The organism is Nocardioides sp. Soil777, assembly GCF_001428425.1.
Classification (GTDB): domain Bacteria; phylum Actinomycetota; class Actinomycetes; order Propionibacteriales; family Nocardioidaceae; genus Nocardioides; species Nocardioides terrigena.
In genome coordinates, this window is the sequence record NZ_LMSN01000001.1 from 1 (window position 1) to 112,390 (window position 112,390).

111 protein-coding genes and 1 tRNA gene (1 of these 112 cut by a window edge) are annotated in these 112,390 nt (G+C 71.5%); 23 read left to right on the top strand and 89 right to left on the bottom strand.

Annotated features, from left to right (window positions below; translation table 11 throughout):
- Positions 1-197 precede the first annotated feature (197 nt).
- From istB to ASG88_RS00155, 31 genes are all read right to left on the bottom strand, one after another.
- Positions 198-1,034, bottom strand: a complete 837-nt coding sequence (gene istB / locus ASG88_RS00005) for an IS21-like element helper ATPase IstB (RefSeq protein WP_056885374.1) — start codon at positions 1,032-1,034, stop codon at positions 198-200.
- Complete coding sequence (istA, locus tag ASG88_RS00010; protein ID WP_056885375.1) at positions 1,034-2,263, bottom strand: IS21 family transposase; 1,230 nt, start codon at positions 2,261-2,263, stop codon at positions 1,034-1,036. Before istA ends, istB begins: the two co-directional genes overlap by 1 nt.
- A gap of 418 nt (positions 2,264-2,681) precedes the next feature.
- Positions 2,682-3,368 (bottom strand): universal stress protein, encoded by a 687-nt coding sequence (locus ASG88_RS00015; protein ID WP_200956298.1) that lies wholly within the window; start codon positions 3,366-3,368, stop codon positions 2,682-2,684.
- A gap of 444 nt (positions 3,369-3,812) precedes the next feature.
- Positions 3,813-4,139, bottom strand: a complete 327-nt coding sequence (mnhG, locus tag ASG88_RS00020; protein WP_056885376.1) for a monovalent cation/H(+) antiporter subunit G — start codon at positions 4,137-4,139, stop codon at positions 3,813-3,815.
- Positions 4,136-4,408: a monovalent cation/H+ antiporter complex subunit F gene (locus ASG88_RS00025; RefSeq protein WP_200956299.1), complete on the bottom strand. Its 273-nt coding sequence runs from the start codon at positions 4,406-4,408 to the stop codon at positions 4,136-4,138. Before ASG88_RS00025 ends, mnhG begins: the two co-directional genes overlap by 4 nt.
- A gap of 5 nt (positions 4,409-4,413) precedes the next feature.
- Complete coding sequence (locus ASG88_RS00030) at positions 4,414-4,797, bottom strand: Na+/H+ antiporter subunit E (protein ID WP_056885377.1); 384 nt, start codon at positions 4,795-4,797, stop codon at positions 4,414-4,416.
- A complete protein-coding gene (locus ASG88_RS00035) occupies positions 4,794-6,374 on the bottom strand; it encodes a monovalent cation/H+ antiporter subunit D family protein (protein ID WP_056885378.1) in 1,581 nt (526 codons plus the stop codon). Before ASG88_RS00035 ends, ASG88_RS00030 begins: the two co-directional genes overlap by 4 nt.
- A complete protein-coding gene (locus ASG88_RS00040; protein ID WP_056885379.1) occupies positions 6,371-6,727 on the bottom strand; it encodes a sodium:proton antiporter in 357 nt (118 codons plus the stop codon). Before ASG88_RS00040 ends, ASG88_RS00035 begins: the two co-directional genes overlap by 4 nt.
- The gene (gene mbhE, locus ASG88_RS00045) at positions 6,724-9,462 is read right to left on the bottom strand and encodes a hydrogen gas-evolving membrane-bound hydrogenase subunit E (protein WP_056885380.1); all 2,739 of its coding nucleotides are present in this window, start codon (positions 9,460-9,462) and stop codon (positions 6,724-6,726) included. The genes ASG88_RS00040 and mbhE overlap by 4 nt, the downstream gene beginning before the upstream one ends.
- 43 nt (positions 9,463-9,505) lie before the next feature.
- A complete protein-coding gene (locus tag ASG88_RS00050) occupies positions 9,506-10,597 on the bottom strand; it encodes a calcium/sodium antiporter (protein WP_056885381.1) in 1,092 nt (363 codons plus the stop codon).
- A gap of 663 nt (positions 10,598-11,260) precedes the next feature.
- Positions 11,261-12,568, bottom strand: coding sequence for an ATP-binding protein (locus ASG88_RS00055; RefSeq protein WP_235534651.1), 1,308 nt, complete (start codon positions 12,566-12,568; stop codon positions 11,261-11,263).
- 237 nt (positions 12,569-12,805) lie between these two features.
- Entirely contained in the window at positions 12,806-14,314 is a 1,509-nt protein-coding gene (locus ASG88_RS00060; RefSeq protein WP_056885383.1) for an SCO6880 family protein, read from the bottom strand.
- On the bottom strand, positions 14,311-15,969 hold the full coding sequence (locus tag ASG88_RS00065; protein ID WP_056885384.1) for a hypothetical protein: 1,659 nt from the start codon (positions 15,967-15,969) through the stop codon (positions 14,311-14,313). The genes ASG88_RS00060 and ASG88_RS00065 overlap by 4 nt, the downstream gene beginning before the upstream one ends.
- The gene (locus tag ASG88_RS00070; protein ID WP_235534652.1) at positions 15,957-16,811 is read right to left on the bottom strand and encodes a hypothetical protein; all 855 of its coding nucleotides are present in this window, start codon (positions 16,809-16,811) and stop codon (positions 15,957-15,959) included. The genes ASG88_RS00065 and ASG88_RS00070 overlap by 13 nt, the downstream gene beginning before the upstream one ends.
- Positions 16,811-17,110, bottom strand: a complete 300-nt coding sequence (locus tag ASG88_RS00075) for a hypothetical protein (protein WP_234411090.1) — start codon at positions 17,108-17,110, stop codon at positions 16,811-16,813. Before ASG88_RS00075 ends, ASG88_RS00070 begins: the two co-directional genes overlap by 1 nt.
- Positions 17,107-17,787 (bottom strand): hypothetical protein, encoded by a 681-nt coding sequence (locus tag ASG88_RS00080; protein ID WP_157559485.1) that lies wholly within the window; start codon positions 17,785-17,787, stop codon positions 17,107-17,109. Before ASG88_RS00080 ends, ASG88_RS00075 begins: the two co-directional genes overlap by 4 nt.
- Positions 17,788-18,016: 229 nt before the next feature.
- Positions 18,017-18,838, bottom strand: a complete 822-nt coding sequence (locus ASG88_RS00085; RefSeq protein ID WP_056885386.1) for a hypothetical protein — start codon at positions 18,836-18,838, stop codon at positions 18,017-18,019.
- 557 nt (positions 18,839-19,395) lie between these two features.
- Positions 19,396-19,971, bottom strand: a complete 576-nt coding sequence (locus ASG88_RS00090) for a hypothetical protein (protein WP_157559486.1) — start codon at positions 19,969-19,971, stop codon at positions 19,396-19,398.
- Positions 19,953-21,056: a hypothetical protein gene (locus ASG88_RS00095; protein WP_157559487.1), complete on the bottom strand. Its 1,104-nt coding sequence runs from the start codon at positions 21,054-21,056 to the stop codon at positions 19,953-19,955. Before ASG88_RS00095 ends, ASG88_RS00090 begins: the two co-directional genes overlap by 19 nt.
- Before the next feature lie 320 nt (positions 21,057-21,376).
- Positions 21,377-24,673 (bottom strand): LysM peptidoglycan-binding domain-containing protein, encoded by a 3,297-nt coding sequence (locus tag ASG88_RS00100; RefSeq protein ID WP_056885389.1) that lies wholly within the window; start codon positions 24,671-24,673, stop codon positions 21,377-21,379.
- A 97-nt stretch (positions 24,674-24,770) separates the two neighbouring features.
- Positions 24,771-25,181 (bottom strand): pilus assembly protein TadG-related protein, encoded by a 411-nt coding sequence (locus tag ASG88_RS00105; RefSeq protein WP_082599743.1) that lies wholly within the window; start codon positions 25,179-25,181, stop codon positions 24,771-24,773.
- Positions 25,178-25,645: a TadE/TadG family type IV pilus assembly protein gene (locus tag ASG88_RS00110; RefSeq protein ID WP_235534653.1), complete on the bottom strand. Its 468-nt coding sequence runs from the start codon at positions 25,643-25,645 to the stop codon at positions 25,178-25,180. The genes ASG88_RS00105 and ASG88_RS00110 overlap by 4 nt, the downstream gene beginning before the upstream one ends.
- Positions 25,642-25,980, bottom strand: a complete 339-nt coding sequence (locus ASG88_RS00115) for a TadE/TadG family type IV pilus assembly protein (protein WP_235534654.1) — start codon at positions 25,978-25,980, stop codon at positions 25,642-25,644. Before ASG88_RS00115 ends, ASG88_RS00110 begins: the two co-directional genes overlap by 4 nt.
- 149 nt (positions 25,981-26,129) lie before the next feature.
- The gene (locus tag ASG88_RS00120; protein WP_056885393.1) at positions 26,130-26,336 is read right to left on the bottom strand and encodes a hypothetical protein; all 207 of its coding nucleotides are present in this window, start codon (positions 26,334-26,336) and stop codon (positions 26,130-26,132) included.
- 33 nt (positions 26,337-26,369) lie between these two features.
- Complete coding sequence (locus ASG88_RS00125; RefSeq protein WP_056885394.1) at positions 26,370-27,296, bottom strand: type II secretion system F family protein; 927 nt, start codon at positions 27,294-27,296, stop codon at positions 26,370-26,372.
- The gene (locus tag ASG88_RS22825) at positions 27,293-28,177 is read right to left on the bottom strand and encodes a type II secretion system F family protein (RefSeq protein ID WP_157559488.1); all 885 of its coding nucleotides are present in this window, start codon (positions 28,175-28,177) and stop codon (positions 27,293-27,295) included. The genes ASG88_RS00125 and ASG88_RS22825 overlap by 4 nt, the downstream gene beginning before the upstream one ends.
- Positions 28,174-29,520 carry a CpaF family protein gene (locus tag ASG88_RS00135; RefSeq protein ID WP_056885396.1) on the bottom strand — a complete coding sequence of 449 codons (1,347 nt, stop codon included), beginning with the start codon at positions 29,518-29,520 and terminating at the stop codon, positions 28,174-28,176. The genes ASG88_RS22825 and ASG88_RS00135 overlap by 4 nt, the downstream gene beginning before the upstream one ends.
- Positions 29,517-30,335, bottom strand: coding sequence for a hypothetical protein (locus ASG88_RS00140; protein WP_056885397.1), 819 nt, complete (start codon positions 30,333-30,335; stop codon positions 29,517-29,519). Before ASG88_RS00140 ends, ASG88_RS00135 begins: the two co-directional genes overlap by 4 nt.
- A gap of 4 nt (positions 30,336-30,339) precedes the next feature.
- Entirely contained in the window at positions 30,340-30,903 is a 564-nt protein-coding gene (locus tag ASG88_RS00145) for an SAF domain-containing protein (RefSeq protein WP_056885398.1), read from the bottom strand.
- Between the two features lie 122 nt (positions 30,904-31,025).
- Positions 31,026-31,505 carry a hypothetical protein gene (locus ASG88_RS23675; RefSeq protein WP_056885399.1) on the bottom strand — a complete coding sequence of 160 codons (480 nt, stop codon included), beginning with the start codon at positions 31,503-31,505 and terminating at the stop codon, positions 31,026-31,028.
- 419 nt (positions 31,506-31,924) lie between these two features.
- Positions 31,925-32,521 (bottom strand): hypothetical protein, encoded by a 597-nt coding sequence (locus ASG88_RS00155; protein ID WP_157559489.1) that lies wholly within the window; start codon positions 32,519-32,521, stop codon positions 31,925-31,927.
- A 1,224-nt stretch (positions 32,522-33,745) separates the two neighbouring features.
- On the opposite strand from ASG88_RS00155, the gene ASG88_RS00165 reads away from it, so the two are divergent.
- On the top strand, positions 33,746-33,955 hold the full coding sequence (locus tag ASG88_RS00165; RefSeq protein WP_056885402.1) for a hypothetical protein: 210 nt from the start codon (positions 33,746-33,748) through the stop codon (positions 33,953-33,955).
- Between the two features lie 59 nt (positions 33,956-34,014).
- Here the strand turns inward: ASG88_RS00165 and ASG88_RS00170 are convergent, their stop codons facing one another.
- Both ASG88_RS00170 and ASG88_RS00175 read right to left on the bottom strand, forming a co-directional pair.
- Positions 34,015-35,067 (bottom strand): DUF4192 domain-containing protein, encoded by a 1,053-nt coding sequence (locus tag ASG88_RS00170; RefSeq protein ID WP_056885403.1) that lies wholly within the window; start codon positions 35,065-35,067, stop codon positions 34,015-34,017.
- A gap of 298 nt (positions 35,068-35,365) precedes the next feature.
- Entirely contained in the window at positions 35,366-36,040 is a 675-nt protein-coding gene (locus ASG88_RS00175; RefSeq protein ID WP_056885404.1) for a thermonuclease family protein, read from the bottom strand.
- A 268-nt stretch (positions 36,041-36,308) separates the two neighbouring features.
- Here ASG88_RS00175 and ASG88_RS00180 point away from each other — a divergent pair, with 268 nt between their 5' ends.
- Together ASG88_RS00180 and ASG88_RS00185 are read left to right on the top strand one after the other, a co-directional pair.
- Complete coding sequence (locus ASG88_RS00180; protein WP_056885405.1) at positions 36,309-37,700, top strand: hypothetical protein; 1,392 nt, start codon at positions 36,309-36,311, stop codon at positions 37,698-37,700.
- 105 nt (positions 37,701-37,805) lie between these two features.
- On the top strand, positions 37,806-38,003 hold the full coding sequence (locus tag ASG88_RS00185) for a helix-turn-helix domain-containing protein (RefSeq protein WP_056885406.1): 198 nt from the start codon (positions 37,806-37,808) through the stop codon (positions 38,001-38,003).
- 93 nt (positions 38,004-38,096) lie between these two features.
- Here the strand turns inward: ASG88_RS00185 and ASG88_RS00190 are convergent.
- Together ASG88_RS00190 and ASG88_RS00195 are read right to left on the bottom strand one after the other, a co-directional pair.
- Positions 38,097-38,168 (bottom strand) — tRNA-Val (locus ASG88_RS00190).
- A 21-nt stretch (positions 38,169-38,189) separates the two neighbouring features.
- A complete protein-coding gene (locus tag ASG88_RS00195) occupies positions 38,190-38,684 on the bottom strand; it encodes a PGPGW domain-containing protein (RefSeq protein WP_056885407.1) in 495 nt (164 codons plus the stop codon).
- A 208-nt stretch (positions 38,685-38,892) separates the two neighbouring features.
- On the opposite strand from ASG88_RS00195, the gene ASG88_RS00200 reads away from it, so the two are divergent.
- On the top strand, positions 38,893-39,312 hold the full coding sequence (locus ASG88_RS00200; protein WP_056885408.1) for an SsgA family sporulation/cell division regulator: 420 nt from the start codon (positions 38,893-38,895) through the stop codon (positions 39,310-39,312).
- A 20-nt stretch (positions 39,313-39,332) separates the two neighbouring features.
- Here ASG88_RS00200 and ASG88_RS00205 read toward each other — a convergent pair whose 3' ends face one another.
- Both ASG88_RS00205 and ASG88_RS00210 read right to left on the bottom strand, forming a co-directional pair.
- Positions 39,333-41,147 carry an ABC transporter ATP-binding protein gene (locus ASG88_RS00205; RefSeq protein ID WP_235534655.1) on the bottom strand — a complete coding sequence of 605 codons (1,815 nt, stop codon included), beginning with the start codon at positions 41,145-41,147 and terminating at the stop codon, positions 39,333-39,335.
- Positions 41,144-42,961, bottom strand: a complete 1,818-nt coding sequence (locus ASG88_RS00210) for an ABC transporter ATP-binding protein (RefSeq protein WP_056885409.1) — start codon at positions 42,959-42,961, stop codon at positions 41,144-41,146. The genes ASG88_RS00205 and ASG88_RS00210 overlap by 4 nt, the downstream gene beginning before the upstream one ends.
- Positions 42,962-43,115: 154 nt before the next feature.
- Here ASG88_RS00210 and ASG88_RS00215 point away from each other — a divergent pair, with 154 nt between their 5' ends.
- The gene (locus tag ASG88_RS00215) at positions 43,116-43,742 is read left to right on the top strand and encodes a TIGR03085 family metal-binding protein (protein WP_056885410.1); all 627 of its coding nucleotides are present in this window, start codon (positions 43,116-43,118) and stop codon (positions 43,740-43,742) included.
- Here the strand turns inward: ASG88_RS00215 and ASG88_RS00220 are convergent.
- The 7 genes from ASG88_RS00220 to ASG88_RS00250 form a co-directional block, all read right to left on the bottom strand.
- On the bottom strand, positions 43,739-44,458 hold the full coding sequence (locus tag ASG88_RS00220; RefSeq protein WP_056885979.1) for an amino acid ABC transporter ATP-binding protein: 720 nt from the start codon (positions 44,456-44,458) through the stop codon (positions 43,739-43,741). The two genes, ASG88_RS00215 and ASG88_RS00220, sit on opposite strands and share 4 nt — an antisense overlap.
- Positions 44,459-44,532: 74 nt before the next feature.
- A complete protein-coding gene (locus ASG88_RS00225; RefSeq protein ID WP_056885411.1) occupies positions 44,533-45,408 on the bottom strand; it encodes an amino acid ABC transporter permease in 876 nt (291 codons plus the stop codon).
- Positions 45,408-46,292 (bottom strand): ABC transporter substrate-binding protein, encoded by an 885-nt coding sequence (locus tag ASG88_RS00230; protein ID WP_056885412.1) that lies wholly within the window; start codon positions 46,290-46,292, stop codon positions 45,408-45,410. The genes ASG88_RS00225 and ASG88_RS00230 overlap by 1 nt, the downstream gene beginning before the upstream one ends.
- Positions 46,293-46,374: 82 nt before the next feature.
- Positions 46,375-47,136 (bottom strand): imidazole glycerol phosphate synthase subunit HisF, encoded by a 762-nt coding sequence (hisF, locus tag ASG88_RS00235; protein WP_056885413.1) that lies wholly within the window; start codon positions 47,134-47,136, stop codon positions 46,375-46,377.
- A complete protein-coding gene (gene priA, locus ASG88_RS00240; protein WP_056885414.1) occupies positions 47,133-47,885 on the bottom strand; it encodes a bifunctional 1-(5-phosphoribosyl)-5-((5-phosphoribosylamino)methylideneamino)imidazole-4-carboxamide isomerase/phosphoribosylanthranilate isomerase PriA in 753 nt (250 codons plus the stop codon). Before priA ends, hisF begins: the two co-directional genes overlap by 4 nt.
- A gap of 70 nt (positions 47,886-47,955) precedes the next feature.
- A complete protein-coding gene (locus ASG88_RS00245) occupies positions 47,956-48,711 on the bottom strand; it encodes a hypothetical protein (RefSeq protein WP_056885415.1) in 756 nt (251 codons plus the stop codon).
- A gap of 108 nt (positions 48,712-48,819) precedes the next feature.
- The gene (locus ASG88_RS00250) at positions 48,820-49,386 is read right to left on the bottom strand and encodes a TetR/AcrR family transcriptional regulator (protein WP_056885416.1); all 567 of its coding nucleotides are present in this window, start codon (positions 49,384-49,386) and stop codon (positions 48,820-48,822) included.
- Positions 49,387-49,440: 54 nt separating this feature from the next.
- Here ASG88_RS00250 and ASG88_RS00255 point away from each other — a divergent pair, with 54 nt between their 5' ends.
- The 4 genes from ASG88_RS00255 to ASG88_RS23685 are packed head-to-tail and all read left to right on the top strand — an operon-like array spanning position 49,441 to position 51,985.
- Positions 49,441-49,929, top strand: a complete 489-nt coding sequence (locus ASG88_RS00255) for an FBP domain-containing protein (RefSeq protein WP_056885417.1) — start codon at positions 49,441-49,443, stop codon at positions 49,927-49,929.
- Positions 49,930-49,981: 52 nt separating this feature from the next.
- The gene (locus tag ASG88_RS00260; protein WP_235534656.1) at positions 49,982-51,322 is read left to right on the top strand and encodes a TrkH family potassium uptake protein; all 1,341 of its coding nucleotides are present in this window, start codon (positions 49,982-49,984) and stop codon (positions 51,320-51,322) included.
- The gene (locus ASG88_RS00265) at positions 51,315-51,917 is read left to right on the top strand and encodes a potassium channel family protein (protein WP_235534657.1); all 603 of its coding nucleotides are present in this window, start codon (positions 51,315-51,317) and stop codon (positions 51,915-51,917) included. Before ASG88_RS00260 ends, ASG88_RS00265 begins: the two co-directional genes overlap by 8 nt.
- Positions 51,857-51,985 carry a hypothetical protein gene (locus tag ASG88_RS23685; protein WP_235534707.1) on the top strand — a complete coding sequence of 43 codons (129 nt, stop codon included), beginning with the start codon at positions 51,857-51,859 and terminating at the stop codon, positions 51,983-51,985. The genes ASG88_RS00265 and ASG88_RS23685 overlap by 61 nt, the downstream gene beginning before the upstream one ends.
- Before the next feature lie 31 nt (positions 51,986-52,016).
- Here the strand turns inward: ASG88_RS23685 and ASG88_RS00270 are convergent, their stop codons facing one another.
- Positions 52,017-52,652 (bottom strand): hemerythrin domain-containing protein, encoded by a 636-nt coding sequence (locus ASG88_RS00270; RefSeq protein WP_056885419.1) that lies wholly within the window; start codon positions 52,650-52,652, stop codon positions 52,017-52,019.
- A 577-nt stretch (positions 52,653-53,229) separates the two neighbouring features.
- Here ASG88_RS00270 and ASG88_RS00275 point away from each other — a divergent pair.
- On the top strand, positions 53,230-53,676 hold the full coding sequence (locus ASG88_RS00275) for a hypothetical protein (RefSeq protein WP_056885420.1): 447 nt from the start codon (positions 53,230-53,232) through the stop codon (positions 53,674-53,676).
- A 78-nt stretch (positions 53,677-53,754) separates the two neighbouring features.
- On the opposite strand, the gene hisH is transcribed toward ASG88_RS00275, so the two are convergent.
- Genes hisH through hisD form a run of 4 tightly spaced genes read right to left on the bottom strand, consistent with a single transcriptional unit; the run spans position 53,755 to position 57,435 of the window.
- On the bottom strand, positions 53,755-54,393 hold the full coding sequence (gene hisH, locus ASG88_RS00280) for an imidazole glycerol phosphate synthase subunit HisH (RefSeq protein WP_056885421.1): 639 nt from the start codon (positions 54,391-54,393) through the stop codon (positions 53,755-53,757).
- Positions 54,390-55,013 (bottom strand): imidazoleglycerol-phosphate dehydratase HisB, encoded by a 624-nt coding sequence (gene hisB / locus ASG88_RS00285; RefSeq protein ID WP_056885422.1) that lies wholly within the window; start codon positions 55,011-55,013, stop codon positions 54,390-54,392. Before hisB ends, hisH begins: the two co-directional genes overlap by 4 nt.
- On the bottom strand, positions 55,010-56,137 hold the full coding sequence (locus ASG88_RS00290) for a histidinol-phosphate transaminase (RefSeq protein WP_056885423.1): 1,128 nt from the start codon (positions 56,135-56,137) through the stop codon (positions 55,010-55,012). Before ASG88_RS00290 ends, hisB begins: the two co-directional genes overlap by 4 nt.
- Positions 56,134-57,435 carry a histidinol dehydrogenase gene (gene hisD, locus ASG88_RS00295; protein ID WP_056885424.1) on the bottom strand — a complete coding sequence of 434 codons (1,302 nt, stop codon included), beginning with the start codon at positions 57,433-57,435 and terminating at the stop codon, positions 56,134-56,136. The genes ASG88_RS00290 and hisD overlap by 4 nt, the downstream gene beginning before the upstream one ends.
- A 73-nt stretch (positions 57,436-57,508) precedes the next feature.
- Between hisD and ASG88_RS00300 the strand changes: the two genes are divergently transcribed.
- Positions 57,509-58,174, top strand: a complete 666-nt coding sequence (locus ASG88_RS00300; protein ID WP_056885425.1) for an LON peptidase substrate-binding domain-containing protein — start codon at positions 57,509-57,511, stop codon at positions 58,172-58,174.
- 7 nt (positions 58,175-58,181) lie between these two features.
- Positions 58,182-58,673: a Cys-tRNA(Pro) deacylase gene (gene ybaK, locus ASG88_RS00305; protein ID WP_056885426.1), complete on the top strand. Its 492-nt coding sequence runs from the start codon at positions 58,182-58,184 to the stop codon at positions 58,671-58,673.
- Between the two features lie 6 nt (positions 58,674-58,679).
- Here ybaK and ASG88_RS00310 read toward each other — a convergent pair whose 3' ends face one another.
- The 9 genes from ASG88_RS00310 to ASG88_RS23410 form a co-directional block, all read right to left on the bottom strand.
- Entirely contained in the window at positions 58,680-60,320 is a 1,641-nt protein-coding gene (locus ASG88_RS00310) for a DUF3352 domain-containing protein (RefSeq protein WP_056885427.1), read from the bottom strand.
- A gap of 39 nt (positions 60,321-60,359) precedes the next feature.
- Positions 60,360-60,977, bottom strand: a complete 618-nt coding sequence (locus ASG88_RS00315) for a hypothetical protein (protein ID WP_056885428.1) — start codon at positions 60,975-60,977, stop codon at positions 60,360-60,362.
- A complete protein-coding gene (gene dnaE, locus ASG88_RS00320; protein ID WP_056885429.1) occupies positions 60,974-64,537 on the bottom strand; it encodes a DNA polymerase III subunit alpha in 3,564 nt (1,187 codons plus the stop codon). Before dnaE ends, ASG88_RS00315 begins: the two co-directional genes overlap by 4 nt.
- Positions 64,538-64,720: 183 nt before the next feature.
- Entirely contained in the window at positions 64,721-65,689 is a 969-nt protein-coding gene (locus tag ASG88_RS00325; protein WP_056885430.1) for a DUF2332 domain-containing protein, read from the bottom strand.
- Between the two features lie 164 nt (positions 65,690-65,853).
- Complete coding sequence (locus ASG88_RS00330) at positions 65,854-66,297, bottom strand: hypothetical protein (RefSeq protein WP_056885431.1); 444 nt, start codon at positions 66,295-66,297, stop codon at positions 65,854-65,856.
- A 10-nt stretch (positions 66,298-66,307) separates the two neighbouring features.
- Positions 66,308-67,045 (bottom strand): GNAT family N-acetyltransferase, encoded by a 738-nt coding sequence (locus ASG88_RS00335; protein WP_056885432.1) that lies wholly within the window; start codon positions 67,043-67,045, stop codon positions 66,308-66,310.
- A complete protein-coding gene (locus tag ASG88_RS00340) occupies positions 67,035-67,973 on the bottom strand; it encodes an RluA family pseudouridine synthase (protein WP_056885433.1) in 939 nt (312 codons plus the stop codon). The genes ASG88_RS00335 and ASG88_RS00340 overlap by 11 nt, the downstream gene beginning before the upstream one ends.
- Positions 67,970-68,527, bottom strand: coding sequence for a signal peptidase II (lspA, locus tag ASG88_RS00345; protein ID WP_056885434.1), 558 nt, complete (start codon positions 68,525-68,527; stop codon positions 67,970-67,972). The genes ASG88_RS00340 and lspA overlap by 4 nt, the downstream gene beginning before the upstream one ends.
- Positions 68,500-68,937, bottom strand: coding sequence for a TraR/DksA family transcriptional regulator (locus ASG88_RS23410; protein WP_235534658.1), 438 nt, complete (start codon positions 68,935-68,937; stop codon positions 68,500-68,502). Before ASG88_RS23410 ends, lspA begins: the two co-directional genes overlap by 28 nt.
- On the opposite strand from ASG88_RS23410, the gene ASG88_RS23415 reads away from it, so the two are divergent.
- Positions 68,921-69,766: a hypothetical protein gene (locus ASG88_RS23415; protein ID WP_200956300.1), complete on the top strand. Its 846-nt coding sequence runs from the start codon at positions 68,921-68,923 to the stop codon at positions 69,764-69,766. The two genes, ASG88_RS23410 and ASG88_RS23415, sit on opposite strands and share 17 nt — an antisense overlap.
- Before the next feature lie 68 nt (positions 69,767-69,834).
- On the opposite strand, the gene ASG88_RS00360 is transcribed toward ASG88_RS23415, so the two are convergent.
- The 19 genes from ASG88_RS00360 to mraZ all read right to left on the bottom strand — a co-directional run bounded on the left by ASG88_RS00360 (position 69,835) and on the right by mraZ (position 88,962).
- Complete coding sequence (locus tag ASG88_RS00360; protein ID WP_056885980.1) at positions 69,835-70,611, bottom strand: DivIVA domain-containing protein; 777 nt, start codon at positions 70,609-70,611, stop codon at positions 69,835-69,837.
- A 100-nt stretch (positions 70,612-70,711) separates the two neighbouring features.
- Positions 70,712-71,002: a YggT family protein gene (locus tag ASG88_RS00365; RefSeq protein WP_056885436.1), complete on the bottom strand. Its 291-nt coding sequence runs from the start codon at positions 71,000-71,002 to the stop codon at positions 70,712-70,714.
- An 8-nt stretch (positions 71,003-71,010) separates the two neighbouring features.
- Complete coding sequence (locus ASG88_RS00370; RefSeq protein ID WP_056885437.1) at positions 71,011-71,496, bottom strand: cell division protein SepF; 486 nt, start codon at positions 71,494-71,496, stop codon at positions 71,011-71,013.
- Between the two features lie 61 nt (positions 71,497-71,557).
- Entirely contained in the window at positions 71,558-72,250 is a 693-nt protein-coding gene (locus ASG88_RS00375; RefSeq protein ID WP_200956301.1) for a YggS family pyridoxal phosphate-dependent enzyme, read from the bottom strand.
- The gene (locus ASG88_RS00380; protein ID WP_056885439.1) at positions 72,247-72,936 is read right to left on the bottom strand and encodes a polyphenol oxidase family protein; all 690 of its coding nucleotides are present in this window, start codon (positions 72,934-72,936) and stop codon (positions 72,247-72,249) included. The genes ASG88_RS00375 and ASG88_RS00380 overlap by 4 nt, the downstream gene beginning before the upstream one ends.
- A gap of 3 nt (positions 72,937-72,939) precedes the next feature.
- On the bottom strand, positions 72,940-74,181 hold the full coding sequence (gene ftsZ / locus ASG88_RS00385; protein WP_056885440.1) for a cell division protein FtsZ: 1,242 nt from the start codon (positions 74,179-74,181) through the stop codon (positions 72,940-72,942).
- A gap of 284 nt (positions 74,182-74,465) precedes the next feature.
- The gene (locus tag ASG88_RS00390; protein ID WP_056885441.1) at positions 74,466-75,230 is read right to left on the bottom strand and encodes a cell division protein FtsQ/DivIB; all 765 of its coding nucleotides are present in this window, start codon (positions 75,228-75,230) and stop codon (positions 74,466-74,468) included.
- Positions 75,223-76,650 carry a UDP-N-acetylmuramate--L-alanine ligase gene (murC, locus tag ASG88_RS00395; protein WP_056885442.1) on the bottom strand — a complete coding sequence of 476 codons (1,428 nt, stop codon included), beginning with the start codon at positions 76,648-76,650 and terminating at the stop codon, positions 75,223-75,225. Before murC ends, ASG88_RS00390 begins: the two co-directional genes overlap by 8 nt.
- Positions 76,647-77,717 carry an undecaprenyldiphospho-muramoylpentapeptide beta-N-acetylglucosaminyltransferase gene (murG, locus tag ASG88_RS22835; RefSeq protein ID WP_056885443.1) on the bottom strand — a complete coding sequence of 357 codons (1,071 nt, stop codon included), beginning with the start codon at positions 77,715-77,717 and terminating at the stop codon, positions 76,647-76,649. The genes murC and murG overlap by 4 nt, the downstream gene beginning before the upstream one ends.
- Positions 77,718-77,744: 27 nt before the next feature.
- Positions 77,745-79,070, bottom strand: a complete 1,326-nt coding sequence (gene ftsW / locus ASG88_RS22840; protein WP_235534659.1) for a putative lipid II flippase FtsW — start codon at positions 79,068-79,070, stop codon at positions 77,745-77,747.
- 23 nt (positions 79,071-79,093) lie between these two features.
- Entirely contained in the window at positions 79,094-80,566 is a 1,473-nt protein-coding gene (gene murD / locus ASG88_RS00410) for a UDP-N-acetylmuramoyl-L-alanine--D-glutamate ligase (RefSeq protein WP_056885444.1), read from the bottom strand.
- A gap of 67 nt (positions 80,567-80,633) precedes the next feature.
- Positions 80,634-81,746 (bottom strand): phospho-N-acetylmuramoyl-pentapeptide-transferase, encoded by a 1,113-nt coding sequence (gene mraY / locus ASG88_RS00415; RefSeq protein ID WP_056885445.1) that lies wholly within the window; start codon positions 81,744-81,746, stop codon positions 80,634-80,636.
- Positions 81,743-83,125, bottom strand: a complete 1,383-nt coding sequence (locus ASG88_RS00420; protein WP_056885446.1) for a UDP-N-acetylmuramoyl-tripeptide--D-alanyl-D-alanine ligase — start codon at positions 83,123-83,125, stop codon at positions 81,743-81,745. The genes mraY and ASG88_RS00420 overlap by 4 nt, the downstream gene beginning before the upstream one ends.
- Complete coding sequence (locus ASG88_RS00425; RefSeq protein ID WP_157559532.1) at positions 83,122-84,603, bottom strand: UDP-N-acetylmuramoyl-L-alanyl-D-glutamate--2,6-diaminopimelate ligase; 1,482 nt, start codon at positions 84,601-84,603, stop codon at positions 83,122-83,124. The genes ASG88_RS00420 and ASG88_RS00425 overlap by 4 nt, the downstream gene beginning before the upstream one ends.
- 58 nt (positions 84,604-84,661) lie before the next feature.
- Positions 84,662-86,446 (bottom strand): peptidoglycan D,D-transpeptidase FtsI family protein, encoded by a 1,785-nt coding sequence (locus ASG88_RS00430; RefSeq protein WP_235534661.1) that lies wholly within the window; start codon positions 86,444-86,446, stop codon positions 84,662-84,664.
- 113 nt (positions 86,447-86,559) lie between these two features.
- Entirely contained in the window at positions 86,560-87,159 is a 600-nt protein-coding gene (locus tag ASG88_RS00435) for a hypothetical protein (protein WP_056885447.1), read from the bottom strand.
- Positions 87,159-88,133 carry a 16S rRNA (cytosine(1402)-N(4))-methyltransferase RsmH gene (gene rsmH / locus ASG88_RS00440; RefSeq protein WP_056885448.1) on the bottom strand — a complete coding sequence of 325 codons (975 nt, stop codon included), beginning with the start codon at positions 88,131-88,133 and terminating at the stop codon, positions 87,159-87,161. Before rsmH ends, ASG88_RS00435 begins: the two co-directional genes overlap by 1 nt.
- Before the next feature lie 4 nt (positions 88,134-88,137).
- Entirely contained in the window at positions 88,138-88,296 is a 159-nt protein-coding gene (locus tag ASG88_RS22845) for a hypothetical protein (protein ID WP_157559491.1), read from the bottom strand.
- 237 nt (positions 88,297-88,533) lie between these two features.
- Positions 88,534-88,962: a division/cell wall cluster transcriptional repressor MraZ gene (gene mraZ / locus ASG88_RS00445; protein ID WP_056885449.1), complete on the bottom strand. Its 429-nt coding sequence runs from the start codon at positions 88,960-88,962 to the stop codon at positions 88,534-88,536.
- A 495-nt stretch (positions 88,963-89,457) separates the two neighbouring features.
- On the opposite strand from mraZ, the gene ASG88_RS00450 reads away from it, so the two are divergent.
- Genes ASG88_RS00450 through ASG88_RS00460 form a run of 3 tightly spaced genes read left to right on the top strand, consistent with a single transcriptional unit; the run spans position 89,458 to position 94,011 of the window.
- The gene (locus ASG88_RS00450) at positions 89,458-90,396 is read left to right on the top strand and encodes an AAA family ATPase (RefSeq protein WP_234411192.1); all 939 of its coding nucleotides are present in this window, start codon (positions 89,458-89,460) and stop codon (positions 90,394-90,396) included.
- Positions 90,389-91,645: a DUF58 domain-containing protein gene (locus tag ASG88_RS00455; protein ID WP_056885450.1), complete on the top strand. Its 1,257-nt coding sequence runs from the start codon at positions 90,389-90,391 to the stop codon at positions 91,643-91,645. Before ASG88_RS00450 ends, ASG88_RS00455 begins: the two co-directional genes overlap by 8 nt.
- The gene (locus ASG88_RS00460) at positions 91,642-94,011 is read left to right on the top strand and encodes a transglutaminaseTgpA domain-containing protein (protein ID WP_056885451.1); all 2,370 of its coding nucleotides are present in this window, start codon (positions 91,642-91,644) and stop codon (positions 94,009-94,011) included. The genes ASG88_RS00455 and ASG88_RS00460 overlap by 4 nt, the downstream gene beginning before the upstream one ends.
- Positions 94,012-94,322: 311 nt before the next feature.
- Here the strand turns inward: ASG88_RS00460 and ASG88_RS00465 are convergent, their stop codons facing one another.
- The 7 genes from ASG88_RS00465 to ASG88_RS00495 form a co-directional block, all read right to left on the bottom strand.
- On the bottom strand, positions 94,323-94,766 hold the full coding sequence (locus ASG88_RS00465) for a DUF3040 domain-containing protein (protein WP_056885985.1): 444 nt from the start codon (positions 94,764-94,766) through the stop codon (positions 94,323-94,325).
- Between the two features lie 107 nt (positions 94,767-94,873).
- Positions 94,874-96,076, bottom strand: coding sequence for a DNA polymerase IV (dinB, locus tag ASG88_RS00470; protein WP_056885452.1), 1,203 nt, complete (start codon positions 96,074-96,076; stop codon positions 94,874-94,876).
- Positions 96,077-96,127: 51 nt separating this feature from the next.
- Positions 96,128-96,865, bottom strand: coding sequence for a methyltransferase domain-containing protein (locus ASG88_RS00475; protein WP_056885453.1), 738 nt, complete (start codon positions 96,863-96,865; stop codon positions 96,128-96,130).
- Positions 96,866-96,914: 49 nt separating this feature from the next.
- On the bottom strand, positions 96,915-100,739 hold the full coding sequence (locus ASG88_RS00480; RefSeq protein ID WP_056885454.1) for a DNA polymerase III subunit alpha: 3,825 nt from the start codon (positions 100,737-100,739) through the stop codon (positions 96,915-96,917).
- Positions 100,729-101,187: an SAV_6107 family HEPN domain-containing protein gene (locus ASG88_RS00485; RefSeq protein WP_056885986.1), complete on the bottom strand. Its 459-nt coding sequence runs from the start codon at positions 101,185-101,187 to the stop codon at positions 100,729-100,731. The genes ASG88_RS00480 and ASG88_RS00485 overlap by 11 nt, the downstream gene beginning before the upstream one ends.
- 10 nt (positions 101,188-101,197) lie before the next feature.
- A complete protein-coding gene (locus tag ASG88_RS00490) occupies positions 101,198-101,545 on the bottom strand; it encodes a DUF6504 family protein (protein WP_056885455.1) in 348 nt (115 codons plus the stop codon).
- 165 nt (positions 101,546-101,710) lie between these two features.
- Positions 101,711-102,166: a hypothetical protein gene (locus tag ASG88_RS00495; RefSeq protein WP_157559492.1), complete on the bottom strand. Its 456-nt coding sequence runs from the start codon at positions 102,164-102,166 to the stop codon at positions 101,711-101,713.
- Between the two features lie 59 nt (positions 102,167-102,225).
- Between ASG88_RS00495 and ASG88_RS00500 the strand changes: the two genes are divergently transcribed.
- From ASG88_RS00500 to ASG88_RS00510, 3 genes are read left to right on the top strand one after another with little or no spacing between them, the layout of a single operon-like run.
- A complete protein-coding gene (locus tag ASG88_RS00500; RefSeq protein ID WP_056885457.1) occupies positions 102,226-102,699 on the top strand; it encodes a YbaK/EbsC family protein in 474 nt (157 codons plus the stop codon).
- A complete protein-coding gene (locus ASG88_RS00505; RefSeq protein WP_056885458.1) occupies positions 102,699-103,286 on the top strand; it encodes a DUF4126 domain-containing protein in 588 nt (195 codons plus the stop codon). The genes ASG88_RS00500 and ASG88_RS00505 overlap by 1 nt, the downstream gene beginning before the upstream one ends.
- A 39-nt stretch (positions 103,287-103,325) precedes the next feature.
- The gene (locus ASG88_RS00510) at positions 103,326-104,669 is read left to right on the top strand and encodes a phytoene desaturase family protein (RefSeq protein ID WP_056885459.1); all 1,344 of its coding nucleotides are present in this window, start codon (positions 103,326-103,328) and stop codon (positions 104,667-104,669) included.
- A 1-nt stretch (position 104,670) separates the two neighbouring features.
- Here the strand turns inward: ASG88_RS00510 and ASG88_RS00515 are convergent, their stop codons facing one another.
- Both ASG88_RS00515 and metF read right to left on the bottom strand, forming a co-directional pair.
- On the bottom strand, positions 104,671-105,279 hold the full coding sequence (locus ASG88_RS00515; protein ID WP_056885460.1) for an SIMPL domain-containing protein: 609 nt from the start codon (positions 105,277-105,279) through the stop codon (positions 104,671-104,673).
- Positions 105,280-105,318: 39 nt separating this feature from the next.
- Positions 105,319-106,209, bottom strand: a complete 891-nt coding sequence (gene metF, locus ASG88_RS00520) for a methylenetetrahydrofolate reductase [NAD(P)H] (protein WP_056885461.1) — start codon at positions 106,207-106,209, stop codon at positions 105,319-105,321.
- Between the two features lie 62 nt (positions 106,210-106,271).
- On the opposite strand from metF, the gene ASG88_RS00525 reads away from it, so the two are divergent.
- Positions 106,272-107,351 carry a polyprenyl synthetase family protein gene (locus ASG88_RS00525; RefSeq protein ID WP_235534662.1) on the top strand — a complete coding sequence of 360 codons (1,080 nt, stop codon included), beginning with the start codon at positions 106,272-106,274 and terminating at the stop codon, positions 107,349-107,351.
- A 28-nt stretch (positions 107,352-107,379) separates the two neighbouring features.
- Here the strand turns inward: ASG88_RS00525 and ASG88_RS00530 are convergent, their stop codons facing one another.
- The 3 genes from ASG88_RS00530 to ASG88_RS00540 are packed head-to-tail and all read right to left on the bottom strand — an operon-like array spanning position 107,380 to position 108,598.
- Complete coding sequence (locus tag ASG88_RS00530) at positions 107,380-107,811, bottom strand: barstar family protein (RefSeq protein ID WP_056885462.1); 432 nt, start codon at positions 107,809-107,811, stop codon at positions 107,380-107,382.
- Complete coding sequence (locus tag ASG88_RS00535; RefSeq protein ID WP_056885463.1) at positions 107,808-108,206, bottom strand: ribonuclease domain-containing protein; 399 nt, start codon at positions 108,204-108,206, stop codon at positions 107,808-107,810. The genes ASG88_RS00530 and ASG88_RS00535 overlap by 4 nt, the downstream gene beginning before the upstream one ends.
- Positions 108,207-108,226: 20 nt before the next feature.
- Positions 108,227-108,598 (bottom strand): Rv2175c family DNA-binding protein, encoded by a 372-nt coding sequence (locus tag ASG88_RS00540; RefSeq protein ID WP_056885464.1) that lies wholly within the window; start codon positions 108,596-108,598, stop codon positions 108,227-108,229.
- A 190-nt stretch (positions 108,599-108,788) separates the two neighbouring features.
- Between ASG88_RS00540 and ASG88_RS00545 the strand changes: the two genes are divergently transcribed.
- From ASG88_RS00545 to ASG88_RS00555, 3 genes are all read left to right on the top strand, one after another.
- Positions 108,789-109,613, top strand: coding sequence for a transglycosylase SLT domain-containing protein (locus tag ASG88_RS00545; RefSeq protein ID WP_056885465.1), 825 nt, complete (start codon positions 108,789-108,791; stop codon positions 109,611-109,613).
- Positions 109,614-109,731: 118 nt separating this feature from the next.
- Positions 109,732-111,864 (top strand): Stk1 family PASTA domain-containing Ser/Thr kinase, encoded by a 2,133-nt coding sequence (pknB, locus tag ASG88_RS00550; RefSeq protein ID WP_056885466.1) that lies wholly within the window; start codon positions 109,732-109,734, stop codon positions 111,862-111,864.
- Between the two features lie 17 nt (positions 111,865-111,881).
- Positions 111,882-112,390: the 5' portion of a deoxyribonuclease IV gene (locus ASG88_RS00555; RefSeq protein WP_200956303.1), read on the top strand. The gene runs 379 nt beyond the window's last position; 509 of the gene's 888 nt are visible here — the first part of the coding sequence; its start codon is at positions 111,882-111,884; the stop codon falls past the right edge of the window.

Consider the following 112,390-nt stretch of genomic DNA (forward strand, 5'->3'; position numbering starts at 1 on the left):
GGCGGATCCGTGGTCGGCCTCGAAGAGCGCGGTCTCGAGGTCGGTGCGGACGCCGCTGGCGTCGAGGAGCTGTCGGCCTTAAACCATTGCCGGGTCATACASCCGACATTCTCTGCCGTGTTGATCGGCGGTGGGTGTCGACGGCGCTCCAAAGCTGGTCGTTCCCGGCGCTTGAAAAGTGAGCGGTGTTGCCGAGTCTAGGACTCGGTCTGGTCGGTGGTGGTGCGGATGCTGGGCAGGCTGTCGATGCCTCTGCCACGAAGTCGGTAGCTGGCGCCTTTGAGGGTCAGCACGTCGGCGTGGTGGACGATGCGGTCGATCATCGCGGCGGCGACGGCCTGGTCGCCGAACACGCCGCCCCAGCCGCTGAAGGGCAGGTTGGACGTGAGGATCAGCGAGGCGTGTTCGTAGCGTGATGAGACGAGTTGGAAGAACAGGTTCGCGGCGTCCTGCTCGAAGGGCAGGTAGCCGACCTCGTCGACGATGATGAGGCCGTAGCGCCGCAACCTGGCGAGCTCGTGGGGCAGCCGGCCGGCCCGGTGGGCGTCGGTGAGTCTGGTGACCCACTCGGTCGCGGTCGCGAACAGCACTCGGTGTCCGTGTCGGGCGGCGGCGACTCCCAGCGCGGTGGCCAGATGGGTCTTCCCGGTCCCGGGCGGGCCGAGCAGAACGACGTTGCGGCCCTCGGTCAGGAACCCTCCCGAGGCAAGCGCGCCGATCTGCTGACGGACGGCCGGTTGGGCGTCGAAGTCGAAGTCCTCCAGCGTCTTCACGCCACCGAACCCGGCTGCGCGGATCCGCAGCTGTGCACCTGAGGCATTGCGGGCACTGACTTCACGTTCCAAGACAGCGGCGAGGTAGTCCTCGTGGGTCCACCCGGCGTCGCGGGCCTGGTCGGCCAGTCGGGTAGCGGCTTCGGTGATCCGCGGTGCCTTCAACGCCGCGGCGAGGTAGGTGATCTGCTTGACGGCCTCGGGGCTCGCTGCGGCCCGGCCTGAACTGGCGGAACTGGTGGGGTTCTTGGTGGCGGCCATCAGCTGATCTCCTCGCGACCATCTGTGATGCCGCTGATCCCGAAGGCCCGGTCGTAGTCGGACAGGTCGCGCGCCAGGTCGTCACCAGCGGCTGCGTGGACGCGAGGCTGTTGGAACTGTCTGCGCAGCCAGCCGGCTACTTCGACGTGTGCCGGGTCGGTGACCGTCATCCCCCTGGCCCAGACGCGGGCGTGCTCGGCCACGATCCGGCCATCAGCGCGGACCCGAACACGGTCAAGGTCAGCGGCCACGTCGACCATCCGACCGATCAGGTTGGGGTCCACGGAGTAGTCGTTGGTGTCGAGGCGGACGTAGTAGTCACGGCCCAGCCGGATCTTGTTGCGCCACCCCAGGTGCAGCGGGACCGGTGGCAGCGGCAACATCGCCGCCCGATCGGCATCAATCAGATCCACCGGTGCGGCCTTGATCGTGCGGACCACCCTGGCGTTCGCCTTGCCCAGCCAGTCGGTGAACTGGGTGTTGAAGTCGCCCGGTGAGGTGAACGTCCGCCCGGGCATGAAGGAGGTCTCGAACCAGCCGTTGCGGCGTTCGACCACGCCCTTGGACTCCGGGTCCCTCGGCGGCAGCAGCACCAGCTTGGTGGCCAGAGTGCCCATGAACGCGGTCACCCCCTCGGCGCGACGTTGGCCACGACCGATGCCAGGTTCGTTGTCCCAGATCAGCCGACGCGGGACCCGGCCGAGCTGCTGGATCAGCTCCCACGAGCCCAGCAGCAAGTCCTCGGTCTTCCTCGTCGGGATCATCCTCCCCGTCACGAACCGCGAATGCGCCGCGGTGATCACCAACACCGGCAACAGCTTCGTGGAGCCGTCCTCGAGCGGGATCCTGCGCGGCGGGAACCAAAGGTCGCACTGCGCCGCGTCACCAGCAGTCCAGACGATCCGATCCGCCGGATCGATCCGGACGTGGTCGGGACGCAGTCGCCGCACGTTGTCGCTGAACCAGCGGATCGAGCCAGTCCACCCCACCCGTTCGGCCAGCACCGTGGCCGGCATGTCCGGGGTCCGCTCCAGCAGCGCCCGCACGTGCGGCTCGAACTCCGTGAACGACGTCGGACCCGGCGCCCGCACATAGCGCGGCGGCGCATCCGAGTTCACCGCCTTGATGACCGTGGTCCGCGAGATCCCCAGCCGCTCAGCGATGCGCGACTTCGGCACCCCGTCCGCAGCCAGCCTCCTGATCAGCGCCCAGTCCTCCAAAGTGATCACACTCCAATCGTTGAGTGCTCACTTTTCACCACCGAAACTGTTCAGTTTTCGAGCGCCGCCGACANCCCCGTCCGCAGCCAGCCTCCTGATCAGCGCCCAGTCCTCCAAAGTGATCACACTCCAATCGTTGAGTGCTCACTTTTCACCACCGAAACTGTTCAGTTTTCGAGCGCCGCCGACACTTGCCACCGCATCATCGGCGAAAGGCCTTCAATGACCACAGGGGCCGCGAGAGCACTGAGCGGCGCCAGAAGCCTGCCAGCGTATCGGGCGGCTTGTCGTGGGTCGGAGAAATCTCATCATGCCAGCGGGACGTCGCTGGACGGTCAGATCAAGTCGAGAGACGCGCGCCGGCCTCGGGACGCAAGCCCACGCGCCAATCCAGGCGGTCACCGGTCGCACCCCCATCCCAAGCGGCCTACCCCAAGCGACCTCGACGAGCACCCCCCGACCGCTGCCGTTGCCAGCGGGCGCGGCCTGCCTGTGAGCGAGATTCGACCACCAGGACCGGCAGACGGGAGTGGCGAACCAACCACGACGAGACGCTGCCGAGCAGGCGTGTGGACAGTCCACGACCCCGGCGTCCCACCACGATCAGATCCATGCCCCGGTCCTCGGCAAACCACAGCAGGGCTTCACCAGGCGGACCGGCCAACACTGCGAAACCTACCTGGCCACCGACGCCGCGGACCCGTGCGGCTGACGAGCTCAACCGATGCGTTGCGGCATCGATGTCTGCGTAGCTGGCATCCTCGGTCGCGTCGTGGCACACCACCTCCGCCAGCACGAGCAGTCCGAGATGAGACCCGAGGAGATCGTTCGCCCGGTCGAGAGCCGCTTGCGCCTCCACCGAGCCATCCAGACCGATTAGCACCCGGGGCCCGTCCGCGGCCTCAGCCTCCTGTCCGGGTGACGCCGGGCCCGGCACGACCAGACGGGGACGCCGTTCGACCCGCTCGAACGCGATCGGGACGAAGATCGGACCGAACGCCACCGCGATGACCGCCCACCTGGGGTCGTGTCCGCGACGAGCCATCCACAGCCCGACGGCGAGCCCGAAGAGCACCCAGCCCACGGCGACCATCAGAACTTCGTCTGTGCTCATGTCAGGTCCATCCCCGCCCAACACCAAGGACACGAGCAGACCACCGACGAGACCGGATCGCTCGCCAGCCGAGGACACGAAGGTCAACCATGCAGATCACCACCGTCGCAGTAGGCGCGGGCGCCGGCCGGGAACCGGATCAACGGGTCGAGCCGCCACCGGAGTGAAGCCCGAGCCGGGCACGTTCAACGCATCAGGACCGTCTCATCCAGCGATGGACCCCCCAAGCCCACATGCGACAACGTTATCACGAACTCTAGTTCGTTCAAAATCGTGCTCCTCGTCCTGGCCGCCGAAAGGACTCGGCTGTCGTACCCAACCTGACCCAGGTCAGCGATTGACGGCCAAGTCATCACGGCACTCCGCGAGCGTGGCTACGTCAGTTCCCGCGCTGGCCCACTCGCTCGTCGACAACCAACTCGCCCCTCATGGGCTGCACGACCTTCAGGGTGGAGATTCGAGCTCGTCCTGGGTGCCTGGTGTCCGAGGGGCTCTCGAGAGCCACGCCGCCTCGGCGATGGCGATGCCGGCAATAGGCACGGTGAGCAGCTGTAGCACGATCGCGAGGCTGAGAGTGATCACCGAGGCCGGACTAGGGTCGAGGATCAGGACACCGAGCAACACACTGACCACGCCAAGTCCGGCGGCCTTCGCGGCCGCGTTGATCCGGGCGTACACGTCGGGCAGCCACAGCAGTCCTACCGCGGCGCTCGCGAACAGCGCGACGCCCACGAGCACCAGCACTCCAGCGGCCAGCTCCTGGGCACTCACGGCGAACGCCGATCGACCAGCCGCGCAAGGGCGACGGTGGTGAGAAATCCGGCCAGGGTTGCCACCATGACGAGGCTGTAGAGGGTCGGCTCGTCGAGTCGCGCCGCCAGGAGTGCCACGGCGGCGATGAGAACCGCGAAGCCAACGTCGGCCGCCAGTGCCCGGTCGGCGTCAGTGGGGCCGCGCACCATCCGCACGATGGCCGCGACGAGCGTGCCCGCGAGCACCAACAGCGCGAGGTCCAGCACCGAGCCCAGAGTCGGCTCCACGCCACTCACCTTCTTTCCTTTTCGTCCGGGGCCGTGCCGCCCCGCTCCCGCCGGCGGACGGCGTCAAGCAGCTCCGCCTCGAGCCGCGCCAGGTCTGCGCGAAATGCCGTCGTGTCGGAGGCGTGCATGCCGTGCACGATCAGCCGCGTGCGGTCAGGACTGAGGGAGACTGCCATAGTGCCGGGAGTCAGGGTGATCAAGCCCATGTAGGCGGCCACCTCTGCGTCGGTCCGGCACCGCAGCCGCACCTCGACCAGGGCCGGCGCGAGCCGCGGCCGGCCCGTCAGGATGGTCGCTGCGACCTGCACGTTGGCCTTCAGGTAGTGCCACCCGTAGACCACCACGAACAGGGCCAGGCGGACAGGACGAGGAGCACGGGCCCCGGTCATGGCGACGTCACCGCCTCGACATACGTTCCGACGTCGACCAGACCATCGGCCGCCCGCTCGCAGACAACGAGCAGCGGCTCCGCAGCGAGGCCGAGCGACACCGCCACCCCGGCCAGGACGACCGCGGGGGCCAGCAGCAGCGGCCGCGACGCGATCGCACCGGCCGCGGGCAGGATCGGACCAGAGCGCGACGGGACCACCGTGATCGTTGCTTCGGTCGACGGGCCAGCACCCGGTCTCGTCACGGGCTGGGACTCGGGCTGGGGCTGGGGCTCGGGCTGGGTGAAGATGGCGTTCCACAACTTCAGCATCGAGACCAAGGTGAGCAGGCTGACGACCGCCACCGCTGCCACTGCGGCGTACTGGTGCTCGGCGACGGCTGCCTGCACGAGTTTCAGCTTGGCGACGAAGCCGGAGAGCGGCGGGACACCGACCAGTGCCAGTGCGGAGATCCCGAATGCCCCCGCGAGCACGGGTTCCGTGCGGCCGAGTCCGCCCAAGAGGCGCAGCTCGTCGGTGCCGTGGCGGACCTCGATGGCGCCGGCGCACATCAGTAGCGCTGCCTTGACCAGGACGTACTGGACGAGGAAGAAGATGCCGGCTGCCAGCCCGGCGGTGGTGAACAACCCCAGGCCGAGCAGCATGTAGCCGATCTGGCTGACCATGTGAAAGGTCAACACAGATCGAACGGAGCGCTCCCCCAGTGCAGCGAGGACGCCGACCACCATGGTGAGCAGCCCGAGGACGAGGAAGATCCACAGCCAGCGTCGGTCGCCGTCGAACACGACGGCATAGATCCGGAACAGCGCATAGACACCAACCTTGGTGAGAAGACCGGAGAAGAGGACGACCACGGCGGGGCCGGCCACGGCGTAGCTGCTCGGGAGCCAGCTGTGCAGGGGCACGATCGCGGCCTTGATCCCCAGGGCCAACAGCACCACTGCGGTCGCGAGCGCAGCCGCCGGGTTGCGGGCAGCACCTGCCAGCTCGCCGAGGTCGACGGTGCCTGTGACGCCGTAGAGCAGGCCGACGCCAGCCAGGAACAGGGTGGAGGCGAGCAGGTTGACGCTGACGTAGCGTTGTCCGGCCGCCAGCCGACGCCGCCCTCCGGATCGGATCAGGAGCACGTAGCTCGGAACCAGCATCACCTCGACGAACACGAACAACGAGAACAGGTCGCCGGTGAGCATCGCGCCGTACACACCGGTGGAGAGCACCAGGGCCAACGCGACGAAGTGGCCGTCGTCCTCGCCTGTCGCAGCCGCGAAAACGAGGCTCAGCAGCACCAGCAGCGACGTGACCGCCATCATGAGGGCGCCGAGGACATCGGCGACGAGCACGATCGCGATGCCGGACGGCCAGCCCCCGAGCCGCAGGGTCGCTATGTCCCCGTCGAGGGCGGAGGTCAGCAACACCATGGACGCCACCAGCACAACGACCGTGACGCCCCACCCGACCGCTCGAGCGATCCTTGGCGGGGCACCCGCCGAGCCCGCGCCGCGTCGGGACAGGAGCAGGACCATTCCGACGCCTGCCAAGGGAGCGAAGACCGGCAGCGCCAGCAGCATCGGGCTCATCGGCCCGCCCTCGGTTCGTCCGTCTCGTCCATGTCATCTGCTGCGCTCACGTCCGGGTCTTCGACGGACTCCGCGCGCAGGATCGCCAGCAGATAGACGCTGACCCCGAACGTGATCACCACGGCGGTCAGGACGAAGGCCTGGGGCAGCGGGTCCGCCAAGGCGGCGGGGTCCCCGGCACCCTCGCCGACGAAGGGCGCCCGGCGGCGATCGAGACCACCCGACGCCAGCAACAGCACGTTGACGCCATGGCCCAGGAGCACGAATCCGAGGATCACGCGCAGGAGCCCGGGTTGTGCGAGGAACCACACCCCGCCGGCCACCAGCAGGCCGACGATGATCGCCGCGGTCACGGGTGCACCCTTGACGACTCGGGCCGGTGGGTGCGCGCCGCGAAGCGGTCGAGGGCGGCCGTCAGCATACCGAGGACCATGAGCATGACACCGATGTCGAACAGCAGTGCCGAGCCGACACCGACCGCGTCCAGTCCGGGCAGCTTGAACGGCGCCAGCACAGCCTCGCCCTTGGCGCTCGCCAGCAGTCCGGTGCCGAGGGAGACCAGGATCCCACTCCCGACTAGCAGCTCAGGTCGCGACCACCTCGGTAGCCGTCCGTGTGCGATCTGGTGGGTCGCGGCCGCGGCGCCTGCGACGAGGGCGGCGATGAATCCTCCGCCGGGGGCGTCGTGGCCGACGTAGAGCAGGTAGGCAGCCACCAGCGCCGCGCCCGGCACGACGAGCCGTGCGCTCACTTGGAGGAACACCGATGCGGCGGCGCTGAGATGGTCGGCGTCGGCGGGGGGCTCCGGGGTGTGATCATCTGCGGCGGTGGAGCCGAGCAGAGCGAGCAGCCCGAGCGCGACCGCGCCGAGAACGACTGCCTCGCCAAGGGTGTCCATCGCCCGGAAGTCCACCAGGATGGTGTTGACCACGTTGGTGCCTCCGGTCGCCGCCTCGGCGTTGTCGAGAAAGAACGACGAGGCGGTTGACGGACCTCGCCGCCCGGTCAGGGCGTACGTCGCCGATGCGGCGGCGAGCCCGCAGGCGAGCGCGAGCAGCACCGACCACGGCACTCGCGGCCCGTCCCCGGTGGGCAACCGCGCCGGCAGCCGACGCAGCACCCAGACCACGACGACGGCGGTCAACACCTCGACCAGCACGAGGGTCAGCGCGACGTCCGGCGCGCCGGCGGTCACGAACAGGGCCGCCATCAGCAAGCCGACGAACCCGAGCGCAGCAACGGCCGCGAGGGTGTCACGGGCGACCACGGCGGCCGCGACGCCGAGAGCGAACAAGCCGACCACCACCCAGTCACCCACCGTGTCGGCGGGTCGCACCGGCGGGAGGTTGCGCAGCGTCACGAATCCGACTGCCGCGAGAAAAACGACGCCACCAAGGGGCCGGACAAGGTGGCTCATCGTCCCGCCCGCGCGGTCCGGCTGCCCGACCCGGTATCCGAACGCAATCAGTCCGGCGTGGGCCCGGTCGAACGCTGCCCCGGCGTCGGGAACCACGACCCGGTCGAGCAGTCGGTCCACCTGGTGTCGACGCAGGAAGAGCATCAGCCCAGAGCTGATTGCGATGCTCGACATGACGATCTCAGGACTGAGTCCGTGCCAGAACTGGAACGCCCCCAATGGCTCGCCAGGCACGACATCGGCGCCGGCTCGTGCCACGAGCGGGTTCAACAAGTCGATGCCGGCGCCCAGGACAAACCCGGCCAACGCCGCGATCGCCGCAGGGGCCAGGAACGCCGGCGACGGCTCGTAGAGGCCGGGTTGGTGAGTGCTGCCGCCGAAAGCGCCGTAGACGATGCGCAGCCCGTAGGCCGTGGTCAGCGCCGATGCGGCGACTGCGATCGAGCCGGCGACCAGCCCCGCCGCTGGGGCGAAGTCGGCCTGGAAGATTCCTTGGAAGAGGTATTCCTTGCTCACGAAGCCGAGCATCGGCACGATGCCGGCCATCGAGAGTCCGGCCAGCGCTGTCATCGTCGCGGTCACCGGCATCACCCGCCACAGCCCGGACAGCTCCCGGATGTCGCGACTACCTGCCTCCTTGTCGATGATTCCGACGAGCATGAACAACGTGGCCTTGAACAGCGCGTGGGCGATGGTGTGGAGCATGGCGGCGGCAAGAGCGATCGGGGTGCCGACGCCGATGGCGGCAACCAGCAGCCCGAGCTGGCTGACGGTCGAGTGGGCGAGGATGGCCTTCAGATCGTGCTGGCGCAGGGCCATGAAGGCGCCCCACAACGCCGAGGTCAATCCGATCGAGACCAGGAGCGCCGACCATGCGGGCACGCCCGAGAAGATGGGCGATACCAGCATCAGCAGGTACACACCGGCCTTGACCATCGTCGCCGCATGCAGGAAGGCGCTGACCGGGGTCATCGCCACCATCGCACCGGGTAGCCAGAAGTGCAGCGGCACCTGGGCCGACTTGGTAAACGCGGCGAACGCGATCAGGGCGCCGATCGGCAATGCCAGCGGTGACGCGAGGATCACCTCGCGGTCGGCCAGGATGTCGCTGATTGCCGTGCTCCCGGTGACCACGGTGAGGAGCACCACGGCTACCAGCAGGGCCAGACCGCCGGCTGCGGTGATCAGCAGAGCCCGCCGGGCCGGCCGGGTGGCCCGGCCCCCGGCCAGCCCGAGCAGCAGGAAGGAACAGTAGGTGGTGGCCTCCCAGAACACGAAGAGGAGCACCACATCGGCGGCAAGCACCAGCCCCAGCATGGCGGCCGCGAACAGCGTGAGCAGTCCGTAGATGGCCCCATGGGGATCGTGCGAGCTCAAGTAGCGAGGGCAGTAGGCCATGATCAAGGCGCCTACGCCGAGCACCATCAACGCGAACAGCGACGAGAGTCCGTTGAGCCGCAGGGCGAACGAGACCCCCAACGACGGCAACCAGTCCACGGAGGTCTCGACCGTGCCCCCGTCAAGGATGCGCGGCACGTGGAACGCGATCAGGATCGCGACCCCCGCGAAACCCGCGGCGAACACGTAGCCGAGCTCCCGGCCCCCACCCAAGCGAGCCAGGAGCGGAGCCAGGACGGCCAAGACCGTCAGCGCGCCAAGGGCGAGCAGCACGTCGGCCTCCTGATGTTGTGGCGGTCGTCAGACATGAGGTCCCTCAGGACGGCGACAGCGGCTCGCGGGCCGCGCGACGCCGACCGATCTCGTAGGCTCCGAGGACGACCAAGGTGATCGCGACCAGCGGCAAGGTGAACCAGATCATCACGGCCGTGAAGCCACCGAGCGCGTCGTGCTCGGTGGCTGCCAGCACCACGTAAGCGGTGAACGCGGCGTACAACCCGACGAACAGCGCGCCCTCCCAACGGGCGATGGCCATCCCGGTGAAAGCCACGGGCAGCAGCGCGACCGCTGCGGCGATCATGAGCGGGATGTCGAGGGCCACGGCCGCGTCTGCGACCGGTACCCCGTCATCGGCCACCAAGGCGGCGACGCCCAGCACAGCAGCGATGTTGAAGATGTTGCTGCCGACGATGTTGCCGACCGCCAGGTCGCGCTCACCGCGTCGAACAGCAATGAGGGACGTCGCCAGCTCAGGGAGCGAGGTACCTACCGCAACCACCGTGAGCCCGACCACCAGGCCACTCACCCCAAACCCCTCAGCGATGCCGACCGCACCCTCGACCAGCAGCTGCGCTCCGACGACCAACAGCGCCACCCCGCCGAGCACCGCCAGGAGGAGCAGCCACACCGGTCGTTCCTTCTCGCCGCCGCCTGTTGCCTTGCGGACGTGCGGCGCACTGCGTCGCCCCACAACGACCGACACCGCGGTGTAGACGACGATCACCGTGACCAGAAAGAATCCGTCAGCAAGGCTCAGGCGGCCGTCCAGCGACAGCAGCAACAAGCACATTGACACCCCGACCATCACCGGCACGTCCAGACGAATCAACTGTGCGCGCACCGTCAACGGTAGGAGCAGCGCGGAGGCACCCAGGATCAGTAGGACGTTCACGATGTTGCTGCCCACAACGTTGCCGACCGCCAAGTCGGGTTGCCCTTCCAAGACCGCGCCGACAGTGACGGCCATCTCTGGCGACGACGTGGAGAAGGCCACCACCGTCAACCCGATGACCAGCGAGGAGAGGCCGACACGAGCCGCGAGATCCGATGCCCCCCTCACCAGAAGCTCACCGCCACCGACCAAGATGACCAGCCCGATCGCCACAAGAGCGACGTCGACTGCGCTCACAGGCTGAGAGCAAGACTCAGAGCGCGCCCGGCCGCTGATAGGCAATGGCGGTCCGCGATCAGCGGCGCGGCAAGCTCTGTCCGGGTGCCAATGAGTACTGCCATCCTCGCAGGCAACTGGCGCTGCCTGACGGGCCGGATCGAAAAGGACATCGACACTGCTCCTGACGGTCTCGGAAGGTCCTCCCGACGTCGATCGGTCGAGGCGGAACACTGGGGCGGAGATGCAGGCCGGAATGATGATGGCCCAGCGTTGAACTCACTGCTTGTACGTAGCAGGTCACGCGAACTCTACCGCGCGCGTCAAAGGGACGTGAGCCAAGTTGCAATCCACGCCACCGCGTCGCCCGGGTGAATCGACCACTCGTAGCCCAGCCATCCTCGTCGCGTGGAATGTCGACCAGCGCGGCGCTGCCGGGCGTCGCAGACCCACGGATGGAATGACGGCAACGGGAACCCGCAACGGTTAAGCCGCAGTCCAGGCACACCCGCCGCTCCTCATGCGTCCCGGATGCCCCGCCCGGAGAGGTTCCCGGTGACGGCTGCCCATTCGGGACGCGGCACGCATCCCCCACGCACTCTCCGAACCTGAGTGCGCTCCTCGGGTCGAGGCCGTTGCGTCTGCTCAGGTTCATCGCAGAACCGTCAAAATTCGCGCGAACTTCTAAAGAGCGGCCGCGATGGCCTCATTGGTGTAGGTGAGCTGCTGCTCGAGAGGGGTGAGGAGGGTCTGAACCTTGTAGCGCTGATCCCCCACCATCCACAGGGCGCGGCCCTTCTCCTGCATGGCCCATCCGGTGACGATCTGTTGCTGCATCGGGGTGAGTCCGAGGAGTCCGCCGAGCTCGTCGGCCACCTTGGCGTCTTGGCCCATCAGGATCCGGATGTCGGCCAGGTTCAGCAGGTCCTTGGCGATCTGCACGGCCTGGCTGCCCTCGTCGCCGGCCGAGAGGGGATCCGAGGGCTTGTGGTAGGTGACGAGCTGGATGTCGCCGTCGGTGCGGGAGAGCCGCAGGTTGGCGTCGAGGGTCTTGACCGCCTCGATCCCGAGCCGGGTCTGCATCCAGGCCTCGTCGCGCAGCACGATGCGCCGATCCCCGGGTGCGGCCAGCTCGCGCGCCCCCTGGCCCCACGAGCTCAGGCACATCAGGGCGATGGCCAGGGCGGCCTCGTTGCCCTGCTCGCGCAGCGCACGCAGGGACAACGACTGGATCGGTGCCCGCCAGTTCGGCCGGTAGGTCGACTCGGTGTCGAACATGGCCTTCAGCGACCCCTCGCACAGGGCACCGAGGGCGTCGCGCAGCGGACGGGTGGAGTCGTAGAAGTGGCGACGTGAGTCGTAGCGGCATCCGCGGACGAGGTCGTCGGTGGGTTCGTCCAGGGCCGCCCAGACCAACGGGACGGTGACGTCGCGCAGGCGGGTCTGCGCGCGGGTCCAGCCGGTGAGGTCCTGGAGGACCTGGTGGATCACGCGTTCCTCGGTCGGGGTGAAGGGGACGCCTTGGGAGCCGACGAGACCCCGGACCAGGGTGAGCCACCGGGAGGTGATCACCTGGATGCGCCGGTGGAGCTCGGCACGGTCCTGGGCCTCCCAGTCGACGGCGAGGGGTCCGACGTCGAGGGGATTGATGCGCCCGGGGAGTCCCGGCCCGATCCGGTAGGGGGTCACGCCGAGGGCCAGGCAGATGTCCTCGTACTCGTCCTTGACGTCGCCGAGGACCAGGGACCGGTAGCCGAAGCGGATCATCCGCAGCAGGAACGCCTTCACCAGGGCCGACTTGCCGCGACCGGGTTTGCCGAAGATGAAGACATTCGGGTTGGTGACCGGGACTGCGTCGTCGAGGACCCACCCCATGGGATCGCAGTAGAAGCCGCCACCCGACAGCACGTTGTAGCCCATCGGGGCACCGGTGGGTGGGAGCCCGTCGCCGGCGATGAGCGGCCACAGGACCGGTGTCTGCTCCGAGGTCATCAGGTACCGCGGCAGCGGGGGCAACGTCGGGGCCCAGCCATGTCCGGTGCGGTGCCGTCCGCGGGGAGAGACCCGATAGGGGAAGAGTCGGTCCGCCGGCGGGTGTGGGGCTGGCGGCGGTGTGCGCGGCATCGGGGTGCCGAAGTCGCCCAGCAGCTCATCGAGGGACCGGGCGGACGTCGCCGGCCGTCGGTTCGTGGTACGGATGCGGCGAGCAGTTCTCATCGACGTCGCCCTCTACCGGGTGCGGCGCTGCGGCAGGCCGACGCCCAGCGGAATGGCGGCGGCGGCGAACGCGGCGTCGTGGGATCCGTCCAACGGCAACGGAGTGAATCCGCAGAGCCGCACCGACGCGTCGAGTCGTCGCCCGTAGTCGGCGGTGTCCCAGCCGGCGGGGATGGTGATGGCGAGCGCGGAGCTGACCCGGACCAGGGAGCGGCCCCGCTCGAGCTTCTCGTCGGTCTCGCGCAGCTGCTGGGTGGCGCGACGCTCGTGCGCGCGTTCGACCTTGCCGACCTTGCGGCGCACCTCGGCGCCCATGGCCGCCGACATCTCGGCGCGACCGGTGCTCCTGTCCGCTGCACGTGGGGAGATCGGGGTGTAGAAGACGGTCAGGGAACGCCGCTCCCCCACCCGGGTCGGCACCAGGGCCCGGGCCAGGGCGCCCATCCGGGCCCCCCGGCGGGGCAGCAGGATGGTGGTGGACACCGACCGCCAGTCCCCGTGGGCGTAGGCGCGCATCGTGGTGTCGGCGGTGGCCGGGCCGGCGGCCGCGACCGGGACCCCCGCTGCGACCACGCCGTCGCGCACCGACTGGAGATCGGCGTCGGCCAGGGCCGGCGCGTCACCGGGTTCGAACCCCGTCCGAATGGCGACCGCGAGGTCCGCGCTGTTCAGCCAGGTGACGCCGGTGCAGCCGATGGCCCCCAGCAGACGGGCCTCGACCTCGGCCAGCGTGGTGTACAGGATCCGTGCCCGCCCCTGGACTCCTCGTCCCGCCCGGCGGGCAGACCTGCCGACGGCGTCCTCGTGGACGACGACGGTCACGAACGCCTCGGTGCGCACGGCGGCGCCCTGCATCGCCGCGTCCACCCGGGCGTGGATGCGGCGCGAGAGCTCCGGTTCGTCGTCGCGGCGGTGGTCACGGGTCCACTGGGCACGTGCGGTGCCGTCGTCGGGGACGGTGCGGACCTGGAGGGCGAGGAGATGCAGCTCGGTGCCGCCCGAGGCCGCCTCGAACAGCTCGGCCAACCCGGCGCCCATCCGGTCGCGCTCCTCCTCATCCGCCATCCCGATCCCCGGATGGACGATCCGGGCGGTCGCCGCCCACGTGCGCCCCGCCAGGTTCTGGACGATCGCGGGCCTGCCGGGCCGTCCCGCCCACGGCGGGCCGTCGTGGATGACCACCCCCGCCAGCACCCCGGGGAGGTCGGCCTCCCCCGGGTCATCGATCCGCCCGGCCGCGGCCTTCGACTGCCAGCTCGTCCATCCCGCCGCGTGGCCGATCACGTGTCGACACAGGACGCCGATCCACTGCGCCGCCGACCAGCCGCGGACCGGGACACAGACGAGGCCTGCCGCGAGCACCCAGGCCGGGACCAGCACCACCAGGGCCAGCCACCGGCCCACCGCCATCGACAGCCACACCGGGAAGGCGGCGGTCAGCACCAGCAGAAGCTGCGGACCCGTCAGGCCGAGGAACCAGCCCTGCCGGTCCCGCGCGGCCGAGGTGCCGTACACCGTCATGGCAGCACCACCACTCCCTCGCCCGCCTCCCCGGCCGCCCCCGTGTCGAGACCCCCGGACCCCGGCCCGGGCCCCCTGCGGCCCAACGGGGTGGGGAGGTGCGCGACCCCCGGTCGTGCCGCCTCCCCGCGAGCCATCCCGCCCGCGTCACCGTCCGGTCGATCGCCAGGTTCATCGAACGCGGAACCCGTGCCACCCCCGTTAGGACGGGCGTCGAGCCCCCCGACGTCCATGCCTCCCCCCGCATCACTGCCTGCACCGGCGCCGCTGTCGCCACCGGTATCGGGATCGGGATCGGGGTGAGCCTGCATCCGCGTCCGGAGGGGGCTCCCACCCGCGCGCTGTCGTGGCGCGGTGGTGTCGTAGTAGCCCTGGGCACCGAACCCGCCCTGGCCCATGACGTCGACGCCGAGGGACGCGCCGTGCTGGGCGACAGCGCCCATCGCCCGCATGCCGCCCGCCACGACTCCCCCGAGGGGGACGAACGCGGCGACGGCCCCCGACTGGAACCGGTTCGCGGTCTCCGCGTCCGCGGAGTCCTCACTCGCCGCGCGCCCATCCCCCGCCGTCTGGGTGGCCGCCCCGGACCCTGCCCCGCCCGGCGTCCGCCCGCCGAGCAGACCTCCGAGGCCACCGTTGGCGGTCATGGCCGAACGGAACGACGCCCCGGAACCGGTGCCGGGATCGACGAACGCCAGCAGCCGGAACAACACCATCGGGCAGAAGCAGGCGACGACCATAAGCACGCAGCCCACCACCGCCATCCCCACCTGGCTCGACTGCGCCACCGCTTGTGACGGGTCCTGGATCCGGGCCACCGTCTCAGCCCGCTCCGCCGCCCCGCCGGTGCCGGCTGCGAATCCGGCACCGTCGCCCACCGCCGAGCCGGTGTGGTCGGGGAACGCGGCGCGGGTGATCTGGACCCCGAGTCCCAGGACCAGCGCCAGCAGGGGCGCGGTCAGGCACGCGGCCAGGAACCAGCGGATCGACTTCCACATCCAGGCTCGGGTGCCGTCTCCGAGAGTGCCCGCGGCGGCGATGGGCATCGTGGCCGCCAAGACGAGCAGCGCAGCCTCCCGCACCAGCATGATCACGATGAACCCGAACCCTGCGGGCAGCAGCAGGAACAGCGCACACATGCCGAGCGCGGTCGCCGCGACCGTCCCTCCGACCTGGTCGGGCCACCCGGCACCCGCCGGGTAGCCCGTGAAGTCCTCGATCCCGAGGAGGACGTCGAGGAGCCCGGTGGTGAGTCCCGCGCACGCCAAGACGATCCCCGCGAACACCGCCACCCAGCACGCCAGGACGGCGCCGTACTGGACCAACCCGACCGCCAGCGTCCCCAAGGTGGTGCCGTCGCGCCGGATCGCGGCCAGTCCGACCTGCCCCAGCCCGATGACCAGCGCCACGACCATCGAGATCCACACGGTGATGCCGTAGAGCGGGGCGAGACCCGGGTCTCTCAGATCGGGTGTGAGGAACCGGTCCAGGATGGTGAACACCGTCTCGAGCAGCCACATGCCGGCTGACCACAGCGAGATCATGGTGGCGGTCCACGCATCCGCCAGACCCTCCTGCGCCCGGTCGCCCAGCCAGTCCAGCGGGTTCCAGTCGACCATCGGGACCCCACGGGGGGTGTCGGTCAGTCGGTCCATGCGGGCGCCTCCAGCCACAGGTACCCGGCGTCCAGCGATGCCGGGGTGCCGGGCCACAGTGACGGCGCCGGTGCGGGCTCCGGGCCGGGTCCGATCACCCACCGGTCGCCGTGCCAGACCATCCGCTGGCAGTCCGCCATCGCGACCCGATGAACTCGCGGGGCGCTGGAGCCGATGGTGGCGGTGAGGACGAAGTCGACGCACGGCACCACGAAGTCGTCACCGACGGTGCCCTTGATGAATCCCATCGCCGGGTCCAACCGGAGCTGCATCTCAGGGGCACCGGTGGCCGGCAACCCCGCCGCGCTCAACAACAGGGCCACCGCCGCGACCCCGGACCAGTCGTCGGCCGTGGGTCCCCCGGGCGCCGCCCACGCCGAGATGACGTCCTGGGCTCGGCCGACCACCGCGGGCTCCAGGGCGGACCGGTCGATCGCGACCAGCTGCGCCAACGCACCCTCCGGCGTGTGGGGGAACCCGGACGGCACCCCGGCAGCCCCGACCAGACGAGAGGCCGGCAGCGCGAGCGTGGTGACGGACTCCGTGCTCAACGACCCGGGTTGGGCATCCACCAGTGAGGCCGGTGGTAGCGGTGCGGCGGCCAGCGCGTCCTCATCCGACCCGGTGAGCGGCTTCCGCTCGGAGGACGGCGACTGTTGGGGCGGAGTGGTGTCGACCTCCCACAGCACGACTACCGAGGTCACCACCCCGTAGGCCAGGGCCAGCACCACCAAGGCGGTCGCCGCGAGCAGCACCTGCAGCTTACGGCGCGTCCATTCCTGCGGTGACGACGGCAGCCGCCACCGTCGCCGTCGTGCCCCCCGGGCCTTCTCGGCAGACATCAGCAGCCCTGCCCGGTGATGGCGACCAGGACCCCGTAGATGACGACATAGGCAACCGCCGCCAACACCGCCCACACCAACCCCGAGGCGCCCATCTGGGCGGCCCGACCCATGGAGCCGATCTTGCCGACGACCATCGCTCCGATGGAGATCAGCGCCCCGGCAAGGATGAGGCCCAAGACGCCGTACTTCACCCACCCCAAGATCAGGTCGGTGTAGGTGTCCACCCCCGGAGGGGCCTTGGCACAGACGTCGTTGATCACGCCGTTGCCCTGCACGAGGATCGTTCGCGGTGTCATGGAGTGCTCCTAAACCGAGGCCCGGACCCTCCGGCCGGGCGCGGACGTGTCGGGTGGGAAGTAAGGGCCAGCAGCCGCGCAGCTGCGGACAGCAGGGTGTGTGGCAACGGACCGGGACCGAGCTCGGCGAAGCCCCGTAGGCGTGGGACGAAGACGACCGCGTCGCGTTCGTGCAGCCGGCGGATTCGCGGACCCGCCACCGACAGCTCGCGGGCCCCGCGCCGGCGGGAGCCGATGAGGACCAGCAGACATCCATCGTGATCAGCGGCCGCCACCACGGTCTCGGTCTGGCTCAAACCGGAGGCAGTGGCCCGGGACACCACCACGTCGACCATCGGGGTCATCGAGGCTTGCCAGCATCTGGGGTATGCGTCGAGCTCGCGTCGCGTCCATCCGACGTCGACGACGGTGAGGTTCACCAGGGCGTGGTCGCGGGGCATCGGTACATCGGTCGGGGTGAGCGCCGCAGACAACACCCGCTCCACGACAACGCCGCCACCGCGGCGGCCGCGGTGCCAGCCTCCTGCGCTACCGAGCTCGACCGCGGTGGTGCCGGCCAGACCCGACCACACGGGGGCCGCGGCGTCGAGGACCCACACCGTCTGGCCCTCGCATGCCGCCGCGTCCGCCACAGCGAGGGCGATCGTGCTCGCGCCCGCACCGGCGTGCCCGGCCATCACCCGGATGCAGAGACCCTCAGGGACCCACGCGGCGCCACGCGCCGGCGCGTCCGATCGCTCGGGGCATCCGCCGACACGGGTTGACCGGGCCATCGCAGCGGACCTCAGCTCGCGGAGGGTCGGGCCGTGCACCGCGGGCACGGCGGGCAGCGCCGACTCGGAAACGTGATCAAGGGGCATGTCGCCGAAAGGCGACCCGGATCGGCTGAGAACGGACATCGGGTGTTCAGGACACGTCGGCGAGATAGTCGCTGGCGACCGCCTGCAGGCGTCTCACCACGGCGTCGCGTCGGCGCCGGATCGTCCGCAACGCCAGCCCGTGCCGTTGCCCCACTGCCAGGTATGCCGCCTCACGCCCATCGATGACATGGGCCGTCGCCATCATCTCCGACACGAGCTCCACCTCGTCCTGGGCCAGCACGCCCTTCGCCCTCGCCCAGTCCAGCAGGTCAGTGAGGTCGGTAGCCGCCTCCGCGGCCGGGTCCGGGTCCGCGCAACCCACCTGCCTGCCGTTGAGCCGGTGCCAACTCCACTCGTCGCTCCGTTGCGTCACCAGCTGCGCGTGGATGTGCGACCGGTCCGTGTCGAGCGACTGCAGGGACACCACATCCCGGTTGCCCATGTATCCGTCTCCGACCCCCAGGGCCCGGGCCTTCGTCCTCCGCAGCAAGAAGCGGGGCGCGCACGGACCCAGGTTCGGAGCCGAGCGCTTGACCTCCTCCCACAGCGCGGCCAACACGTCATCCAGTTCGCACCGGTCACGCACATCAACAGCGATCCGGACCAGGCCGTCCTGAAGGAGGAACGCGACAGCCAGGGCTGCGTCGTCGTCGTCGCCACCCCGACTACTGCCGATAGCGGCGAGGGCCGCGACCGTCAGGTACGACGCCTCAGCACGGTCCCGGCGCCACACCTCGAGGGCCTCCGCCAGACTCGAATGCCCGGCCAAGCGAGGATCGGCATGCCTCCATGCGCGCCACTTCCCCGACGCAGCCAGTTGATCAGACAAGTGCTCGAGGATCGGGCGGCGGGCTGGCAGAACGTTCATGAGAAGCCTCCAGGATGTATGCGGACTCAGTCCGCCCACTCCACGGGGGCCGCCTCACCACGGGGCTCACCAAAGCCGTAGTCCCCCCTCGATGGCCCGTCCGGCACAGGGTGCGACCTCACCACCGGACTCACCACCCGTTACCCCCTTCGTACTTCGCGAAGCGGTGAGGAATCACCTCAAGCGGCAAGTTGCAATGTGAAAGGCAGGGATTCACCCACGGCCCTCGACACCACCACTTCACCCCAAGCTGGGTCTTGCGATCGGCCGATGCGTCCCGGCACGAGGCCGCCAGCCCCAGGAGGCGCTGGACGAGGCGGGGGCTGCAGTCGACGTCGACGAATCGCTGGTCGGGTAGTGACCGTTGTGGGTTACCCGAGCAGCTCAGCCGCTCGGTCAGAACAGATCCAGCCATGTAGTCCGTCGGCGGCAGGTGCGTCTCCGGGACTTGCTGCCCTCGTGCGTCAGCGTCCTTTGCAGGCCGCAGCCTCGCTCAGCAGGTTAGGCCGGCAAGGTTTCGGTGACCGTGGATGTACCTCGCAGGGTGCATGCCAACATCACCGATGACGGCGTGCGTCGCCGCTCTTTGACTGGGTGTCCGTCACGTTGTTCGCTTCGACGTAGCCGTCCCAGAGGAGGTTGACGACGATGACCAACGTGAGCATGACGTATACGTACAGCGCCAAGCCGAGCCCGCTGAGGACTGCCTCGCCCCATATAAGTAGGTCGTCGCTCTTGCCGGGATCGATGTTCGCCACCGCAATCAGGAAGACCAGACCGAGGAGCGTGGCCAGGGTGGACGTCAAGATGTGGGCTGCGGCCTCGTCGAGCGCTCTCCGACTGACAAGCTCAACGCTGCGGTCTCTTTGTGTCAGCCTCTCGCGCCACACAGCGACGGTGCCGAACGCCGCGATGAGCGCGCCGACGAGGATCGCCGCACTGTCGGTGAGTTGGTCAGCCGCGGCCAGCGGTGTGCGGGTGACGATCATGGCGCCGCCCGCCGCTAGCGGAATGATCAACAATGCCCGGCGGGCGAAGGTGTCTGGTTCTTCCTCGCCGGTGAGGCTTCTCTTGCGCAGGCCCGAGTTTAAGGCCGCCACCAGCGGCCCGATGTTCAGTCGTCCTCGAGACACTCCGCAACCTCCGACGCGACGATCTGCGTGATCTCGACCCCTGCCTGCGCGGCCACCTCTTTGACGCGAGGCGCCACCTTGTCGTAGTAGTGAACCACGGGGGGCCGACCGTCGGATACGGGATAGGTGAAGACATCTCGGAGAGTGTCGACAGCGATGTTGGTGCTCATGCCGTTCTTGTTGCGAACGGAGATTGACGCGCGCTGGTAGCCGGCCTCCTCGCCCTCCGCGAGTAGGTCTTGATCGATGAGTGCTTCTGCAAGATCGGAGACGCCCTCGGCGAGGGTCATCGTCTCTCCGCGCTGGCGCCTCCTGTTCCAGCCCTTCCCTGTCTTGGCACCGGCATTGCGATCGGACTCGTCGACCAGTCGGATCGCGAGGCGCCGTCGCACGAACTCGCGGCCGCCACCCCGAGCGGGGAGTTCGCGGCTCTCGAAGATGGCCTCAGCCGAGTCGGCTTGCTGGAGGATCTCGGTGAGGAAGTTGTTGTCGGCGGCCTGCTTCCGGTCGAACACGAGGCGCGAGAAGACCGCCTTCTTCGGCGGTTTAGTGCCTTGCTCCCTCATCGCTTTGCGCGCGCCGTCTTGGTCGGCCGTGGCGGCCTTCTTGTTCACCAGGCCCTGTTTCGTAAGCACACGCACGCATTGCCGGACGGCGTCGGAGCTCTTGATCGTTTCTCCGACCAGGAGGAAGGTGTCGTCACCCTCGTCGCGGGGGAACACCAAGGTCATGAAGTGCTGGGCCTCGGGCGACCAGTTCTTGAGATTCTTCGCCTTCTTGCCTCTCCGCGTCGCGCGGTGGTGGCTCCCAGTCTCGCCGATGCTGGCAACGAAGTGGATGAGGTCCTGCCGCACGACAGTCGGCTCACCGAAGGTAATGGTCTCGACCGGCTTTTCGGGGTCGCCGGGCTTCGGGGCGATCCGGGGCTCAAGGAAATGAGTGCCTGCATCGTGGATTTGCTCGAGCAGCTGCAGGATCTCATCTCGAGCAGACGAAGTCTGGCTCACGTCGGCCGCGTCTCGGCCCTTCTTGCGGTCGCGAAAAGCCTGCATTGTGTAGATGCGGAAGCCGTGCTTTCGTGCCATGCGCATTCCCCCTGATGGATTCAGGGCGCACGCTAGCGCCTAGGCACGTCGACGCTCGACGAGAGGGGCGATCAACCGCGTGGGGGGGACCAGATCCCACGTTGCAGGAGCCCCTCGTGTGCCGTGGTTTACTCCTCAACCACAGTCGGACCACCAATACGGAGGCGTCTCCTTACGCCATCACATCGCCGTGGACCCTAACCGCGCAGCCGGAGGCAGCGCCGCCGTCCTGGCGCTATTCGGACACGACCCTATTGGTGAGGCCATCGCGATTGCCACTGGCTCGGCCGCCCAGGTCGGTGCGCTTCGCAGCGCGGACGCTAGCTTGCCAGCCACCGGCGTTGTTCGAGTATCTGCTCTGTTCGGGGGGTGGGGTCGGCGTCTACGCGATCGATGACCTGGTCCGCAACCGTTTCGTTGGCAGTTCCGGCGCCATCGGCTTCTTCGATAGCCGCCAGATCCAGTCGCGGTTTGTCCTCGTCCGGCGCGGCCGTGATAGCGACCTGGCAGGCCCAGCGGGCGGTCACGGTGTCACCGTCCGCGAGGGTGCGGTTGACGATGAGGTGGGCGAGGTCGACGACCGCGTGGCTGAGGTAGTGGTCCAGCGGGGTTTCGGCCAGCCATCCGTAGCCTCTCTTGCGTAGTTGGTCGAAGGGGCGGCCGCTTACCAGCGAGAGGGCGACGATCATGTCGGGGAGACCGTCCGCACCTCGTGCTTGGCCGCGGGCCCGGAGGCGACGAAACAGGTCGGCGGCCACCAGGATCTGGGGATGCAGCTCGTAGGTTGCTACCCCGCGCTGTCTGGCGGCCTCAGTCTTGCTGGCATCCGGCAGCCAGGGCTCCCCATCGGGTCGATCCCCGAGGAGCCGGCGGGCGTCCCGCGCCCGGTTGTGCACGGTGGCCTCGCTCCACCCCAGTGCGACGGCCGCCCGCTCGGGAGTGACGCCGTGGTCTTGGCAGGCGAGGAAGACGATGAACTCCGTGGTGCCGCCTAGGTTGGCGATCTCTTCGGGGCGGGCACCCCACGCCTCGACCGCCACCGGTCCCAGCACCTGGACACGAGGGCGCCGTGCGTCGGGATCGGTCCAGGCGGCCACATCGGCGTCGAGCCCCGGGTCGAGCGCCTCGATCTCTACTCGTACCGACGGGGGGACGTCCGGAGCGAGCGCCTCCAGATCCTCGGCGGTCGTCGCCGCGGCGGACAGATACTCCTCGTCCGGCTCGGGGAGCACCGACTCGTCGGATCCTCCAGTAGCGGATCGCGGTTGTGTGAACTCAGGTCGGAGGGCGCCATCGATCGTCATGAACTGTGCTGCCGGGGAGTCCTGCGTGGCCGGCGGCATCGGCTGATCTGTTGCTCCCTGCAGGGAGGCCATCAGGTCGGCCATCGCCGCCGCCTCGCCAGCCGGCAGCGTGGACGGCTGGAGCGTCACCCCCCACGCGGGCAGGTAGGCAAGTCCACCGTCGGTCAGGTCGATCACCGGCGGCAGGTCCCGCGCCGTGTCGTGGTGGACCACGATGAGCCGAGACCGGTCACGACCGCCGGCTGCGTCGACCAGATCGGCGCCAGGCTGGCCGCGCACGATCAGGACGACGGGCCCGGTGCTATCTACGATCTGCGCGTCCCTGCGCAGTTCCAGGAGTCCCTTCTCGAGGTTGTCCGCGGCTTCGTCCGCATCTCTCGCGACCCGGAGGCCGAGTCGCCGTGCCGGGTCGCCGTCCAGGATGCGGAGCCGGGTTGGGTTGAGGCCGGTGGTCTCGGTCGCGAAGCCGTCCGTGAGGAGCACCTCCGTGCCCTCCGCCCAGGCGTTCAGGGCGAGCTCGGCCACCCAGAACCGCACCATGTCCTCGACCACGGCACCGGGACCGGCCACCCCGATCACGCCGATGGCTTCCAGGTCGAGCAGCCAGGTCCGTTCGTCCTCGTCGAAGCCGACCGAGACGAGCGCGGGGTAGGGGGCGGGCTGGGTGCGCAGCTCGGGTTCCAGGATGGTCTGGCGTGGGAGCGACCATGTCGCGTTGTCGTCGGTGGCGTCCCACCCCTCCGGCGGTCCCCCGTCGGCCGGAGCGACGAACAGCACCGACAGCTCATCGGCCCCGAGGACCGCAGCCCCCAGGTTCGGCAGCTCGCGGCCTGCGATCCGCTGTGAGGCAGCCAGGTGCCGGAGGGCACGGTCGATGAACTCGGTTGTCTCCATCGTCTCGGCGCCGGCCTCGACGATCGCACGCTCGACGCCCACCAGACCCGGTGGTGTGGCCGCGATGGCACGTCCGGAGCGACGCTCCCGGAACTGTCGGCGCCGCGACAGCAGCAGCATCGCCAACGCGCCGCCTGAGAGGCAGACGGCGGACGCCAGAACAGCCCGCAGGGCGGTGACCCCACGGTCGTCCCCGCCCTCGCCCGCAGCAGGGGCCGTGTGGGGGCCGTCGGCGGTATCGCTGAAGCTTTCGGACCGGCTGGCGTCGTCGGACACCGCCGACGGGGCGGTCCTCGGATCCCCGTCTCGCCCCGGCGAGGAGTCAGCGTCCGACCCGGTGATGTGCTGGTGCCCCTGTGGGGCCTTCTCGGCGTCGGTGCTCTCCGGGGTACGCTCGTCCGACCGGGACGCCCGTGAGTCCCGTCCGCCCGTCGCCGCCTCGGCAGTCGGGCCGGCCAGCCGAAGCTCCTGGCCAGGGATGATGACGTCGGGGTCGTCGCCGATCAGCGTCCGGTTGGCCTGGTACAGCTCGACCCACCGGTTCGGGTCCTCGAGGTGGTCCTCGGCGAGACGCCACAGGCTGTCCCCGGGCCGAACCTCCACCCTCTCCGCTGGTGGCGTGCCTTCGGCCGCGGTGGGGGTGGGCTGCACGGCTGGGGGGTCAGTGCTCGACGCGACCGCAGTGTGTCCCGGGGGCTCATCGACGGGCACGCGCAGGCTCCAGCCCGCCTGCAGGGTCTCGGCCGTCGAGAACACGCCGTCACCCATGTCCCGCCCGAGATTCAGGTCCGCGATCTCGCGCCACCGCTCCCCCGCCCCCAAGTGACGTTCGGCGAGCCCCCACAGCGTGTCGCCCGCGGTGACGATCACGGTGGTGACCTGGCGTGACGGCGAGGCGGAGGCGTCTGCCGTGCCGGGACCAGCAGGTGGCGTCGCCGGCTCACGGTCCGTTGCCGACGAGGCTGGGGAGGGCTCCGTCGGATGAGCTGCTAGGAGCAGGGAGGGACCATGAGCTGCACTGGGGATGGCGGTCGTGCCAGCCGCGGGAGGGCTGCCGTCGGCGGTCGGGAGGCCACCGGAGGCGAGGGTCGCGCCGGTGACACCGGCTGCGACCGCACTGTGCACGAGAGCCCGGATCAGGCGCTGCTGCCCACCGGTGACGATCGGCAGCCTGGCGGCCGGCACGCCGCGGAGAGCTGGAAGGAGCTCCCACAGCACGCACACAGCCAGCTGGGCCCAGAACAACCAGGCGAGGACGGCGAGCACACCAAGGACGGCCGCATCGGACACCAGCCCCAGTGCCGCAAAGCCGCCCGGGGGGTACGGGTTGCCCACCCACAGCACCAGCACGAGCGGCACTCCGACCAGAAGCGCGGCCAGGACCAACAGGGCGCCTGCTGCGTGGACCCACTTCACCATGGTGTCTTCCTCCCTTCGCTCCCCCGGCCGTCCCCAGCCACTACAAGCGGCTCAGTCCGTCCTTCTCCTGACGCGTCCCTGCGCTTGCCCCGCGCGTTCACGGTGGCCCGGTGATCGCGGTCGCCGACCCCGTCTCATTGACGGGCAGACGCGGGATACCCAGGACCCCCAGGAACACGGTCGGTTCCGCGCCGGTGGCGGCGACCCGCACCTGGAGTCCCCGGACCTGCACCGTTCCCGACCATCCGGCCCGTCGCAGGATCTCCTGCGCCCGGGCAGCGGCGGTCTCCGCGTCGACGCTCTCGACGCCGGATCGGGTTCCGCGCAGCTCGTCGGCACCGGCACGCGCGGCCTGCTCGGCGGCCCGCTTGGCCTCCAACCGGGCATCGACCACGTTCCCGCCATCGAACACGAGCCCGAGCAGCAGCACGAAGACGCTGGCCGCGGACAGCAAGGTCCACACGGCGGCAACTCCGCGCTCGTCCCTGGCCCGCGTCGCGCGGCTCATAGGTCTCTGTGCCGTTCGATGGGAACCACAGCGTCCGCGCGGAACACCTTGGTGCTGGGAATGCCGAACCCGGCCACGTCGCGGAGGTCGACATGGCACGTCACGGTCGCCGCGACGCTGCCCCCCGGCCGGAAGTCGGTGCCGGCGAAACTGACCTGGAGTCGCACGCAGGCCCTGCCCCGCGACGCCAGCGCCTCGGCCGCGGCCGCTCGTCCCGCCACCTGGCCGGACTCGAGACCTTCTTGCAGAGAGGCAGCTCGGGCTGCAGCGTAGGCCGCGTCGTTGACCTGCCCGCGGGCATCGGTGTACCGGCCGCCCGCCACCACGACCAGCACGAACACCATCAGCAACGGCGCCATCAACAACAGCTCCACCGCTGCTGCGCCACGCTCGTCGCCTCGACGTGCCCGTCGAGGCAGCGCCGGCACGGACGGGCTCGCAAGGGACGTGACGGCGGGTGTCACGGGACGAACCGTTCGGTCGGGACCGTGGCGGTCGCCGAGACGTGCAGGTCGACACCCGGAATGAGGCTCAGCACATTGCCGCTCACGGTCACCGTCGCCGCCGTCGGGCCGCGCGTAGCGGTGGCGGCGCGGTGGGTGACCTGGGGGTCGAGATCGGCGAGGTAGTCCAGCGCGGTCTCGCGGCCCGCGGACTCGGTGCCGTCCCAGCTTGCCGTCGCGACCGCTCCCTCGCGGGCGGCGGCGTTGATCACGCGGGCGGCCTCCGCGCGAACAGCCCACTGGATCAACAGCAGGCACATCAACATCAGCAGCGGTGCGGTGAGGAGGAACTCCACCGCCGCAGCACCCCGATCCCCGCGGCGGCGCGGGAGGCGTGCTCCGCAGGCACGAACCCGGCTCCCAGAGGACCCGACCGGGGGCACCACGGTGGGCTGCACGGTGAGCGGCGCTGCGGGCTGCGTGGTGGGCTGCGTCGTGGGCATGGTCAGCCGCCGTTGAGCTTCCCGCTCTGCGTGTCGACGTACGTCTTCACCGCCAGCGCCACGGCCGCGCAGATCCCGACAGCGGCGATGATGATGAGCAGCCACTCCACTGCCGTCGCGCCGCGTTCGTCGCGTGCTTGAGCGTGCCGGGCGACCAGGTGGTGTCGGGTCGCCTGGATCCAGGCGACGGTCCCCGCTAGTTCGGTCATCGTGGTGCTCCTTTGTGTCGTGAGGGTGCCCCGTCAGGTGGAGGTGATCAGGTACAGAAGTCGGGGCGCGAGGATGTACAACACGCCCACGCTGGCCATGAGGATGAGGTTGTACTTCATGGACTCGGTCGCCTGGTCGGCCCGTGCGCGGGCGTCGGCCAGTCGGGCGTCGCGCATGGTCTCCGCGCGGGCGATGAGGGTGGACCGGATCCGGCCGCCTTCCTCGTTGGCGAGGTTGAGGGTGCTGCGGAGCTCAACGAGCTCACCGATGCCGTACCGCTCGCCCAGCCGGCCCAATGCCTCCCACGCCGTGACTCCGCTGACTCGTGCGCCCTCGACCGCGTCCCTCAGTTCGAGGAAGGCGCGTCCGGTGCCGATCCCAGCCGCGGCCGGCAGTGCCTCGGCGTGCCCGCGCCCGGCCTCCATCGACATCACGACCAGATCGAGGTAGATGGCCAGAGCCCGACGGAAGTCCTCGCGCTCGCGGCCCGCCGCTGCGCGGAGGTCGACGATCGACAACGCCACCATCAGGACCGACAAGAGCAGCCCCACCACAGGAGCCACAGCGATCGGGATCCCCAGCTCGAGAGCACGCACCAGGACCCACAGGACGAAGGGCGCCAGCAGTCCGGCCAGCGCCACCCCGAGGGTCTTGGTCAGCCACTCCTCCAACGTGTGTCCGGCGACCGCCAAGTCGCGTTCGAACCCGAGGAGCTGCCTGCCGTGGCGGTCCCGCAGCTGCTCGGCCAACGACCCGGCCACCCGCTCGAGCGGTCCGCGCGCGCGATCCCTCTCCCGGTGGGCGCGACGCCCCGCCCGGGCACGGTCGTGCTCCCACCGGGCAGTTTGGGCCACCAGATCCGGGGTCGGCGGCACCGCGAGCAGGTACAACCGGGCGACACCGAGCCCCGCCAGGGCGGCCAGCAGCACCACCCCGCTCAGCCCCGTCAGGCTCGTCATAACCCGACGACCCGCGGCTTGTACGAGGCCATCTCGGTGACGACCCCGGGCTCGCCGAGGAACCGGGGCTGCGGTTCCGGGGCGGCCAGATGACGCAGCCGGACCAGCAGGGCGAGGTAAGCGGCGGCGATGGCGGCCAAGATGACCTGCCCCACCGCGGTCCCGTACGGCGCCACCCATCCGGGCGCGACCACGACCGTGACCGCAGCGAAGGCCAACAAGATGCCAGCGACCTGCTGGGACTGGCGCCGCAGCGAGTTGCGCTCGTGCAGCACCGTACGGCGTTGCTCGAGCTCACTGCGCGTGCTGGTCGCCAGAGCCGTGAGCACCCGAGACAAGCTGCCGGCGCGCTGGCGCGCGTTGAGGGACAACGCGGCCACCACCAGGTCCGCGCCCGGATCATCGACATCGTCGGCGAACAGCACCAGCGCCTCCGGGAGCGGCACCCGGGCACCCAACCGGTGCACCAGATCCCGCAACGGCCGCTCCAGCAGCGGCGGAGCGCCGTCGAGAGTGGCCGGGATGGCGTACTCCAACCCGGACGCCGCGGTCGCGGTGTCTCGCAGGGATTCCGTCCAGGCCGCGATCGCCTCGATCTTCGCAACCCCGGCTCGTTCGGTGGAGCCGGAGCCGGAGATCTTCGGCCACAGGAACACCACGGCCGTGGCCACGGCCCCGGCGACCGGCCAGCGGGTCAGCAGGGCCACGACGGCACCGGCCAGGAGAGCGATCCCGCCCAGTCGGAGGTCGGCCGTGGGCAGGCTGCGTGCCGCCGGGGTGATGCGGCGTCTTGGAAGCAGCGATCGCCCCCTCGAGAGACGGACCAGTCCGAGGCAACCGAGCAGGGCAGCCGCAACGAGGAGCAGGAACAGCGCCATCATGCCCAGCCCCCGGCGGCCGCCCCCGGGTTCCACCCGGCGTCGACGAGGTCGTCCTCGCACATGATCTGCACCGCGGCGCGTCGAGCAACCCGGCCATCCGCGTCATAACCCCAGATCTCGTTGGTCTTCAGCCCGTACTCATCGGCACCCGCCACCTCACGCACCGACTCGACCACCCTCCGCTGCCCACCCGTTGCGGTGCGGAGTCGTCTGATGAAGACGATGAAGTCCAAAGCACCGGCCACCAAGCGGGTGGTGGCCTCGACAGGCAGCTTCTCCGGCGCCTGGAGGGCGTAGGTGGTGATCTTGTGGACCACGTCGACCGAGGAGTTGGCGTGGATGGTGGACAGCGAACCGTCGTTGCCCTGCATCATCGCGTTCAGCATCGTCACGACCTCGTCGCCCAGCACCTCACCAACGATCACCCGCGACGGGTTCAACCGCAGCGAGTCGCGGACCAGATCGGCCATCGTGACCGCACCCACCCCCTCCGCGTTCGGGAGCCGCTCCTCCAACGGCGCACAGTTGGGGTGCCGATCAATGTCCTCATGTAGGCCGAGCTCCAAAGACCGCTCCACGGTGATCAGCCGTTCAGCGGGGTCGATCTCGGCCGCCATAGCCCGCAGCAGCGACGTCTTCCCCGCCGACACGGCCCCGGCGATCATCACGTTCTTCCGGGCCCGGACCATGGCACCCAGGAAGTCGGCCAGGTCCTGGTCCATGCTGCCCAGCGCCACCTGGTCCTTCAGCCGCATCTTGGCGTACCGGTGCTTGCGGATCGAGACCAACGTCCCGATCCCCGACACCGCCATCACCGCGTACAGCCGCGACCCGTCAGGCAGCCGCAGGTTCACCCGCGGATTGGCCACGTCGAACGCCCGTGCAGATAGACCCTCGTGCGCGGCAAGCGTCTGGATCGTCTCGTTCAGGTCCTCATCCGACGAAGTCACCGGCGGCAACTTCGCGGTACTCCCGTCCGCGTACTCCACGAACACGTGCCGGAAGCCATTCACATCGATGTTCTCGATCTCGGGGTCCTCAAGCAGCTGCTGCAGGCTGCCCGCCCCGAACAGGCGCGCCTCCAAAGCATCAACGAGGTCCTGCCGCACCTCCCACGCCAACGGCTGATGACCCGCCTCGACCAGACCACCGTCGTACTGGGTAACCACAGCCTGGACCAGTTGCTTGCCGTGCTGGATCTCGTCATCGCCTCGCAGGGCCGGACGACCCGTGCGGCGTCGCTCCTCGATGGCCCGCTGACGTCGCTCCCCCAAATCGCTCTGCAGGCGCCGGACCAGCAGCTGGTCGACTCCGCGTGTCTCGAAACCAGGGCGCGCGTTCACGACGCCCCCACCGAGTGGCTCGGCTGCGTCCCCGACGGTGGCAAGGCCGCCTGCCCAGCAGCCGCCGTCACGATCGCGTCGACGACCGTGGCTGCCGACCGGAGGAGCGGAGTTCGTGTCAGCCCTCGGCCCTCCTCACCCCGCTCCAGACGCGCAACCCCGCGGGGATCCCACGCCACCCACCCCACGGAGCCCACCAGCGGACCCGCAGGTGAGTCCGCCAACAGCCGCCGTACGTCGGCGGCATGCCGGCCCCCGGCTCGCCGCAAGGTCAAGACCACCGGCACCACCACCGGCGGACGGCCCCGCACCGCGGCGACCGCAGGGACCAGACGCGCGAGACGCTCCCGCAGATGCACCACGGCACCCACGTCGGCGCGACCCACGACCACCAGCACGTCAGCCGCCGCAGCGACGGACAGCGAAGGCGAACTCATGTGGATCCGGCCCAGATCCGCCACCACATGCGTCGACGACGCGTGCAGCGCCGCCGCCAGCGGGGACCAGTCCGACATCCCCGCCGCCTGTTCGGCGCTCATATGCCCCGGGATCACACCAACGCCGTCGGTGAACCGGTGGGCGTACACCGACACCAGATCCGGAGCGTGCGATGTCCGCGCGGCGGTCGACACGGTCAACACCGTCGGCGTCTCCGGCAGAACGTCCCGGCCACCTGCTCGACACCGCAACGCCAGATCCCCGCCGTACGGATCGGCCTCCACCACCACCGTGTACTCACTGATCGCAGTGGCCAGCGCCAGCGCGGTGGTCGTCGCTCCCGGTGCACCCCGGTCACAGCACACCGCGACGAACATGGCGCTACTCCCCCGTCACCGACGCCTGGACGACAGTCACCCGACCAGCAGCGCTGTACGCCGCGACCTGGTCCGCCTCCGACTCAAACACCAGCAGCGAAACCACGACCGAGCCGTCCACCGCCTCTCGCACGTCATGGACTCGGGCGCCGGAGGTCAAACTCAACGGACTGTCCAGCGCCTCCACGTCGCCAGCATCACCGGCCGGGGGGACAGCCAGCACATTCACCATCGACCCCGCGCCCAGCGTCGCCGGAACCCGCCCGACCTCCAGCCGAACCGCCACCACCCGCTCACCCAGCCCGGGCACCGGCTCGGTCGTCAGAGCCCCGTACGTAAGCACTTGCCCAGCAACCAGGCCGTTGACCACCCGCATGCCCAGCACCTCGCCCAGGTCCTCGATCGGAACGGCGTCGCTCACCCCAGCGACCTGGGCCGAGGCCAGGTCCTCCTCGCCGATCACTTGACCGGCGGCAACCTCACGATCCAGGACCAAAACCTCGGCGGTACTTCCCTTGGTCATGTACAGATAGCCCGCACCCAGCCCCATCACAACGACGAACAGCACCGTGCCAGCCCACTGCCCATACCTTCTCGTTCCGCTCGGCAGGTGCCGGTCTACCCCAACCACCCGCGCTCCCGCGGCCGCCGGCTCCGTCGCACCGGTGCGCTGAGAACGCTGCTGGGTCGTCACCGGATGACCACCGTCTGCCGCTGAAGGACACGAATCGTGGTGCCCTCACCGGCCACCGCCGCGTGTTCGCCGAGCGTCCCGTCGGGGCTCGAACAACGGCCCGTGCAGCTCCACGCCACCGAGTAGACGATCCGCGCCGACACATCCCACGTGTCGCCCGTGGGGTCTTCCATGTCCGTGTAGGTGTAGTCGCACGTCGTTGGCGCGTCCTCCGGAGTCGAAACCGTCCACACTCGCCCGGCACCGGCGCAGAACTCGACATCACCGTTGCCCATATCCCACTCCACCCGGGTCGGCGTCGCGGACAGCGTGACCCGCGCGCCACCCGCATCCACGCTCACGGACACGTCATGCCACTGCTTCTCGGGGATCCACATCCAGTTCTTGTAGTTGACGTAGGAGTGGAAGCTGGGAGGGGGCGCGATGGACGCATGCGCCGTCTCGAACGGCGCCCGCCTGACCAAGTCTTCAGCCACTGTCGCAGCGTCGATTACCGGGGAGGCGCCCGGGACAAACCACGTGTTCTCGGGAATCGCTACCGTCCGATCACACGACCAGATGCTGCCTTCGGACGGCCGGTTCCCCTTCCACAAGGGACTGTCAGGAGGCGGTTGTGGGTCCAGCTGGAAGCCGTAGCACTGTCGTGCCGCTACCCACACGCCGCCGAAGCCGTCGACGCAAGGAATCGAGTTCCCGGAGGTGTCCTGGCACCCGCCGCCACCACCACTTGTCGAAGAGGTACCGCCGTTCTCGCCTCCTGGTGTTCCCGGGGTGGTTCCTCCAAGACACACTCCTCGGTCGGTGACCGGTCCTTCGCAGTCTGCAGCCTCAGCCGATGTGCTCGCACGGAATATCAAGAGGCCGGTGACGCCCAGTGTCAGAGCCAGAAGACGAGTCAGCGCGCCGCGCATGGCCGTTCGTCCTTTAGGTTCGTCGTGGCCACCATCCAGTCGCGCCCCACGGGCTTGTCCATCTCAATGAGCAGAGGCGTAACGAGGTTGTCAGGTCTTGTTCCTTTCACCGGCTCGCCCTCCTGAGTCACGAGCAGGTTCGTGTAGTCCGTGCACTGGCTGATCACCACGACCTTGTCTGTGATTGAGATCGGTTTCCAGGACAGAGCGCTCTCGGGACTGACGATTCGGACTGCGCCCTGGTCGTACACCTGCGCCAGTTCCCGAACGCGGAGCTGCCACTCCATTGAGTACTCGCGGAGCACCGCCCGAGCCTGAGGAGTGTCCCGTCCCGAGCGGTAGATCTCGTTTCCCTTCGCCGTGTACTCCTGCCAGCGAAGGAGCGCGGCTTCGTACGCGTCGATCTGCTCGGCAGTGAACCTGTCGTGCCAGGCTGGCATCTCCGACTTGGGGGATGACGCCTCCGGCGTGCTCGAGGGCACAGGGGAGGACTCCCCTCGGGGCTTGGAAGCATCCGTAGTGCACGCGCACAGCACACAGAGGGACAGCAGCGCAGCAACGCCGGAGTGTGCGAGCTTCATCGTTGTTCCTCCCCGAGACCGCTCAGCTCGCGGCTGACAGGTATATCCACCAGTGTCACCCAAGAACGGCCGAATAGCGCCGACCAATTTATGGGTGCCCGCTGGCATTGCACGACCTCAGCACTCCCGGAGGCGAGGAAGTACAGCCTGAAGCTGCTGAAGTTGAGGCGTGCGCTGGGCAAGCACATGAGGACCACCCCCGCCATCCGTCCGGGACACCTGCCCACCAGAAAACCTGACCGTCCGGCGGCCGTCATCTCCGGCGGCCCCTTCTGGGGATAACCCACCTCGCTCCGCACCTGTGGACGCGAACTGGCGCTCCTCGGCTGCGGCACGTGCTTCGCGGATTCGTTGCTCGCACACTCTGATGGGGGGCGTCCGGTCGGGTGATCGCGCAGCACCGGCGGGCTGCTACTCGCGGGGCACGGCCGACTCCTGGACGACTCTGGCCGCCGCAAAACTCTCAACCAGATCCCGCCGCCACCACCAACGCCGTCCCCTCCTGGTCGCTGGTGCCTTGGACGTCGATGCCAGGTTCCGGAGCCAGTTCTCGGTGACTCCCACGACCAGGGCCGCCGTGGTGGTGTCCAACCAGACATGGCCATCATCCGGGGGCTCCTCGGACTCCCGTCGGGCGCGGGCGTCGCGGCGCTTCCTCGCGGCGTCTCGCTCAGAGCGCCACTCCACGGCCCACCGCTCCGCACTCGCACGCTCAAGACTCCGTTGAGCTCGGTCCGTGCGTGCTGCACGCACCTCAACCTCCCCGGCACGAATTGCTCGATCGAGAGTGCCGTTGCTGCAGCCGGCCAGCTGCTCGATCTCGGCGTAGGAAGCCCACCGGCGGTGATCCTCCGACCTTTGCTCCGCAAGTCGTTCCAGGTCCTCCGCACGCATCCAGGCCACCCCGTTGTGCCGGACCACCGGGAACCGCCCGGTGTGCGACCCGGCAGCCACATATGCCTCGGCCAGTCCCAACCCGTCGGCGGCCTCGGCCGCACTCACCCAGCCGGTCGGGTCAGGCGGCACCCGAGTTCGTGCACCCATACTCAGATCACATCACGACGCATGCGTCACCGCGACGTCATCCAGCCGGGACATGGGCGGACGCGGTGAAGATTTCGTTAGCGACTGCCGGCGCAAGATCGGCGCGCGCAACCGTGGCGAGCAGGCCTTCTGGACGTCGGCAGCACCGCAACGTCCGCGGCGACAAGTACCGTCCAGCGCGTGACGTCCCGTGTCTACCGTCCTGACGAGCGACCCGACGTCGAGGTGCGTGTCGATGGCGAGTGGCATCCCGGCGAACTGCGGATGTGGCACCACCGCGAGGACGGCTGGTGGGCCAACGTGAACTGGCGACCCAAGCCTGGCATGACCTTTGTGGACACGGTGCGCGAGGAGGATGTGCGTCTCGCCCAGGTCGGGCCGCGTCGCTGAACAGAACCGCAGATGAGCACCGGCCCAGCCGCTGGCCCAGGCATCACCTGTGCGCCCGTCTACCTGCTCGGACTGCTCGGTCGCCCCCGGCCGGTGCCGGGATCGTATGGCCGTGACGGACCTGGCTGGTCGGCTCGAGTCGCCTGGGCACGTCCCAGGACAGATGATGCAGGAGCCGTTCTGTTCTGCTCAGCGACCGTGTCCCACGCGGAGGGCGGAATAGCCCCCTCCAGCAGGGACTCGACGATCCGGGCGAGTGAGTACGTCCGGGGCTCGGGAACCAGATCGAGAGCCACCCACGCATGAGCGCCCTGACCCGCAAGCCACGAGCTGAAGGCCAATAGGGTTGCTGCCGGGGTCCGAGCCTCGTGCGGGGCACGGCGCGTCAGGTCACGCCACAGCGACATGTGCAACGCGGCGTTCTCGCTATTCATCGCCATCCAGGCCACGTCCCGCAACGGGAGCACTTCCATGTCCACGAGCAGCCGCGCCGCCACCACCGGTGTCACGGGCACCTGGTCCACCAGGAACCGACCGACCGTCATGTCGACCCACCGGGCCTCCTGCTGATTTCCCCGTCCCTGCCGCATCTGGTGCTCGACGCGGGCGGCCGGCAGATGCGCTGCCACCGCGGCAACCTCCTCGCTGTCCCCCTCCAGGTCTCGTCGCAGCTCATCGCGGGACGCGACCGGCATCCGCCGACCAGCCAGGGCGAGCTCCGCGTCAGCCCACGTGCGGGTGGCCCCGTCGATACGGCCGCTGACACCCGTCACGAGGTCGGTCCACACCCCGGCGTCCACCCACAGGCTCGGTCCGAGGTGCGTTCGACCGGTGAAGCGCCGAGCCAGCTCGACGTGAATGCCTTCAGCGGCCTCACGGTCCGTGGTGAAGCACACCAGAGCGGCTCCCACACCCTCACGCAGGAACGGGGCGGCGAGAACCGCTGCGCCCTCCGAGATGTCGTGGGCGCCGTACGGCTGGTCCAGCCGGGCCCACGGACCCGACCCGTGTCTGGGTGCCAGCACGACGGACTCCTCGGGGACGAAGCCGAAGACATGCGGAATCACCGCGATCAGCTCGGATGGTCCGGTGACCTGCAAGGGATGATCCACGGGGGCCTCCAGTCTCCCGGCCGAACCCCGTCTCCGGTTCGACTTCGGGACCTGCAGAAGCGTCCTGGCCCATGCCAGGGCGGACATCGGCGCCGCGGAAGCCGCTGAGTCCGGCGGCCCGGCTCCCTGTCGCTCCCCCGAAGGTGCTCGCCCCGGTGCCGCGGTACGTGGTTCCCACCTCGTGTGTCGCGCGGCGCCCTGCACCGGTCAGTCACCACCGCCCAAGGGCACCGTCCACGGGCGACCACGACAGAGCCGCCCGGCCTCCGCTGTCGAAGGCTGGGCGGCTCGTCGAGGATTAGAACCAGCAGGTGGACCAGAGGCCGGCGCTGCGGTTCAAGGCCTGCTTCTGGGCGACGCGGTAGTTCGCGGTACGGCGGACCGGGTCGTTGCGGTAGACGTAGACCTTCGAGTGACCGGTGAAGATCTGCGCCCGGCCCACGTCACGGCCCTTGCGCTCGACGTAGCGCAACAGGCGCTGGTAGCGGTCCTTGTCGGCCTGGCTGGGGTCGGAGAACAGCACGACGGTCGACCCGACGGGTGCGAGGGACTCCATGCTCTCGGTGGCCTTGACGGCACCGCACTCACGACGGCCGTACTTCTCGGGGGTGTCGATGCCCAGGATCCGCACGTCGCGGATCCCGATGCCCCGGATGCGCACCTTCAGGGTGTCGCCATCGGTGACCTTGATGACGTTGCCGACGTTGCGCTTGACCGGACCGGAGCCGCTGGTGTTGCCGGTGTTGGTGGTGCCTCCGTTGTTGTTGGGCGGGGGCGTGCTGGTGCCACCTCCGCCGCCGGCGCCCAGGCAGGGGCACGGGAGGGACTCACAGGCACGGCCGTCGCCCTCGGAGTCCAGACCGTTGGGGTCGGAGGGGTTGTTGTTCAGGTTCGTCTGGGCGGCTGCCTGATTCGGGAAGTCGTCGCAGTTCAGGTCCTTCATCGCCTGGGCCGGCGCGGTGGTGGTCAGCAATGCCGCAACAACGGCGGCAATCGCAATCAGAGTGCTGAGGAATCGGCGCATGGTGTGGTCCCCCCGGGACATGTGGTGGTTGGGCTGCGACGACCGTACGGACAGAACGCAGTCTTGTCAGGAGATTCCTGACACCCGTCCGGCTCCGCCGTCTCGGGCGCCGACCTTGTCTCGTGACGTCGTCGCCTGACCGAGAGAGCGCACGACAGTCCGCCTTTCGGGTCATGAGGAAGGCACCGAACCCGGGACCACGCATCAAGGGCGCGCGATGACTGGAACGACTTACGGGGACCACCAGGAAGCCGCGGCCGCCGCCCTCAATCGACTCATCACCCGCGAGGCGATGCCCCTCACGGCGGTGGACGTCCACGACAGCCTGGCGTGTCGCGACATCGTCGTCGGCGCGTTGCGACAACGCCTCTACGCCCTCAGGGTCGAGGGGCGTCACCCCATGACCCTTCCCCCCGCGAGGGTCGGTGCCGCACGCCTGCCCGACGTCGCCCGCAACCTCACTACTTGGCTGGACCGCATCGTCGCCGAGCTCCCGACACTGCCGCCCGCCCAGCGACGGGCTCCCACAGACGTGCTGAACCCCCGCACCGGTGGCGAGGCCGCGCGTCTGTGGCGAGAGGCAGCCGTGGAACTGCTGACAGGCAGCCACGCCCTCGACGCAGCGCCGGAACGCCCGTGGCTACGCGACCCCGGCGGTGGCTGGTACCTCGTCCACGACGTCGCGGTCACGCTCGAGGCAGTGCTGATCCTCGACAGCCGGCTCGACGAGGTCGGCCTGCTCAACACCCACCACCGTCCCCCCAGCACGCTCGATCTCGACCAGCGGCGCCTGCTCGCCTCCCAGTGCGCCCGCGTCGCCACCTGGTACGCCACAAGCGACACCCCGGACCGCGCCTCACCCGCGACCCGACCCAAGCCGCGGGTCTCCAGCCCGGTCTACACCGTGCACGAAGCTGGCGACCTCGCCGCCGCACAACGACAGCTCGCGCGCTACCTGCGGCCCCTGCACGGCAGTGACGCCTTCTACGACGCCGAACCCGAGATCGACACCCACACCGTCCGGATGGTCGTAACCAGCCAACACGCCCTCACCGAGCGCTTCGAGCACCTGTCCCGTCAGACGCCCGGCGCCGAGGCGCTCGCCGCGCACTTCGCCCAGCGCCGCGAGATCCTCGGCGACATCCACTCCCACCTACGGCGGCTGGTGGACCTCGAACCGCAGGGACGCAACACCGGCGCCTGCTGGCAACAAGTCGAGCTCAGCACCGCCGTGGCCCGACTGCTGCGCACCACCCCCACCCTGACCCTCAGCACCGCCCAGTGGCAGGACCTCGCCACCGCCACCCACGAGGTCACCCAGAACCTCGCCACCACGATGCGCCGCGAGCTCCTCCGGGACACAAGCAACCTGCGCATGGAGGACGCCACGCGTCAGGTCGGCCGCACCCGCGTGCATCGCCGCCACCCCCTCGAGCGCAGCCTCACCGACCTCGTCAACCTGCCCACACCCTCGGCACCCATCGCCACCTACATCAGCCCCCGGCAACGCGCGGCGCTGAGCACCACGCTCGCGGTGACCCCCACCGGACACCGCGCCCCCAGCCCTTACCCCGCGCCCGTCAACCTCCCGGTCAGCCGCGCGCGTTAGCCGGCGGCCACCCACGCTCCACGGCGGCGCCGGCACTGCAGATCCACGGAGGAACGAGAACAGGCAAGACAACCCGCCCTCAACCACTCACCAAGGAGACGTCCCATGACCACCAAGAGAGAACTGCCGGTCTATCTCAGCCTCGAACAGGCCGCCGAGGTGCTGTCAGTGTCCACCAAGACCATCCGACGCCGCATCAGTGACGGCACGATCCCTGCCTACCAGTGCGGCCGCAGACCCATCCGGATTCGCCTCGACGACCTCGAAGCCGCCCTGCGGCGGATCCCCTCCGCGCGCTGGTAACCCCTGATTCAGTGGACACGTTGGGGACACGGGGCCAAAACAAAACCGCCTCTGAACTGCTGTTTTCGCAGGTCAGAGGCGGTTTATGGTTAGTGGGCGATACTGGGTTCGAACCAGTGACCTCTTCGGTGTGAACGAAGCGCGCTACCACTGCGCCAATCGCCCGCTGTGCGGTGCCGGGGAACTCTAACTCATCGCGGCGGACGAGTCGGAATCGCCCTCCTTGCGCAGCGCGGCGACCGCCTCGGGCCGGTTGTGGAAGCGGCGGTAGCTGTAGACGATGAGGCCCACCGCGATGCCCGCCGACGCGATCTGGGTGATCCCCGTCCACAGGTCGCCGGGCAGCCACCACCGGTCGTCGAGGGGCCACCACTCCGGCGACGGCGGGTGGTAGATCCAGAGCACCCCGCAGGCCACCAGGATCAGGGCCCCCATGACGGACGCGATGATGCGCGGCCACGTCTCCACGCTCTCGGCCGCACCCCTCATGGCGGCGACGCGGACGGGCTCGACGCGGCGTTCGGCCCAGTCGTACTGCTGGGACAAGAGGGCTAGACCGGCGAAGATCCCGAGAAGACCGGGTCCGGGCAGGAAAATCGCCGCAACTCCCGCCACCAGCAGCACCCAGCCCAGGGTCTCGAGCGCCACGCGCTTGGCCGCTCCACCCCCCGGAACGCCCATCAGGAATTCTCCCTGCGTGTCTCCGCGGCTAAAGTCTGCCGCGCCTGCTTTGCTGCGCTCACGAGATGACCCTACGGGCCTTGCACAACGTGTGTCGTAGCCCACCTCGGACCGGGTCGTTGAACCCACGTCATAGGTCGGTACCCCCGCCGTCCTACCACCGAGGAGGGTCCGAGCGGTCGGGCACCTTGAGAGAGAGTGGAGACACATGCGCAGGATCACCGCTGACGTCGCTGTCGACGTGACGATGTACTGCCGGGACCTCGATGGTCACCGCTACGAGCTGGACACCGTTCTGGGGTATTCGCGGTCGGACGCCTTCGCCGTGACCATGACGTTCGGGGATGTCGAGCCCCTCGTCACCTGGACCTTCGGCCGCGACCTCCTGATGCGCGGCATCACCCACCCGACCGGCGAGGGCGACGTGCGGATCTGCCCGTCCCTCGACGACGACGGGACCGCGATCGTGCAGATCGAGCTCTGCAGCCCCGACGGGCACCTGCTGCTCGAGGTGCGCACCGACGAGGTGACCGCCTTCATCGGCCGCACCGTCGACGTGTGCCCGCCCGGCGTCGAGGCCGAGCACCTCGACGTCGACCAGATGATCACGCAGCTGCTGTCGATCTGACCCGGCCGCGCCGGCCCGCCTCAGCGGGCGTCGTGCTGGGCCACCCACGACGAGTGGAGCCCGGCGTACACCGTGCCCTCCTGCGCGGCCAGCTCGTGGTGCGGCCCTCGCTGCACCACCCGCCCCCGGTCGACCACGATCACCTCGTCGGCGTTCTCGGCGGTCGAGAGCCGGTGGGCGATCGTCACCGAGGTGCGTGACTGCATGAGGCGCTCCAGGGCGCGACCGATGCGCATCTCCAGCTGCGGGTCGACGGCGCTGGTGGCCTCGTCGAGCACGAGCAGGTCGGGGTCGGCCAGGTGGGCCCGCAACAGGGCCACCAGTTGGCGCTCCCCCGCCGACAGCGACTCCCCGCGCTGGCCGACCTTCGTCGCCATGCCCGCGGGGAGCGCGTCGAGCCAGTCGCGCAGGCCCAGCTCGTCGGCGGAGGCGAGGATCTCGGCCTCGGTCGCGTCGAGCTTGCCGTAGCGCACGTTGGCGGCGATCGAGTCGTCGAAGAGGAAGCCCTCCTGGGGCACCAGCACGACGCTGCGGCGCAGCGACACCGGGGCGATGCGGCGTACGTCGAGACCGTCGAGCAGCACGCCGCCCTCGACCGGGTCCATGAGCCGGGTCAGCAGCTTGGCGAAGGTCGACTTGCCCGAGCCGGTCTCCCCCACGATCGCCACCCGGGTGCCGGCGTCGATGTGCAGGGAGACGTCGGACAGCACGGGCGGGCCGCCGGGGTATGCGAAGGTGACCTCGTCGAACGTCACGTCGATCGGGCCACGGGGCAGGACGAGGCCGTCCGGACCGGGGTCGACGAGGTCGGCGGGCGTCTCCAGGATGCCGATGACCCGCCGCCAGCTGACGATGGCGTTCTGGGCGTCGGTGAGGATCTGGGTGCCCATCTGGACCGGGCCCACGAAGAGCGTCACGAGGAACGCGAACGCGAGCACCTTGCCGGCCGTCATGTCGGAGGTGAAGCCGAGCAGCACCCCGACGATCAGCACCCCGGCGTTGGCGAGGCCGGCCGAGATGCCGCCCAGCGAGAACGACACGACGGTGAACTTCTGCGCGCGCGTGCTCGCCGTCTTGAACTCGTCGATGGCCCCGTCGATGCGGCCCTGGGTGCGCTCCTCGACGGCGTACGAGCGGACGGTGGCCGCGCCGACGACCGGTTCGGAGATGGCGCCGAGCAGCACGCCCACCTGGTGGCGGACGACGCCGTAGGCCTCGGACAGCTTGCGCTGGAAGTAGCGGATCGAGATGAAGAGCGGCGCGAAGCAGAGCCACACCACGAGGGCGAGCTGCCAGCTGTAGATCACCATGATCACGGTGGCGACCAGCATCTGGCCGATGCTGACCACGAAGATCAGGCCGCCGAAGACGAGGAACTGGCTGACCTGGTCGACGTCGCTGGTGACCCGCGAGACGAGGGCGCCGCGGCGCTCGGTGTTCTGCGTGAGGAGCGGCAGGTCGTGCACGTGGCGGAAGGCCTTGATGCGCAGCGTCGCGAGCCCCCGCTCGGAGGTCGCGAAGAGCCTGCTGGTCATGGCGTACGACGCGAGGCTGGTGATGGCGAGCACCACCGCGCAGCCGATGCCCAGCGCCACGACGTAGCCGAGCTGCGGGCCGTCCGGACCGTTGAGCCCGCGGTCGAGGGTCTGCTGGACGGCGATCGGCACGACGACCTGCCCGCAGGCGGCGACGATCGCGAGGAAGAGCGTGAAGCGAAGCCCCTCGCGGAGCTCGGGCGAGATCTGCATGCCGCGGCGGATGGTCTCGATGGCACCGATGTCCTCGCCGGTGTCCATCCGGGTGCCGGCGGCGGGGTTGCGGGTCGTGGTGCTCACGGGGCGCCTCCGGCGCTGCTCGGGGTGGCGGCGTCGTCGTGGGCCGCCTGCTCGTAGGCGTTGACGAGGCGGGCGTAGTCGGGGCTGCGGTCCAGGAGCTCGCGGTGCGTGCCGCGGTCGGCGACCCGCCCCTCGTCGAGGTGCACCACCTCGTCGGCGAGCCCGATGGTGGCCTTGCGGTAGGCGACGACCACGAGGGTGGTGTCGGTCGCCCCCTGCCGCAGCGTCGCCAGGATGCGGGCCTCGACCTCGGGGTCCACCGCCGAGGTGGCGTCGTCGAGGATCAGCAGGCGGGGGCGACGCACCAGCGCGCGGGCCAGTGAGATGCGCTGGCGCTGCCCGCCGGAGAGCGAGGTGCCCCGCTCCCCCAGCTGGGTGTCCAGGCCGTCGCCGAGCGCGGCGACGAAGCCGTCGGCCTGGGCGTCGCGCAGCGCTGCCCACACCACGTCGTCGGGGATGTCGGCGCCGAGGGTGATGTTGCCGCGGACGGTGTCGTCGAAGAGGAAGGCCGTCTGCGGCACCAGCGCCACCGCCCCGGCGAGCTGGCCGCGCGCCAGGTCGCGCAGGTCGACCCCGTCGACGCGGACGGACCCCGCGTCCGGGTCGACGAGCCGGGTCAGCAGGTTGGTCAGGGTGCTCTTGCCGGAGGCGGTCTGCCCCACCAGGGCGACCGTCCGGCCCGGCTGGACGTCGAAGGACACACCGTCGAGGAGTCGGGTCGCGGGGTCGTAGGCGTAGTGCAGGCCGTCGACCTCGAGGACGGCGCCGCGACCGGCCGTCGGCAGGGTGGCGGCGCCGTACTCCATGGACCCGGTCGCCGCGATGACCGCCTCCGCGCGGCGGTAGCCGACGACCGAGCGCGGGAACTCGCCCAGCAGCCAGCCGATGGCGCGGATGGGGAAGGCCACGATGGTCAGCAGGTAGGCGACGGTGACGACGTCACCGGCGTCGGTCTGGCCGCTGATGACCCGCGCCGTCCCGACGGCCAGCACGATCAGGACGCCGATGTTGGGCAGCGAGGCCAGGGTCGGGTCGAAGGCGGCGCGGATGCGGCCGGCCCGGATGTTGACGTCGCGCAGCTCGTGGGCCTTGGCGCGGAACCGGTCGGTCTCCTGGGTCTCCCGACCCAGCGTCTTGACGACCATCGCGCCGTCGAAGGACTCGTGGGCGATCTCGCTCACCTCGGCGCGCAGGGCCTGCGCGTGGGTCATCAGCGGCGAGGCGAGCCGCTGGTAGGCGAGGTTGGCGACCACCACGGCCGGGAAGACCAGCAGCCCGACGACGGCCAGGACCACGTCGGCGAGCAGCATCTGGATCACCGCGATGACCATCATCACGACGGTGCCGAGCGCCATCGGGAGCGGGGCGATCGGGGCCCAGGCGGCCTCGACGTCGGAGTAGGCGTTGGAGAGCAGCTGCCCGGTCGGGTGCCGCTGGTGCCACTCCATGGGCAGGGTGAGGTATTGCCGGGTGACCGCGCGGCGGGTGTGCGCCTGCATGCGGAACTGCATGATGCCGGCGCCGAGCCGGCGCGCGACGATCCCCACGGCCCGCAGGATCGCGACGCCCAGGAAGAGACCGAGCACGGCCCAGAGCATCTCGGCGCCGATCTCGCCGGTCTCGAAGGCCGGGATGACGACGTTGTCGGTCGCCCAGCCGAGCACCCAGGCGTCGGCGACGGTCAGCACGGCGAAGAGCACCGAGCCCACGGTGGAGAGGATGAAGATGCCGGGCTCGCGCCGGATGGCGTGGCCGAGTACGGCGAAGCCCTCCCAGGTCGTCGATCCCCGGAGCTCCGCGTCCTCGCCTGCCACCTGTGTCGCCCGCCCCCTCGTGTCCGTGATGCCGCCCGGCCTGCCGTCGGGGCGGTTGCCCGTCGCAACCATCCCGACGGGTCAGGCTATTCCCCGCCACCGACAGCGACCCAATCGTGCAGGGGCGTCACCCGCCCGGCCCTAGGGTGGCCGCATGAGCCTCGCCCGAGCCGAGCGGCACGCGCTGGCCGACACCGCCCTCGCCGTCGGACCCGATGCCCCGACCCTGTGTGGCGACTGGTCCGCACGCGACCTGCTGGCCCACCTCCTGGTGCGCGAGCACAGCCCGCTGGGGGCGGCCGGGATCGTCCTTCCTCCGCTCGCGGGGCTCACCGAGCGTGCGATGCGGCGTACGGCGGCCACGGACTTCGACGCCCTCGTGGACCGCTTCCGCCACCCCCGGCTCACGCCGGTGGCCCTCAAGCCGGTGGACGACCTGGTCAACCCCGTCGAGTTCTTCGTCCACCACGAGGACCTGCGGCGCGCGCAGCCCGGCTGGGAGCCGCGCGAGCTCACGCGGCACGACCACGACACGCTCTGGACCGCGCTGCGGCTGATGGGGCGCGCCCTGGTCGCGTCGGCGAAGGTGCCGGTCCGGCTCGAGCGCACCGATACCGGCGAGACCGCCACCCTGCGCCGGGGGGACGAGCCGGTGACCGTGCACGGCCTGCCCGGGGAGCTGGTGCTCTTCCTCCACGGCCGCGACCAGACCCGTGGGGTCGACCTCACCGGCCCCCTGGACCGGATCGCCCGGCTCCGCGGCGCCGACCTCGGGACCTAGACGAGCCGGAGCCGCGACAGGAACGCCCGGGTGCGCTCCTTGCTCGGGTCCCCGATCACCTGCTCGGGGCTGCCGGACTCGTGGATCACCCCGTCGTGCAGGAAGCACACGGTGTCGGCCACGTCGCGGGCGAAGCCCATCTCGTGGGTGTTGAGGACCATCGTCACGCCCTCGGTCTTGAGGTCGGTGAGCAGGTCGAGGACCTCGCCCACCAGCTCGGGGTCCAGCGCCGACGTGACCTCGTCGAGGAGCATCAGCCGCGGGTTGGCGACGAGCGCCCGGGCGATGGCGACACGCTGCTGCTGACCCCCCGAGAGGTCGTCCGGGCGGGCCTGCGCCTTGGACGCGAGGCCCACCCGGTCCAGCATGGCCAGCCCCCGGGTGCGGGCCTCCTCGTCGGGCACGCCGTGCACCTTGCGCAGCGCCAGCGTCACGTTGCCCAGCACGGTGAGGTGCGGGAAGAGGTTGTAGGCCTGGAACACCAGCCCCATCCGGGCCCGGACCGCGTCGGCGTCGACGCGGGGGTCGGTGACGTCCTCGCCCTCGAAGGTGATGACGCCGTCGTCGACCGTCTCGAGGAGGTTGGCGCAGCGCAGCAGGGTCGACTTGCCCGACCCGCTGGCACCGATGAGCACCACGCACTGCCCGCGTGCGACCGACAGGTCGACGTCGTGCAGCACCACGTGCTCGCCGAAGGCCTTGCGGACGCCGGCCATCTCCAGCACCAGCTCGCTCACAGCGCCAGGTGGTGAGCTCGGTCGCTCGCTCGTCCCTCGCTCGGCTCGGTCGCTCACAGCATGCCTCCCGCTCCGTGGAAGCCCTGCTTGCGGGCGTACCGGTCCGTCAGCCGGGCCATCGGGATGGTCAGGCAGATGAAGAGGAAGCCCGCCACGACGTACGGCGTGTAGTTGAAGTCGCGGGCCGTCTCGATCTGGGCGGCCCGGATCGCGTCGATCACGCCGAGGACCGCGATGAGGCCGGAGTCCTTCTGCAGCGAGACCAGGTCGTTCATCAGGGGCGGCAGCACCCGCCGCCACGCTTGGGGCAGCACCACGTGGCGCAGCGTCTGCGCGTAGGTCAGCCCCAGCGAGCGCCCCGCGAGGCGCTGGGACGGGTGCACCGACTCGATGCCCGCCCGGAAGACCTCCGCGACGTACGCCGAGTAGGACAGCACCAGCGCCGCACACCCCCAGAACAGCGCCGACGTCGGCAGCCCGGTCAGGTCGAGCGCGGGACCGCCGAAGCCGAGCAGGAACAGCACGAGCAGCAGCGGCAGCCCCCGGAAGACGTCCACGTAGACCGTGCCGAGCAGGCGCAGCGGGAACGCCACGGGTCCCCGGATGGTGCGCATCACCGCGATGGCGAGGCTGAGGATCACGATGACGACCGCGCAGACGACCATCACCCGGATGTTGAGCCAGAGCCCCGCGAGCACCGCGGGGAACGAGTCGACGGCCTTGTCCCAGTCGAAGTACGTCTCCTTGACACGCTCCCACCCGGGCGAGGTGACGACGAACGCCGCCACCACCCCGAGCAGGACGACCGTCGAGGTGGCGGCGATCGCCGCACTGCGGCGCGTCTGCCGGCGACGCCAGGCGTCCCGCTCGCGCTGGACGTCCGACGGCTGCCAGTCGGTCGGCGCAGCGTCGGTGTCCTGAACCGGCATCAGGAGAGCTCGGGAGCGCCCTGCTGCGCCAGCCACTCGTCGGCGAGCTGGTCCAGGGTGCCGTCCTCGCGAAGCGCGTCGACGGCCTGCGAGACGCAGTCGGTCAGCGGGCTGTCCTTGTCGAGGACCGCGCCGAACTGCTCGACCTCGCCGTCGGGCAGCGGCAGCTGGCCGACGATGACGCCGTCGTCGAGCTGGGCCGCGACCATGAAGTAGGCCGTCGGGAGGTCGACGACGATGCCGTCGATCTGGCCGTTCTTGAGCGCCTGCACCGCCTGGTCGTTGGTGTCGTAGGCGGCAGCCTGCTCGGAGGTGCCGATCTGCTCGCTGATCGCGTTGTAGCTCGTCGTCCCGACCTGGGCGCCCAGCTTGGCGTCGGCCAGGTCGGCGATCGCGGTGGCGCCGTCGATGGCGCTCCCGGCGTTGGTGATGACGGTCTGGCGCACGTCGTAGTAGCCGCTGGAGAAGTCGACGGCGTTGCGGCGCTCCTCGGTGATGGAGACCTGGTTGACGTCGAAGTCGAACTTCTTCTCCCCCGGGCTCACCACGGCGTTGAACGGCACGACGACCCACTCGACCTCGTCGGCGGCGTACCCGAGCTGCTCGGCGATCGCGTAGGCGACGGCCGACTCGTAGCCCTCGCCGTTGGTGGGGTCGTCGTCGACGAACCAGGGCTCGTACGCCGGGGAGTCCGTGCCGACGGTCAGCACGCCGTCGCCCAGCGTCTCGAGGGACTCCTTGTCGCACGAGGCGGCCTCGGTGGTCTCCTCCGACGTGGAGCTGTCGGTGGCCTCGTCCGCCTCGTCGCGGGGGGCGCCGCAGGCGGTCAGGAGGACGGTGGCGGCCAGCGAGGTGGCGATGAGGGGCCGGGTCAGGGTGCGCATGGTGAAATCGTAAGTCCGCCACCCCCCGTACTGGCACCGTGGCCACCGTGTGAACCTCTGCGGTGGTGGTTGCCGGGTCGCCTCAGCGGACCGGGTGCCCCGCGGCTGCCAACCCCGCCTTGACGTCTCCGATCCGCAGGGTGCCGAAGTGGAAGACCGTCGCGGCCAGGACGGCGTCGGCCCCCGCGTCGACGGCGGGCGGGAAGTGCTCCACCGCTCCCGCCCCGCCACTGGCGATCACCGGGATCGACACCGCCCGGCGCACGGCCGCGATGAGCTCGAGGTCGAAGCCGTCCTGGGTGCCGTCGGCGTCCATCGCGTTGAGGAGGATCTCGCCGGCCCCCAGCTCGGCCGCCCGGGCCGCCCAGGCGACGGCGTCCAGCCCGGCGCTCCTGCGCCCGCCGTGGGTGGTGACCTCGAAGCCGGAGTCGGTGCCCGCGGAGCGGCGGGCGTCGACGCTCAGCACCAGCACCTGGCTGCCGAACCGGTCGGCCACCTCCGCGATCAGCTCCGGCCGGTGGATGGCGGCAGTGTTCATCGCCACCTTGTCGGCCCCCGCACGCAGCAGCCGGTCGACGTCCTCCACGCTGCTCACTCCCCCGCCGACCGTCAGCGGGATGAAGACCTCCTCAGCGCAGCGCGAGACCACCTCCATGGTGGTGGCGCGCCCCTCGTGCGAGGCGGAGATGTCGAGGAACGTCAGCTCGTCGGCGCCCTCGGCGTCGTACGTGCGAGCCAGCTCGACCGGGTCCCCCGCGTCGCGGAGCTCGGTGAAGTTGATGCCCTTGACCACCCGGCCGCCGTCGACGTCCAGGCACGGGATGACGCGTACGGCGAGGCTCACTGCTCGCGACCCTGCTCGCCCGCCGGGCGGGTCAGGGCGAGCGCGTCCTCGAGCGTGAAGCGGCCCTCGTAGAGCGCGGTGCCCGCGATGGCCCCCTCGACCCCGTCGGGGACCAGGCCCATCAGCGCCTCGATGTCGGCCAGGGTGGTGACCCCTCCGGACGCCACGACGGGACGGTCGGTGGCCGCGCACACGTCGCGCAGCAGGTCGAGGTTGGGACCCTGGAGCATGCCGTCCTTGTTGACGTCGGTGACGACGTAGCGGGCGCAGCCCTCGGAGTCGAGGCGGGACAGCACCTCGTAGAGGTCGCCGCCCTCACGCGTCCAGCCGCGGGCGGCCAGGGTGCGGCCGCGGACGTCGAGGCCGACCGCGACCCGGTCGCCGTGCTCGGCGATGGCTCGCGCGCACCACTCCGGCTGCTCGAGCGCGGCGGTGCCGATGTTGACCCGACGGCAGCCCGTGGCCATCGCGGCGGCCAGCGACTCGTCGTCGCGGATCCCGCCGCTCATCTCGACCTTGATGTCGAGGGCGCCCACGATCTGCGCCTGGAGCTCCCGGTTGTGCCCGTGGCCGAACGCCGCGTCGAGGTCGACCAGGTGGATCCACTCGGCGCCGGCCCGCTGCCAGCGCAGGGCCGCCTCGATGGGGTCGCCGAAGCGCTTCTCCGACCCGTCCACGCCCTGCACGAGCTGGACGGCCTGGCCGCCCTTGATGTCGACGGCGGGCAGGAGCTCGAGGTACGGGGCCATGGGCCCGATCCTAGGAGGCGCGGCGCCGCCTCCGTGCTCCCGGTGCACGGGCGAGACGTCGTCGACCCGCTCAGGGCAGCTTGTCCACCATGGTCGCCAGGATCGACCCGACCTCTGCGTCGTCGACGACCGTGTCCACCCCGGAAGTGGTGATCTCGGCGACCTGGGCCATGAGCAGCACCCCGCCGTCCCGGACCAGCACCTGACGCAGGTCCCACGTGGCGGTGCGACCGGCGGGCCCGGGCTCGGTCACCACGCTCCGCCACCCGTGGCTGTCGTCACCCAGGTCGGGCACGGTCAGTCCCGTGGTGCGGACGATCTCGCCGTCGGGGGTCTTCTCGGTGCCCAGGCACGCGTCCCCGCCGGAGACCAGCGCGTCGTACGTCGCCTCCGTCTCCTCGACCGTGCCGGACCCGAGGAACTCCTGCGCGAAGACCAGGTGGTGCACCGGCGGCGTGCCCGGCGACGGCGACCCGGTGGGGGTGCCGGTGGCCAGGTCGAGCTGGTGGAACGCGTCCCACTCGAGCTCGTCCGCGACCGCCTGCTCCTCCTCGCCGGCCTCCTCGCACGGCTCCATCCGGGGCAGCATCCGCTGCGCCTCGTCGCTCACGATCCCGGTGTCGGAGAGCTCCGGGAAGTCCGGCATCCGCGTCACCGACCAGTCCGCGCCGAGGTCAGCGGGTGTCACGAGTGCCGCGGCGAGCCCTTCGGGCGTGGCCGTCTCGGTGTCCGCCTGCTCCGCCGGCGTCGAGCCCCGGCCGCAGCCCGCGAGCACCAGTGCCAGCAGGACCGCCACCAGTGCGGTACGACGCGATCGACGGTCCATGGCTGTCCTCCTCCTCGCCTCGATCCTCGTCCGGACCGGGACGCGCGCACAGGGAGGAAGAGCACGGTCCGACGAGCCGAAGGTCCCTCGATCGCGCCGAGCGCCCCCTCACCCGGCCCAGGAGCGGAGCATGTCGTCGACGCCGTCGAGGATGCGCGGCCAGGTCCGGTCGGGCGGCGGGTCGCTGTGGTCGAAGCTGCCGGCCAGCTCGAGGCTCGCGAAGCCGTGCACCACGCTGCCGATGAGCCGGACGGCGTGGGTCTGGTCGGGACCGGACAGGCCGTAGCCGCGCAGGATCGCGCGGGTCAGGTCGGCGTGCCGACCCCCGGGTCCCGACGCAGCGGCCTCGGGCGAGAGCCGGAGCTGCGTCGCGGCGTAGCGGCCCGGGTGCTCGCGGGCGAAGTCGCGGTAGGCGCCGGCGAAGGCCACCAGCGCGTCCTTGCCGGCCCGTCCGGCCAGCGCCTCGGACGCCCGGTCGGCGAGCTCGTCGAGCGCGAGCAGGGCGATGCGCGTCCGGAGGTCCTCGGAGCCGCCCACGTGGGAGTAGAGGCTGGCCACCCGGACGCCGAGCCGGCGCGCCAGCGCCGAGACCGTCACCTCCTCGAAGCCGACCTCGTCCGCGAGGTCCGCCCCGGCCCGGACGACCTTCTCGCTCGACAGTCCCGCCCGCACCATCCTGACTCCTTTACGGTTTTGCCTAATACCTTTAGGTAGCCTAGCGTCCTTCTCGTGAAGCCGTTGACCGAGTCCCAGATCCGTGCGTCCTTCGTGAACTGCTCGAAGGGCGAGGCGAAGCGTCTCAACGTCCTGCGGGACCTGTCCGCCCAGCCGTGGGACGACCTCGACTACCTCGGCTGGACCGACCCGCAGGCACCGGCGAGGCGCTACCTCGTCGCCCCGGTCGACGGGGCGACGTACGGCATGGTGCTCCGCATCAACGAGGCGAGCGTCGGCGCCGCCCGCAAGAGCATGTGCTCGCTGTGCATCACCGTGAGGTCCGGTGGGGTGTCGCTGATGGTGGCCCCACGGGCGGGCAAGGCGGGCCAGCAGGGCAACTCGGTCGGGACCTACATCTGCTCGGACCTGGCCTGCTCGCTCTACGTGCGCGGCAAGCTGCGCACCGGCACCCCGGGGATGCACGAGACGCTGAGCGTCGAGCAGAGGATCGAGCGACTCGTGGGCAACCTGGAGTCGTTCGTGGCGAAGGTCCGCTCCTAGCGCTGCGCCGCTACCGTGTCATCGTTTGTCGAGCCAGCACGGAGGTGGACGGGTGAAGGGCATCGCAGGTGGGGTGACGCACCCTGCTCGGGTCGTGCCGCTGGCGTTCCTCGCCGCCGTCGTCGTGGGCACCGGGTTGCTCTCGCTGCCGATGTCGACGCCCGGCCCGACCCGACCACCGGTCCTGACGGCCGCCTTCACCAGCGTGTCGGCAGTGTGCGTGACCGGTCTGACCACCGTGGACACGGCGACGTACTGGTCCCCCTTCGGGCAGGTCGTCATCATGGGGCTCATCCAGGTCGGCGGCTTCGGGATCATGACCCTGGCGACCCTGCTGGGGCTGCTGGTGGTCGGCAGGCTCCGCCTCACGTCCTCGCTGATCGCCCAGGCGGAGACGCACGCGCTCAACATCGGCGACGTACGACACGTGGTGCGCCGGGTGGCCGTCACCATGCTCGCCTTCGAGGCCGCCTTCGCCGTGGTGCTGACGCTGCGCTTCCGGACCCGGTACGACGACGGGTGGGGCGAGGCCGCCTGGCACGGCGCCTTCCACTCCGTCTCGGCCTTCAACAACGCGGGATTCGCGCTCTACAGCGACAACCTCATCGGATTCGTGGACGACGCGTGGATCATGTTCCCGATCTGCCTCGCCGTCGTGGTGGGTGGCATCGGCTTCCCGGTCCTGTTCGAGCTGCGCCGACGATGGCGGCAGCCGCGCGGGTGGACGGTGCACACGCGCCTGACGGTCTGGGGCACGCTCATCCTGCTCGTGACCGGCATCGTGGCCTTCCTCGCCCTCGAGTGGAGCAACGGGGGCACCCTCGGGGGTCTCAGCCCGTGGGGCAAGGTCGTGGGGGGCGTGACCGGCGGGGTCGTGCCGCGCACGGCGGGCTTCAACAGCATCGACTACGCACAGATCACGCCGGAGACGATGGCCGTCAACTACGTCCTCATGTTCATCGGGGGCGGCTCCGCCGGCACGGCCGGCGGCATCAAGGTCACCACCTTCTTCCTCCTCGCCTTCGTCATCTGGTCCGAGGTGCGCGGCGAGCGCGACACCAACGTCGCCCACCGCCGGGTCGGTGGCGAGACCGTGCGGCAGGCGCTCACCGTGGTCCTCCTGGCCCTGGCGGCCATCGCGGTGGGCACCATGGTGGTCCTGCTGGTCACCGACCTCGCCCTGGACGTGGTCCTCTTCGAGACCATCTCGGCGTTCGCCACGGTCGGCCTGTCCACCGGGATCACCCCCGACCTGCCGCCGTCCGCACAGCTCACGCTCATGGTCCTCATGTTCGTCGGCCGGGTCGGCACCATCACGGTCGCCTCGGCTCTCGCGCTCACGTCCCGTCAGCGCCACTTCCACCTGCCCGAGGAGCGACCCGTCATTGGTTAAGTTCAGGAACCCCGCCCCCACGTCCGTGGTCGTCATCGGCCTCGGCCGGTTCGGCTCGGCCGTCGCCAGCTCCCTCGTGCGCATGGGGACCGAGGTCCTCGCCATCGACGAGGACCCGGTCCTGGTCGAACGATGGGCCGACGAGCTGACCCACGTCGCCCAGGCCGACAGCACCAACGAGCAGGCGCTGCTCCAGCTCGGCGTGGCCGACCTCGACCGCGCGGTGGTCGCCATCGGCACCGACATCGAGGCCAGCGTCCTCACCGTGCTGGCCCTGGCGGAGGCCGGCGTGGCCGACATCTGGGCCAAGGCGATCACCCGCAAGCACGGCCAGATCCTCGAGCGGGTCGGCGCGCACCACGTCGTCTACCCCGAGTTCTCCATGGGCGAGCGCGTCGCCCACATGCTCACCGGCGGGATGATGGACTACATCGAGTTCGACGACGACTTCTCATCGCCCGCACCCTGGCCCCGCCGTTCACCTGGGACCGGACGCTGGCCGAGTCGGCACCACGCAGCAGGCACGGCGTCACGATCGTCGGCGTCAAGCGCACGGGTGAGGACTTCACCTACGCCCGTCCCGAGACCGCCGTGAGCCGCCACGACCACCTGATCGTGTCCGGGCCCACCCGCAAGGTCGAGAAGTTCTGCAACCTGCGCTGATCCCGCCGCCGGGGCGCGGCGGCCCCCCGGCTCAACCGACCTGCCAGGTCGGGGCGATCTCGCGGCGGTAGCGCCGGCCGAAGACGGTCGTCATCACCGCGATGACGGGTGCCGGGATGGTGGCGCGCAGGGAGGCACGCTCCTGCTCCCCCGCGCCGTCCTGCATCCAGGCGAGCGCGTCGCCCGCGTCGGTCAGCCGCGAGGGGCGCATCCCCTTGGCGGCGGCCTTCCACTCGGGGTCGTCCTCGTACGCCGCGATGAGCGGCTCAATGTCGTCCTCCTCGTGACGCAGGTGCGCGTCGATCACGGTGCGGGCCCGGGCCACCTCGTCGGCCGCATCACCGGCGCGGGACGTCGTCGGGTCGACCAGCAACCCGTCGATGGCCCGGCTCGCGGCCGCCAGCGCGTCCCTCATGGCCCCGTGCTCGCCCTCCATCGTCGCCATCAGGTCGGGATCCACCCCGCGTGAGAGCAGGAACGGCCAGGCGAGGGAGTCCTCCGCCTCGTGGTGGTGGGTGAGCTCCTTGACCAGGTGCTGCCAGGCCCGCTGCACCTGGCGGGCCCGCTCGCCGTCCCCGTCGGGCAGCCCGCGCAGGGCCTGCTCGGTGCGCGTCACGTCGCGTCGTACGGCGGCGTGGATGATCTTGTTCATGCTCATCGTGGCCATGCCGGGACGGTAGCCCCCGGCCCTGTTGCGAGGCGACCCCGATTTCGGGCAACGGTCTCACTGGGCGTGTCCCTGTTGTCGTGAGCCGGACGGTCTGTTCACTCCTGGCCCAGATGACAGGATCGCCTCATGCTCAAACCTGTAAGGCGACGTCACCAGCCGCCCCTCATGGCTCTGGACGCGGGGTCCACGGTGAGCGGTCGGTGTCCTGTGGGTGTCTGGGCCTCGACGGGACCTTGTCGTGGCTGACTCCCTCGAAGGTGTATCACCGGACGGAACCATCCGGACCGGCGCGCGACGCGATCTCGTGCCAGACCTGTTCGAGCCGGTCATCACGGACGCAGCAGCGTCGCTCGACGACAGCATGGCTTCGCTCTAGGTCTACGGGTCGGTCGCCACGGGCAATGCGCGTCGCGAGTCGTCCGACGTCGACCTGCTGTGCATCGACCTGCGCGGCGCGGACGCGCTGGCGGGACGCCTGTCTGCCGCCTATGCCGACAGGTGTCGAGGCGTCGAGATCACCGACACCGCTGCGGCCGACTACGACGGCGACACGGACGCGGCGTACGGGAACCAGGTGTTCCTCCGTCACTACTGCGTCCACCTTGTCGGGCCGGATCCATCCACCGGGTTCCCGTCGTTTCCTGCGGACGCGCGTGCCGCTCGCGGTTTCAACGGCGACCTCGATCGTCACCTGGAGCGGTGGCGACAGGAGTTCACAGCGGGGGGCAGGCCGACCGCAGAACTGGGTGTGCGCGCGGCGCGCAAGACGCTGCTGGCCGCTGCCGGGCTGGTGAGCGTCCACGACGAGACGTGGACGACCGACCGGATGCGAGCGTCTCAGCGTTGGAGTGAGATCGAACCTCATCTCGCTGTCCCGCTCGCCCTCCTGCAGTCGTGGGCGGACGGGAAGCAAACGCCCTCGCCAGGAGAGCTGGAGGGGGTTCTGGGTCCCGACGGGGTCGTCGCCCGTGTGGTCGCGCGCTTCGCCAGCACCATCGGGCTCTGGAACGACGCTCCCTGAGCGACTCACGGCCCTGGGCCAGAGCACCCGGATCTCGCCAGATCCGGTAGCCGGCGTCGCCGATAGGGATACACCCAGTCAGAGCGTGGCGACCCAGTTGCGCAGCAGCGCGGCGCCGGCGTCGCCGGACTTCTCGGGGTGGAACTGGGTCGCCCAGAGAGGGCCGTTCTCGACGGCGGAGACGAAGCGGTCACCACCATGGGTGGTCCACGTGACGAGCGGTGCGCGGGTGCGGTCGTTGGTGACCAGCGGCCAGTCGCGGGCGGCGTACGAGTGGACGAAGTAGAAGCGCTCGTCCTCGACCCCGGCGAAGAGCTGCGATCCCTCCGGCGCCTCGACGGTGTTCCACCCCATGTGCGGGACGACGGGCGCCTGGAGGCGCTCGACCGTGCCGGGCCACTCGCTGCAGCCCTCGGTCTCCACGCCGTGCTCGACGCCGCGGGCGAAGAGGACCTGCATGCCGACGCAGATGCCCAGCACCGGACGCCCGCCCGCGAGGCGACGCCCGATGATCCGCTCGCCCTTGATCTCGCGCAGGCCGGCCATGCAGGCGGCGTACGCCCCGACGCCCGGCACGATGAGGCCCTCGGCCTCCAGCGCGGTGGTGAAGTCGCTCGTCAGGGTGATCTCGGCACCGGCGCGCTCGGCGGCGCGCACGACCGAGCGGAGGTTGCCCGAGCCGTAGTCGAGGACGACGACCTGCCGGGGGCGGCTCAAGAGGCGTCTCCGAGCGTGCCCTTGGTCGACGGCACGCCCGTCTCGCGCGGGTCGAGGGCAACCGCGTCGCGGAACGCCCGGGCGAACGCCTTGAACTGCGCCTCGACCAGGTGGTGCGGGTCGCGACCGGACAGGACGCGTACGTGCAGCGCGAGGTGGGCGTGGAACGAGATCGTCTCGAAGACGTGGCGCGTCAGCGAGCCCTGGTAGGCCGCGCCGTCGCCGCCGATCGCCACGTAGACCTGACCCTCCGGCTCACCGGTGTGCACGCAGTAGGGACGACCCGACACGTCGACGACCGCCTGGGCCAGCGCCTCGTCCAGCGGCACGGTGGCGTCGCCGAAGCGGCGGATGCCGCGCTTGTCGCCGAGCGCCTCACGCAGCGCCTGGCCCAGCACGATCGCGGTGTCCTCGACCGTGTGGTGGGCGTCGATGTGGGTGTCCCCGACGGTGTGCACCGTCAGGTCGACCAGCGAGTGCCGGGAGAAGGCGGTGAGCATGTGGTCGTAGAAGCCGACCCCGGTCGAGACGTCGGCGCGACCGGAGCCGTCGAGGTCGACCGCGAGGGTGACCTTCGACTCCGAGGTGGTGCGCTCGATCCTGGCGGTGCGGTTGCTCATTCTGTGTCCTCCATGACCTGGATCAGTGCGTCCTTGAATGCGTCCATCTCGGCGGCGGTCCCGATCGACACCCGCAGCCAGCCGTCCGGTCCGGTCTCGCGGATCAGCACGCCGCGGTCGACCAGACCCTGCCAGACCGCGTGCCGGTCGGCGAAGGTCCCGAACAGCACGAAGTTGGCGTCGCTGTCGGCGACCTCGAGCCCACGCCCGCGCAGCCAGTCGACCGTCGCGTCCCGCTCGACGCGGAGCTCGTCGACCCGGCCGAGCAGCTCGGGGGCGTGCCGGAGCGCGGCCAGTGCGGTCGCCTGGGTGACCGCCGACAGGTGGTAGGGCAGGCGGACGACGCGGATCGCGTCGCAGATCTCCGGGGCCGCGGCGAGGTAGCCCACCCGGGCCCCGGCGAGCGCGAACGCCTTGCTCATCGTGCGGGTGACGACGAGGTTGCGGTGCGTGTCGATCAGCTCGAGGGCGCTGGGGGTGCCCGAGCGCCGGAACTCGCCGTACGCCTCGTCGACCACCACCAGCCCGTCGCCGGCGGCCGTGCAGAGCATCGAGACCGCCTCGGGCGGCAGCGCGGTCCCGGTCGGGTTGTTGGGCGACGGGAGCAGCACGACGCTGGGCCGCCGCTCCTCGACGAGCGCCCGGGCGGCGTCGAGGTCGAGCGAGAAGTCGCCCTCACGGCGTCCGGCGACCCACTCGGTCACGGTGTCGCGGGCGTACTCGGGATACATCGAGTACGTCGGCGCGAAGCTGAGCGCCACCCGCCCCGGTCCACCGAAGGCCTGCAGCAGCTGCAGCATGATCTCGTTGGAGCCGTTGGCCGCCCACACCCGGTCGGCGGTGATGCCGATGCCGCCGGAGGTGTTGAGGTAGGCCGCCAGCGCCTCGCGGAGCTCGACGAACTCACGGTCCGGGTAGCGGTTGAGGGTCGTCGCCGCCCGGCCGACCGCCGCGGCGATGTCGGCGGCCGCCTGTGCGGAGGGTCCGTAGGGGTTCTCGTTGACGTTGAGCTGGACAGGTACGTCGAGCTGCGGGGCGCCGTAGGGCTCGATGCCGCGCAGCTCCTCACGCAGGGGCGGCCACGTCGACGGCGGCGACCACTCCTGTGGGGACCCCGCGCTCACTGCTCGAACCGCACGGAGACCGCGGTGCCGTGGCCCGGGAGGTCCTCGGCCTCGGCCAGCGTGACCACGTGTCCGGCCACCTCGGCGAGGGCCTCGCGCGAGTAGTCGACCACGTGCATCGACTTGAGGAACGCGCGCACGCTCAGCCCGCTCGAGTGGCAGGCGCAGCCGGCGGTCGGCAGCACGTGGTTGGAGCCGGCGCAGTAGTCGCCCAGCGACACCGGGGCGTAGGGACCCACGAAGACGGCGCCGGCGTTGGTGATCCGGGCAGCGTGGGCGGTGGCGTCGCGGGTCTGGATCTCGAGGTGCTCGGCGGCGTACGCGTTGACGACCTCGAGGCCCTGCTCCATGTCGTGGACCATGACGATCCCCGACTGGGGACCGGTCAGCGCCTGCTGGATGCGGCCGGTGTGGCGGGTCGCGAAGACCTGCTTGTCGAGCTCGGCGACGACGTCGTCGGCCAGCGTCTCGGAGTCGGTCACCAGGACGGAGGCGGCGAGCGGGTCGTGCTCGGCCTGGCTGATCAGGTCGGCGGCGACGTACGCCGCGTCGGCCGAGTCGTCGGCCAGGATCGCGATCTCGGTGGGCCCGGCCTCGGAGTCGATGGCGACCGTGCCCCTCACGAGCCGCTTGGCGGCGACGACGTAGATCGAGCCCGGTCCGGTGATGAGGTTGACCGGCCGGCACGGCCCCGCGCCGTAGGCGAACATGGCGATCGCCTGGGCGCCGCCGACGGAGTAGAGCTCGTGCACGCCGAGCAGCTCGCAGGCGGCCATGATGGTGGGCTCGGGCAGGCCGCCGGTGTTCTTCTGCGGGGGGCTGCTCAGCGCGATGCTGCGCACGCCCGCGACCTGGGCCGGGACGACGTTCATGACGACGCTGCTCACCAGCGGGGCCAGGCCGCCCGGGACGTAGAGCCCCACGCGGTCGATCGGCACCTTGCGGTGGGTCACGACGGCACCCTCGCCGAGCCGGGTCACCACGTCGTGCTCGAGCTCGGCCTCGCACGTGATGCGCAAGCGGCGGATCGACTCCTCCAGCGCCGCCCGCACCTGCGGGTCGAGCTCCTCGAGAGCCCGGGTCATGGCCTCACGGGGCACCGCGATGTCGTCGATCTCGATGCGGTCGAACTCGGCGGAGTACTCCAGGATCGCCTCGACGCCGCGGGTCTTGACCGCGTGCAGCACCGGCGCCACCAGATGCGTGGCCGCCTCCACGTCGAACTCCGCGCGCGGCACGGCGGCGCGGTAGTCGACGGAGGCTCGGTCGGCTCCTCTGAGGTCGATGCGGCGGATCATGGGTCCAAGTCTAGGGACCGCGCCACGCCCCGACCGAACCCGCGCCCCGACTGGACACCGCTAGGGTCGGGGCGTGAGCACTCCCCTGCCGATGTTCCCGCTCAGCACGGTGGTGTTCCCGGGCGTCTCGCTGCCGCTCCACGTGTTCGAGGACCGCTACCGCGCCCTCGTCCACCACCTGCTGCGCATCGACGACCCGGCCGAGCGGGTGTTCGGCACGGTGGCGGTCCGGGAGGGCTACGAGGTCGGCGACCACGGGTCGCAGTCGCTCTACCGGGTCGGCGTCCGCCTCCAGCTCACCGACGTCGAGGCCAACGACGACGGCACCTTCGAGATCGAGGCGGTCGCCCGCGAGCGCATCGTGCTCGAGGGTCTCGACCCTTCCGGGGAGTTCGCCGTCGGCGACGTCGCCGAGCACCCCGACGCGGAGGGCCCGGTGCCCGAGGAGGTCCTCACCCGCGCCCGCGCCACCTTCACGGCCTACCGGGCCGCGATCAGCGAGCTGCAGGGCACCACGTTCTCCGGCTCCCTCCCCCGCGACCCCGGCTACCTGTCGTGGACCCTGGCCGCCCTCGCGCCGCTCCCCATGGCCGAGCGCCAGTCGCTGCTCGAGGCCGACTCGCCGCGCGACCGGCTCGAGCTGGTCACCTCGCTGCTCCGCGAGGAGCTGCGCGCCATCAACGTCATCCCGTCGCTGCCGGCCACCGAGGTGGCCCGCACGGCCTGGTCCCCCAACTGAGTCACCCGTGGCCAGGAGGAAGGGCCCCGGTGGCGGGACGCCGGCGACCGTCGCGCTGACGGCGGCGGGCGTCGACTTCACGCTGCACGCCTACGAGCACGACCCGCGCGCGGCGTCGTACGGGCTGGAGGCGGCCGAGGCGCTGGGCGTGGAGCCGGGCCGCGTGCTCAAGACCCTGCTCGCCTCGCTCGACGGCGCCCTGGTCGTCGGGATCGTCCCGGTCGACGGCCAGCTCGACCTCAAGGCCCTCGCGCGGGCCCTGGGCGGCAGCAAGGCCGTGATGGCCGACGTCGCCGCGGCCGAGCGGGCGACGGGGTACGTCGCGGGCGGGATCTCCCCGATCGGCCAGCGGAAGGCGCACCCGACCGTCGTCGACGCGTCGGCGACCCGCTGGCCCACGGTCTTCGTCTCGGGCGGTCGTCGTGGCCTGGACGTCGAGCTGTCACCGGCCGACCTGGTCGCGGTCACGGCAGCGACCACGGCCCCGATCGGCCGGTGAGCAGGCTCAGTCCGTCGTCAGCTTGACGACCGAGTGGGACACGCCGTCCTCGAGCCAGCCGGTGACGCCGAAGGCGGACAGCGGCTCGATGTTCTCCGCGATCTCCGGATCCTCCTCGCCGGCGAGGCGCGCCAGCCAGTTGTCGTCGGCGTCGAAGTCGACGAACAGCACCGCCGCGGCCTCGTCCGCATCCTCGACGACCTCGTCGAAGGCCTCCGACTCACCGAGCGACCCGCCGCCCGCCAGGGTGGCGCGGTAGTCGGCGTTGGGGCTGAGCGTGACCCGGTCGCCCTCGACCTCGGTCTCCAGCATGTCGGCGTCGGGACCCATCTGGGCCGCGACCTTGTCGAGCGCTCCCTGGATGGCGTCCGGGTCGCCCTGGATGGTGACGCCGACCGGGAGCTCGCCGGGGCCACCGTTGAAGAAGGCCTCCATGTCGAAGCCCGAGCCCATCGAGACGGCCATCGCGTCGCCGACCAGCGCCTCGGCGTCGGTCGGCAGGTCGAGGCCGGACGCCTCGGACATCTCGGCCATCAGCTCGTCAGAGGTCATCTCGGCGCCACCCAGCTCGGCGAAGGTGTCGACCATCTCGGTGAACCAGCCGTCGGAGAAGCCCAGGGCAAACGCCGCGACGGTGTCGTCCGGCAGGTCGGACACGAGCTCGGAGCCGCCCTGGTCGAGGCCGGACATCGCCATCATGGACTGGCCCGGGTCGGCGGCGGTCTCGACCTCGAGGGCCCCGTCGTCGAAGCGGACGGTGATGGCGGCGCCGCGGAAGTCGGCGAAGGCCTTCTCCATCTCGGGGGTCACCGAGTCGGTCGTGCCGGGGTCGATCTCGCCCATGCCGCGCATCGAGTCGAGCGACTCGCCGTAGATGCCGAACATGTCCGCGAGGTACTGCCCGGCGGCCGGGGCGGCGTACATGCTCACGATGCCGGGGTCGCCCGCCTCCTCGGTCCAGCGCTGGAAGTCGCCGTCGTCGGCGAGCGTTCCCTCCTCGGCGTCGGCGACCACCTGGTCGGTGATCTCGACGGTCTCGCCGATCACCGCCCAGTCGCCCTCGACCGTCCAGGCGGCGGTGGTGGAGTCGACCTCGTCGCCGCCGCAGGTCTCCTGCAGGGTGGCGAGGCCGTCCTCGGCCGCGCCGGCGTCACTGACCTGGAGGACGAGCACGGGCGCCGGCGTCTCGGCGCCGGTGTCGATGGCGGCGACAGCGGCGCGATCGCCCATCCACGGCTCCACGTCGGCGGCGTAGTCGAGGCCCTCGCACTCCCCCGACTCGGTCAGCTCCGTGAAGAGCCGCTCGCGGAGGTCGTCGTCGGTGTCGAGGTCGACGTTGTCGGCGAACGCGGGGAACTTGCGCAGCGTGCGGATCGCCTCGATCTTCTGCTCGCCGCTGGGGTCGAGGTCGAGGCTCGCGTAGGCGATGGTGCTCGCCGGCAGGGCCCGGGCGGGCTGGTCGCCGGTGCTGAGGAAGCTCGAGGCGGCCCAGGCCGCTCCGCCGCCCACCGCCAGGAGTCCGAGGATCCCGCCGAGCACGATCACCCGCTTGCGGGAGTCGGACGATCCGGCGGGGCCGGCGACGGGACTGCCCGCCGACGACTCGAGGTACTCGGGACCCGAGGGGCCCTGCGGTGTGGTGGACATGTGGAACCCCCGTGTGCGGCGTGAAGAGACGGCCGCAGCCTACCCAGCGGAGCGGGGGTCAACCTCGCGAACACGGCGACCGTTCGTGGTGAACCAGACCAGCGACAGGCCGATGACCGTCCCCAACGGGAACGCCAGGAAGGCGCTGCCCGCCAGCGAGTACGCCGACTGCTCCGGGTCGCTGCCGGCCACCCGCAGGTCGCTGGGCAACCGCTCCAGGTCGTCCATCGCCGCGGCGAGCGGCCGCGGGTCGGGCGGACCGAGCGTGTGGCCGACGGTGAACATCAGCCAGCCCGCCAGCACCGACCCCACCGCGGCGGACGCCAGGGTGGTCAGCTCACCGGCCACGAGCACCCAGCCGAGCACGGCGGCGGTGATCAGTCCGGCGCCCAGCGCGATCACGACGTACCACCCGGTGCCGGAGAAGTCGTAGTCCGGACCGGACGGCTCCAGGATCCACTCGCCCTGGAAGACGATGCCGACGGGCGGGGTCCACACCCACTCCCAGACCACGCCGGCGATCGCCCCGACCACCGCGAAGGTGGCCAGCACGATGGCGGCCCGGACGGCCACGGCACGGCCGTGGAGACGGTGCGTCCGGGCGTCGGCCGGCCGGGGGTCCATCGGCTGTGCGTCGGTGGGCCGGGCGTCGCTCATCCCGCCAGGCACCCGGGGCCCAGCAGCTGCTTGAGGTCGGCGAAGAGCGCCGGGCTCGGGGTCACACGGTGGTGGTCACCCACCTTGAGCACGATCGTCCGGTCCCGCATCCGCACGTGCAGGATCACCTCGGTCACCCCCGGGTGGGTCGCGAGGACCTCCTTGAGGCTGTCGACCGTGCCGGGGTTGACCCGGGTGTGCGGCAGGTTGACCGCGACCGGGCCGCTCGGGCCGTCGGAGATGTCGGGGACCGAGACCTCCTGGGCGCGGAGCTCGGGCTGGTCCTTGTCACGGGACAGCTGGCCCTTGATCCGCAGGATCGCGTCCTCGACGAGGTGGTTGGACGCCAGCTGGTAGGCGCTCGGGAAGAGCAGCACCTCGATCGCCCCGTCGAGGTCCTCGAGGGTGACCGTCGCCCAGGCGTCGCCCTTCTTGGTGATCTTGCGCTGCACGCTGGTGACCAGCCCGCTGATGGTGAGGGTGCTGCCGTGGGCGCGCTCCTCGTCGAGCATCAGCTGGCCGATGGTGCAGTCGGTGCCGTTGGACAGCACGTGCTCGAGACCGAGGAGCGGGTGGTCGGAGACGTAGAGGCCGAGCATCTCCCGCTCGTGGCCCAGCAGCGTCATCTTGTCCCACTCGTCGATGTGGTCCGGGACTTCGACCTTGGTCCCGGCGGACCCCACGTCGCCTGCGTCGAGAAGATCGAACATGGAGTCCTGGCCGCCGTCGGTGTTCTTCTTGGCGTCGACGAAGCGGTCCACGGCATCCTCATGGATGGCCACGATCGCGCGCCGCTTGTGCTTCATGTCGTCGAAAGCGCCAGCCCGCGCCAACGAATCCACAAGGCGCTTGTTGCACACGACCAGAGGAACCTTCTCCATGAAGTCGTTGAAGTCCTCGAACCTGCCCTTCTCTGCCCTCGCCTCCACGATCTTCTCGACGACGTTGGCACCGACGTTGCGCACGGCGGTGAGGCCGAAGCGGACGTCGTGGCCGACCGGGGTGAAGTTGGAGTGCGACTCGTTGACGTCGGGCGGGAGCACCTGGATCTTCATCCGGCGGCACTCGTTGAGGTAGATCGCCGACTTGTCCTTGTCGTCCTTGGTGCTGGTCAGCAGGGCCGCCATGTATTCGGCCGGGTAGTTGGCCTTGAGGTAGGCGGTCCAGTAGGAGACCAGGCCGTACGCCGCGGAGTGGGCCTTGTTGAACGCGTAGTCGGAGAAGGGCAGCAGGATGTCCCAGAGGGTCTGCACGGCCTTCATCGAGTAGCCGCGCTCGATCATGCCGCCGGAGAAGATCTCGAACTGCTTGTCGAGCTCCTCCTTCTTCTTCTTGCCCATCGCGCGTCGCAGCAGGTCGGCCTGGCCGAGCGTGTAGCCCGCCAGCTTCTGCGCGATCGCCATGACCTGCTCCTGGTAGACGATCAGGCCGTAGGTCTCACCGAGGATCTCCGAGAGCGGCTCGGCCAGCTCGGGGTGGATGGCCTCCACCGGCTCGCGGCCGGTCTTGCGCCGGGCGTACTTGTTGTGGGAGTCGGCACCCATCGGGCCGGGGCGGTAGAGGGCACCGACGGCCGAGATGTCCTCGAACTTGTCGGGCCGCATCGAGCGGAGCAGGGCCCGCATCGGCCCGCCGTCGAGCTGGAAGACGCCGAGGGTGTCACCGCGCTGGAGCAGGTTGTAGGTCGCGGGGTCGTCGAGGGTGAGGTCCTCCAGGACGACCGTCTCGTCGCGGTTGACCTTGATGTTCTTCACCGCGTCGTCGAGGACCGTGAGGTTGCGCAACCCCAGGAAGTCCATCTTGATGAGGCCGAGGGCCTCGCAGGTCGGGTAGTCGAACTGCGTGATCATCGCGCCGTCGGCGGGCCGCTTGAGCAGCGGGATGACGTCGATGAGCGGCTCGCTCGACATGATCACGCCGGCCGCGTGCACGCCCCACTGCCGCTTGAGGCCCTCGATGCCGATGGCGGTGTCGACGACCCGCTTGACGTCGTTGTCCTGCTCGTAGAGGCCGCGGAACTCGCCGCCCTCGCCGTAGCGCTTGTGGTTGGCGTCGAAGATGTCCTTGAGCGGGACGTCCTTGCCCATCACCGCGGCCGGCATGGCCTTGGTGATCCGGTCGCCCATGGCGAAGGGGTAGCCGAGGATGCGGCTGGAGTCCTTGACGGCCTGCTTGGCCTTGATGGTGCCGTAGGTGACGATGTAGGACACCCGGTCGTCGCCGTACTTGTCGGTGACGTAGCGGATGACCTCGCCGCGCCGGCGCTCGTCGAAGTCGATGTCGAAGTCGGGCATCGAGACGCGGTCGGGGTTGAGGAAGCGCTCGAAGATCAGGCCGTGCTCGAGCGGGTCGAGGTCGGTGATCCGCATGGCGTAGGCGACCATCGAGCCGGCACCCGAGCCGCGGCCGGGGCCGACGCGGATGCCGTTGTCCTTGGCCCAGTTGATGAAGTCGGCGACGACGAGGAAGTAGCCGGGGAAGCCCATCTGGGTGATGACGCCGAGCTCGAACTCGGCCTGCTTGCGGACGTCGTCGGGCACCCCGCCGGGGTAGCGGACCTGCAGGCCGCGCTCGACCTCCTTGACCAGCCAGGAGTCCTCGTTCTCGCCCGGGGGGCAGGGGAAGCGCGGCATGTAGGTGCCGTTGCCCTCGGTGAACTTGACGTCGCAGCGCTCGGCGATCCACAGCGTGTTGTCGCAGGCCTCGCGCAGGTCGTACTTGTCGACCCACAGCGACCGCATCTCGGCGGGCGACTTGATGTAGTAGCCGTCGCCGGAGAAGGCGAAGCGCTGGCCGGGGCCGTCGCCGGCCGGGATGTCCATGTTGGAGCCGGAGTTGATGCAGAGCAGGTGCTCCTGGCTCTTGGCGTCCGCTTGGTGCACGTAGTGCGAGTCGTTGGTCGCCAGCAGCGGGATCCGCAGGTCCTTGGCGAGCCGGAGCAGGCCGTCACGGACCCGGCGCTCGATGTCGAGCCCGTGGTCCATCAGCTCGAGGAAGTAGTTGTCGCGGCCCAGGATCTCCTGGTAGTCCGCGGCGGTCTGGCGGGCGGCCTCGTAGTTGTTGTGCCGCAGGTGGACCTGGACCTCGCCCGAGGGGCAGCCGGTCGTGCCGATGATGCCGGCGCCGTGCTGGGACAGCAGTTCGCGGTCGGCGCGGGGGTGCTGGAAGAAGCCGTCGCGCCACGCCCCGGTCGAGAGGCGGAACAGGTTGTGCATGCCCTCGGTCGACTCGGCCAGCAGGGTCATGTGGGTGTAGGCACCACGACTGGAGACGTCGTCGGGCCCGCCCTTGTAGAAGTTGACGCGCTTGCGCTCGTAGCGGCTGATGTTGGGCGTGAAGTAGGCCTCCATGCCGATGATCGGCTTGACCCCGGCGGCGGTGGCCTTCTTGTAGAACTCGTAGGCCCCGAACACGTTGCCGTGGTCGGTCATCGCGATCGCCGGCATGCCCAGCTCGGCCGTGTGGTTGGCCAGGTCGCCGAGGCGCGCCGCGCCGTCGAGCATGGAGTACTCGGTGTGGACGTGCAGGTGCACGAAGTTGTCGTTGGAGCCAGCCGACATCGGGGTCTTCCACACCTTCTTCGAGGGTCGCAGGAACAGTCGCGACTGACGGCCCAGCAGGCCTCGCTGGGGTGACACGGGGTCATCGCGGAGGGGAAGAGCAGTCAGCCTACGTCAGTCTGACAGGGGGTTCCGACAACGCCGTCGGCGTGCCGCCCGACCCCCGGCCTGCAGGCTGTGGCGCTATGAGGAACGCCACTCCAGCGCGTGGCCGTGGCCGTGGGCCGCGGCCACCGGGACCCCGTCGAGGGCCAGCACGAACCGCCCCGGACCGGGGTCGAAGTCGCGCGTGACCCGGGGCAGCACCTGGGGCGCCTCGTTGCTGATCCAGTGGCAGGCGCCGTCGTCGACCAGGCCGGTCATGAGGTCGTGGAAGCGCTCGCGGTCGGCGTCCTCGAGGTAGGCGATGACGGCGCTGTGGAAGACCACGGGGGTGCCGTGCCGCCCGGCCTCGTCCAGGAGGGCGGGGAGGTGGTCGAACAGGTCGCCGCGGACGACGTACGGCGGCTCCCGGCGCGCCACCGCGACCGCCGCGCGCAGCCGCTCCCGGCGGTCGTCCTGCTCGGGCCACACGAGGGTCTCCAGCCAGGCCATCGCATCGCTGTCGGTCACGTCGAGAGGGTTGAGGTCGACGCCACCGCGCCACGCGACGTCCGGGTGCCGCACCGGGACCGGCACCGGGCCGGTGGCCGTCGCGGTGAGCGTCGGTCCCCCGCTGCCGGTGAGGGCGCCGGCACCCGGCCAGTCGTAGTCGTAGCGGTCCGGGAAGAGGCACAGCCCGGCGCTCGCCCCGACCTCGATGAGCGCGAGCGGCCCGTCGAGGGTGCCGAGCACCGGGGTGAGGGCGGCGAGCCTGCCGACCTCGTTGGTCTGGGTGGCCCGGTCGCGGATCGTCTGCTTGACGGACCGCTCGTGCTCGAGGAGGACCGCCTTGAACCCGGCGTACTCCCCCGGCGCAGGCGCCCCGTGCCAGCGGGCGGCGGCGAGGACGAGGTTGGGCTGCTGCTTGGGCTCCGGCAGGTCGGCCAGCCAGGCGTGCACCTCGGGGTCGTCGGCGATCCCGAGCGCCCAGGCCTCGAACGTCGGGCTGTCGCCGCGTGCGTACGTCGCGAAGTCGCGGTAGCGGTCGGCGATCTCCCCACTCATCTGCATGTGCCCACGCTAGACCGAATGGCTGTTGCGGCCGCCGGCACCTGTGTCACTGGGCGACTCAGGTCGTAGCGCCGGCGAGGACCCGGACGACCCGCCTCACCAGTGTGCGTGGAAGCACGTCGGGAGGCCCGACACACGTGCATCCACGCACACTCGTCGCTCCCTCAGGAACCGGCGGGGTCTCCCCACCACCTGATGCCGGAGGCGTCGGTTGTGGTGCGCGTCGATCCCAGCGGCTCCTCGAGCTCGATGCGCAGCATGGTGGTCATCTCTTCGACCGAGTTCTCGTGGACGGCAAGGGCGTGGTGCGGGTCGTCCGCATGCACCCCCACCTCCTTCTCACTGACATCGCGCCTCAGCCCGAGCAGCCCGTCGTACGAGGGATGCCGGTAGACCACCTCCACCAGGTGCGGACCCAGCTGGCGCGCCTCGACGATCTCCACCTCGAAGACCCTGGTAAGGGCCCTCAGCTGACGGTCGAGCTCGGCGAGCACCTGGCCGGCTCGGGTGGCCGCGTCAAGGAGCACGCTCGCGGGAAGGCCTCTCGGGTCGCCCTCGGCGCGAGGCAGGGACTCGGGCACGAACCTCGCCACTCCCTCGTAGTCCATGCCAGCGCCCTCAGGAGCGCTCGCGGGCGGCGTCGATGGACTCGGAGATGACCGCGTGCATGATGCGACCGACCCGCTCCTCCCCCAGCTCGGGGGCGAGCTCGGCGACCCGGGCGACGATGTCGCGCTCCCGGGTGGCGTCGCGAGCGGGGTCCGCGACGGCCGAGACCTCGCGCTTGTGGTCCTGGACGACCCGGGTGAGCGCGACGCGGCGGGCCAGGGCGTCACCGAGGGTGAGGTCCACCTCGTCGATCATCGCCCGGTAGAAGGCGAGCGGGTCGGTCCCCGGCCAGGCCATCCGCACGTCCGGGCGGCGCTCCTCGTTGGCCAAGCCGTCGGTGCGCTCCAGCTCGACGAGACCGTGGCGGGCGTAGAACGCGCGGGCCGCGACATTGGACTCGAACACCCACAGCGCGAACCCGTCAGGACGCTGGGCCTTGGCCAGCTCGAGCAGGGCCGACCCGATGCCCTGCCGCTGGGCGGACCCGGCGACGTACAGGGACTCGAGCCAGGTCGGGGTCAGCGTCGCGAAGCCGACCAGGGCCGGGTCGCCGTCCGTGCCGGACTCGGCCAGCCACACGTCGCGCGTCGAGAGGTCCCAGGACCCGACCCAGCGGCGTACGTCGTCGTCCGGGTGCACACCGGGCGGCATGAGGGGTACGGCGGCGCGGCGGACCGCGAGGTAGAGCTCGGCGACGGCGGGCAGGTCGTCCTGCCCGGCCAGGCGGAGCGACACCTCAGTGGGCATCACGGATGACCTCGAGCGCGTGGGCCAGGTCGTCGGGGTAGGTCGACTCGTACTCGACGTACTCACCGGTGTCCGGGTGCTCGAAGCCCAGCTTGACGGCGTGCAGCCACTGCCGCTCCAGGCCGACCCGCTGGCCGAGGGACGGGTCGGCACCGTAGGTGATGTCGCCGACGCAGGGGTGCTTGAGGGCGGCCATGTGCACGCGGATCTGGTGGGTGCGGCCCGTCTCGAGGTGCACCTCGAGCAGCGAGGCGAAACGGTGCGCCTCGAGCGTCTCGTAGTGGGTGACCGAGTGGCGGCCGTCGGCCATCACCGCGAACTTGTAGTCGTGGCGGGGGTGGCGGCCGATCGGCGCGTCGATGGTGCCCTGCAGCGGGTCCGGGTGACCCTGCACGAGGGCGTGGTAGGTCTTGTCGACCGTGCGGTGGCGGAAGGCGTTCTTGAGGACCGAGTAGGCGCGCTCGGACTTGGTGATCACCATGACGCCGGACGTGCCGACGTCGAGCCGCTGCACGATGCCCTGGCGCTCGCTGGCCCCGCTCGTGGAGATCCGGAAGCCGGCTCCCGCGAGGTGACCGACGACGGTCGGGCCCGACCAGCCGGGCGAGGGGTGCACGGCGACACCGACGGGCTTGTCGATCACCACGATGGAGTCGTCGTCGTGAATGATCTTGATGCCCTCGACCAGCTCGGGGACCACGACGAGCGGGTCCACCTCGGCGGGGATCGAGACCTCGAGCATGGAGCCGGCGTGCAGCCGGTCGCTCTTGCCGACGTCCCCACCGTCGACCTGCACGAGACCGGCGGCGATCAGGTCGGCCGCGCGCGTGCGGGAGAAGCCGAACATCCGGGCCATGGCGGCGTCGACGCGCTCACCGGCGAGGCCGTCGGGGACCAGCACGGTCCGCTGGTCGACGAAGCCGCTCACGACTCGTCCTTCTCGATGCGCGCCCCGGAGAGCATCACGCCGCGGAACGACTGGAGGATGATGACCGCCGCCGCGGCGTTGATGCACATGTCGGCGACGTTGAAGACCGGCCAGTTGGGCAGCATCAGGAAGTCGACGACGTGGCCACGCATGAAGCCGGGCTCGCGGAAGATCCGGTCCGTGAGGTTGCCGGCGACGCCGCCGAGGAGCAGACCGAGACCGACCGCCCACAGCGGGCTGCCGAGCCGCCGGCTGAGCCACAGCACCACCAGCACGGCGATCACCGCCAGGCAGCTGAAGACGATCGTGAACTCGGTGCCGGTGCTGAAGGCCGCCCCCGGGTTGAACACCAGGTGCAGCACCAGCCAGTCACCGAGGACCGCGATGTCGCCGTCCTCGAGGTTGACCAGCGCCCACTGCTTGGTGGACAGGTCCAGCGCGTACGCCGCGAGCGCCACGAGGGCGAAGAGCCCCCAGGTCCTGCGGGGTCGCGCGGACGACTCGTGGGTGTCCTGGTCGCTGGAGCTCAGCGACGCTCCTCGCGCTGCTTGCATGTCATGCACAGTGTGGCACGGGGGAAAGCCATGAGACGCATCTTGCCGATCGGCTCCCCACAGGACTCACAGATGCCGTAGCTGCCGTCGTGGATGTGCCCCAGGGCACGGTCGATCTGGGCGAGCATCTCGCGCTCGTTGTTGAGCACGGTGAGCTCGTGGTCGCGCTCGAAGCTCGTCGCGCCCATGTCGGCCTGGTCGTGGCCGGCGCCGTCACCGGCGTCGCGCATCAGCCCGGCGAGGTCGTGCTCGGCCTCGTCGAGGACGTGCACGAGCTTGTCGCGCTGGGTGTGGAGCTCGTCGAGGACCTCGTCGAGCTCGGCCTTGGTCCACGCGCCCTCGCCCTCCTTGACGACGAGCGAGGACATGGGGGCCTTCTTGGCGGATGCCTGGGTGGCGGTCTTCTTCACGGCGGCCTTCTTCGTTGCAGTCCTGGTGGCGGTCTTCTTCGCCGGCGCCGCGGCCGCGGGGGCCGTCTTCGTCGCCGTCGTCCTCGTGGTGGTCGTCCCGGTCGGGGACTTCTTCGCGGCGGCCTTCGTGGCCGTCTTCTTCGCGGTGGGCGACGCGGCCGGAGCCTTCTTCGCCGTGGCCTTCGTGGCCGTGGCCGTGGCCGTGGCCTTCGTGGCGGGAGCCTTCTTGGCCGCCGCCTTCGATGCTGGGGCCTTCTTCGCGGCGGCGGGCTTCGTCGCGGCGGCCGGAGCGGCCTTCGTGGCGGGGGCCTTCTTCGCCGCCGCCTTGGTCGCGGGAGCCTTCTTCGCCGCCGTCTTGATCGCGGGAGCCTTCTTCGCCGCCGCCTTGGTCGCGGGAGCCTTCTTCGCCGCCGCCTTGGTCGCGGGAGCCTTCTTCGCCGCCGCCTTGGTCGCGGGAGCCTTCTTCGCCGCCGCCGTCGTGGCCGGGGCCTTCTTCGCCGCCGCCGTCGTGGCCGGGGCCTTCTTCGCCGGGGCCTTGGCGGCCTTGGCGGGAGCCTTCTTGGCGGACTTCGCAGCGGTCTTCGTGGCCGTCTTCTTGGCGGCGGCCCCGGCTGCCGCCGGCTCGACCTCGGCCGGGGCGGCCTTGGCGCTCGACCGGCGCCCGATCACCTTCTTGGCCGCAGCCGCAGCAGTGCCGGCGAGGGACTTGCGGGTGCTGCTGGCCATGAGCGGGCCTCCTGGGGGCCAAGGGTGTGTGCTGCCACACGGTGGCAGGGAGGGTAGCCCCTGCCCGGGGCCCCATCCAAGCGGCTCGCCCACAGGGGTGTGAGAACGGCCGGTCCCGCGGAGGAACCGGCCGTTCTCGAGGTCGTACGACGGGCCGTGCGGCCCGGTGGATCAGTTGTTGTTCTCGTCCTCGCCCAGGATCGAGCGCAGGCGCTTGGGCGCCGGGGCACCGTCGGCCGGCATGTCGGCGACGGAGCCGGAGCCCTGCAGGGCCTCGAGCTGCTGGGTGAAGTAGCTCTTGAGGCGGGAGCGGTACTCGCGCTCGAACGAGCGGAGGGTCTCCACCTCGCTGCTGAGCTTGTCGCGCTCCTTCTCCAGGTCACCGAACATCTGCTGGCGACGCTCGGCGGTCTCGGAGTCGAGCATCTGCGAGCGCTGGCGGGCGTCCGCCTCGAGGCGGTCGGCCTTGGTCTTGGACTCCGCCTCCAGGCGCTCGGCCTTGGTGCGCGCGGCGCCGACGATCTTGTCGGCCTCGTTCTTGGCCTCGTCGACGAGCTCGTCGGCGTTGCGGGTCGCGAGCTCGAGCAGGCGGGCGGCCGCGTTGGACGCCTGCGGGACGGTCTCGACGCGGATGGTCTCCATACCGGGCGCGGCAGCCGCAGGGGCGGCGGCCGGAGCGGCCACGGGGGCCGGGGCGGGGGTCGGCGTCGGGGCGGGCTTCTCCTCGACCTTGGCCGGCTCGGGCTCAGGCGTGCGGGCCGGGGCCGGCGTGCTGCCGGTCTGGGCCGCGGAGAGCTTCGACCGCAGGTCGTCGTTCTCCTTGGTGAGCCTGGCGAGCTCCGCCTCCACCTCGTCGAGGAACTGGTCGACCTCGCCCATGTCGTACCCCTCGCGGAGGCGCACGGGCGTAAAGCGCTTGTTGCTCACGTCCTCAGGCGTCAGCGGCATGACGTCACCCAAACTTTCACGTTGATGGCAAACCGGGCTGTTCCCGGACACACTAGCGCCACGACGTGGCGCTCTGTCAGTGACCCGTGTGGCTGCTGGTTCAGAGCAGCGCCGAACGGATCACGACGAGAAGAAGGTAGGCGCCCAGCATCACCAGGAGGAAGCTCAGGTCGAGCATGATCGACCCGAGCCGCAGCGGCGGAATGACCTTGCGGAGCGCCTTGATGGGCGGATCGGTGATGGTGTAGACCACCTCGAGCACGACCAGCAGGATGCCCGAGGGCGACCAGCGGCGCGCGAACACCTGGACCCAGTCCACGACGAAGCGGACCCACAACAGGGCGATGAAGACCCAGACGAGTCCGTAGAGGATCCCGCCGACAAGATTCACGAAGTCGCTCAGCTCTGGTTGAAGAACCCGTTCTCCGCGATCCGCTCCTTGTCCTCGGTGGACACCGAGACGTTGGGCGGGGAGAGCAGGAAGACCTTGTTGGTCACGCGCTCGATGCTGCCACGCGTGGCAAAAATCAGGCCCGCGGCGAAGTCGACGAGGCGCTTGGCGTCGTTGTCGTCCATCTCGGAGAGGTTCATGATCACGGGCGTGCCGTCGCGGTAGTTCTCACCGACGAGGCGGGCCTCGTTGTAGTTGCGGGGGTGAAGGGTGGTGATGCGGCTCAACTCGGCGACCACTCCAGGAGAGACCGAGGCCGGACGACGGCGCTCGGAGATGTCGGACACGGGGGCGGGACGACGGTCCCGGGACTCGCGAGCGGGCTGCTCGTCGACCACGTCGTGCTTGGTGGTCTCGTCGTCGAATTCGTCGTACTGGCCGGTGTCCTCGAGCAGGCCGAGGTACTCGCCGATCTTGCGCATCGCGCCGCTCATGAGACAGATCCTCCGGTAGACCGGGCGCCCGGGTCCGGGCGCCACTTGACTGATGTGGACATTACTTGACCGCAGGCCTCTCACCGAGGACCGCGGACCCGACACGCACGTGTGTCGCACCACGTGCGATCGCCTGCTCGAGGTCACCGCTCATCCCGGCCGACAACGCGGTCGCCCGCGGATGGTCCCCGAGGAAGCCGGCCCGGATGTCGGCCAGCCTCGCGAAGGCCTCCGCCGGGTCCTCGCCGAGCGGCGCCACCGCCATCAGGCCGCGCAGCCGCAGGTGCTCGGCCGCCTCGACGGCGGCTCCCAGGTCGGCCAGGGTCGCGGGGTCGGCGCCGGCCCGGTGGTCCGACCCCGGTGGGTCGAGGCTGACCTGCAGGAGCACGTCGACCGTGCGCTCCCCCGCCCCTCGGTCGAGGGCGCCGACCAGCTTGGAACGATCGACCGACTCGACGACGTCGGCGTACGACGCGACGGCGGCGGCCTTGTTGCTCTGCAGCGCTCCGATGAAGTGCCACCGCAGGCCGAGGTCGGCGCACTCGGCGGCCTTGTCGGAGGCCTCCTGGTGGCGGTTCTCCCCCACGTCGGTGACGCCGAGGTCGGCCAGCGCCCGGACGTCGGAGGCCGGGAAGAACTTGGTGACCACGACGAGCGACACGTCGTCGGGCGAGCGGCCGGCGGCGGCGCAGGCGTCGGCGATGCGGCGGCGTACGGCGGCGAGGTTGGTCGCGAGGTCGTCGGCGCGCGTCACGAGACCCACACCAGCCCGGCGAACCGTCCGGCGGCGGCCCCGTCGCGACGGTAGGAGTGCAGGCCGCGCTCCTCGAGGGTGCAGCCGGCGACGTCCACGACCTCGACGCCCTCGCGGGTCAGCTGGGCGCGCACGCCCGCACCGATGTCGAGGGCGGGCGTGCCCCACGAGGTCTCGGCCCAGGCCTCGGGGACCACGGCGCTGACGTCGGCGCGCATCTGCTCGGGCACCTCGTAGCAGGACCCGCACACGTGCGGCCCCACCCAGGCGACGATCTCGGAGGCACCGTGGGTGCGCATCACCTCGACCGTGCGGGTGGCGATGTCGAGCGCCAGACCGGGCCGCCCGGAGTGGACGGCACCGATGACGCCGGCCTCGGCGTCGGCAAGCACCAGCGGCACGCAGTCCGCCACCCGGACCATGAGGCCGAGGCCCCGCGTCGTGGTGACCAGGGCGTCGCCGTCGGGCACCTGCCCGAGCGGCATCGGGCCGTCGACCACCAGCACCTCGTCGCCGTGCACCTGCGAGAGGCGGGCGAGGGGCACGCCGACGGCGTCCTCGACGCGGGCCAGCAGCTCGGGGAAGTCCTCGCGGAGGCCCTGGAGGTCGAGGGAAGAATCAGTGAAGGCGACGTCCACCCGGAGCCGGGAGACGTCGCCCTCACGAGAGTCGCGGAATGCGAACACGTGCTACTTCAGGAAGTCCGGGACGTCGAGGTCGTCGTCGTCGAACTGGACGGGACGGCTCGGGCGGGACGGCTCCTGGCGGGCCGGCGCGGACTGCTGGGCGGGCTGGGCCGGTCGCGGGGCGGACTGCTGGGCCGGCTGGGCGGCGGGCCGCGAGGGCTCGAAGGCCTGGCTGCCCGTCGACGCCGAGGTGGCGGGACGCTGGGTGGCGACCTGCTGGGCGGCGGCCCGGGTCTCGGCCTGCGACTGCACCGGCGCGTTGGGCCGCAGGACGCTGCCCTCGGCGCGACGCTTGGGCATCCCGCCGTCGAAGCCGGCCGCGATCACGGTGACCCGCACCTCGTCGCCGAGCGCGTCGTCGATGGTCGCACCGAAGATGATGTTGGCCTCGGCGTGCGCGGACTGCGACACCAGGGCCGCGGCCTCGTTGATCTCGAAGAGACCGAGGTCGGAGCCACCGGCGATGGAGAGCAGCACGCCGTGGGCGCCCTCGATGCTCGCCTCGAGCAGCGGGGAGGAGACGGCCATCTCGGCGGCCTGGACCGCGCGGTCGTCGCCGCGGGCCGAGCCGATGCCCATGAGGGCCGAGCCCGCGTTGGCCATGACGGACTTGACGTCGGCGAAGTCGAGGTTGATCAGGCCGGGCGTCGTGATCAGGTCGGTGATGCCCGAGACACCCTGGAGCAGCACCTGGTCGGCCTGCTTGAAGGCGTCGAGGATCGACACGCTGCGGTCGGTGATCGACAGCAACCGGTCGTTGGGGATCACGATGAGGGTGTCGACCTCCTCGCGGAGCTGGCTGATGCCCTCCTCCGCGGAGTTGGCACGACGGCGGCCCTCGAAGGCGAAGGGGCGGGTGACGACACCGATGGTCAGGGCGCCGAGCGACCGGGCGATGCGGGCCACCACGGGCGCGCCTCCGGTGCCGGTGCCGCCGCCCTCGCCGGCCGTCACGAACACCATGTCGGCGCCCTTGATGACCTCTTCGATCTCGTCGGCGTGGTCCTCGGCGGCCTTGGCACCCACGTCGGGGTTGGCGCCGGCACCGAGACCGCGGGTGAGCTCGCGGCCGATGTCGAGCTTGACGTCGGCGTCACTCATCAGGAGGGCCTGGGCGTCGGTGTTGATCGCGATGAACTCGACACCCTTGAGGCCGACCTCGATCATGCGGTTGACGGCGTTGACGCCGCCTCCACCGATACCCACGACCTTGATGATCGCCAGGTAGTTCTGTGCTGCTGCCACGGCTGCAGGCCTCTCTCGGGTGTGGTTCCGGCCGGGTGCCGGAGCGGGTCTGGGTTGTCGGGCTGGGTGTATCGGGGAAGGTGCGTGGCTGACATCCCCTGCCCTCGGGATCCGGAACTCTAACCGTGAACCTGAGGGTTATAGTTATGTCAACCTCGCGTTGCAGAAGAACATAGGCACGCGAGGACGACCGTTCCTGCCGACACGCCCACGACGCCGGAACTTTCGGCGGACTTTCGCGCGGATCGTCGTACGGGTCGTCGTGCGGATCGTCTGCGACGGGCTCAGCTGGGTCGGGTGATCGGGCTCTCCGGCACGCTCACGTCGTAGACCTGGGCACGCTGCGCGGCGAGGAGCTCGGGCAGCACCCGCGCCTTGAGCTCGGACTGCTCCGCACTCCCCCACAGCACCTGGCGACCGTCGCGGAGCACCAGGGTGATCTGGTCGATGGTCTGCACCTCGACGTGGTCCACCCGGGCCGCGAGGTCGCTGGGGAGCACCGCGACGACGCCCGCGGCCTCGGCCAGGGCGTCGGAGCCGGTGGACGTGGTGGGCCGCACCCGGGGCATCCCCTTGGGCGCGGTCCGGTAGTCGCGGAAGACCACGCCCTCGGCGTCGAGGCCCCGCAGCCGGCCGCCGAGCTCGACGACCGCGATGGCGGTGCGCTCGGTGACGTCGATGCGGATGCCGTCGGGCCAGGAGCGGGTCACGTCGACGTCCTCGATCTCCGCCAGCGCAGCCACCCGGCGCGAGATGGCCTCGAGGTCGACCAGCGCGAGCTGCTCCCCCGTCGGGACCTCGGCGACCGCGAGGACGCGGTCCGGGCCGAGCAGGCGGTTGCCGTCCACCTCGACCTTGTCGATGGCGAGCACCGCCGAGAAGAACACCAGCCAGACCGACGTGGCGACGAGCGCCACCACCGCGAGCACGGCGACGACGACCCGCCAGTGCATCCAGCGCCGCGCCCACTGCCGGCGCGCGAAGCGCTGGCGGACGCGCTGCTCGCGCCGCTCCTCCTCCGAGGGACGGGTGCGGGTCGCGCTAGCCACGGGCTCCCCGCAACAGGTCGAGGACCCGCGGGCCGAGCTGGGTGATGCTGCCCGCGCCGAGGGTCAGCACCAGGTCACCGGGGCGCGCGCGGGCCACGAGGGCCGCGGGCACCGCGTCGAAGTCGGGCTCGAAGAGGACGTGCTCGGTGTCGAGCGGCACGGCGTCGGCGACCAGGGCTCCGGTCACCGACGGGTCGGCGTCCTCGCGCGCGAGGTAGACGTCGAGGACGACGACCTCGTCGGCGGCACCGAGCGCGACGCCCATCTGCTCCCCGAAGATCCGGGTGCGGGAGACGAGGTGGGGCTGGAAGGCGACGACGATGCGGCCGTCGCCGGCCACGGCCCGGGCGGCCTGGAGGTCGCCGGCGATCTCGACGGGGTGGTGGGCGTAGGAGTCGTAGACGCGCACGCCCGACTCCTCCCCCTTCAGCTCCATCCGCCGGCCCGTCCCGGTGAAGCCGGCCAGCCCGGCCAGCAGGCCGTCGGCGTCGTGACCGAGGCGAAGTCCGACGGCGAGCGCGGCCAGGGCGTCGAGGAGGTAGTGCCGACCGGGGATGCGGAGCACGAGGTCACCGACCACGACGCCGTCGCGCAGCACCCGACCGCGGGACGTGGTGCCCTCGAAGCCCACGTCGACGAGGCGCAGGTCGCAGGACTCGCCCTCACCGACGGTGATGACCTCGAGGCCGTCGGAGCGGGCGTACGTCGCCAGGGCGGCGGCCCCGGCGTCGTCGCCGACCACGACGAGGAACCCTTCGCGGTCGATCGTGCCGGCGAACTCGTCGAAGGCCGCGTGGTAGGCCTCCTCGGTGCCCCAGTTGTCGAGGTGGTCGGCCTCGACGTTGGTCACGATGGCGGCGTGCGGGCGGTAGACGAGGAAGGCACCGTCGCTCTCGTCGGCCTCGGCGACGAACAGGTCGTCGGAGCCGGCGTCGGCGTTGCGACCGGTCGCGGTGAGCACCCCGCCCACGGCGTACGTCGGGTCGGCGCCCGCGGCGAGCAGCGCACTGGTGAGCAGGCCGGTGGTCGTGGTCTTGCCGTGCGTGCCGGCGACCGCGAGCACGCGCCGTCCGGCCATCACGGCGGCGAGGCCGGCCGAGCGCGGCAGCACCCGCAGGCCGCGACGGCGGGCCTCGAGCACCTCGGGGTTGTCCTCGCGTGCGGCAGTGGTGACCACGACGGTGTCGTCGGGCCCGAGGTCGCCGAGGTGGGCGGCGTCGTAGCCGAGGTGGCAGGTGACGTCGAGCTCGCGCAACGACGGCAGGAACGGGGTGTCCTGGTCGTCGCTGCCACTGACCTGCACGCCCTGGGCGGCCATGATGCGGGCGATCGCGGAGAGGCCCGCACCGCCGATGCCGATGAAGTGCACCCGGCCGAGCCGGTCGACGGGGAGCAGCTCGTCGGGGACGGGCACCCTCACCGGGCGACCTCCACGATGATCCGGGCCAGCGCCTCGTCGGCGTCGCGGGGCACGAGCGCGGCCGCGGCGGCGCCCATCCGTGCCAACCGGTCGGTGTCGTGGAGCAGGCCGGGGACGGTCGCACGGACCCACTCCGGCGTGAGGGCCTCGTTGCCGACGAGCAGCGCTCCCCCGGCGTCCACGACGGTGCGGGCGTTGAGGGTCTGCTCGCCGTTGCCGATCGGCAGCGGCACGAACACCGCCGGCAGCCCGACGGCCGCGGCCTCGGTGAGGCTGGACGCGCCGGAGCGACAGATGACCAGGTCCGCGGCGGCGTACGCGAGGTCCATGCGGTCGACGAAGTCGAGCACCTTGTAGGGCACACCGGTCGCGACCGGGCTGGCCTCGCCCTTCGGGCCCACGACGTGGAGCACCTGCACCCCGGCCTCGCCGAGTGCCTCGGCGGCCGCGGAGACGGACTGGTTGAGCTGCCGGGCGCCCTGGGATCCCCCGGTGACGAGCAGCGTCGGGCGGTCGGCGTCGAGGCCGAAGAAGCGGCGCGCGCCGGCGCGGGCGGCCTCGCGGTCGAGGGTGGAGATCATCCGGCGGATGGGGAGGCCGACGTACTCGGCCTTCGGCAGCGGCGTGCCGTGGAAGCTCACCGCGACCCGGTCGGCCACCCGCGCGCCGACCTTGTTGGCCAGGCCCGGGAGGGCGTTCTGCTCGTGCACCACCAGCGGCAGCCGTCGGCGGCGGGCCGCGAGGTAGGCGGGCATGGAGACGTAGCCGCCGTAGCCGACGACCACGTCGGGCTGGACCGTGTCGAAGACCTCGAGCGTGCGGCGTACGGCGTCGCGCAGCCTCAGCGGCACCCGCAGCAGCTCGCCCGAGGGCTTGCGCGGCAGCGGCACCGGCGGGATCAGGTGCAGGGGGTAGCCGGCCCGCGGCACGACGGTGTTCTCCAGGCCGCGCGGCGTGCCGAGGCAGTGGACCTCGACCGTCGGGTCGAGCCGCCGCAGGGCGTCGGCGGTGGCGATCAGGGGCGAGGTGTGGCCGGCGGTGCCACCGCCGGCGAGGAGTACGCGCATCAGGAGAAACCTACCGGGGAGGGCGGGTCAGCGCGTGCCCGGCGCCGACAGCCCGGCCGAGCGGTTGCGACGACGCGCCGCCAGGGCCGCGGCCGCCTCCGGCTCGCGCCGTGCGAAGCCGACCAGGAGCCCCAGCGCGACCAGGGACGGCAGCAGGGCGGACCCGCCGTAGGAGACCAGCGGGAGCGGGATGCCGATGACCGGCATCACGGCCAGCACCATGCCGACGTTGATGATCATCTGGCCGAGCAGCCACACCACGATGCCGAAGGACATGTAGCGCACGAACGGCTCGGCGGTGCGCGAGGCGATGCGGATCGCCGCGAACGCGATGGTGAAGAACAGGCCGATCACGAGCAGCGTGCCGACCAGGCCGAGCTCCTCGCCCAGGACGGCGAAGATGAAGTCGTTGTGAGCCTCGGGCAGGCCACCCCACTTCTGCGTCGAGGCACCGATGCCCTGGCCGAACCACCCGCCCGTGGAGAGCGCGTAGAGCCCGTGCGCCGGCTGCCACCCGGTGTCGAGGTAGTCCTTGAACGGGTCGGAGAAGTTGGTGATGCGCTGGAGGCGTTCGGCGTCCATCGCGGCCAGGAACATCACCGCGACGCCGATGATCGAGATGCTCAGCACGAAGAAGCGCGGCGGAGCGCCGACCACCCAGAGCATCCCCAGCAGGATCGCGAAGAGCACCAGCGCGGTGCCGAGGTCGCGCCCGAGGATGACCAGGCCGGTGGCCAGGAGCATGCCCGGCACGACCGGGATCATGATCTCGTGCACCCGGCCCAGCCGGCGCTCCTTGCGGGCGTAGATGTTGGCGGCCCACAGCACCAGGCCGAGCTTGGCGACCTCGGAGGGCTGGATCGCGAGGGGGCCGACGGCCAGCCAGTTCTGGTTGCCGTTGCGCTCGACCCCGAGGAACGCGGTGAGCAGCAGCAGGCCCAGCGACAGGAGGTAGGCCGGCCAGGCCAGCCGGCGGATCCAGGCGTGCGACATGCGCGAGGCGATGAAGGCGCACGGCAGGCCAAGGAGCACCCACATCAGCTGGCGCTTGACGATCGCGTAGGAGTCGCCGGTGGTCTTGTAGGCGTCGACGCTCGAGGAGCTCAGCACCATCATCAGGCCGATGGTGAGCAGCAGCGTCGAGGCGCCGAGCAGCAGGTAGTAGGACGACAGCGGCCGGTCGAGCGCCTCGCGCAGGGCGTGGAGGCCGCGCAGCCCGGGCAGCCCGGAGAGCCCGGGACGTCCCGGCACGCGCGCCATGAGCCGCGTCGGCGTCTCGGCGTCACTGGTCGTGGCGGTCGTGGCGTCGGTGCCGGTGGACTGGGGAGCCGGGCCCGGCGACAGGGTGGTCATCGCGGCCGCTCCCTCCTCCCGGCTCAGCTGCCGGGACCCTCGATCCGACGGTGGACCGCGGCGGCGAAGGCGTCGCCACGGGCGCCGTAGTTGGCGAACATGTCCATGGAGGCACATCCCGGCGCCAGCAGCACGGTGTCGCCCTCGCGGGCGAGCCGGGCAGCCGCGTCGACGACGCGCTCCATCGGGTCCCCAGTCTCCCCGTCGCCGATCTCGATGACGGGCACATCGGGGGCGTGTCGCGAAAGGGCGTCGGCGACCACGTGGCGGTCGGCGCCGAGCAGCACGACGCCCCGGAGTCGACCCCGGACGGCCTGCACGAGGTCGTCGAAGCGCGCCCCCTTGGCCAGGCCGCCGGCTATCCAGACGACCTGGTCGTAGGCCTGCAGCGACGACTGGGCGGCGTGCGGGTTGGTGGCCTTGGAGTCGTCGACCCAGGTCACTCCCCCGTGCTCCGCGACGTGCGCGATCCGGTGGCCGTCGGGCCGGAAGGCGCGCAGCCCCTCACGCACGGCGGCCTGCGAGACACCGTGGGACCGGGCCAGCGCGGCGGCCGCCAGGGCGTTGGCGACGAAGTGCGGCGCCGGGGACGCGAGGTCGGCGATCGTGCAGAGCTCGGCGGCGCTGGTGGACCGCTCCTCGATGAAGGCGCGGTCCGCGAGGATGTCCTCGACGACGCCGACCATGCCGACCGAGGGCATGCCGAGGGTGAAGCCGATCGCCCGGGCCCCCTCGACGACGTCGGCCTCGGCCACCAGCCGCTCGGTCGCCGGGTCCGCGACGTTGTAGACGCAGGCGCGGCTGACCCGCTCGTAGATCCGGCCCTTGTCGGCGGCGTAGTCGTCCATGCCGCCGGGGTACCAGTCGAGGTGGTCGGGCGCGACGTTGAGCACGGCAGCCGACTCCGCGCTCATCGAGTGCGTGTAGTGGAGCTGGAAGCTGGACAGCTCGACGGCGAGGACGTCGTACGGCTCGGGGTCCATGACCGCCTCGACGATCGGGCGGCCGACGTTGCCGACGCAGGCGCTGCGCAGTCCGGCGGCCCGCAGGATCGAGTCGAGCATCTGCACCGTCGTGGTCTTGCCGTTGGTGCCGGTGACGGCCAGCCACGGCGTGGCCCGCCCCGACTCATCCTTCTCGCGCAGGCGCCACGCCAGCTCCACCTCGCCCCAGACGGGTACGCCGCGGGCGGCGGCCTGGGCGAGCAGCGGCGCGTCGGGGCGCCAGCCGGGCGAGGTGACGAGCAGGTCGACGTCGTCGGGCAGCGTGGCCGTGGCCCCGGGCTCGAGGCGGATGTCGCCGCCGAGGCTCTCGAGGAGGGTGGCCTTCTCCGCCTTCTCGTCGCTGGTCGCCTCGTCGAGGGCGGTGACACCCGCACCGAGGAAGAGCAGGTTGTCGGCGGCGGCGAAGCCGGAGACGCCGAAGCCGGCGACCACGGCCCGCACGCCGTCCCAGGGGGTGTGTCGACCCAGCGAGTCGAGGTCGCGTCGGCTCATCGGGGTCCCCGGGGCGTTGTCCGTCGGAGGAGCGCAGCGGAGGAGGCGGAGAACGTCATGGGGTGACTCATCCGATCCCGGCGACCCACTCGGCGTAGAAGATCCCCACGCCGGTGGCCACGCACAGGCCGGTGATGATCCAGAAGCGGATCACGATGGTGACCTGCTCCCAGCCGAGCATCTCGAAGTGGTGGTGCAGCGGCGTCATCCGGAACACCCGGTGGCCCGGCTGGACCCGGAAGACCGACCGGAAGGCCCCGCTGGCCCGGCTCACCTTGAAGACCGACACCTGGATCATCACCGAGAGGGTGACGGCGACGAAGAGCCCGCCGATGATGACGAGGAGCAGCTCGGTGCGGGTCATGATGGCGAAGCCGGCCATGGCCCCACCGAGGGCGAGGGAGCCGGTGTCGCCCATGAAGATCTGGGCCGGCGAGGCGTTCCACCACAGGAACCCGAAGCAGGCGCCGGTGATCGCCGCGGCGATCACGGCGAGGTCCAGCGGGTCGCGCACCTCGTAGCACTTCGGCCCGGCCTCGATGGCGCAGGACTGGGAGTTCTGCCAGATGTTGACCAGCGTGTAGGCCGCGAAGACCAGGATGCTGCACCCCGTGGCCAGGCCGTCGAGGCCGTCGGTGAGGTTGACGGCGTTGCTGAAGCCCGTGACGAAGAACCAGATGAGGACGATCACGACGACGGTCGGCAGCGCGAACGCCTCGTAGTCGCGGATGAAGGAGATGTGGTGGGAGGCCGGGGTCTGGCCGCGGTCGTCCTCCAGCCCGGGCCACAGCGCCAGGATGCCGAAGGTGACGGCGATGACGGTCTGCCCGATCATCTTGGCGCGGCTGCGCAGGCCGAGGTTGCGCTGCCGGCTGATCTTGATGAAGTCGTCGAGGAACCCGACGACGCCGAGCCCGACGAAGAGGAACAGCAGCAGCATCGCGGAGGCCGACGGCATCTGCAGGGTGATGAGCTTGGCCGTGAAGTAGCCGACCACCGTGGCCAGGATGATGACGAGGCCGCCCATGGTGGGCGTGCCGCGCTTGGTGTGGTGGGTCGTGGGCCCGTCGTCGCGGATCTCCTGGCCGTAGCCACGGCGCGCGAGCACCTTGATCGCGTAACGGGTGCCGATCAGCGAGATCAGCAGCGAGAGCCCGCCACCGAGCAGGATCGCTCTCATGCGTTGCTCCCTTCGGTGCCACCCGGGTCGGGGGCCAACAGTCCTTCGACGACGACTTCGAGCGCCGCGCCGCGCGATGCCTTCACCAGGACGACGTCGGCAGCCGAGACATTCTCCCGCAACCAGACCAGTGCCTCGTCACGCCCCGCCGTGATGATCGCCTCACGGGGCCAGCCGACGGCCATGTGCGCCGCCATCTCGCCGACGGTCACCAGCACGTCCACGCCGGCGGCCTGCGCGAAGTCCCCGACGCGGCGGTGGGCCTGCTCGGCGTCCGGGCCGAGCTCGAGCATCTCGCCGAGGACGGCGACGGTACGACGTCCGGAGCTGCGGCCGATGACCTGCAGCGACTCCAGCGCGGCCTCCATCGACTCGGGGTTGGCGTTGTAGGCGTCGTTGACCACCACCGCCCCGTCGGCCCGCTCGCTGACCTCCATCCGCCACCGGCTGGCCGACTGCGCGTCGGCGAGGGCGTCGGCGACCGTGTCGAGGTCGACCCCGGCGGCCAGCGCCATGGCGGCGGCCGCTGCCGCGTTGCGCCACTGGAAGGCACCGACCTGCGCGAGGTGCACGGTGGCCCCGGAGCCGAGGTGGGTCAGGTCGAAGGACTGGCGTCCGAGCTCGTCGCTGACCAGGTCGGTGACGGCGATGTCGGCGGGCGGCGGCCCGAAGGTCCGCACCTGCGCGACCGTGCGCTCCGCCATGGCCGCGACGAGCGGGTCCTCGGCGTTGAGCACGGCGGTGCCGTGGGCGGGCAGCGCCTCCACGATCTCGCCCTTGGCCCGAGCGATGGCCTCGCGGCTGCCGAACTCCCCGATGTGGGCGGTGCCGACGTTGAGCACGGCGGCCACCGTGGGCGGCGCGATCGTGCACAGGTAGCCGACGTGCCCGATGCCCCGCGCCCCCATCTCGACGACGAGGTAACGGGTCTCCTCGGTGGCCCGCAGGACGGTGAGCGGCACCCCGATCTCGTTGTTGAAGTTGCCGCGGGTCGCGACAGTCGGCCCGGCGGCCTCGAGCACGTGGGCGAGGTAGTCCTTGGTGCCGGTCTTGCCCTGGCTGCCGGTGAGGGCGAGCACGGTGGTGTCGGGGAGCCGGTCCACGACGTGGCGGGCCAGCACGCCGACGGCCCGGACGACGTCGTCGACGACGACCGTCGGGGCCTCGGTCGGCCGGCTGCCGAGGACGGCGACGGCGCCGGCCGCGAGCGCCGTACCGGCGTAGTCGTGGCCGTCCACCCGCTCACCCTCGACCGCGACGAACAGGCCGCCGGGCTCGGGGGTGCGGGTGTCGACGAAGGCGCCGCCGGTGACCGTGGCCTCGCCGTGGGCGACGCCGCCCACGGCCTCGGCGATCTCGTCGAGGGTCATCTCGATCATCGGCTTACCTGCGCGATCTCCTCGGCGGCGACCACGCGGTCGTCGAAGGGGTGCACCTCTCCGTGCACCTCCTGCCCGGTCTCGTGGCCCTTGCCGGCGATGAGCACCACGTCCCCCGGACGCGCGCGGCGTACGGCGTCGCGGATGGCCGCGCGGCGGTCGCCGATCTCGACCACCTCGGCGGCTCCCGCGCCGGTGCCGGCGACCACGGCGGCCCGGATCGCGGCCGGGTCCTCGGTGCGCGGGTTGTCGTCGGTGACGACGACGACGTCGGCGAGGCGGGCGGCGATCTCGCCCATGATCGGCCGCTTGCCGGGGTCGCGGTCGCCACCGGCGCCGAGGACGACGACGACCTGCCCCTCGGTGAGCGGACGCAGGGTGGCGAGCACGGCCTCGACCGCGTCGGGCTTGTGGGCGTAGTCGACGACCACGGTGAAGTCCTGACCGGCGTCGACGCGCTCCAGCCGGCCCGGCACTCCCCCGCCGGCGGCGATGCCGCGCGCGACCTGGTGGGGGTCGAGGCCGGCCAGCGCCGCGGAGGCGATGGCGGCGAGCGCGTTGGAGACGTTGAACGCGCCGGGGACGGGCACCCCGGCGTCGACCCGGAGGCCTTCGGGGCCGGTGACGGTGAAGCGCGCGCCGTCGCCGGCGAACTCCACGTCCACGGCGCGCCAGTCGGCGTCGCGGCCCTCGCTCGAGAAGGTCCGCATGGGGATGCCGGCCCGGTCGAGCAGCAGCCGGCCGTGCTCGTCGTCGACGTTGGTCAGCCCGAGCCGGGCGCGCTCGGGGGTGAAGAGGGACGCCTTGGCGGCGAAGTAGTCCTCGACGTCGGGGTGGAAGTCGAGGTGGTCGCGGCCCAGGTTGAGGAAGGTCGCCACGTCGAAGACGACCCCGTCCACGCGGCCCATGACGAGGGCGTGGCTGGAGACCTCCATCGCGCAGGCGACGACGCCCTGCTCGCGCATCACCGCGAAGAGGCCGTGCAGGTCCGGGGCCTCGGGGGTGGTGAGCGACGTCTTGACGTCGACGCCGTGGATGCGGGTGCCGACGGTGCCGACGACGGCGGCGGGCACGCCGGCCTGCTCGAGGCCCGCCTCCAGCAGCCGCGTCGTCGTGGTCTTGCCCTGGGTGCCGGTCACGCCGATCACGGTGAGGTCGGCGGTGGGCTCGCCGTAGAGGTGGGCCGCGACGCGACCGAGGACCGCGCGGGGGTGCTCGACGACCAGCACCGGCGTGCCGGGTGGCAGACGGTCGGCGCCGTCGGCGTCGGTGAGCACGGCGACGGCTCCCGCGGCGAGGGCCTGGTCGGCGAAGTCGGCACCGTGCGCGCGGGTGCCCGGGAGCGCGGCGTACAGGTCGCCGGGGAGGATGCGCTGGGTGCTCAGGGAGATCCCGGTGACCGCGACGTCGCGGTCGCCGTCACCGCGTACGGGGGTCAGGGTGCCGAGCCAGTCGACCAGGTCGGCCAGTCGGGTCACGACGGGCTGTCCGGGGCGGGTGCCGGTATGGGGGTTGCCGATCACGTGGCGAGACTAGTCACCACTCGACGGGCAGGCGCGAGGGCTTGCCGTCGGTCGGCGGGACGCCGTAGCGGCCCAGGGCGTAGCCGAGGATCCGGGAGAACGCCGGACCGGCGATGGTGGCGCCACCGCCGTCGACCTGCGGCGCGTGCACCGCGACGTAGACCGTGAAGCGGGGGTCGTCGGCCGGGGCGAAGCCACCGAAGGAGACCGTGGTGGAGCCGTCGTAGCAGCCGCACTCGTCCTCGACGCGCTGGGCGGTGCCGGTCTTGCCGGCGGTGAGGTAGCCCGGGACGGCGGCCATCGGCGCGACGCCGGCACCCTCGTGGGTCACCCGCTCCATCATCCGGGCGGTCTGACGGGCGGCCTGCTCGCTGACGACGCGGGTCGCCTCGGCGTGGTCGGTGCCGACCTCGACGCCCTCGTCGGTGGTGGCGCTGCCCTGGACGAGGCTGGGCGCGATGCGGACGCCGCCGTTGGCGATCGTGTTGACGGCCGCGGTCATCTGCACCGCGTTGACCGACAGGGACTGGCCGAAGGCGACGCGGTCCTTGGTCTGGGACGTCATCAGGTCGCCGTCGGTGAGGATGCCCGGCGACTCGCCGCGGACGCCGACGTCGGTACGCGAGCCGAGGCCGAAGGAGCGCAGGTAGGTCGTGAGCTCCTGCGGCGTGAACGCGTCGGCGGCGAGCACGGTGCCGATGTTGGACGACTTGGCGAGGATGCCGGTCAGCGTCAGCTTGATGTTGCCGTGGTCGAACCAGTCGCCGATGGGACGGTCCTGGCGGTGCAGCAGGGCGGGCACCCGGAACTTCTGCCGGGGCGTCACCTTGCCGGCGTCGATGAGCGAGGCGGCGGTGAGGACCTTCTCCACCGAGCCCGGCTCGTAGGCCTCGCTCAGGGCGCGGGACCCGAGGTTCTCCTTGTCGGCCTCGAGCGGGGCGTTGGCGTCGAAGGTCGGACCGTCCGCCAGGGCGAGCAGCTCGCCGGTGCGGGTGTCCATCACCAGCGCGACGCCGCTCTGCGCGCGGTACTTCTGGAGGGTCTGGGCCAGGACGCGCTGGGTGAACCACTGCAGGTCGAGGTCGATCGTGGTGCGCAGTGCCTCGCCGTTGCGGGCCGGCACGACGCTGTTCTCCCCCAGGGGCACCCGGTTGCCGCCGCCGACCGTGTAGCGCGCGGTGCCGTCCTCGCCGGCCAGCTGCTGGTCGAAGGTGCGCTCGAAGCCACCGAGCGGCTCGTCGGTGCCCATGAAGCCGAGCACGTTGGCGGCCACGTCGTCGGCCGGGTAGTCGCGGATCGGGTCGTCCTCGGTGGTGACGCCCTGGTAGCCGGCCTCGGAGAGCTGGGCCAGCACGTCGGTGGCCGTCGTGCTCGGCACCCGGCGGGCGACGTACTCGTAGCGGCTGCCCTCCTCGCGCCCCCGCAGTGCGCGCAGGGTGCGGAAGTAGTCGACGTCGAGGCCGGCGGAGAGGATCTGCGCGATGGCCGGGGCGTCGTCGGCGGTCATCACCGGGTCGGCGATGACCATCTTCCCCTGGATCGAGTCGGCCAGCGGGACGCCGTTGCGGTCGAGGATGTCCCCGCGCTCGGCGGGGAGGATGACCGTCTGCACGCCCTCGGCGGCCGCCATGGCGGCGTACGACTTGGGGTCGATGCCCTGGAGCTGCACGAGCCGGGCGCCGAAGAAGGACAGCACCATCGCGATGAGGACCAGGCCCACCCGCAGGCGCAGCTGCGGCGACCCGCGCCGGGCGGTGGTCCGGCTGGCGGTCCGGTTGCTGGTCCGGTTGGCGGGCACTCCGTCTCCGTCCTGGTGGTCTGCGTGGGGTGGTCTGCGTGTGGTTGGTGTGACTGGTGGGGTCGGTTCCATTTCTACCGGGAACGACCGGGGTTGGCCGTCAGGCCGCGCCGTCAGCGGCGGGTGCGGTTCTTCTTCCGGGCGTCCGTCGTGCCGTCGGGCGTCGTGCCCGCGGCAGCGGCCGCGGCCGCCTCGTCCTCCGCCGTCGTCTCCGGGGCCGGGACCTCGGCCGCGGGGACCTCGACGATCGTCGGCGCGGGGGCGAGGATCTCGGGCTTGACCGGGGCGGGTGGGGTGAGGTTGAGGCGGTCCTCGGGGGTGGCCGGGGTCTTGACGCCCTCGACGGCGCCACCACCGAGCGTCAGGAAGGTCGGCGCCGCCGGCACGACCATGCCCATCTGCTGGGCCTGCGTGGCGACCCGCTGCGGGTTGCGCAGCTCGTCGAGCTCCATCTGCAGCGTCTGCTCGCGGGCGGCGAGGTTGGTGGCCTCCTCCTCGAGCGCGGTCGCCGCGAAGGACGCTTGCTGCATCGAGGTGTTGAAGAGCAGCAGCCCCACGATGCCCCCGACGAGCACGAGGCTGACGAGAGTCACGAAGGGGACCTTGGGCGCCCGGGTGCGGGTGCGCGGGACGACCGAGAGGCGGGCCCGCTCGACGGCCTCCTGCGCGATGCGCGGGACGCGGTGGCGGATCTGGGTGGCCGGGCTGCTCATCAGGCGACTCCTCGGTGGGGACCTCGGTGGGGAAGGACTCGCTCGAGTGCGCGGAGGCGCACCGAGGCTGCTCTCGGGTTCTGCTCGATCTCGTGCTCGTCGGCCTGCTCGGCACCCCGGGTGACGTTGCGGAACGCGGGCTCGCTGCCCTCGGGGATGAACGGCAGGTCGTCCGGCACGTCGAGGCGGGTGACGGCGGTGAAGGCCCGCTTGACCAGCCGGTCCTCGAGCGAGTGGTAGGACTCGACGACCACGCGGCCGCCGACGTTGATGGCGTCGATGGCCGCGGGGATCGCCCGCCGGAGGACGGCGAGCTCGTCGTTGACCTCCATGCGCAGGGCCTGGAAGGTCCGCTTGGCGGGGTGTCCCCCGGTACGCCGCGCCGGCGCCGGGATCTCGGCGTACAGCAGCTCGACGAGCCGGGCGCTGGTGGTGAAGGGCTCGGTCTCGCGCTCGCGCTCCACGGCGCGGGCGATCTTGCGGGCGAACTTCTCCTCGCCGTACTCCTGGAGCACGCGGGTCAGGTCGCCGACCGAGTAGGTGTTGAGGACCTCGGCGGCGGTGATGCCGGTGGTCCCGTCCATGCGCATGTCGAGGGGGGCGTCGACGGCGTAGGCGAAGCCGCGCTCGCGCACGTCGAGCTGCATCGAGGAGACGCCGAGGTCGAAGAGGACCGCGTCGACGGCCTCGAGGCCCTGGTCGGCGAGGACGTCGGGGATCTCGTCGTAGACCGCGTGCACCCCGGTGAAGCGGGCACCGAAGGACGCGAGGCGCGCACCCGCCATCTCGAGGGCCGCGGTGTCGCGGTCGATGCCGATGACCCGGGCCCGGGGCAGGCGCTCGAGGACGGCCTCGGTGTGTCCGCCGAGGCCGAGCGTGCAGTCGACGAGGACGGCGCCCTCGCGGTCCAGCGCAGGCTGGAGGAGAGCGACGACCCGGTCGAGGAGCACCGGGGCGTGGCTGGGGGTCGTCATCCGCTCAGCCCTGCCGGCCCAGGTGGGAGAGCAGGACGAGCGCGGCGGCGATCGCACCCGACGTGGCGGCGGAGAACGCCATCACGGTGACGGCGTCGCGGGCCTGGTCGCGCACGCGCGGCGGACGGCCGGCGACGGACTGCCCCCTGACGGCTGTGCTCATGAACTCGACCCCACTGACGCGGTTGGTGGTGCTGACGGGTGGTGCTGGTGCTGCCGGTGCTGATGTGCGGCTGATCCGGAGCCACCTCGCCAGGTCCCTGCCCGCTCCCCCGATGGGGAAGGCCATCTGGTGCACGGGGAAGTTGCCCCAGATGGCGACGGGAGAGCGGGCACGAGACCTGGTGCTGTGGTGCCGGATCAGCTGTTGAGTTGGTGGTGCGGGGTGGAGCTGGCGGTGCTAGATACCGGGGAAGACCTCGTCGCTCAGCTCGGAGAACTTCTGCTCCTGCTCCTCCGAGTAGGTCGTCCACGCCGCCGGGTCCCAGATCTCGATGCGGTTCATCGAGCCGATGACCACGACGTCCTTGGTGAGCGACGCGTATTCACGCAGCGGCCCCGGGATGGAGATGCGGCCCTGCTTGTCGGGGACCTCCTGCGACGCCGCCGCGAACAACATGCGGACGTAGTCACGGGTGCCTTTGTTGGTGACCGGCGCCTGGCGGAGCCGGTCGGTCAGGGAGGAGAAGTCGTCCATCGACCAGACGGTCAGGCAGCGCTCCTGTCCCCTGGTCACCACGAGTCCCTCCGTCAGCTGGTCCCTGAACTTCGCGGGGAGGAAGAGCCGGCCCTTCTCGTCGAGCTTGGGCGTGTAGGTGCCGAAGAACATCTGGCACCCACCTCTCCGACCCTGTTCCCCACTTTCCACCACTCTAACCCACAACGCTCCACCGTCAACCATTCCACGCGTGTTTCGCCGCCTGGATGACGTGTTCCTCCACGGCAGCGACCTGCGGGTGCCGGGCGGCCGCCTGCCAGCGTCCGCGAGCGGCGTACGACGTCGAAACCGCAGGTCAGCGTCCTGCGGGCCGGCTCAGCGGCGGGACCGGGGAGCGCCGGTGGAGCGCCGGTGGGGAGGAAAGGGGCTGTTCCGGGAGCCGGCGGTGGAGGAAAGTGGTGCGAAAGGTGGGGAATCCCGCTCCGGTCTCCGCTCTCGGCGTCAGGGCGCGGGTATGTTGCGCCCACGTCATACGGTGGGGAGGACGTGGGGCCGGCGTCGTGCTGGTCCCCTCCTCGGTCAGGGAGTGGGGAACAGCACGTGAGTACGTCGATCCAGGACGGCACCGGCAACGGGGCCCACGGCGGAGGTTCCGACCTCGACACGCTGGCACGCGTCGTCGGCCGGGTCCGCGCCAACATCGAGCACGTCATCGAGGGCAAGCCGGACGTGGTCAACGCCGCGCTCGTCGTGCTGCTGGCGGAGGGTCACCTCCTCATCGAGGACGTCCCCGGCGTCGGCAAGACCCAGCTGAGCAAGGCCCTGGCCCGCAGCATCGACTCGACCGTGCGACGCATCCAGTTCACCCCCGACCTGCTGCCCTCGGACGTCACGGGCGTCTCCGTCTTCAACCAGGACACCCGCGAGTTCGAGTTCCGCCCCGGTGGCGTCTTCGCCAACATCGTGGTCGGCGACGAGATCAACCGGGCCTCCCCCAAGACGCAGTCCGCGCTGCTGGAGGCCATGGAGGAGCGCCAGGTCACCGTCGACAACACGACGTACATGCTCGAGAAGCCGTTCATGGTCATCGCGACCCAGAACCCCATCGAGATGGAGGGCACCTACGCCCTCCCCGAGGCGCAGCGCGACCGCTTCATGGCGCGCGTGTCCGTGGGCTACCCCGTCGAGGCCGCCGAGCTGGCGATGCTCGGCTCGCACACCACGACCAACCCGCTCGACGACCTCGAGGCGGTGACCGATGCCGGCGAGATCCGCAAGCTCATCGAGATCGTCGGGAGGGTGCACGTCGCCCCCGCCGTCCAGCGGTACGCCGTGGCGCTGTCCACCGCCACCCGCACCTCCACCGAGCTGCACCTCGGCGCCTCGCCCCGGGCGACGCTCCACCTGGTCCGCGCGGCCAAGGCGGCCGCCGCGATGCGCGGTCGCGACTACGTGCTCCCCGACGACGTCCACGGGCTCGCCCGCCCGGTGCTGGCGCACCGGCTGCTGCCCAGCGTCGAGGCGGCGATGGGCGGCCGCTCCAGCGGGTCGATCCTGGACGCGATCGTGACCGGCGTCCCCGTCCCCGAGCCGGACCGTGCGTGAGGCGCTCGCCGGTCTGACCGTCCGCGGACGGGCCTTCCTGGCTGCCGGTGTCACGACGATCGTCTGCTCGATGATCGTCGGGCACCCGGCCCTGGTGCGCGTCGGCGTGCTCGTCACCGCGCTCCCCCTGCTGACCGCGCTGTGGATCGGACGGTCGCGCTACCGGCTCGCCCTGGTCCGCACTGTCTCCCCCCAGCTGGTCGCCGCCGGCCAGTCGTCGCGCATCCAGCTCACCCTCACCAACGAGGCCCGCACGCCGACGGGGGTGCTGCTGCTGGAGGACCACCTCCCCTACGTCCTCGGTCCACGACCGAGGTTCGTGCTCGAGGGCATCGGCCACGGCTGGCGACGGCACGTGGACTACACGGTGCGCTCCGACGTGCGGGGCCACTTCGACGTCGGACCGATGACGGTGCGGGTCACCGACCCCTTCGGCCTCATCGAGCTCGGGCGTGCCTTCCACACCACGGCGTCGCTCACCGTCACCCCGCGCACGGTCCCCCTCCCGGGCATCCTGCTGGGGGGCGCGTGGACCGGCTCGGGCGACAACCGGCCGCGCTCGTTCGCGACCGGCAGCGCCGAGGACGTCACCGTCCGTGAGTACCGTCGCGGCGACGACCTGCGCCGCGTGCACTGGCGCAGCTCGGCCCGGGTGGGCGAGCTGATGGTCCGCCGCGAGGAGCAGCCCTGGCAGTCGCGGGCCACCGTCTTCCTCGACAACCGGCTCATCTCGCACCGCGGGCAGGGCGTCGCGTCGTCGCTGGAGGCCGCGGTCTCGGCCGCCGCGTCCGTCGCGGTCCACCTCGCGCAGCGCGGGTACGCCGTACGCCTCGTCACCGCCGGAGGCGAGGAGCCGGGCACCGCCTGGCACTCACGCAGCGCGGCGGTCAACACCGCTCCCCTCCTCGAGGCGCTCGCGGTCGTGCAGATCGAGCACTCCCCCCGGCTCGACACCAGCTGGCTGGCCGAGGCCGGCCAGGGCGGGCTGCTGGTCGCCGTGCTCGGCCAGGTCAACGACGCCGACGCACCCTTCATCAAGCGGATGCAGCACCACGCCAGCACGACGGCCGCGATCGCCCTCGACGTCGACCAGTGGGCCCCGCACCTGCCGCCGTCGGCGACGGGCAGCACCGCCCAGGCGCTCGCCGCCCGTGGCTGGAAGGCCGTCACCCTGACGCCGCGCGACCACCTCGAGGTGGTCTGGCAGGAGCTCGGACGCCTCGGCAAGCGGGAGCGGGTGGGCGCATGACGCACCGCACCCGCCTCGGCCCCGCCCTGCTCCTCGCCGGGCTCGCGGCCGGTACGTCGTGGCTCACCCTGCTGTCCTGGCGCATCCTCACCTCCGACGCCGCCTCGGTCACGATGCCGCTGTTCCTCCTCGCCATCGCGATCGCCGTCGGTGGGGCCACCGCGCGGTGGATGCGTGTGCCCGGGGCCGTCGTGGTCCTCGGCCAGGTCGCGTTCTCGGCCCTGTGGCTGCTCTTCGTCGTCACCGGGTCGATGCTGCCCACCGGCGCCACGATCGGCGCCTTCGGGGAAGCCTTCTCCGCGGGCCTCGAGTCCGCCCGGCTGTACGAGGCGCCGGTGCCGCCCAACGTGCCGCCCGTGCACGCACTGCTGCTCGTCGGCGGAGCCCTCACCCTGCTGGCCACCGACCTCTTCGCCTGCACCCTCCGGCGGGTGCCGCTGGCCGGACTGGTGCTGCTGACGGCGTACTCCGTGCCGGTCTCGGTCACCGGCGAGGGCACCTCGTGGTGGACCTTCGTGCTGGTCGCCGCCGGTTTCCTGGCGATGATGTTCATCGCCCACGAGGAGCAGGTGACCCGGTGGGGCCGCGAGGTCGAGGAGGAGGACGCCGACCCGACCGGCTTCGGCGTGCGCACCGGGGCCGTCCGCGGGTCCGCCGTCGCCATCGGCGCCAGCGCCACCGCGATGGCGCTCGCGCTGCCGGTGCTGATCCCCACCCTCGACGTCGCGCTCTTCGACGGGCAGGGCCCGGGCAACCGAGAGATCCAGGTGGCCGACCCGATGGTGGACCTGCGCCGCGACCTCGTGCGCGGGGAGGACGTGCCCCAGGTCTACGTCAGCACCGATGGCGAGCGGCCGACCTACCTCCGACGGACGGTGCTCACCCGCTTCAACGGCGACACGTGGACGCCGGGCGACCGGGACATCCCCGAGACCCAGGTCGCGCGCGGCGAGCTGCCCGCCCTCGACGGCGTGGACCCGTCCGTCCCGCGCACGGAGTCGGACTACAGCGTCCGCATCGACAACGACTACGGGAACACGTGGCTGCCCACCACCGCACACCTCAGCGACATCCAGGTGACCGGCGACTGGCGCTACGACACCTCGACGATGGACTTCATCAGCGCCGACGACGAGGTGACCACGGCCGGCAAGTCCTACGACTTCACGTCCGTCTCGCTCGACCTCGACCCCCCGGCGATGGACCGGGCCGTGTCGGGTGCCGCCGACGTGCGAGCCGGCTACCTCGAGGTGCCGCCCAGCGTCTCCAGCAACGTGCGCACGCTCGCGGCGGCAGTCACCGGCGACGCCCCGACCCGCTTCCGCAAGGCGCGGGCGCTCCAGCAGTGGTTCCGCGAGGACGGCGGCTTCTCCTACAACCTCAGCGCGGTCGAGGATGCGGAGGACGGCAACCTCGACTCCTTCCTCGACGCGGACTCGGGTCGGGTCGGGTACTGCGAGCAGTTCGCGGCCTCGATGGCGATCATGGCCCGCATCATCGGGATCCCGGCGCGCGTCGCGGTCGGCTGGCTGGAGCCACGGTCAGCCGGGCCCGACACCTGGGAGTTCTCCTCCCACGACCAGCACGCCTGGCCCGAGCTCTACTTCCCGGGTTCCGGCTGGGTGAGGTTCGAGCCCACGCCCGGTGGCCCGGACGGGCGGGCCGAGACGGTGCCCGCCTACACCCGCGGTGAGCTGCCCACCATCGAGGAGCCGTCGGTCTCGCCCAGCGCCACCCGCACCTCCGACGCCCTGCCCGAGCGTGGCCAGAGCCCGGAGGCCGACGCCGCGGCTGCCTCGGACGACGAGGGCACCTCGATCCCGTGGCTGCCGATCGTGCTGGTGCTCCTCGTCCTGCTGCTGGTCGCCGCGGTGCTGCTGGTGCCCGGCCTCGTCCGGCGCCAGCGGCGCGAACGCCGCCTCACGGGCGGCGTCGAGGAGGCGTGGCAGGAGCTGCGCGACCTGGCCATCGACCTGGGCCACGGCTGGCCCGGAGGTCGGTCGCCTCGCGCCATCGGCACCTGGCTCGGGGAGCGCTTCGGTGCGCCCGGGGCCGAGACCGAGCGCTCGGACCGGCCACGCCGGGGCCGGGACCTCGCACCCGAGAGCGCCGCTGCGCTCGACCGGCTGGTGACCGAGCTCGAGGAGAGCCGCTACGCCCGGTCCTCGACGCCGGGCGACTCCCACGTGCGTGCCATCGACGTCGCAGCTGTCGAGGACGCCCTCGTCGCCGGGGTCGCGCCCCGGGTCGCCCGTCGGGCCCGTCGGTGGCCCCGGTCGCTGCGCCCCGCCCCGCACCGGCCGGCCACCGAGGTCGTCACGCGGGCGCCCGCCGAGGAGCGCGAGCTCGCCGACCACCCGGGCTGACCCGGCGGGATCGTCGCGTCGGCCCGCGGCCAGCCGTCGCGTCAGCCGGCGGGTCGCGTCAGCTCACGGAGGCTGTACTTCCACGCAGGAGGGCGGAAGTCCGGGCACCACGCCCTTCGCGCGGGCTGTAGCGTGCGAGTCCCGGACACCGCTCACCCGGCCGCACGTCCCCGCTGGGAGGCGGAGGTGCCGGAGCGATCACGGACGTACGCCGGTCCCGCTGCTGCGTACGTCATGGAACCTGGCTGTCCGGACGACCAGAATTCATGACGTCGTGCGGAGGCCCGTCAGGCGTGGTGGGCTCGCGTGGGTCAGAAGGGGCCGTTGTCGCGGCGGCGACGCCAGCGCTCGTCCATGCGCTCCATGAACGAGCCGGAGGCCTTGGCGCGCCGGTTGCGCTGGAAGCGCGGCGACTTGCCGGCCTTGCCGCCGTCGACGACACCGAAGCCGTCGTGGCGGGTGTCGCGCATGTGCGGGCCGGAGCTGGCGGGGTGGCGCAGGGCGGTCACGACCACGACGGCCGCGGCCAGCATCACGAGGAAGCCCACGATGCCGAGGATGGTCTGGCGGAAGATGACACCACCGGTGAGCAGTGCCATGCCGGCGACGAAGACGACGCCCGAGGCGATCGCGCGCCGGCGAGCGGCGCGCTGCATCGCAGTGCCACGCAGGGTGGACGCCAGCTTGGGGTCCTCTGCGACGAGTGCGCGCTCCATCTGCTCGAGCATTCGCAGCTCTTCCTCGGACAGCGGCATCATTACCTCCTCCACCAACACGTCGTGTGCCAGCCGTGTGACAAGTCTAGGCACCCGGTGGGCAACCGGGTAGCCGCCTCTCGAAATTCGCCCGATTCGGGTGCTGATCACATCAGGCTCGCCGGTCGGACGGCCGCCGCGCCGAACCTGCGGGTGGCCCGGTCGACCGCCCGATCGGCCTCCGCCCAACCGTGCTCCGCCTCCCCCAGCACCAGCTGGCGGTGCACCGACCCGCGTGGCACGAGACCCTCCACCCGGACCCCCACGAGCCGGAGGCGGGCGCGCTGGAGGCCGAGCGCGTCGTACAGGCGGGTGGCGACGCGGTAGACGTCGACGGTGACGTCGGTGGCCTCGGGGAGGGTGCGCGAGCGGGTGATCGTCGTGAAGTCGGCGAACCTGATCCGGATCGTCACCGTGCGACCGGCCACACCGGCGGTCCGCATCCGCCCGGTCACCCGGTGGGACAACCGCAGCAGCTCGCGGACGATGACGTCGCGGTCGTCGGTGTCGCGGGCGAAGGTCTCGTCGGCCCCCATCGAGCGGTCCGGCTCGAACGGCCCCGAGCGCGGGGTGAGCGTGCGCCGGTCGGTGCCCCAGGCCAGGTCGTGGAGCTGGCTGCCGAGGTGTACGCCGACCGCGCGCTGCAGGGTGCGCAGCGGGACGTGGGCGACGTCCCCGACCGTGACCAGCCCGAGCCGGTGCAGCATCTCGCGGGTCTTGTCCCCCACTCCCCACAGCTCCCCCACGTCGAGCGGGTGCAGGAAGGAGGTGACGCGCTCGGGTGGGACCACCACCACACCGTCGGGCTTGGCCCGCCGGCTCGCGAGCTTGGCCACCGACACCGAGGCCGCCACCCCGACCGAGCAGGTGATGCCCTGCTCGTCGTGGATCGTGGCGCGCAGCAGCCCCGCGATGTCACGCGGCGACCCCAGCCGGCGGGTCGAGCCGCGGACGTCGAGGAACGCCTCGTCGAGCGAGACGACCTCCACCAGCGGGGTGATCCGGCGGAAGTTCTCGATCACCGAGGACGACACCGCGCTGAACGTCTCGAAGTCGGGGGCGATCACCACGGCCTGCGGGCACATCCGCCGGGCGCGGGTCATCGGGAGCGCCGAGCGGACGCCGTACTGGCGGGCGAGGTAGTTGGCCGAGAGCACGACCCCGCGGCTGCCCCCGCCGACGATGACGGGCACGTCGGCCAGGTCGGGCCGGTCCCGGGTGGCGACCGAGGCGTAGAACGCGTCCATGTCGACGTGCAGGAGCGGAGCGCGCCACGAGGGGTCGAGCCGCCCGACGGGCAGGGCGGTCATGGTGACCGCCGGGCGTCCGGAACCGTCCAGTGCGGCCTGTCGGGTGACCGGTCAGGCGCGCGCGAGGACGTGCAGCTGGGTGGCCAGGGGGAAGTACTCGGGACGGGTCGCCACGGCCTGCTCGAGGGCCACCAGGGCGGCCGTGGCGCCCGGCTCGAGGTCGAGCAGGGAGCCGGGGACGAGGTCGGCGAAGACGCGCACGGCATGGACGGAGGTGGTCTCCAGCCCGGCACCCGCGAGCAGCGGCTCGAGCTCGTCGCGGGTGAAGCGATGGCCGGCCCGGCCGGGGTGGCCGCTCGGCGTGCCCGCGTCGAGGAGGTCGCGGGCGGCCTGGAAGTGACCGGCCATCGCCCGGGCGACGACGGCCGCGTGGCGCTGGGCGACCAGCAGGCTGAGGTGGCCACCGGGTCGCAGCACCCCGGCGATGGCCGCCAGCGCGGCGGCCGGGTCGTCGACGACCTCGAGCACGCCGTGGCACAGGACCAGGTCGACGCTTCCGGCCTCGACGAGGCCGGCGAGGTCGCCGAGGTCGCCCTGCTGGCCGGTGACCCGGTCGGCGACGCCGCTCTCCCGGGCCCGCCGATCGAGGGCGGCGAGGGCGTCGGGGCTGGGGTCGATGACCCGGACGTGGTGACCCAGCTCGGCCAGCGGGACGGCGAACCCGCCCGTGCCGCCGCCGATGTCGACGATCCGGGCCTGCGGGGCGAGGTCGGTGGACCCCAGCACCTCGCGGACCGCTGACCACACCACGCCGGTGCGGACGGACTGGCGGCGCTCGCTGGCTGACATGGAGGCAACCCTAGTGGGATCGCCGGGAGGACCGGGGGCACGTCCGGCGTCATCCCGGGCTCCCCGGGCTGCGGTGCCACAGGTTGCGGGACGGGCGCTGGGCGCCCTCCTCGACCCCAGGCTTGCGAGGCAGACCCAAGGTGGCGTCACCGGCCGGCTTGATGTCGGCGTAGGGGGACATCTGGAAGCCGCTGGAGTGCACCAGCACCCGCCGGTGCCCGGGCTCGTCGGGATCGGTCCACCCCACCGGGACCCGGCCGATCTCGGCGAGCACCGCGGCCAGTGCTGCCTCGCGGGTGCGCTCGCGCCGCCACAGCGCGTGCAGGTCGGGCAGCGCCCAGGCGCCGGTGGCGCGCAGCGAGACCCCGCGCCGACCCGTGCGCCGCAGCTCCCCACGGACCACGAGCAGCCACGAGTGGAAGACGGTGGCGGCGTAGGGACCCTGTGCGTCCTCGAAGAACGTGCAGTCGACCGGTCCCGTCCCGTCGTCGAGCGTCAGGAAGACGACCCGTCGCCCCGACCGGATCGGCGGCGTCTGGGTGGCGACCTTGACCCCGGCGACCAGCAGCTCGGCGCGGCTGCGCCGGCGCAGCAGGTCGCGGCTGCGGGTGGTGCCGAGGTCGTCGAGGAAGTCGGCATACGGCGCGACGGCGTGCTGGCTGACGTCGAGTCCGAGGATCTCCAGCTCGGCCCGCATCCGCTCGTCGGTGGTCATCTCGGGCAGGCCCGTGACCGGCTCCCCCGACCCCGGCTCGTCGCCGAGCTGGAGGGTCAGCTGGACCGAGTCGGCCTCGCGGACCGGACGGGCCGCCTGCGACTGGGCCGCCGCCCGCACGGCCGGGTCGGAGCTCGTGCGCCGGGCGGCGTCCTGCGCGGTCTGCTCGGGTCGAACCATCGTCGAGACCCGCCGCGCCCCCAGGCCCCGGCCGCGAGAGGTGCGGTCGAGCATCCGGGAGTGCCGGTCGAGCTCGGCGATCTGGAGCAGCAGGTCGCGGCGCGTCAGCCGGCCCCGTGGTCGGACCTCGTGCTCGCCGCTCGCGATGCGGTAGAGGTCGTCGAAGGCCCCCGCCAGCACCAGCCGCTCCAGCACCGGACGGGAGACCCGGGCCCGGGCGTGGAAGTCGCTGAGGGAGACATAGGGGGTCGTGCAGTCCGCGCCGGTGCCGCCGCGGGCGGTGACGACGCGCGACACCTCGGCCTCGCTGATGCCCTTGAGCTCGGCGAGGGCGAGCCGGATCGCGTAGCCGTCCCCGAGGCGCTCGACGACGTAGGAGGCCTCGGAGGCGTTCACGTCGAGGCCGAGCACCCCGACGCCGAACTGGCGGGCGTCGTCGAGGATCAGGCGCTTGGGATACATGCCCGGGTCGTGGGTGAGCACCCCGGACAGGAAGTGGGCCGGCCAGTGGGCCTTGAGCCACGCCGACTGGTAGGTGGGCAGCGCGAAGGCCGCCGCGTGCGCCTTGCAGAAGCCGAACGACGCGAACGCCGCGACGACCTTCCACATGCGGGTCACCAGCGGGAGGTCGTAGCCGCGGGCCAGCGCGCGGGGGAAGAACCACACCTCGGTCTCGGCCATCCCCTCGACGTCGCCGAGCGCGCGCCGCTTCTCGTCGGCCTCGGCGTAGGAGACCCCGGCGAACCGGGCGATGATCTCGATGACCTGCTCGTGGAAGACCACCACCCCCTGGGTCTGCTCCAGGATCGGGCGCAGGTCCTCGTGGATGTAGTGGACGGTCTTCCAGCCCTGCTTGGCCTCGAGGTAGGGCGTGATCATGTCGCTCTTGACCGGTCCCGGCCGGAAGAGCGAGATGTCGGTGATGATGTCGCTGAAGGACTCGATGCCCGACCTGCCCACCAGCTCGCGCTGGCCCGGTGACTCGATCTGGAAGACGCCGAGGGTGCGCGCCGAGCTGATCATCGTGTAGGTCGTGTCGTCGTCGAAGGGCACCTGCACCTCGTCGTCGAGGTCGATCTCGACCCCGTCGACCCGGGAGATCTCGGACACCGCGTGCGCCATCGCCGACTGCATGCGGATGCCGAGCACGTCGAGCTTGAGCAGCCCGAGCGCCTCCACGTCGTCCTTGTCGAACTGGCTCATCGGGAAGCCGGCGTACGACGCCTCGACCGGCGTGCGGGAGAGCAGGGTGTCGTCGGAGAGCAGCACCCCGCACGGATGGACGGCGATGTGCCGGGGCAGTCCGTCGAGACGCTCGACCAGCCGGAACATCAGGTCGAGGCGCTCGCTGGCCAGGCCGCTGGCCCGCAGCTCGGGGAGGTCGCGCATCGCGGTGCGGGCGTCGCGCGCACGGATGTGCGGGAACGCCTTGGCGATCGCGTCGACCTCGCCGGGTGGCATGCCCAGCGCGGCGCCGACGTCGCGGACCGCGTGCCGGACGCGGTAGGTGTCCATCATCGAGACGCACACGCAGCGGTCGCCGCCGTAGCGGGCGAGGATCGCCTCGTAGACCTCGAGGCGTCGGGCGGACTCGACGTCGATGTCGATGTCGGGCAGCGATGCGCGCAGCGGGGACAGGAAGCGCTCCATCAGCAGGCCGTGGCGGATCGGGTCGACCCCGGAGACGCCGAGGAGGTAGTTGACGAGGCTGCCCGCCCCCGAGCCGCGGGCGGCCCGGCGCACCCCCATCTCGCCGATCAGGTCGGTGATGTCGGCGACGGTGAGGAAGTAGGAGGCGTAGCCCAGACCCCGGATCAGCTCGAGCTCGTCGTCGAGGCGCTTCCAGATGCGCTGCCGGGGCGCCTGGCCGTAGCGGTGACCGATGCCGGCCTCGCAGCGGGCACGCAGCGTCGCGTGCGCCGAATCCCCCGGCTCCCCCGGCTCGCCCGCCCGGTCGAACTCGGGGAAGTGCACCTCGCCCAGCCCGAGGTCGCCGCGTGGGTCGAGGGCGCACCGGTCGGCCACCGCCCGGGTGCGGGCGAGCAGCCGGCGGGCCTCGGTGTCGCTGTCGTGGGCCAGCCCGGCCATCCGGCACACCTCCTCGGCCACCTCGCGCATCTGCTTGCCGGACTTGAGGAAGCCCTCGGCGTTGGCACGGTCGACGTGGCGGCGGTCGAGCGCCACCAGCCGGCGGGCGGCGTCGAGCACGTCGACGGTCGGGGCGTCGAGGCGGTCGGCGTAGCGGACCGCGTTGGAGAGGACCGTACCCAGGCCTGCCCGGTGGGCGACGCCGGCCATCCGGGCGGCGTGCGGCGAGGTGCCCGGGCCCCACCCTCCCCCGGCGCTGCCCCCGCCGGGGAGGCGATGGGAGACCAGCTCGACGACGAGGTTGTCGCGGGGCACCACCTCGAGCCACGGCGCCAGGGCCGCCAGCCCGAGGTCGTCGCGGCGTCGGACCGCGGCGACCCCGAGCTCGGAGGTCGGGCCGAGCAGCACCATGACGTCGCCGCAGCCGAGGTGCGGGGCGAGCAGGTCGAGGGTGGCCACCGGCCGTCCCCGCTCCCCGTGGAGGTGGGTCTCGGAGACCATCCGGCAGATCGCCGCCCAGCCGGCCTTGCCGCCGGCCAGGAACGTCACCCGGGGCAGGCCCCCGCGGTGGGCCGGAAGGTCACGGTGCGCGCCCCCGCGCACGGGGGCACGCCCCGCACCGGCCGGTCCGGCCGGGGCACCGGAACCAACGGGCGCACCGGGACCGACTGGGGCGACGGCCAGGTCGACGCCCAGGATCGGCCGGATGCCTGCCCGCTGGCTGGCCTGGGCGAACTTGACCGCACCGTAGGTGCCGTCGCGGTCGGTGAGGGCGAGCGCGTCCATCTCGTGCTCCACGGCGCGCTCGACGAGGACGTGCGGGTGCGAGGCGCCGTACTGCAGGGAGTAGCCCGAGGCCACATGGAGATGGACGAACGGGTCAGGCGACACCGCTCTGGCCGGTCGTGTGGCTCACGGCCGCCGGGGCGTGGGGCACCAGCCCGAGCGCCTGCTCGACCACGGCCAGGAACCGGTCGGAGTCGCGGACGAGGTCGTCGGCCTCGCGCTCGGTGACCGCCCGGGTCGACCCGGCCTCGGCCGCCGCGCGCTTGCTCGCGCCGGCGGCGAAGAACCGGGCCCACTCCTCCATCTCGGGGGCCACCTCGGCCAGCAGGACCCAGGCGTTCTTCTGGCGGCGGGCGCGGGGCGCCGGATGGGCCCGCGCTGCCAGCAGGGCGGCAGCCGCCCGCAGGGCCGCCACGTGGGCACAGGCGTAGCGGGTGGGCACGTCGCGCGCCGAGATCGCCTCCTGGAGGGACTCCGCCGCACGGGCGAGGTAGGAGTGGGTGGTCGCCGGCAGCAGGTGCGGGTTGAGGGGTCGGGTCGTCGTGGTCGTCATCTCGTCCTCCTCAGTCCGCACAGCCGACGAGCTGCCAGCTACCGTCGGTCCACGAGAAGGACAGGTCGAAGACGCCGGACCGCTCGGAGCCCGTCGCGCCGGAGCCACGGCCGGCCTCGACGCGCCACAGCTCGCGCTCGACGAGCAGGTCGGTGCCGGTCGAGCCGGTGGTCAGGGTGTCGCCGGGGTCGTCCGAGCCGATCACCGCCCGGGCACCCGTGGACTGCCACCATGGGGCCGTCTCCACCCAGTGGGCCAGCACCGAGCGGACCTTCCACAGGCGTCCGTGCCAGAGGAACTGGTCGGGTCCCTCGGCCTCTCCTCGTCGCACCTCGACGGGGTCGTCGTACAGCCTCATGCGTGCCTCCTCACCGCTCGTCGACCCCGCCACCGGCCTCGGTGGCGATGGGGGTCGAGGTCACCGCCACCGAGGCCGTGTCCGAACAGATGTTCGAACAAGGCCAAAGGTACACGCCCCCACCGACAGCGGGTCAAGAGGCGGACGGAGGTGCTGGGGAAAACCTCAGTGCGCGCGCAGGTAGGCGCTGGTGTCCTTGCGCCAGAGGAAGAACACCAGCGCGGCGTACAGGACCATCGAGACCGCCGAGAGGACCTCCAGCAGCACCGGCAGGTGGTTGAGCAGGCCGAGCGCCGCGACGAGCACCCCGAAGACCGCCATCAGCGTCAGCACCAGCCGCGACCAGCCGTGCCCGTCGACGAGGAACGCCGCGAGCACCACCGCGAGCAGCAGGAAGACCACGAACGAGACCACCGCCAGCGGCACGAACTTCGGCACGATCGCGCTGTCCCGCAACGCGTCGATGCCGCCGGAGGCCAGGATCTCCTGGGCGGACGGGTTGCCCTTGGCCCACGAGAGGATCACCTCGTCGCGCTGCACCCAGGTGAGCAGCGCGGTGGCGGCGCTGAGGAGCACGATGGCGACGAGCACGCGCAGGGCGTGGGCGACGGAAGCGGGCACCTGGCGACGCATCAAGACATTTCCCCTCAGGAGTCGAACGGGTGGCTAGGCTCCCCGGCATGGCGAGCGAGCATCCGTCGGTCATCAATTTTCGAGACGAGCTGACCCGGCGCGGCGGCACCGGTGACGTGGTCATCCTGCCCGATGCCGTCCACACCGCCGCACTCGCCGCGGCCGCGCTCGGCTGCGAGGTCGGTGCGATCGCCAACAGCCTGCTCTTCGACGCCGGTGGCGTCCCCGTCCTCATCCTCACCTCGGGCGCGCACCGCGTCGACGTGGCCAAGGCCGCCGACGCCGTCGGCGTACCCGCCCTGGACCGGGCCGCTCCCGACTTCGTCCGCCGGCACACCGGTCAGGTCATCGGCGGCGTCTCCCCCTTCGACCACCCGACGCCCGTGGGCACCTGGATCGACACCGACCTGCGCCGGTACGACGTCGTGTGGGCCGCCGCGGGCCATCCCGCCGCCGTCTTCTCCACGACCTTCGACGAGCTCGTCTCCCTGACCGGGGCCACCGAGATCGAGGTCGCGTGATGGAGTCCCTCTCCCTCGCCTTCACCGGCGGCTGGGCCAGCGGCATCAACGCCTACCTGGTCGTGCTGGTGCTGGGGATCACCGACCGGGTCGACGACGTGGCCGAGATCCCCGACGTGCTGGCCCGCTGGGACGTGCTGGCGGCGGCCGGCTTCATGTTCGCCATCGAGTTCGTCGCCGACAAGATCCCCTGGATCGACTCCACGTGGGACGCGATCTCCACGGCCATCAGGCCCACCGTGGGCGCCGTCATCGGCGTCCTGCTGGCCGGGGACGCCACCTCGCTCGAGACGGCCGTGCTCGGCGTCGTCGGCGGCGGCACCGCGCTCCTCTCGCACCTGGCCAAGGCCGGCGGGCGGCTGGCCGTCAACGGCTCCCCCGAGCCCGTGTCCAACACCGTGGCCAGCGTGACCGAGGACGTCACCGTGCTCGGGGTCGTGTGGCTCGCCGTCGAGCACCCGCAGCTGGCCGCGGCGATCGCCGCGCTGCTCCTCGCGGGCGGGCTGGTGATGCTGGTGGTCCTCGCCCGCTTCGTGCGGCGGGGCTGGCGGAGGTGGAAGGGCCGCGAGCCGGTCCGCCAGCACTAGGCCGCCAGACCGCCCCGCCCAGGCCCTAGGGTGCTCGCCATGGCGCGCGTGGTGGTGGTCGGTGGGGGGTTCGGCGGGCTCGCCTCGGCCGCCCGGCTTTCCAAGCTGGGGCACGCGGTCACCCTCGTCGAGCAGGCTCCGACGCTCGGGGGTGCCCTGTCGACCGTGACCCGCGACGACGGCTTCGCCTGGGACGCCGGCCCCACCACGACGCTCCTCCCGGCGGTGGTCCGCGACCTGTTCCGCAAGACCGGCCGCCCCCTGGAGCGGGAGCCCGGCGACGTGGACCTGGTCGCCCGCGACCTCGTGCGCGAGCACCGCTTCGAGGACGGCTCCGCGCTGCGGCTGCCGGGCGGTTCGCGAGCAGCACAGCTGGCCGCCTTCGACGCGCTCGGCCCGGGACTCGGCGAGCAGTGGGTCGGCTACGTCGCGTCGTACTCCGACACGTGGGACCTGCTGCGCCGCGACTACCTCGAGCGACCGTGGGACCCCACGCTCGCGCCCCGGGCGCTCACCAACCTGCTGACCAGCCGCGAGGTGCTGCACCGGCGGCTGCGCAAGACCTTCCGCGACGACCGCCTGCGTCTGGTCGCAGGCCACCCCTTCGTCGCCGACGGCCACGACCTGCGCAACGTCCCCGTCTGGCAGGGGGTCGTGTCGTACGTCGAGCAGCGGTTCGGCGCGTGGACGGTCCCGGGCGGCATCGCCACCCTCGGGACGGTGCTGGCCGACCGCCTGGGCACCCGCGGTGTCACCGTCCTGACCGGCACGACCGCCCACGACCTGGTCCTGCGCGCGGGCCGGGTGGCGGCGGTCGCCACCTCGGCCGGCGAGCTCGACGCCGACCTGGTGGTCTGCGCCGTCGACCCGAGGCGGCTGCCGGCCCTGGCCCGCCACGTCGAGCGCACCATGCCCGCGATCCCGCCGGTCGTGTGCCACGTCGGCCTCTCCGACGCCCGCTCCCTGCCTGACCTGCCGCACGAGGTCGTGCTCCACGGCGACCCGATGCTCGTCGTCCGCACCGGTGGCCGGGCCCCGGACGGCGCGGCGGCGTGGACCGTCCTGGGCCGCGGCCGGCTCGCCGAGGACGTCCTCGACGCGCTGGCGCGGCACCGGATCGACCTCCGGGACCGCGTCGTCGTACGGGTGGACCGGTCGCCGCGCGACCTCGTCGACGCGTGGGGCGGCTCGCCGCTCGGCGTGCTGTGGCAGGGGCGTGCCACGACCCGCAGGCGCCTCGGCCCCACCACCCCGGTCCCGGGCGTGTACGCCGCTGGGGCGCACGCGACGCCCGGCTCGGGGCTGCCGTTCGTCGGCCTCTCGGCCGCCCTGGTCGCCCAGGCGATCGGCCCGGCGGACCGGCCCGACCCGAGTCGGCCCTGACTCAGGCGAGCAGCCAGGTGACGGTCACGGCACCGTGGACCGAGGTCTCACCGGGCTCGAGCCGGGCCGTGGCCTCGGCCACCCTGAGGGCCACCGGCGCCGGCCCACCCGGACCTTGCGACCCGCCCTCGGCGATGGCCACCACCTCGCCCAGCGTCGCCCCCGCCAGGGCGGCGAGGTGGGCCGCGTGCGCCCGGGCGTCGTCCCACGCCGCCTCGGCCGCGGTCGCGCGGGCGGCAGAGGTGTCGCCCACGTCCAGGGAGACGCCGTCGACCACGAGGGCATCGCCGACGGCGTGGGCCAGCTCGGACAGCAGCTCGCCCGCCTCCTCGACGGACTCGCAGCGGACCGCCAGCGAGTGGCGTGCCTCGAAGCCTCCCGCGCTGCCCTCGTGGTCGTGACACGGCCACACGCTCAGTCCCGTCGACCCGGGCACCAGGTCACGTCCGCGGGCGACCTCGACCACCCGGTCGGACGACGTCGACACGCCGGACAGCGCCTCGGCCACCCCGGCGGCGCGACACGCGGTCGCCACGCGCACCACGGCCGAGTCGGGCACCACGGTGGCGGTGCCGTGGCCGGTCACGGTGACGGTGCGGGAGGGGTCCATGCGTGCACCGTAGCGATCCCCCGCCCCGTCGGGAGGGAATCAGACGCTGATGCGCAGGGCGGAGAAGATCTCCCGCGTCGCCCGGGACCGGTTGAGCGTGTAGAAGTGCAGCCCCGGGGCGCCGGCGTCCAGCAGGGCCTCGCACAGCTCGGCGGCCATCGCGATCCCCTCGGCACGCAGGCCGGCCGGGTCGTGCTCGTACGGCGTGAGCCGCGTGCGCACCGCGTCGGGCACCGGGTGCCCCGAGAGCTCGGCCATCCGGGAGACCTGGCGCAGGTTGAGGATCGGCATGATCCCGGGCAGCAGCGGGATGTCGACCCCGACCGCGGCCGAGCGCTCGAGCAGGCCGGCATAGTCGTCGGCCGAGAACACCATGTCGGTGATCGCGAACTCGGCACCCGCCTGCTGCTTGGCCAGCAGCACCCGGGCGTCCTCCTCGAGGGACGCGGCCGAGGGGTGGCCCAGCGAGAACGCCGCGACCGCGACGGCGAAGTCACCGCGCCGGCTGGCCAGCTCGACGAGCTCGCTGGCGTAGGACAGGCCACCCTCGGTGGGCGTCCAGTCGGCTCGCGGACCGTCCTCCGGGTCGCCCCGCAGGGCGAGCACGTTGGCGACGCCGGCCTCGGCGTAGCTGTCGAGGATCGCCTCGAGCTCGTCACGGGTGTGGCCCACGCAGGTGAGGTGGCCGACTGGCACCAGGGAGGTCTCGCGGGCGATCCGGCCGGTGATCCGCACGGTCGTGTCGCGCGAGCTGCCGCCCGCGCCGTACGTCACCGAGACGAACGTCGGGTCGTAGGGCTCGAGCTCGGTGATGGCCCGCCAGAGCTGCTCCTCGCCCTCGGCGTCCTTGGGCGGGAAGAACTCGAACGAGAACGAGCGCTCGCCGTCCTCGATGCGCTGGCGCATGCTCCGTCCGCGTCCCTGGATCATGTGCCCAGCCTAGGTTTGCGGCGGGTGCGGGACCGCATCCGTCCACTGGTTAGGCTCCCGGAGTGACCAGCCCGGTGAGCATGCAGTGGGACCCCGCCGACTTCCGTGAGCGGATCCAGAAGGTGCTCGACGCCTTCCTCGACGAGCAGGCCGCCCGCCTCGCGCCCCTCGGCGAGGACGCGTCCCGGCTCATCACCGAGGCCCGCACCAGCGTCCGCGGCGGCAAGCGCTTCCGGGCGGCGTTCTGCTACTGGGGCTACCGCGCGATCCGGCCCGAGGTCCCCGACGAGGATGCGCTCGCCCGCGCCTGCGCGGCCCTCGAGCTGCTGCACGCCAGCGCCCTGGTCCACGACGACTACATGGACGCTTCCGACACCCGGCGGGGCCGCCCGGCGGCCCACCGAGCGTTCGAGGCCGAGCACCGCGCCGCCGGCTGGCGCGGTCGTCCCGACCAGTACGGCGCGGCCGCAGCGATCCTGCTCGGCGACCTGCTGCTGGGCTGGGCCGAAGAGCTGCTGCGCCGCTGCGGGCTGCCCGTCGCGTCCGTCGTACCCGCGCTCGAGGTCTTCGACCTGTGTCGCACGGAGGTCATCGCCGGTCAGTTCCTCGACGTGTCCGTGCAGGCCCGCGCACACGCCGACGTCGACACCGCGATGACCGTGCTGCGCTACAAGTCCGCCAAGTACTCCATCGAGCGCCCGCTGCACGTGGGAGCGGCCCTCGCGGGGGCGACGCCCGCCCAGCTCGAGGACCTGAGCCGCTTCGGCCTGCCGCTCGGCGAGGCCTTCCAGCTGCGCGACGACCTGCTCGGGGTGTTCGGCGACCCGGCGACCACCGGCAAGCCCGCCGGCGACGACCTCGTCGAGGGCAAGCGCACCGTGCTCGTCGCCCTGGCGCTCGACGGCACGGACCGGGAGGCCGCCCGGCGCCTCGACGCCGCGCTCGGTACCGACCTCGACGAGGCGGCGGTGGCCGACCTGCGAGACATCATCGACCGCTCGGGCGCGCACGCGCAGGTCGAGGAGGTGATCGGGGCGCTCGCCGAGCGCGCGGTCGCGGCCCTCGACACCCCGACCGTCGACGACGCGGCGCGCGGCGTGCTGCGCGACCTGGCCGCGGCCGCGACCCAGCGCACGGTCTGACGCGGGCGCGCGGTCCGGGGCCGGACCCTCAGTCCAGGCTGGGGAGGCCGACCACCTCGGGGCCCTCGCCGCGCAGCAGCACGGCGAACGGCACTCCCCGGTCGGCGTTGACCCGCGACCCGAGCACGCTCAGGGCGATGCTGAAGGCCTTCTCGTCGTCGCGCGCCAGCGTGGCCCAGCCGTCCCACAGCAGCACCACGCCCTCGGTCCCGTCGCCGATGTCGTGGAGGCAGTCGGCCAGGGCGTCGAAGTTCTGGCCGTACCAGTCGGGGAAGCCGAGCGCGTCGCCCACACCGGCGAGGAAGTCGGCCTTGCCGCCCTCCACCCAGCCGTCGACGTGGCCGAAGCCCCAGCCCGCGTGCTCGACCCCGCGCCGCACGTCCTCGACGTCGAAGGCGCCGTGCCACAGGTAGATGCCGGGGTCGACCCGGCCGGACAGCAGTGCGGCGAGACCGCTCATCGGGCGATCCTCTCGAAGGAGCGGTAGTGGTCCTCGGTCCAGTAGAGCTCGCCCTCGTCGCCGGCCACGATGCGCCGGGCGCCGCGGTCCTGGGAGCCCGGGGTGGGCACGGTGTACTCGGCGTAGTAACCCATCTGCCTGTCGGGCAGGAGGTCCTCCCGGTTGCCGAACGTGCCGCCGTCCTCGTCCTCCGGGAACGGACCGCCGGCGTCGATCAGCTCCACCGTCTCCGCCGCCTCGGGCGGGAGCTGGGCGAGCAGCACGAACGGCAGCCCGCTCGCGGGGTCCGTGTCGGGACGCTCCGTGGCCGCCGGACCGCCCTGGGTCCACCAGACGACAGAGGCCATGACCAGCGCCAGCAGCAGTCCGACGAGACTTCGCTGGCGTGTGCGCATGACCGGTCAGGCTAGCGGAGTCAGTAGCCCAGGACCTGGGCGCGCCGCTTGACCTCGGAGCCGCGGTTCTCGCGCAGCGCGTCGATCGGGCGGCCCGGCAGGTCGTCGTCGGTGTAGATCCAGGCGATGCACTCGCGGTCGTCGAAGTGGCGGTCGTGGAGCAGGGTCAGCAGGCCGGGCAGGCCCTTGACCACGAGCCCGTCCTGGATGAAGTCCGCCGGCACCCGCGGCCCGGCCCCGGGCTTCGGGACGGCCCCGGCGAGCTCGTGGTCCTTGATCATGGTGCGCACCTTGGCAGGGGTGACGCCGAGGGCCTCCGCGGCCTGGTCCCAGGTCAACCAGTCGTGGACGAGGGCGTCGAGGTCGGCCTCGGACAGGGGTACGTCGCTCATGGGACGCAGTTTTCCACGCACAGGCTCCCCGAGCCGATTCACGCCGTCCCGCGCACCCGCCCCGACACGCCCGGGGCGGCCGCAACTGGTCTGGACCGGTCCACCTGCGTAACGTCGAGCGCTCGTTGCGACGCCTTCCCCTCGGCCTCCCCGTGAGTCCGGGCGTCGCCACGAGGACGAGGAGAACCACGTGCGACGACCCCCGCCCGGCGCCCGGGCGCGCCGCCTGATCGGCGCCGCCGCTGCGCCCACCGCCCTCGCGGTCGCCCTGGCGCTGGCGCCCGTCACCCCCGCGGCCGCCGACCACGAGCGCCTCCCCCAGGGACGCGACCTGCGGACCTACACCGTCCGGGCCGGCGACACCGTGACCGGCCTCGCGGTGCGTTTCCACGCCTGGACCGCGGAGCTGGTCTCCCACAACCACCTCGACTCCTCCGGGAGCCTGCGCGTCGGCCAGCGGATCGAGATCCCAGTGGTCACGAAGGCCCGGGACAAGGACCGTGACAAGAACAAGAACAAGGGCAAGAACAAGGGCAAGAACAAGGGCAAGAACAAGGACAAGGGCGGCCAGGGCGCCGGCTCGACCTCCTCGTCGGCCGGAAACCCCTCACGCGACCGGGTGCGGCGCACGATCACCCGGGCCGCCAACCACCGCGGCGTCGACCCGCAGCTCGCGCTGGCCATCGCCTGGCAGGAGTCGGGGTGGCAGATGCACCACGTCTCCAGCGCCGGGGCGATCGGCGCGATGCAGGTCCTCCCCGGCACCGGGCGCTGGATGGAGTACTACGCCGGTCGCGACCTGCGCCTCCGGGTCCTCAAGGACAACGCCACCGCGGGCGTGCTGCTGCTCGGTGTCCTCGACGACCACACCCGCACGCGCCGGCACATGATCGGCGCCTACTACCAGGGCCTCGGCGCCCTCCGGGAGCACGGCCTGTACGACGAGACCAAGGCCTACGTCGCCAACGTGCAGGCCATCCGGAAGCGCCTCGAGGCCGGCCGCCCGCCGGCCTGAGCGGCGTACCGGAGCAGGCTGCGCCACGCCGGGACCGGGCTCGGGGCCCGGGTAGCGCCCGCTGATTCGTACGATGGGGCCACCGGATCCTTCCCCGTCCGGCGATGGAGGTCGAGCTGTGGAGCCGAGAGTCGAGCCCCGCGACGAGCCGACCGGGCCCGCCCACGGCCCGGCGCGCGGTGTCGAGGCGAGGCGTGGTGCTGCCGACGCGCTCGTCGGCCGGCTCCTCGACGGCCGCTACCGCATCGGCGGTCGCATCGCCCGCGGCGGCATGGCGAGTGTCTACGAGGCCACCGACATCCGCCTCGACCGCACCGTCGCCGTCAAGGTGATGCACCCCGGCCTCGGTGACGACGACGACTTCGCCCAGCGCTTCGTGCGCGAGGCCCGCGCGGCCGCCCGGCTCAACCACCCCCACGTCGTGGGTGTCTACGACCAGGGTGACGACGACGGCACGGTCTTCCTCGCCATGGAGTACGTCCCCGGGCACACGCTGCGCGACGTCATCCGCAAGGAGTCGCCGATGGCCCCGATCCGGGCGCTAGCGCTCCTCGAGCCGGTCGTCTCGGCCCTGGCCGCGGCCCACCGCGCCGGGCTCATCCACCGCGACGTCAAGCCGGAGAACGTGCTCATCGCCGACGAGGCGCACGGCGGCGGCGTCAAGGTCGCCGACTTCGGGCTGGCCAAGGCCGTCAGCGCCGACACGCAGCACACCGCCACCGGCGGCGTGCTGATCGGCACCGTGTCCTACCTCGCCCCCGAGCTGGTCGTCGACGGCCGCGCCGACGCCCGTGCCGACGTGTACGCCGCGGGCGTGGTCCTCTACGAGCTGCTCACCGGCCGCAAGCCGCACGAGGGCGAGAGCCCGATCCAGGTCGCCTACCGCCACGTCCACGAGGACGTCCCCGCACCGTCCGCGCTGCACCCGGAGCTCCCGGCGTACGTCGACGCGCTGGTCGCCCGCGCCACCAGCCGCGACCGCACCCAGCGTCCCGCCGACGCGAGCGTGCTCCTGCACCAGATCCACCGCGTCTCCCAGGCCCTGCGCGAGGGCGTCACCGACGACCCCGAGCTCACCGCCGACCTCAGGCCCGTCGCGCCGTACGTCCACGACGAGGACGAGGAGACCGGCGAGGACACCACGCCGGAGCCCTTCGACCCGGTCGAGATGGCCAACCTCAGCGCACGGCTCCAGCCGCCGCCCGGGGACCCGCGGGCGGAGATCGTCGACGACGGCCACACGACCGCCTTCGACCGCACCGCCGTCACCGCTGTCGCGGCGCCGCCCGCACGTCCGGTCGCCGGGCCGCCCGACGTACGCCGCCCCAGCGCGCCGGCCCCCGTGGTCACGAACGCCCGCAAGCGGTCCGTCAAGGGACCCCTCGCGCTGCTGCTCGCCGTGCTGCTCGTCGCCGCCCTCGGCGGCGGCGCCTGGTGGCTGGGCTGGGAGCGCTACACCGTCACCCCCGGGGTGCTGGGCGTCGACGCCGCGACCGCCTCCGCCGAGCTCGACAAGGCCGGCCTGGACGCAGAGGAGGGCGACCCGCGCTACTCCGAGACCGTCGCTGCGGGGCTGGTGCTCGGCACCGACCCCGAGCCCGGCGACCGGGTGCTCGACGGCGGCATCGTCACGCTGGTCCTGTCGCTGGGTCCCGAGCGCTACGAGGTGCCCGCGCTCGCCGGGATGACCGAGGACCAGGCGCAGGACGCGCTGGCCCAGGGCAACCTCGGGTTCGGCGAGAGCACCGAGAAGTTCTCCGACACGGTGCCGGCCGGGCAGGTCCTGAGGACCCAGCCGAGGGCCGGGGAGGTCCTCAAGCCCGACACCCCGGTCGACCTGGTCGTCAGCAAGGGCCGCCGGCCGATCGAGATCCGCGACTGGACCGGCGAGGACGCCGAGGAGGCGACCGCCGCGCTGGAGAGGCGCAAGCTGGTCGTCGAGGTCACCGGGGAGGAGTACAGCGACACCGTCGCCGAGGGCGACGTCATCTCGCAGAACCCGACGGTCGGACCGCTCTACAAGGGCGACACCGTCCAGCTCGTCGTCTCCCAGGGGCCCGAGCTCGTCGAGGTCCCCCGGGTCGTCGCGATGGGCGTCGACGCGGCCACCGAGCGGCTCGAGTCGCTGGGCTTCCAGGTCGACGTGGAGAACAGCGACAACTACATCGGCGTCGGCTTCGTCTTCAGCTCCGACCCCTCCGCCGGGACCATGGCGCCCAAGGGCTCCACGATCACGCTCTACCTCATCTGAGCCCCTACCCTCCTCAGGTGACACCCGAGCTCCGCAACCCGATCGGCACACACGTCACCGTGGGCAAGGGGCTCGTCGCGGGTGCCCTCGCGCGGGTCGACGAGGTCGGTTACGAGACGCTCCAGGTCTTCACCGGCAACCCCCGCGGCTGGGCGCACTCCCCGGGCCGCCCGGCGGAGGACGAGCGCTTCCGCGAGGAGTGCGCGCGACGCGGCCTGCGCGCCTTCATCCACGCGCCGTACCTCGTCAACCTCGGCTCCCCCACCCCGCTGACCTGGGAGCGCTCGGTGGGCGTCGTCGCCCACAACCTGCGGCGCGCGGTCGAGATCGGCGCGGAGGGCGTGGTCGTCCACACCGGCTCGTACGTCGACCCGACCGGGTCCCGCGAGCAGTACGACGCCGCGATGCGCCGGGTGCGCGAGGGACTGCTGCCCGTACTGGAGGCCCTGGACGGTGATGACGCCCCGTGGCTGCTGCTCGAGCCGACGGCCGGCCAGGGGCAGTCGCTGTGTGCCGGGGTCGACGA

Excerpts from the sequence above, each read along its gene's own strand:
- ASG88_RS00460 (WP_056885451.1), top strand. The coding sequence starts at position 91,642 with ATGACGCACCGCACCCGCCTCGGCCCCGCCCTGCTCCTCGCCGGGCTC.
- ASG88_RS00200 (WP_056885408.1), top strand. The coding sequence starts at position 38,893 with ATGCGCAGGATCACCGCTGACGTCGCTGTCGACGTGACGATGTACTGC.
- ASG88_RS00250 (WP_056885416.1), bottom strand. The coding sequence starts at position 49,386 with ATGGTGCGGGCGGGACTGTCGAGCGAGAAGGTCGTCCGGGCCGGGGCG.
- ASG88_RS00490 (WP_056885455.1), bottom strand. The coding sequence starts at position 101,545 with ATGAGGCTGTACGACGACCCCGTCGAGGTGCGACGAGGAGAGGCCGAG.
- ASG88_RS00540 (WP_056885464.1), bottom strand. The coding sequence starts at position 108,598 with ATGAGCGACGTACCCCTGTCCGAGGCCGACCTCGACGCCCTCGTCCAC.
- ASG88_RS00085 (WP_056885386.1), bottom strand. The coding sequence starts at position 18,838 with ATGAACGTTCTGCCAGCCCGCCGCCCGATCCTCGAGCACTTGTCTGAT.
- ASG88_RS00155 (WP_157559489.1), bottom strand. The coding sequence starts at position 32,521 with ATGAAGCTCGCACACTCCGGCGTTGCTGCGCTGCTGTCCCTCTGTGTG.
- ASG88_RS22825 (WP_157559488.1), bottom strand. The coding sequence starts at position 28,177 with ATGATGGCGCTGTTCCTGCTCCTCGTTGCGGCTGCCCTGCTCGGTTGC.
- ASG88_RS00105 (WP_082599743.1), bottom strand. The coding sequence starts at position 25,181 with ATGAGCCGCGCGACGCGGGCCAGGGACGAGCGCGGAGTTGCCGCCGTG.
- ASG88_RS00310 (WP_056885427.1), bottom strand. The coding sequence starts at position 60,320 with ATGTCCACCACACCGCAGGGCCCCTCGGGTCCCGAGTACCTCGAGTCG.
- ASG88_RS00015 (WP_200956298.1), bottom strand. The coding sequence starts at position 3,368 with ATGAGCACAGACGAAGTTCTGATGGTCGCCGTGGGCTGGGTGCTCTTC.
- ASG88_RS00535 (WP_056885463.1), bottom strand. The coding sequence starts at position 108,206 with ATGCGCACACGCCAGCGAAGTCTCGTCGGACTGCTGCTGGCGCTGGTC.
- ASG88_RS00075 (WP_234411090.1), bottom strand. The coding sequence starts at position 17,110 with ATGACACCGCGAACGATCCTCGTGCAGGGCAACGGCGTGATCAACGAC.
- metF (WP_056885461.1), bottom strand. The coding sequence starts at position 106,209 with ATGATCCAGGGACGCGGACGGAGCATGCGCCAGCGCATCGAGGACGGC.
- ASG88_RS00080 (WP_157559485.1), bottom strand. The coding sequence starts at position 17,787 with ATGGCCGGGCACGCCGGTGCGGGCGCGAGCACGATCGCCCTCGCTGTG.
- ASG88_RS00215 (WP_056885410.1), top strand. The coding sequence starts at position 43,116 with ATGAGCCTCGCCCGAGCCGAGCGGCACGCGCTGGCCGACACCGCCCTC.
- ASG88_RS00095 (WP_157559487.1), bottom strand. The coding sequence starts at position 21,056 with ATGGCACGAAAGCACGGCTTCCGCATCTACACAATGCAGGCTTTTCGC.
- rsmH (WP_056885448.1), bottom strand. The coding sequence starts at position 88,133 with ATGACGACCCCCAGCCACGCCCCGGTGCTCCTCGACCGGGTCGTCGCT.
- priA (WP_056885414.1), bottom strand. The coding sequence starts at position 47,885 with ATGGCCCCGTACCTCGAGCTCCTGCCCGCCGTCGACATCAAGGGCGGC.
- ASG88_RS00230 (WP_056885412.1), bottom strand. The coding sequence starts at position 46,292 with ATGCGCACCCTGACCCGGCCCCTCATCGCCACCTCGCTGGCCGCCACC.
- ASG88_RS00515 (WP_056885460.1), bottom strand. The coding sequence starts at position 105,279 with ATGGACCCCTCCCGCACCGTCACCGTGACCGGCCACGGCACCGCCACC.
- hisB (WP_056885422.1), bottom strand. The coding sequence starts at position 55,013 with ATGAGCAACCGCACCGCCAGGATCGAGCGCACCACCTCGGAGTCGAAG.
- ASG88_RS00100 (WP_056885389.1), bottom strand. The coding sequence starts at position 24,673 with ATGGTGAAGTGGGTCCACGCAGCAGGCGCCCTGTTGGTCCTGGCCGCG.
- murG (WP_056885443.1), bottom strand. The coding sequence starts at position 77,717 with ATGCGCGTACTCCTCGCCGGCGGTGGCACCGCCGGCCACACCTCGCCC.
- ASG88_RS00060 (WP_056885383.1), bottom strand. The coding sequence starts at position 14,314 with ATGACGGTGTACGGCACCTCGGCCGCGCGGGACCGGCAGGGCTGGTTC.
- ASG88_RS00475 (WP_056885453.1), bottom strand. The coding sequence starts at position 96,865 with ATGTCAGCCAGCGAGCGCCGCCAGTCCGTCCGCACCGGCGTGGTGTGG.
- dinB (WP_056885452.1), bottom strand. The coding sequence starts at position 96,076 with ATGACCGCCCTGCCCGTCGGGCGGCTCGACCCCTCGTGGCGCGCTCCG.
- lspA (WP_056885434.1), bottom strand. The coding sequence starts at position 68,527 with ATGCAAGCAGCGCGAGGAGCGTCGCTGAGCTCCAGCGACCAGGACACC.
- ASG88_RS00370 (WP_056885437.1), bottom strand. The coding sequence starts at position 71,496 with ATGAGCGGCGCGATGCGCAAGATCGGCGAGTACCTCGGCCTGCTCGAG.
- murD (WP_056885444.1), bottom strand. The coding sequence starts at position 80,566 with ATGAGCCGACGCGACCTCGACTCGCTGGGTCGACACACCCCCTGGGAC.
- hisD (WP_056885424.1), bottom strand. The coding sequence starts at position 57,435 with ATGATCCGCCGCATCGACCTCAGAGGAGCCGACCGAGCCTCCGTCGAC.
- dnaE (WP_056885429.1), bottom strand. The coding sequence starts at position 64,537 with ATGTCGGCTGGCTCCAACGACAACTTCGTGCACCTGCACGTCCACACC.
- ASG88_RS00030 (WP_056885377.1), bottom strand. The coding sequence starts at position 4,797 with ATGACCGGGGCCCGTGCTCCTCGTCCTGTCCGCCTGGCCCTGTTCGTG.
- ftsW (WP_235534659.1), bottom strand. The coding sequence starts at position 79,070 with ATGACCACCCTGTCGCCGGGCCCGGCTCCCCAGTCCACCGGCACCGAC.
- ASG88_RS00420 (WP_056885446.1), bottom strand. The coding sequence starts at position 83,125 with ATGATCGAGATGACCCTCGACGAGATCGCCGAGGCCGTGGGCGGCGTC.
- ASG88_RS00245 (WP_056885415.1), bottom strand. The coding sequence starts at position 48,711 with ATGGACCGTCGATCGCGTCGTACCGCACTGGTGGCGGTCCTGCTGGCA.
- ASG88_RS22845 (WP_157559491.1), bottom strand. The coding sequence starts at position 88,296 with ATGAGCACAGCCGTCAGGGGGCAGTCCGTCGCCGGCCGTCCGCCGCGC.
- ASG88_RS00120 (WP_056885393.1), bottom strand. The coding sequence starts at position 26,336 with ATGACCGAACTAGCGGGGACCGTCGCCTGGATCCAGGCGACCCGACAC.
- ASG88_RS00465 (WP_056885985.1), bottom strand. The coding sequence starts at position 94,766 with ATGCCGCTGTCCGAGGAAGAGCTGCGAATGCTCGAGCAGATGGAGCGC.
- ASG88_RS00315 (WP_056885428.1), bottom strand. The coding sequence starts at position 60,977 with ATGAGCGACGCCCGGCCCACCGACGCACAGCCGATGGACCCCCGGCCG.
- ASG88_RS00485 (WP_056885986.1), bottom strand. The coding sequence starts at position 101,187 with ATGACGACCACGACGACCCGACCCCTCAACCCGCACCTGCTGCCGGCG.
- ASG88_RS00500 (WP_056885457.1), top strand. The coding sequence starts at position 102,226 with ATGGCGAGCGAGCATCCGTCGGTCATCAATTTTCGAGACGAGCTGACC.
- mraY (WP_056885445.1), bottom strand. The coding sequence starts at position 81,746 with ATGAGAGCGATCCTGCTCGGTGGCGGGCTCTCGCTGCTGATCTCGCTG.
- ASG88_RS00180 (WP_056885405.1), top strand. The coding sequence starts at position 36,309 with ATGACTGGAACGACTTACGGGGACCACCAGGAAGCCGCGGCCGCCGCC.
- ASG88_RS00435 (WP_056885447.1), bottom strand. The coding sequence starts at position 87,159 with ATGAGCAGCCCGGCCACCCAGATCCGCCACCGCGTCCCGCGCATCGCG.
- ASG88_RS00220 (WP_056885979.1), bottom strand. The coding sequence starts at position 44,458 with ATGGCCGGCGTCCGCAAGGCCTTCGGCGAGCACGTGGTGCTGCACGAC.
- mraZ (WP_056885449.1), bottom strand. The coding sequence starts at position 88,962 with ATGTTCTTCGGCACCTACACGCCCAAGCTCGACGAGAAGGGCCGGCTC.
- ASG88_RS00510 (WP_056885459.1), top strand. The coding sequence starts at position 103,326 with ATGGCGCGCGTGGTGGTGGTCGGTGGGGGGTTCGGCGGGCTCGCCTCG.
- istB (WP_056885374.1), bottom strand. The coding sequence starts at position 1,034 with ATGGCCGCCACCAAGAACCCCACCAGTTCCGCCAGTTCAGGCCGGGCC.
- ASG88_RS00125 (WP_056885394.1), bottom strand. The coding sequence starts at position 27,296 with ATGACGAGCCTGACGGGGCTGAGCGGGGTGGTGCTGCTGGCCGCCCTG.
- ASG88_RS00140 (WP_056885397.1), bottom strand. The coding sequence starts at position 30,335 with ATGTTCGTCGCGGTGTGCTGTGACCGGGGTGCACCGGGAGCGACGACC.
- ASG88_RS00035 (WP_056885378.1), bottom strand. The coding sequence starts at position 6,374 with ATGAGCCCGATGCTGCTGGCGCTGCCGGTCTTCGCTCCCTTGGCAGGC.
- ASG88_RS00065 (WP_056885384.1), bottom strand. The coding sequence starts at position 15,969 with ATGGACCGACTGACCGACACCCCCCGTGGGGTCCCGATGGTCGACTGG.
- ASG88_RS00070 (WP_235534652.1), bottom strand. The coding sequence starts at position 16,811 with ATGTCTGCCGAGAAGGCCCGGGGGGCACGACGGCGACGGTGGCGGCTG.
- ASG88_RS00225 (WP_056885411.1), bottom strand. The coding sequence starts at position 45,408 with ATGCCGGTTCAGGACACCGACGCTGCGCCGACCGACTGGCAGCCGTCG.
- ASG88_RS00505 (WP_056885458.1), top strand. The coding sequence starts at position 102,699 with ATGGAGTCCCTCTCCCTCGCCTTCACCGGCGGCTGGGCCAGCGGCATC.
- ASG88_RS00185 (WP_056885406.1), top strand. The coding sequence starts at position 37,806 with ATGACCACCAAGAGAGAACTGCCGGTCTATCTCAGCCTCGAACAGGCC.
- ASG88_RS00055 (WP_235534651.1), bottom strand. The coding sequence starts at position 12,568 with ATGACCTCGGAGCAGACACCGGTCCTGTGGCCGCTCATCGCCGGCGAC.
- ASG88_RS00335 (WP_056885432.1), bottom strand. The coding sequence starts at position 67,045 with ATGCCCACTGAGGTGTCGCTCCGCCTGGCCGGGCAGGACGACCTGCCC.
- ASG88_RS00195 (WP_056885407.1), bottom strand. The coding sequence starts at position 38,684 with ATGGGCGTTCCGGGGGGTGGAGCGGCCAAGCGCGTGGCGCTCGAGACC.
- ASG88_RS00325 (WP_056885430.1), bottom strand. The coding sequence starts at position 65,689 with ATGCAGATGAGTGGGGAGATCGCCGACCGCTACCGCGACTTCGCGACG.
- ASG88_RS00360 (WP_056885980.1), bottom strand. The coding sequence starts at position 70,611 with ATGCCGCTGACGCCTGAGGACGTGAGCAACAAGCGCTTTACGCCCGTG.
- ASG88_RS00270 (WP_056885419.1), bottom strand. The coding sequence starts at position 52,652 with ATGGCCACGATGAGCATGAACAAGATCATCCACGCCGCCGTACGACGC.
- ASG88_RS00530 (WP_056885462.1), bottom strand. The coding sequence starts at position 107,811 with ATGAGCGGTCTCGCCGCACTGCTGTCCGGCCGGGTCGACCCCGGCATC.
- ASG88_RS00330 (WP_056885431.1), bottom strand. The coding sequence starts at position 66,297 with ATGGACTACGAGGGAGTGGCGAGGTTCGTGCCCGAGTCCCTGCCTCGC.